Origin of the sequence: Helicobacter ibis, from assembly GCF_027859255.1 — a bacterium.
In the GTDB taxonomy this organism is placed as follows: domain Bacteria; phylum Campylobacterota; class Campylobacteria; order Campylobacterales; family Helicobacteraceae; genus Helicobacter_D; species Helicobacter_D ibis.
In genome coordinates, this window is the sequence record NZ_JAQHXR010000002.1 from 1 (window position 1) to 115,343 (window position 115,343).

Consider the following 115,343-nt stretch of genomic DNA (forward strand, 5'->3'; position numbering starts at 1 on the left):
TTAGAGCATTTTGAGTTCTTTGTATATTATCATTTATGGCTTTAGCCATAGAACCAAATTCATCATTAGATGTTATATCTTTACTTAATGAAACATTTTTAGTTTCATGATTAACATACTTAAAAAAATCAAATAATGTATTTTGCAATCTAAATAATCTATCACTTATTCCATATTTAACATAAAAATAAATTATGATTATAACCGCTAATAATATGGCAACAGATACAATTAATATAGTATATACTAGATCATACAAAGGTTTGGAAACAGAAGTTTCTGGTGCTATTATAACCATGCTCCAATATTGAGAAGAATTCCCCCATAGATCAAAATTAAAAAGTTGTGCTATGTTCTTTTCTCCAGTACTAGCTGGAACGAATGTAAATATTCCATTTTCTTTATTTTTTTGCATCTCTACTATTTTGCTAGAACTAGGATGAGGATTTACTTCTGATATTATTTTTCCAATAAATTCTGACTTTGGACTTGAGGCAATTAAACCATTGTCTGCTATCAATAATCTTTGGTCATTTTTATACAAAGATTTTGAAGGATGATTTAACTCATCTCTTAGTAAATCTATTCTAACAACAACACCTACAAATCCTATTACTTTGTCTTTGTTATCAAAAAGTGGTACTGTTACGGTATAACCAACTACTGTATCGCCAGAAATGCGTATATCTCCTGGGGTTCCAGCACTTTCTTGCTTATCTTGTAAAGCTCTCTTGGCAGAATTCCAACTCAATATAGCAGGTTCTGCATTTACAGCTTTCACTCCACCTTTAGAAGTAGGGTTAGCATCTGAAAGAACCATAATAAAATCGCCATTTTTTGTATAATAAAGTGGATTGCCATCAGAGTATTGATTTCTATCAACCATATGTATGTAACCATAAGAAGTCCAAGAGTTAGTATCTAACACATTTTCTAAGAACATTCTTAAATCTTCAATATCGACTTTACCGTGGAGTTGATACATTCCTTTTACATTGCCTTGTAATGAAATTAGACCAGAATAAACATTTTGCGAAATAGCTTGTATTCCATTTGCATACCTATTGCTAGCCGAATTTAGCAATTTTTCAGCTTCTAATTCTAATGTATTCGAAGTTCTAAAGATAACAAATCCAACTAATATGGAAATACCAAAAATTATAGATAAGCTAACTATGGCTATAATTTTTGTGCCCAAACTAAAATTCCTAAACATTAGTAATCCTTTCTAAAAAAATAAAAAATTTACTAAAAAACTTTAACTATTGTGTATCTTGAATATTATGATTTACATCAATAACACAATGAATTGTAAAGGAAAATATTTACAATAATAAAATATTTTTCGATAAACATTATACTATAAATAAAAACTATTTTTTATTTTTTAGGATAAAATTACACAGGTGTAGCGAGTGGTTGCTTTTTATAAAGAGGAAAGTCCGAGCTGCTTTGGGATAAGATTCCATTTAACAAATGGCTAGAGCAATCTAAGGGAAAGTGCAACAGAAATTAAACCGCTATTTAGCATATTTAGCAAGGGTGAAATGGTAAGGTAAGAGCTTACCGGAAGTGTAGTAATACATCTTTGTCAGTGCAAACCCAATCTGCAGCAAGAAGGATATGGTTAAAATCCCAAATTTTAGAATCCTTCGCTAGATTTTTATTGTGAGATAAAAACAAGACAAATAACCACAAAAACAGAACTCGGCTTATAGCTACACCTAATTTTATTTTATTAGGAATGTTATGAAAATGCAAAGTGTCCAATTATCTCATGGTAGTGGTGGAGTAGAGTCTCAAAAACTTATAAACGATATTTTCTATAAACATTTGCAAGACTTGGTTATATGTGGTGGAGAAGATGCTGGAGTATTTGAATCTAGTTCAAAACTTGCAGTTAGCACAGATGGATATACAATATCTCCTATATTTTTTGAAGGTGGCGATATAGGTAAATTATCTATTTATGGTAGCTGTAATGATGTATCAATGATGGGTGCAAAGCCACAATATATAACAGCTAGCTTTATGATTGAAGAAGGTTTCTTGTTTGAAGAGTTAGAGAAAATTGTAATATCTTTTTCTGCTGCAATTAAAGAATGCAATGTTAAATTAATTTCGGGCGATACAAAAGTGTTGCCAAAAGGCACAATAGATAAGATGTTTATAACTACTACTGCTATTGGTGAGATTGTATATCCAAATTTAAGTGCTTTCTCACTGCAGAGTGATTGCTCAATTATTGTAAGTGGAACAATAGGAGATCATGGAGCAGTTATATTCTCAAAAAGAGAAGAAATAGAAATAAATTCCAATTTACAAAGCGATTGTGCATTCTTATATCCAATGCTCGAATCTTTATTTACAGAAAATATAAACATTTATGCACTAAGAGATTCCACTAGGGGTGGAATAGCTAGTGTGCTAAATGAATGGGCAAACTCCTCAAATGTAGGTATAGAAATTAATGAGGAAAAATTACCTATCAAAAATGAAGTAAGAGGCATATGTGAAATGCTAGGTTTTGAAGCATGCAATCTTGCTAATGAAGGTATGTGTGTGTTATGCGTAAGTAAAAAAGATGAATTAAAAACACTAGAGATTCTAAGAAATAGTAAGTTGGGACAAAATGCACAAATCATAGGACAAACAACTAATGAAAACAAAAAACAAGTGATATTTAAAACTTCGTATGGTGCAAAAAGATATTTAGAATATCCAAGCGGAGAACTATTGCCTAGAATTTGCTAGGGTATAAACTGGTAAAAAATAAGGTTGCTAGAGCCCAAAAGCTTCTCCAAGCAATCATCTTGCTTGAAGAATTATAGACTCAAAAGTTCTGCTACCCTCTTGCCATAGTTTTCATCTGCTTTTTTGAAGTGCTCTAGTTGGCGTTTTTGTATTTCTACTGGCACACCTTCCATTGCTTCTTTGATGTTTTGGCATAGTGCTTCTTTTTGCTCTGCATTCATAAGGCGATATAAATCCCCTGCTTGCACATAATAATCATCTTCGTATTCTCTGTGATTATATTTCATCATCACATCACCCTCTTTTATGTGCAATGGTGGCTCAATAGCATTTGAATCTTCACTATAGTCATTATAGTAGCTTGGATTATAGTTTCTCTCTCCACCAAATTTACCCATTTGCATATATCCATCTCTATGTGTCGTAGATACAGGAGCTATACTTGCATTTACTGGGAGTTGAGAGTGATTGATTCCAAGTCTATATCGTTGTGTATCACCATAGCTAAATAATCTTCCTTGAAGCATTTTATCAGGGCTATATCCAACTCCTGGCACGATATTTGCAGGGTTAAATGCTGCTTGTTCTACTTCTGCAAAATAGTTTTCTGGGTTTTTATTAAGCTCTAAGATCCCAACTTCAATTAATGGATAATCTTTATGACTCCATACTTTTGTAAGATCAAATGGGTTGAATCTGTAAGTTTCGGCATCTTTTTCAGGCATTATTTGCACACAGAATCTCCACTTTGGAAAATTACCTTTTTCTATGTTCTCAAATAGATCTTTTTGGTGAGATTCTCTATCTTGTGCTATTATTTCTTCTGCTTCTTTATTTGTTAGATTGTGGATTCCTTGCATACTCTTAAAGTGGAATTTAACCCAAAATCGCTCATTTTTAGCATTTAAAAAGCTATAAGTATGGCTCCCAAATCCGTGCATTTCTCTATAACTTCTTGGAATTCCTCTATCACTCATTAAAATTGTTACTTGATGCAAAGATTCTGGGTGCAAACTCCAAAAATCCCATGCAGCAGTAGCACTTCTTAGGTTTGTTTTTGGATCTCGTTTTTGTGTATGGATAAAATCAGGGAATTTAATAGCGTCTTTTATAAAGAATACCGGAGTATTATTTCCTACTATATCCCAATTACCCTCTTCTGTATAGAATTTGAGTGCAAATCCTCTTACATCCCTTTCTGCATCAGCTGCACCTCTCTCACCTGCCACAGTTGAAAATCTCAAAAATGCTTTAGTTTTCTTGCCTACTTTTTCAAAAATTTTAGCTTTTGAATATTGCGTGATGTCATTTGTGATTGTTAGCTCTCCATAAGCCGCGCTTCCTTTGGCATGAACCACACGTTCTGGAATTCTTTCTCTATCAAAATGTGCCAACTTTTCTAGTAGCCAAGTATCTTGAAGAAGTGTAGGACCTCTTTTTCCTGCTGTGATTGAATTTTGATTGTCACCTATTGGTGTGCCTGTTGCGGTTGTAAGTTTTTTACTCATAGTATCTCCTTAAACAATAGATTATTATTAAGTGATAATTATTGCTATTTTTTACTTAAAGAAAAATTTTATTAATAACAAATCATTTAAAACTTATTTACCTAGCAATTTTAATCCCATTTTTTGCATAAAACTCATCTTTTTCTTGCTATGTTTTAGCAATAGAGTGACTATTTCTTTTCTTCTAAAAATAATCGCACAATTAAGTGGAGTAAGCCCCATACCATTATCAGAATCTACATCTGCACCACATTCTATAAGTAGCTTTGCCATATCATAGTAACCTTTAAAACACACTCCAGCAAGTGGTGTTTGATTTTTGTCATTTCTTTTATCGACCTCTGCTCCACGCTCTAATAATAGCTTTGCACATTCAATAGAATTGTTGTAAGCTGCTAACATTAACAGTGTATTTCCTTTATGATTTGATAAATTTACATTTAATCCAGAATCTAAAAGTATTTTTAAAGATTCAATATCATTGTTTCTTGCAAAATCAAAGGAGCTTTGAAGTAATTCTTCTAACTTTTTTTCTTCTTCTAGTGTCAATTTCATATTATTCCTTTAAAATCAAGCATTATTTAGAGCTGATTATATAAAAATGCTATTAATAAATTTGGATTTTAATATTTTTTTATTATTTGTATAATTTTTTTTGTAAAATATCCGATATGAAAGCTATACAGCTTATATAGACAATAAGGAGATTGCTATGGAAGTGAAACAGACAAATGTTCAAAGTGGAATAAATATTGCTAGTGCTTCAAATAACTATGATAATACTAGTAGTGCTAAAACTTCGAATCTTAAAGCGCAACAAACGGAGTTGGAAGAACTAAAAGAAAAGCAAGATATTGAAGAGCAAAAGAAAAAATTAAATGAATTAGCTCAACAGCTAAATAAAGAGCTAAATCCTTTAAACACTAATGTTACATTTAGCTTTAATGAAGATATAGAAGGTTTGTATGTAACAGTTAGTGAAAGAGATACAAATAGAGTAATAAGAAAAATACCAAGCGACGAAGCTATGGAACTAATGGCAAAAATGAAAGAAGTCGTTGGTATGATTTTTGACAAACAAGCTTAATACTAGGAGGACATTATGGCATTAGGTTCATTGGCTTCATTGGGTGTTGGTAGTGGTGTTTTAACTTGGGATACCATAAATCAAATGAAAGAATTAGATATAAAAAACCAACTAACACCGATTCAAACAAAGTTACAAAGCAATCTGCAACAACAAACAGAGCTTACTTCTTTAATGTCACTTATGAGCTCTCTAAATTCAAACTTTAGGACACTCTCTGATTATAGCACATTTCAAAAAAGACAAGCAAATGTTGAAGGGAATGGTATTAAGGCTACCGCTGGAGAAGGATTAGCTGTCCAAGATATAAAGCTTAATGTATCGCAACTAGCACAAAATGATGTAAATCAAGTTGGCTTAAAGTTTAAAGATAGAGACAGCGTATTCAGTAATGATAATACCACTATAAACTTTTATCACAATGGCACAGAATACAATATAGATGTAAAGGCGGGAGCTACTTTAAGCGATGTTGCACAAAGCATTACTGATGCAACTGGCGGAGAAGTTCTAGGTGTCATTATGAAAACTGGTGGAGATGAGCCATATCAACTAATGATACAATCAAAAAACACTGGTAAAGACAACAAGATATATTTTGGAACAACTCTAGAAGGTGCAGCAATGCCCGGAGGACATATCAAAAGCGGTAATTTAAAAATAGAAATTGGCGGACATGAGCTAAATATAGATATGTCTAAAATAAATAGTAAGCTAGGTAATACTTCTGAACAAAATGCAAGTGCGGTTATGGAAGCAATAAACAAAGAGCTTGAAAAACCAGAAAATGCAGAATTAAAGAAAAAAATAGATAGTGGCGAAATTACTATTGATTTAAATAAAGATGGCAAAGGACTCATGCTAAATGATGCTAAAGGTGGGCATATTAAAATTACCACAGAGAACATAAAAGTCCAGAGTGCAGAGGGTGTTAGTGATACTGACACTGATCTTGGATTCTCCAAAAAAGAAGCTGGAAGTAGAGATTTGGTTGTTGGTTCTCCTGTTAGCACAAACACTGGTTTAAGTGGTGTATTTACTCTAAATGGAGAAAAGTTTGATTTAGGTAAGATATTAAAAGGTTCAAATGGAAAGGATAATGCACAAAAAATTGCAGATGCAATAAATGCAAAGACAGATAGCACAAAGATAAAAGCAGAAGTAAGAGATGGGAAGCTTGTGCTAAATTCCACAGATGGAAGCTCGATTCGTGTAGCTGCTGAAGGTGCTGATGATGATGCAAAGTCAAAAGTATTATCGTCAATTGGATTAAGCAGTGGTAACTATACTTCATCTCAAAGTTTTCTAGAAAAAATGGATATAACAAGTATCCAAAATGCACAAAATGCTATCTTTACATATAATGGTATAAAGGTAGAGAGAGATAAAAATGTGGTTGATGATGTAATATCTGGTCTTACACTTGAGCTTACAAATGTAACAAAAGAAGACGAAGAAGTAACAGTTAGAATCTCAAGAGATGATAAGGCAGTTTTAGATGAAGCAAAGGCATTTGTAGAGAATTACAATGCTTTAATACTAAAGATTCAAGAGCTAACTAAATATGATGAAGAGACAAAGGTAGCTGGAGTATTTAATGGTAATAGCGAAGTAAGAAGTATTACAAGGGAACTAAATTCTCTTATAAACTCTACTGATGCCGATAAAAATAGTCTTGTGAAATTTGGTATTACAATGAATGAAAATGGGACTTTATCTATAGATTCTAGCAAGTTTGAGACTGCTTTTAAAGAAGATCCCGATAAAGCAATAGAATTCTTTAGAGGTGGAACTGTTAAAGTAAATGGTGTAGACACAGAAAAAGAAGGTGTATTTACAAAGCTAAAAAGCACTATGGATTCGTTAATTAGTGGCAGTAATTCTACCTTAAAGATTTTAGAGCAAAACTTAATAAATGAGCAAAAATCATTACGAGAGGATCTAACTTCTACACAAGCATATATAGATAGTAGATATGAAATTATGGCTGCTAAGTGGTCTGTATATGATACGATGATAGCTAAGACAAATCAAGCAGGAAATGCAGTAGCAAATATGATAAATCAAATGAATAATAGTAACTAGGATAAAAAATGAATGGTGCAGCTTATAACTCATATCAACAAAATTCTGTTGCAGTTGAATCTCCAGCCAGATTGGTTGAAATGCTATATGAAGGGATTTTGAGATTCTCTTCAATGGCTAAGAGATGCATAGATTCTGGCGATATAGAGAAAAAAATCTATTATATAAATCGAACTACTGACATTTTTGTAGAATTACTAAATTCACTAGATTATGAAAAAGGTGGTCAGGTAGCACATTATTTAACTGGGCTATACACACATCAAATAAAGTTATTAACCCAAGCAAATATGGAAAACAATAAAGAGAAAATAGACATAGTAATTAAAGTTACCAAAGGGTTATTAGAAGCTTGGAAGGAAGTAAATCATGAATTGGCTCAATGAATTAAAAGTAGCATTTTTAAATAAAAATGACAATAAAATTAATGAATTGTTAGATAATTTGCCAACTCTTAAAACTAGAGATGAAATGTTTGAGGCGTTGGCTATATTTGAAGAAATAACTAACTATGCAAAAGAAGAAAAAAACAAACTAACTAATGAAATGCGAAAGCTTAAGCAAACTAAGCAATTTTTACCAAAACAAGAAACTTCTCATAGGCTTAATATCTCTTTTTGATAAGCTATAATAAAATATATCTTTTTTAAAAGGTATATTATGCAATGGAAACCACTTGACATACAAGATAGAGACATTATAAATGAATTTATAAACACCAAAGAAATTTTGGTATCTGATATTAATTTTACGAATCTTTATTTATGGCATTATTCTAGACATATAAGCTATTGTATATTAAATGATTGCTTGATTATAAAGACGCAATATCCAAATCAAACTCCATTTATATTCTATCCTATACACAAAAAAAACAATAAAGAAAAAATCAAAAAAACAATCCTAGAATTAATGGAAATATGTCATGCAAAAGGTTTTGTGTTTTCCATACATTCTTTAAGTAATGTTGATAAAGAGGAGTTAGAATCTATTCTTCCAAATACTTTTTCATATATTTTTAGAGAGGATAGAAGCGATTATATTTACTCAATAGAAGAGCTAATAGAACTAAAAGGAAAGAAATTTCATAAGAAAAAAACTCATATAAATAGATTCAACGAAAGATACAACTTTACATACGAAGATATAAATTCAAGTAATAAAGATGAAGTAATTGAAGTGTATAAAAATTGGTTTGGCAAGATAAGCGATACAGCAAGCGATGGATTAAAGAATGAATACATAGGAATAATAGAATCTCTAAAAGAAATGGAAATTCTTAAATTTACAGGTGGTATCTTGCGTGTAGATGGAGAAATCATTGCATTTAGTTTCGCTGAAGTATTAAATAAAGATACAATAGTAGTTCATATAGAAAAGGCAAATATAGACTATCAAGGTGCATATCAAGCAATAAACAGAGAGTTTTTAGTCAATAAATGGAGTAATTATAAATTCGTAAATAGAGAAGAAGATCTAGGGATTGAGGGTTTAAGAAAGGCTAAGCAATCATATAACCCTCTTTATTTGCAAGAGAAATTTGATGCTGTGCTAAAGGTATAATATGGGATATTTCATTGACTTTAAAGACAACTTCAAAGATACACTATTGTTTTGGATTGAAAAATACACATATAGCAAGCTAAATAGTCTATCAAATCATCAAGTAAATAATAAAAATGAAATATCAAAAGTGATGAATATCTTTAGGAATGGTATAAAAGATATAGAAACTCTATCTTTAGCATGTAAGAAATGTCGCAATGTTGGCATAATTGGGATTAATACTTATATAAATCCTCTAATAAAACTATATGATTATTTATTAGCCATAGAATTAGAAAGCATGAAAGATATAGATGAGGAATTACTAAAAGAATTTCTAACAATACACACAAGCTCACTATCTGATGCTTCGAAGAAAAATCACAGAATGGCATTAATAAATTTTTTTTCATTCATAGATAAACAAAATAGCGACGATAATGGTAATTCTCACACATTTAAAATCGAGCTTAAAAACTGGAATGGACTAAGGGGAAAGAGCGGAAACAAACTCCCTGCATACATGAATGAAAATGAAATAAAAAGATTCATAGATAGCATTAATACTTTTAGCTTTAAGCATAAATATAGCAATAGCCGAAATAGACTTATTTTAAAAATCATAATATACACAGGGATACGTGTCGGAGAAGCCTTGAATCTAAAACCAAAAGACATCATGCCAGAAAATGACAATATACTTAAAATAATAGTAAGAGGCAAAGGCAATAAACAAAGAATGGTTCTAATAAAAAAAGAACATATATACAATGACTTAAAAGAATGGTTAGAGTTAAGAAATAATGAAAGTGAATTTCTATTTTGCAACAACAAAGGTCAAAAGATTACACAAGCATTTGTAAGCAGAATTGTAGAGACAATTTTAATGTCAAGCGGTATAAGAAAGGACAAAAATGGGGCACATATGCTAAGACATTCCTTTGCTACACTTCTGTATCAAAAAAGCCAAGATTTAATCTTAGTCCAAGAAGCATTAGGACATGCAAGTTTAGAAACTTCAAGAATCTACACTCACTTTGATATAAATAAATTAAAAGCAACAACAGAAATAATCTAAAAATTATTTCTTAAGTCCTATTGCCTCTTGCATTAACTGATCTGCAGTTGAGATAGCTTTAGAGCTCATCTGATAACCTCTTTGATAGATTATTAAGTCAGTTAGTGCTGTACCTGTATCTACATTGCTTGTCTCTAGCATATGATCCATTACTTTTCCGTATTTTAAATTTGCATAGCCATTTTCATTCCATGCCATAAGTGGTGGTCCGCTAACTACAATCGTCTGTCCATTTCTTATAGTTACATTCATCTCAAATAAATTACCACCAACCTTGCTTAATCCTTGATCATTTACAAAGGCAGCAAGTCCAAATCTACCTATAGGTTCATTTTTACCATTGGTAAAATTTACAATAATCACACCATCATCATTTATAATTATATCTTTCATAAGCCCAGCTTCAGTACCATCTTGCCACTCAGCTTTAATAGCTGAATCTGTATATGCGTGATTTGTTGTTGGTTTGCCATCTGCTTGTGTTAAATCTACATTTATAGTTCCTTCTAAAAATGGTATGTCAAAAGCAGGTGCAGTAGGTCTTCCTTCAGCATCAAAAGTGATTTCACTAGTATGAACTTCATCGCTTATCATAACCTTGCCTTCCATATCATAAATAGCAGTCTTAACTTCCCATCTCTCTGGTATTGGAGGCACAGCTTCTTTATCTCCCTGCTCTACTAATACAAATTCATTTTTTAAAATAAATTTCTCACCAGTATCGCTAAAAATCTCTGTATTTGATGTATATGAAGGCACATTTAGGCTTGTGCTACTAATAGAATTTCCATTTATAGCTCTCCAACCATTCTTATCCTCACTAGGATTCGTAGAACCAGCACCATTTATTTTTTTATATAGCACACCATTGTGTAAAACATAGCTATTTTCATCATAGCTCTTCCCCTCTTCATAAGCAGGAATCTCACCTCTTACACTCTCGCCTACTGCTTCCCAGCCTTGTGCATCTTCATTTGGTGGGAGAGGATTACCTTCTTCATCTACTCCTAATTCTGCTGCAGTTCTTTTATAGATTGTTCCATCTATTACTATTAAATCATTTTCTTTATATTCTTTGTCTTTATCATAATTAGGCACAGCACTTGAATCAACAAGACTCCACCCACCCTCATCTTCTAATGGATTACCAGTACTTACCCCATCTCCATTTTTTTGAAAAATCATTCCATTATATTTTACATATTCTCCATCTTTGTATTCTTTGCCTTCGCCAAAGCTTTCAATAGAATTTGCAAATGATGAGTTTAAGTCCTTATCTTTAGCGCTAATTCCAAGTTTGTCTGCCAACTTCCCACTAATGTCAATTTCCATATCTTGCATACTATTATTTGTAATATATAGCGAACAATCAACGGGATTTCCCTCATCGTTTAACTTTAGTCCAACATCAAGTCCGGTTTTTTCTTTTATTTTATCAATTAGCTCACCTACAGTCTTAAATCCATTCTCACCAGTATCGCCATAGATAAATTCATGTGTTGTTACCTTACCATCTTGCTCTATTGATATTTTTATATCTTTGAAGTTTTTAGCATCTATTGGCTTTCCGCTTCCATCCATAAAAATACCAAAATCAGAATCTCTAAACTTTTGCATATCAAAGTTTCCATCTTTATCTTTGAATGCTGAAGTAATAGGTTTTGGATTTTTTGTTCTATTTAAATTCACTGCCAAATCAACTTCAGTAGTAAGAGTTGGTCTATAATATAAGTCTTTTGGGATTCTTAGTGGTTCTAAGTTTGACCCAGCAAGTCCTGCATAATCTTGTGCTGGATTATTTGTGCCTGTTAATGCACCATCTTCACCTATTTTTCCTAAGTTTATACCATACATGTATAATCCACTAGAATTTACCAAATACCCTTCAGCATCAAGGCTAAAAGAACCATCTCTTGTAAAGTAATTTTGTTGGTTTTGATAGTTTTGATTCTTTACATCAAATGTACCATTTTTGTTTGTCCCAACTACAAACCAACCTTTTCCACTATATGCTACATTAAACTGACCGTCAGCACTAACATAAGAGCCATCATTTGAGTTAATTGGATTTGCACCAACTGTTGTTCCGTAGTTGTAATCATTTGATATTGGTGAATTTGCATTTATATAATCCAAGCTAGTAGCAAACAAACTCTTAAATTCTGGTGAATTTGCTCTAAAACCAGTCGTATTAACATTTGCAATATTGTTTGATGTTACATCAATACCAAATTGATGTGTTTTTATACCACTTATACCGCTATATAGTGATCCAATCATAGTGTCTCCTTATGTGCTAGACTATTCTTCTTTTTTTGTCAGTAGACGAATCTCCTCCACTTCCAGTTCCACCACCACTTTCATCTGGTTTTGGCAAGTCCGGCAAATCAACTCCTTCGCCTGTTTTTTTATAGTATGAAGTAACATATATAATAGGCACGGTTAGTTTATCTCCAAGCTTCACATAGGGTACCCCACCTTCAAATAAAATACTTTGCACCTCTCCTCTTCCAAGTTGGGTTTCTTTGTATTTATTTGTTTTATCATCTAGATTATATTCAGCCCTTACATTATAATCTCCATTACCTACATAAGCTCCACTACTATTTGTAGTATCCCATTTAAACTCCACATAGCCAGACTTACCTGCATATATATAATTTCCTTCTTCATCTTTTGCGGCAAGGTCAATTTCTTTTATAACATTATTGTCTTTATCTGTAATAGTTATTTTTGGAGAACCTTTAGTTGGATCTATTGGCTCATCAAAGTATAGTTCAAATTCAATTTCTTCATTTTTTTCAACCTTTAATGCTGTAAATGGAGTTTCTGCTATATTTCCTATCATACCAACTGTGTTATAGCCACCTATAATTGAGCTATCTTGGATACTTCCTGCTAAGATCCCCATTGTCTCTAGCATTTTTTGTTGAGTCTCTATCAGCTTGTTTTGAGCTTCGATGGTTTTTTCATTTGTCTCTTGCATAGATTTCATAGCTGAAGTCATCTCTTCCATGGCTTCTTTCATTTTTGTTTGAGATTCAACTTGCGTTAGCTGTGCTGTTTGAGTTAGGATATCTTGTGTCTCCATTGGTGCAGTTGGATCTTGGTTTTTTAGTTGCTCTAAAAATAGTCTCATAAAGGCTTCATTATCTAGCTCATTTTTGTTTCCACTAGTTGGCTTATCTGGAAATGGATCTACTATGCCACCGCTTCCAGTATTTCCTCCACTGCCTGTTCCACCACCAGAGCTTGTTCCACCACCGCTTCCAGTGCTTCCTCCAGATCCAGTATTTCCTCCACTGCCTGTTCCACCACCAGAGCTTGTTCCACCACCGCTTCCAGTGCTTCCTCCAGAGCTTGTTCCATTACCTGAACTTGTGCCACCACCACTAGATGAATCATCTCTAGTTATTTTATCGCTTAGAGGACTAGCCTGAAACGCATTTGTTGCATATGGGTTGTAACCATAAAGTGAATTATTAACACCAGAAATTGCCATGATAAATCCTTACGCATAATATGAAAAGCTTAAATCCATGCTAGAGACTTCTAAGCTAGATTCTTCTGCTTCTTTGTATGCTTGTAAGCCATTTTCGTTCCTCTTTTGCTCATCTTCCCTATTTTGTGGGTTTTGATGATGTTGGTGTGGATTTGAATCTCCAAATCCACCAAATAAAGAATTGCCTTCTATATCCTTAAAATCAAGCACAACATCATTGAATCCCAAATTACTAAGCTCTTTTTTGAACTCTTCTTTGTTTTGCATAAACATTTTTAGTGCTTGAGGATTCGAGCTTATTTGGACGCTTATATTATCTCCCCTTTTAGTAATTGTAAGCTCTACACTTCCAAGTCTCTCTGGGTTTAGCTCCAATGATATTTTTGTAATTGGTGGCTTGTATTGTTGCAATGCTTCTTTTAGTTTATCACCAAAATTTAAAAATGTATTTTTGATTGCAAAATTATCTTGCTTTTGAGATTGTATATTTCCTTGATAGCTTTCATTGCTTACTTTTTCTTTGTCTTTTGGTTTTTCTTTTTCTTTATTTTGGCTTACTACCTCTTCTTGTGGTTTTGCTTTAGATTCGGTTTTTAATAAATTATTTAAAAAATCATCAGCTTCTTTTGTATCCTTATTTACTTCTTTAAATGATGTAGGATTAATTATTTCTTCTTTTATTATATTTGTTAGGCGAATGTCTTGTTGGCTATTTGTGCTTACTTTGCCTTCATCTTTTCTTATGTCATTTTTTATCTTTTTACTAACCACATTATCACTCTTTATATCTGCTTTTACTTCACCTTTTATCTCTGTGCCAACTTGCTTTATATCTACTTTTTTATCTTTTATTTCTTTATTGTTTTGCATGTTTTGAAATTCTAAATTTACTTGTTTTTCTATCTTGTTATTTACCTCTTTTGTTTCTACTTTATTCTTTTCTGCTTCTTTTGTTTCTGTAATCTTTGCTTCTTTTGTATCCTTATTTTTTATTTCTTGTATTTCTGTATTTTTTGCTGTAACTTTTTCAGTTTTGATTTCTTCTTTTATTTCATTTGCTATATTTTTATTGGTTTTCTTAGAATCTGTTTCCTTGCTGATTTGTGGATTATTTGGCTTTACTTCTTTTTCATTTTTTATTTCTATGTTTTCTAGCTTAGTTTCTTTATTTTGTGGCTTTGTATTATCTTTGTTTTCTTTTATATCTTTAATATCAAGAATTTTAGGCTTTTCTTCTAGGATAATTTCTTGTTTGATTTCTTTTTTTGTTTCGGGTTTTTTGGAATCTTTATTGTTAGATTTTGTTATTAGCTCTTTGTCATTAAGTATGCTATTTAGTATATTTGTTTCTTTTTTGGATTCTTGTGTGATTTTAGAATCTTTAATTATTGCTATGCTACTTTGTTTTAGAGTTATGTTTTTTTCTACTGATTCTTGTAATAAATCATGCTTGATCTCTCTTTTTGCGCCTTTGCTTTCTGTGGATATTTTTATATCAGCCTTTTTTACATTTAGCTTCAATTTATTTGCTTCATCTACTACATCTTTGATTGTGCGTTTAGATTCGAGGCTAGTTTGCTTTGTGAATTCTAAAAGCTCCTTTTCGTTTTTTGGCAGTATTATTTCTTTATCTTTATGTTGTATTTTAGGTACTTCTTTTGTATTTGTTATATTTTTAATTTTTGATTCAAGCTCATTTTGAATGTTGGAATCTTTTTTGTTCTTTGTTTTATCTAATATTGTTTTATCTAGTTTTATTTCTATTTCATTGTCTTTAATTTCTTTATCATCATTTTTTGACTTTTTGTCTTTGCTTAGATCTTTTTTGTCTGATACATCTTCTTTTATGGTTGTTTTTTTATCTTTTTTTGATGATTTTTTATTTGTTTTATCATCAGATTCGTTAATTGTTGTATGCAATATACTAGAAAAACTCTCGCCTTCTACTTCTTGTGTTTCATTAGTGTTTTTGCTTAATAATTTATTAGGTTTTTGTGTTTTTTCTATATCTAATAATGGAAACATATAAGCCTCTTTGATAATTAAAACTATTCACCAAAAAGCAAATATCATTCCTAAAATATTCTAAAAATTTTTTAATTGTATTAATTGTAGAATTCCGAACATTTTTTAGAAAAATCCTCAAGGAAAATTATGCAAAACATTAGAAATATCGCAGTAATAGCACATGTCGATCATGGCAAAACAACTCTTGTAGATGGTCTATTGCGTCAATCAGGCACATTTGCAAGCCATGAGCAAGTTGATGAAAGAGTTATGGATAGCAATGATATAGAAAAAGAAAGAGGTATTACAATTCTCTCTAAAAACACAGCTATAAAATACAAAGATACAAAAATAAACATAATAGACACCCCCGGACACGCTGATTTTGGTGGTGAAGTTGAGAGGGTGTTAAAAATGGTAGATGGCGTTTTGCTTTTAGTTGATGCACAAGAAGGAGTTATGCCACAGACTAAATTTGTGGTTAAAAAAGCTCTAGGACTTGGGATTAAGCCAATTGTTGTTGTAAATAAAATAGACAAACCAGCAGCACAACCAGATAGGGTTGTAGATGAAGTATTTGATCTCTTTGCTGCTATGGACGCTAATGAAGAACAACTAGATTTTCCAGTTGTATATGCAGCAGCAAGAGATGGATATGCGATTAAAAACTTAGATGATGAAAAGAAAAATCTCGAACCATTATTTGATGCCATTTTAGAGCATGTGCCACTTCCAAGCGGAGAATCTACAAACCCACTTCAAATTCAAATTTTTACACTAGATTATGATAATTATGTTGGAAAAATCGGAATTGCTAGAATCTTTAATGGCAAGATAAAAAAAGGCGAAAATGTAATGCTTGCTAAAAGTAATGGAGAAAAAGTTACAGGCAAAATTACAAAACTAATAGGATTTTATGGACTAGCAAGAACAGAAATTAATGAAGCACAAGCTGGAGATATAGTTGCTTTAGCGGGATTCCATTCTATAAATGTTGGAGATTCAATAGTTGATCCAAATAATCCTATCCCACTAGATCCTATGCACCTAGAAGAACCTACTATGAGTGTTAATTTTGCGGTTAATGATTCTCCTTTTGCAGGAACAGAAGGCAAGCATGTAACGGCAAACAAGCTAAAAGAAAGATTAGAAAAAGAAATGCAAACAAATATTGCTATGAAAATAGAAGAGCTTGGAGAAGGTAAATTTAAAGTAAGCGGTAGAGGTGAATTGCAAATTACAATCCTAGCAGAAAATCTAAGAAGGGAAGATTTTGAATTTAGTATCTCAAGACCTGAAGTAATTGTAAAAGAAATAGATGGACAAAAATGCGAACCTTTTGAAATGCTAGTAATAGATACTCCACAAGATTATTCTGGTAGTGTAATTGAAAAGCTAGGCAGAAGAAAGGCAGAACTAAAAGCCATGAATCCTATGGGTGAAGGATATACAAGATTAGAGTTTGAAATTCCAGCTAGAGGATTAATTGGATATAGAAGCGAGTTTTTAACAGATACTAAAGGTGAAGGGATTATGAATAATAGCTTTTTAGAATTCCGTCCATTTAGTGGTAATGTAGAGACTAGAAACAATGGAGCATTAATCTCTATGGAAAATGGAGAAGCTACGCCATTTTCACTAGGAAATATACAAGAAAGAGGAGTATTATTTATACCACCACAAACAAAAGTATATGTAGGTATGATTATAGGAGAACACTCAAGAGAAAATGACTTAGATGTAAATCCAGTAAAAGCAAAACACCTAACTAACATGCGTGCAAGTGGAAGCGATGATGCAATAAAGCTAACTCCACCTAGGGATTTGAATTTAGAGAGAGCATTAGAATGGATAGAAGAAGATGAGATATTAGAAGTAACTCCAAAAAATATAAGAATAAGAAAAAAAGTGCTTGATCCAACGCAAAGAAAAAGAAAGAATAAATAAGGGAGGGCTTGTTATGCTTATGGTAATAAAGAGGGATGGTAGAATAGAGCCATTAGATATAACAAAAATACAAAAATATACAAAAGATTCTGTAGTTGGCTTAGAAGGTGTCTCACAAAGTGAATTAGAAGTTGATGCAAAGTTACAATTTAGAGATAAAATAACTACAGAAGAGATTCAACAAACATTAACAAAAACTGCTGTAGATAAAATAGATGTAGATGCACCAAACTGGACTTTTGTTGCTGCTAGATTATTTCTGTATGATTTATACCATAGGGTAAATGGCTTTAATGGATATAAGCATTTAAAAGAATACCTAGAGCTAGGCGAGAGAGAAAATAGAATAATAAAAGGCATGAAAGAAAAATTCAACCTTGATAGATTAAATCTAAAAATAGATTCAAAAAGAGATTTGCAATTTACATATCTAGGAATAAAAACTCTATATGATAGATATTTATTAAAGGATAAAACAGGAAAACCAATTGAGTTACCTCAACATATGTTTATGGGCATTGCTATGTTTTTAGCACAAAATGAAAAAGATCCTAACTACTGGGCAGAGCAGTTTTATGATATGCTATCAAAATTTGAAGTAATGGCAGCTACACCAACTCTATCAAATGCTAGAACCCCAAGACATCAGCTAAGCTCATGCTATGTAGGAAGTACACCTGATAATATTGAAGGGATTTTTGATTCATATAAAGAAATGGCGCTATTGAGTAAATATGGCGGTGGAATTGGCTGGGATTTTTCTAAGATTAGAGGTTTAGGAAGCTTTATTGATGGACATAAAAACGCAGCAGGCGGAGTTATACCATTTTTAAAAATTACAAATGATATAGCAATAGCAGTAGATCAGCTTGGTACTAGAAAAGGTGCTATTGCAGTGTATTTGGAACCTTGGCATAGTGATATTTTCGATTTTGTTGATATTAAGAAAAATAGTGGCGAAGAAAGAAGGAGAACACACGATTTATTCCCTGCACTATGGATTCCTGATTTATTTATGAAAAGAGTTGCAGAAGACGGTTTGTGGAACTTGTTTGATGCTCTTATTTGTTCTGATTTGACAGATTTACACGGGGAGGCGTTTGAAGCAAGATACAAAGAATATGAAAATGATCCAAATATCCCAAAAGAAACAATAAAAGCAAAAGAATTATGGAAAAAGATTCTAACTAGCTACTTTGAAGTCGGATCTCCATTTTTATGCTTTAAAGATAATGCCAATAGAACAAATCCAAACTATCATTCAGGGATTATTAGAAGCTCGAATCTTTGCACAGAAATCTTTCAAAATACAGAACCTAATGAATGCTTTATAAGAGTTGAGTTTGAAGATGGCACATTTATAGACTATCCAGAAAATATGGAAATTAAACTTGATTGTGGAAATACAAAATCATCAAATAAAATAAGCTCAACAGATAGCATAAATGGCAAGAGAGTATTCATAGCCCAAAGAGAATCAAAAGATGGCAGAAGTGCGGTGTGTAATCTAGCGTCTATAAACCTATCAAAAATACACACAAAAGAAGACTTAGAAAGAGTAATACCAATAGCAGTAAGAATGCTAGATAATGTTATTGATTTAAACTTCTATCCAAACAGAAAAGTAAAAACAACAAACCTAAATAATCGTGCAATAGGTCTTGGAATCATGGGTGAAGCACAAATGTTAGCAGAAAACAAAATTGAATGGGGAAGCCAAAAGCACCTAGAGACAATAGATGAGATAATGGAGATAATAAGCTACAACACAATTAATGCTAGTTGCAATCTAGCAAAAGAAAAGGGTGTTTATAATGACTTTACTGGCTCTTTATGGTCTCAAGGGATCTTCCCAATAGATAAAGCCAATATAGAAGCCAAAAAGCTGGTCGATAGAGGTGGATTATTTGGGTTTGTGTATGACTGGGAATCTTTAAGAGAAGAAGTAAAAACTCATGGAATTAGAAATGGATACTTAATGGCTATTGCACCTACTAGCTCTATTTCTATCCTAGTTGGCACAACTCAAACTATCGAGCCTATCTATAAGAGAAAGTGGTTTGAAGAAAACTTGAGTGGTCTTATTCCGGTTGTTGCACCTAATTTAAGCTTAGATAATTGGAACTACTATACTTCAGCATATGATATAGATCAAACACTAATCATAAAAGCAGCAGCAATCAGACAAAAATGGGTGGACCAAGGACAAAGCACAAATATATTTATAACGATAGATAAAGCAAGTGGAAGATATCTCAATGAAATATATACACTAGCATGGAAGTTAGGGCTAAAATCCACATATTATCTGAGATCTCAAAGCATGGATTCTGAAAGTCAAACAATGGATAGAAGTATAGAGTGCGAGGGTTGTCAATAAGTGTTTTTACTTGATACATCGATTATTTTAGATGATATTAATAATCTAGCTTTAATAAATGGAGATATTTTTATCTCCAGCGTAACTCTACATGAGCTAGATTCCAAAAAAGAACTAAACAATCAAATCGGATACTTTGCAAGAGAATTTTTTAGAAGGCTAAATTACATTAATGAATCTGCAAATATATCACCTATAAATTCAGATAAGATACATGTTTTTTACTTTGATTACGAAAATAAGCAAATAAAGATTCAAATAATAAATAGAGAAACTTTTGCTACAAATAATTTAAGCTATGGTTTAAATGATGCAAGAATCCTAGAAATCGCAAAAGATTACAAATTAGAATTACTAACTAATGACATTTCATTAAAGATACAAGCCTTAGGCAGTGGAGTATCTGCTAACCCTCTAAGCAATAATAATACAGAATCTTTGCATGATTTAAATTTTTTTCATAGCTTTAAAATACACAAAAACAACACAAAAGAACATATAGAAAAAGATAATGATTTTTGCTGCCTAAAAAACTGGTCTTTAATAGAAATAAAAGAGCAAGACAATACAGAATCATCTCTATATGATACAGGCAAGATTCGATATGGGTTAAAGATTAATAATGAGTTTTGCGAAATTGATTTTGATTTAATATCTAAAGAAAAGTTATATATAAATCCTATAAATTTAGAACAAAGATTCCTATACTCTCTACTCACTCATAAAAACAACAAAATAACAATATGCAGTGGTGCTACTGGAAGCGGGAAAACCCTAATGGCTTTGCAAGCTGGTATTAGCCTCTTTAAACAAGGGATAGTGGATGGAATAGTATATATGAGAAACACAATTACTGCAAATGATAAAGAAGCTGAATTGGGTTTTAGAAAAGGTGATGAACATCAAAAGTTAAGCTATTTTATGTATCCACTCTTTAGTGCCATAAACTTTATGATAACAAAAATGCAAAAAGAATCTCTAGCCAAAAAAATAGAATATAGAGGTGAAGCTAATAGTATCTTTAGCAAAGAAGCCACAGAATATTTTTTACAAAAACACAATATAGAAGTGCTAGATATTGCTCATGCAAGAGGGATTAGCATAGCAAAGAAATTTGTAATTTTTGATGAATCTCAAAATGCTTCAAATGCAACAATCAAGCTTATAGGGACTAGAATGGCTGAAGATTCTAGGATTGTATTTTTAGGAGATATAAACCAAATAGACCACCCATATTTAAACAAATATCACAATGGATTAACCACCCTACTACAAAAGGCTAAGTGTGATAATTTTATAGCTGGGATAGTATTGAAGCATACTATCCGTAGCGAAATTGCAGGTTGGTTTGAAGATAATTTATAAATTACTTAGCGTTCAAAAACTCTGAAACTTCAAGTAATATAAATTCATTATCATCTGTTTTGTTTGATTCTCTACTTGAAGAATATGGAAAATTATTGTCATTTGCTACTACTATATGTTTGCTATCAACTATATCTACTCCCTCTATAGTCTCAAATGGAAAAACAAATCTCCCATTTACAAGCAGTTTTTTAGACACTCTATCATTATCATTAATATTTAGCAGATCTATATATCCTATTTTTTTAGCTTCACCATTTTCTAGCTTTACTTTATAGATTCTCTTAAACTTAGCAACATTATTAAAACAATTTGCAGTGTTTTTACCTATACATTGCTTATCTGCTACACCCTCTTTTCCATCTCGCTCTATTATTAGCCCATATTGCTTATCAATCATATTAAAATCACCTATAGAATGACTTTTGTCTTCTAGGAAATATTTATAAGTCTTATTTGTGTATTTCTTGCTTTTTGTGTCAAATTCTATGATTCTTAAAAACTCTTTTCCATTTACAGATTCATAAGAATCTCCATTATAAATACCTCCCTCTAGCAATAAATAAAGCTTATCACCATAACTTGCCATAGCTTCAAATCCCCTAGAGCGCTTAATGTTAAACTCCATATTTTTACCCTCTGGCAGGTCTGCAAATTTAAGCTTAGGATTATCTGGGCTTAATAACTCCTTATTATTAACATATACTTCAAAAACTTCCTTTAAAGTGCCACTTCTATCAAAATGCAATAAAAATGGACCAAACTCATCTCCAACCCAAAAATCACCACCAATCATCTGAAAGCTCTCTAAATCAAAATCAGCACCACTTAAATACCTCTCTTTGGTTGCTTCAGTTGTGATTGGATATTTATATTTTTTGTTTTTATCATTAAAAAATATAGTCTCAACTAACTTATAACTTGAATCTTTAAAGTCAAGCTTGAAATTATGCATATAAAGCATTGCATCATATGAGTTATGCTTTTTTCCAAGCCCATTATCTGTTAATACAAAATAACTATCGGTATTTTTGTCATACTTAATACCACTATGACCTTGTATTGGTTGATTGTTAAATGGCAGATAATAATCAGTCTCCCTATTTCCTTTAGATACAAAAGACGCTATTTTTTCCTCTCTTGTGAAATTTGCAAACTTGCCATATGTGTTAAAAAACTCTGGTGCATCTTTTGGCGGCTTTATATAAGCTTTTGAATCTATTGTTATATGACCTTTTAAATTTGCTTCATATTCTCTAGCTAATACTAAAGTGCTAAATAATGTAGCACACAACACTATCTTTTTCATCATTGTCCTTTATAATAATTTTAAAATAGATTGTAAATTGTGTTTGTAAAATAAGGTTAAAGATAATGAAAAATTATCTCAAAGTAGCTTTTTTGACTTCACTACAACTTCTAAAGAAGCATGTAAATCCTCTAAGATTAGTGTATTATTTACCTCGATGTCTTTTAGGCTTTCTATGCTTTTATTATTTATTTTTGCATATACATAACCTTTTTTTTGAATGTTGCTTGGATTTTTAGAATCTAGCATTGCCTTTAGGGATTCTAGTTTGTATGATAATGTTGATATTTTTAATTTAAGCATTCCATTTAGCTCTTGAATACTTGGTAGACTTCTCTCTAATTTGCCTACTTTATGAGCAATTTTTAAACCAAGCATGGTCTTTAGTGTGTTTATTTTTTGATACTGCTTTTCTATATATTTATCCAAAGAATAAGCATTTAGTCGTATTAAATAAGTATCTAAATCTTTTTGTTTATTATTTATTAAATTTACAAAATGCCTATTAAATCTAGTTGCGATAGAATCTAGATTCATCATAACTTCACTAATATCAGGCATTATCATAGAGATTGCAGCAGATGGCGTTGGTGCCCTTAGAGATGCTACATAGTCGCTTAATACATAATCTGGCTCATGTCCTATTGCAGAGATAATTGGAGTTTTAGCATTAAATATAGCCTCAACTACTTCTCTTTCATTAAAAGCCCATAAATCCTCAATAGAACCACCACCTCTAGCAAGGATAATGCAGTCAGCCTCTAGGCTATCAGCAATAGATATATTCTTGGCTATGCTACATTTTGCATCTTCGCCCTGCACCTTTGTGTTTATTAAAATAAATTTAGCCCCAAATCCTCTTTTAAGTGCTACCATTTTCATATCATTTATTACATCGCCAGTTTTTGAGGTTAGTAAAATTATTTTTCTAGGATATTTTGGAATCTTCTTTTTATTATCAAAATATCCCTTTTTTTGATATTCATCTTTTAGTTTTAAAAACTCTTCTTGTAAGTTACCAACGCCATGCGTTTGAGCACTCTGACAATTAATCTGATACTCGCCCCTTGGGGAATATACACCAAGAGAGCCACATACAACAATTCTATTGCCATCTTTTATTTGAAATTTAAGCCTAATAGCATTGCTTTTAAACATAACACACTTAACAGTCGAATCTTTATCTTTTAGCGTGAAATAAACATGTCCACTTGTGTGATATACGCAATTACTAACTTCACCACACACGCTTACATAATAAAAACTCTCTTCAAATATAGCCTTAATTTGCTCATTTAATTCACTTACGCTAAGGATTTTCATACCTACTCTACTAGCATTATTGCTAAATTCGCACTTATTTGTTGTCCTTCTTTAGCGTATATTTCTTTCACTTCGCCACCTATTGTTGCAAGTATTTGATTTTCCATCTTCATAGCTTCTACTATTGCTACTACATCGCCTTCTTTTATTTTATCGCCAACTTTTACTTTGATTTTTGTTAGATTCCCCGGCATGTGAGATATTATATGTCCTCTTAGGTGTGCTTGAGGCAATGAATCTTTTCTATTTGGTGTCTCTATTTTATCTTCATTTTCATTTTCTATTATTACTTCTTTTAGCTCTCCATCGATTCTTACAAAAAACGACCTAAGTGCTTGATCTTTTGCACCACTCCCCTCAACTTTTACACTATATGTCTCTCCATGCATATTTATTCTAAACTCTCTTGGCATTGGTGCATTATCACTTTGAAATGTAGTTAGTGCCTCTGGGGCTAGTCTATTTTCATTTCTCTCTACTAAAAATGTCTTTGCAATATTACCAAACATAGCATATGAGATGACATCAGTAGGAGACTTTGCAAAATCCTTAGATTCTGCAATAGCCTTTTGTAGCTCATCATTTAGAGTATCAGCAGGCCTAGTTGATATTATGCTAGAAGATTCAACTTTTTCTAGTAATTCTTTAGAAATTGGAGCTGGAGTTTTGCCATATAGTCCTCTTATTAGGTTTTGAGATTCAGTAGTTAGTGTTTTATATTTTGTTTGTGTTAGGACATTTAGCACTGCTTGAGTTCCAACTATCTGACTTGAAGGGGTAACTAATGGAGGATAGCCAAAATCCCTCCTCACACTAGGAATTTCTTCTAATACCTCGTCCATCTTATCAAGTGCATTTTGTTCCCTTAGTTGATTTGCCATATTAGATATCATACCACCGGGTATTTGATTTATGAGAACTCTAGTGTCAATTTGATTGTATTCTGATTCAAACTTTTTATATTTTCTTCTATTTTTCTTTAGAATCTCTGCTGCCTTCTCCATTGGCTTTAAGTCTAATTTACTATCCCATTTTGTATTTCTCAATGTAGCTACCATTGATTGAGTACATGGGTGACTTGTTCCTTCAGCAAAAGAAGAATTAGCAAGATCAACAATATCAACCCCCGCTTCAATAGCTCTAATATGACTAGCAAAGGCAAATCCGGCAGTGGAATGCGTATGAAGTGCTAGAGGCAAATTTATCTCTTCTTTTATAGCTTTTACTAGCTCATATGCGACATTTGGCTCTAATAATCCAGCCATGTCCTTAATAGCAAGTGAATCGCAACCTATTTTTTCTAATTCTTTACCAAATTCAACAAATCCTTTAATGTTATGAACAGGTGAAGTTGTGTAGCATATAGCACCTTGTGCGTGTTTGTTTTGTTTCTTTATTTCCTCTACACTTTTTTTGATGTTTCTTATATCATTTAACGCATCAAAAACCCTAAAAATATCTACACCATGCTGGGCACTAAGCCTTATAAACTCACATACAACATCATCTGCATAGTGTCTATATCCTATTAGATTCTGCCCTCTTAGTAGCATTTGTATTGGAGTTATTTTAAAGATTTCTTTTAAAGTGGATAATCTCTCAAACGGATCTTCTTTTAAATATCTCAAGCAAGTATCATAAGTAGCACCACCCCACACTTCTACACTATGAAAGCCAACCTCTTCAAAGTGTTTTGCTGCTTCAATCATATCTTCCAATCTTAAACGAGTAGCTATTAGTGATTGATTTCCATCTCTTAGGCTATTTTCTGTTATTTTTATCATCTGCACCCCTCATTTTTATTTATTATATCATAAAGGGTGCTTTATTTTAGGCTAGTTGGTGCTTTCTTTTTGCACTGTTGTAATATGATAGAATCTCATTGCATATGCCAACCCCATACATTCTATCAAGTTTCAAATTATAGTCTTTGCCAAATGTTTCAAACAAGTGAGTTTCAACGCTTCTCTTTCCATCTAAGATAGCATAATAAGAATCCCTATCAAAGCTATTTAAATCTTCACTAGCTAAATGCAACATAAAATCATCAAAAACATCTTTTAGTGTAATGTTTTTATGCTTTTTAAAAAGCAGAGTAAATAAACTTTGCTTATGATATGCTCCATCCCATAAAGAAATCTCATAGAAAAATGCAACAGGTTTATACTCATCTTTATTTTGTATTGTTTGAGTGATTCCATTTAACAGACCACCTTTTAGGATTATTATATCTGCTATTTCCTCACTTGCTTTTTTAAACTCTCCATTTATAAGCTTTTCAACATCAACCAAACTACAAAAAGCTTCCCAGCCCTTTAAAATATACTCTTCACTTGTTAATTCATCAAAAATATTGCACTTTCCACTTTTTAGATTCTTCTTTTCTACAAAACTATCTATTACATTCAATGTTATGTCATTTAGTCTTGGAATCTCTAAAGCTTCATTAATTTCAGTCATAACACAGGTATTCATACTAAGCCTTTTTAATGATTTTTTGCATATTATTTTGATTATTTATAGAGCATAAAACAACAACATCGCCCTTTTTGGAGCTTTTTTTGTAATCATTTATCTTTGTATCCTTACTCTTTGGTGCTTCTACAACATCAAAAAAATTACAAAGTTTATATCCTTCATAAGTTAATTCCATAGCTCTCTCCTTAGAATCTAAAAATCTTACTTGCAATTATACAAGCAAACTTCATTCCATTTTATTATATTTATATTGTGATAAATCGACATTTTGTAAAAAAATATTATATATGGAGTAAATTATTTTAAGAATTTGTAGTAATTAACCAGCTATCTCAAGCTTTGGAGTATCTATATTGTTGTTATTTTGATTTTTTATATAGCTAGATATTTCATAAGAATTTTTACTATTTTGCTTTTTGTCTAAAGATTCATTTTCACTTTTATCTTCTTCTCTTCTTTTTATATCTTCTTTTAGTTTTTCTTGTGTTTCTTGTGCCATCTCCACTCTTGCTTGAGATTCCATTTGCATAGCACTTGCAGCTACTTTATAATCCTGCGGACTAGGGTCAGCAGGTGCCATAGCAGCAGCAACGACTTTTCTTGCATTTTGTATAGTTTCTTGCGGTGTATCACCTTTTTGCATAGCTATTGGCACTTCACCAGCAGTTGCATACATTCTTCCATCAGGCCCTCTAGTATAGCTATAACTAGCACCTCCAGTTACTACACCAGCACCAGCTGCTATATGGGCGTTTTCATGGGCTTTTACATTTCTATCTATCCTCTCTAATTCGCGGACATAATCTGCTTCATCAGGTTCTAGCTCTTTGCCATTTACCATTTCCGTATTTTCTTTTTTCTTATCTTGCTTATCTAATTCATAATTTTCTTGTTCTTCATCTTCTTTTTTACTTGTAGATTCTACTTCATAGCTTACTTTCTTTTCTTTTTGTGTAAAATCTTTAGCATAGGCATCAAACCAACTATAACCAGAAAAATTAGAACCTACTTGCATACTCACCTCTTTAAAGTTAATTAATACATTCTAACACAAATTCTCTAGCTTTTTGCAAAGCCTCATCAAGTTTGCTTATATCTTTTCCGCCTGCAGTAGCAAAGTCATCTCTTCCTCCGCCACCACCGCCCATAATACTTGCTACTTCTTTTACCCATGCTCCAGCTTTTACATTTGTATTCTTGCTACCTGCTGCAATTTTACCTTCATTATTAATTAACAAAATTACAACTTTTTCATACTTGTTTTTAGCATTATCAATTAATGGCTTTATATCATGCAAATCTGTTTTAGAGACTATCAAATTTACATTGTTTATAACCTCTGCTTTAAAGTCTGCATTAGTTGTGTTGCTATTATTTGATTTTAGACTTTTTATTAGCTCTTTTTGCTTTCTTATACCCATTAGCAAGTCTTGAGCTTTTAGCTCTTCTTTTGCTTGTTGTATTTCATTTATAGCATCTTTACCATATTTATATGCAGCACTGCCACATACTGCCTCAATCCTTCTAACACCACTGCTAACACCGCTTTCTTTTATAATATAGAAGCTTCCTATACTAGCAGTATTTTGCACATGGATTCCACCACATAGCTCTATTGAATCTCCAAAAGTAATCACTCTTACATTCTCGCCATACTTCTCGCCAAAAAGTGCCATGGCACCTTTTTGTTTTGCTTTTTCTATATTCATTATTTCGCATTCTTGATTACTTGCTTTTAGTATTCTTTCATTAACCAAGATTTCTATATTCTCTAGCTCATCACCGCTTAGCTGACTTTGATGAGTGAAGTCAAACCTCAATCTATTTGGCTCAACTAAACTTCCAGCTTGTGCTACATGCTCACCTAGCACATCTCTTAGGACCTTATGAAGCAAATGAGTTGCACTATGATGCTTTGCAATTTCTAGCCTATTATTATCAACCACTGCATGAACGATATCACCAACATGTATTGGAGCTTTAGATACAATAGTAGATATATTTAGCTCAAAATATTTTCTAGTATCTTTTATGATTGCTACTTGTTTATCGTTTACATACAAGCTTCCAATATCTCCAATAGGACCTCCTCCTTGAGGATAGAATGGAGTTTTATCAAGCATTACGTATCCATTTTCATTTAGCGTTGTTACTTCTTTGAAATTTTCATCAAGCAATGCAAGAATCTTAGAAGTAGATTCAGAGCTTTCATAGCCAACAAAAATATTTTTACTATATTTTGCTATTAATTCTTTAAACTCTCCGCTATTACTTATATCTCCACTTCCCTTCCAGCTCGCCTTTGCTTGCTCTTTTTGTTCTTGCATACATTTTTCAAATGTATCTAAATTAACTCCATATCCCTTTTCTCTTAGCATATCTTGGGTTAAATCAAGCGGGAATCCATAAGTATCATAAAGCTTAAAAGCAATCTCTCCGCTAAATAGTCTGTTTTGTGGCTCTTTTTCTAGCTTTTCTAGCTCTTTATTAAAGAGATTCATTCCATTTTCAATAGTCTCAAAGAATCTCTTCTCTTCGCCTATGCATTGATTCTTTATAAACTCTCTTTTTTCCCTTAGATAACTATAATGATCACCTAAAATATCACATACAACATCTATGATACGATATAAAAATGGCTCTCTAATACCAAGCAAATATCCATGCCTAACTGCTCTGCGTAAGATTCTACGCAAAACATATCCTCTGCCTTCTTTGTCAAAATTCACACCTTGTGCAAGCAAGAATGCAACAGACCTAGCATGATCAGCAATTACTCTATAACTTGCTCCACTCTCATAAATATATTTTTTCCCAACTATGTCTTCTACTTTTAAAATTAATGGCATAAATAAAGAAGAATCAAAATTGCTCTTTTTGCCTTCTAGTAGTGCCATTACACGCTCTAGTCCCATTCCAGTATCGATACTTGGCTTTGGAAGCTTTTTTAAATTCCCACTCTCATCTCTCTCATACTGCATAAACACGAGATTCCATATCTCTAAGAATCTATCTCCATCTCCACCAAAGTAATCTTCAGGTCCGCAAAACTCTTCACCTTGATCTACAAAAATTTCGCTACAAGGACCACAAGGACCAGTATCTCCCATTTGCCAAAAATTATCTTTATTCCCCATTCTTTTAATTCTGCTAGAATCTATATGCTTACACCAAATATTAAAAGCTTCATCATCATCTTCATGGATTGTTACATACAAGACTTCTTTAGAGAACCCAAGCACCTCTGTAACAAACTCCCATGCATAAGCAATTGCTTCTTCTTTGAAATAAGCACCAAAGCTAAAATTCCCAAGCATTTCAAAAAGCGTATGATGTCTTGCTGTATAGCCTACATTTTCTAAGTCATTATGCTTACCACCAGCACGAATACATAGTTGTGCACTTGTAGCGATATTTGGTTGCGGTATTGGAATCTTTCCTGTAAAAATATCTTTAAACTGAACCATACCCGCATTTGTAAATAGCAAAGTTGGGTCATCTGGCACCAAAGGCATAGAACTATAAACTTGATGACCTTTATTTTTAAAAAACTCCAAATACAGACTTCTTACATCTTGTTTCATGCAACACCTTCTTTAATAATTACTTTAGATTCTACTTTGTTTGGTTTAAAATATTGCTTACACCGCCATATTTATAATATGCAGCACATGCACCTTCAGAGCTAACCATACAGCTTCCAAGTGGATTTTGTGGATTACATGCTTTAGCAAACAATCTACAATCAAGTGGCTTTTTATTGCCCCTTAGAATCTCTCCACATATGCAACCTTTATGTTCATCTTTTGGGATTCCACCTAGATAATCTTTAAAGATAATTTCAGCATCATATTTTGCATATTCATCTTTTAATCTCAATGCAGAATGAGGAATCTCACCCAACCCACGCCAATAAAAACTATCCCTAAGAGTAAAATATTTATCCACTAATTCTTGTGCTTTTAAGTTGCCATCTTTACTTACAACTCTTGCATATTGTATGTTTATTTTAGATTCATTATTTATCTTTTGATTTACTATCGATAATATACTCTCTCCTATATCAAGTGGCTCAAACCCGCATACAACAATTGGTAAATGATACTTATCTAATAAAGATTCATATATTTTTGCTCCCGTTATCACACTTACATGTGATGGTGCTAGAAGTGCATTAATCTTGCAGTCTTTAGAATCCAAAATAACCTCTAGCGGTGGCGGCACTAAAACATGGTTTATATGAAAAAATACATTATCTAATTTTTCTTCTATTACTCTATTTAGAAGTGCTGCAGTCATTGGCGTAGTAGTCTCAAAGCCTATTGCAAAATATACGATTTTTTTATCTTTGTTTTCTTTTGCTATTTTTAATATATCAAGCGGAGAATATATAAATCTTACATCAAGCCCATTGCTTCTAGCTACCTGCAGAGAACCAAAACTTCCCGGAACTTTAATCATATCTCCTAGCGTTAATAATATTACATCTTTTTGTGATGCTATTTTATATGCATGGTCTATTCTGCCTCTAGGCATCACGCACACAGGACAACCGGGCCCATGGATAAACTCTATATTTTCTGGTAATAACTGCAAAAGTGAATACTTCATAATAGTATGTGTATGACCTCCACACACTTCCATGATTTTTAAAGGATTTTTTAGTTTTTTGGATATTTGGTTAATGGCTAAAAAAACCTCTCTTATCTTTTCTCCATCTCTATAAATATCTATATAAGGATTCATGTATCTCTCCTATACTAATTCCAAAAATGATTTTCGTAAAACTTTTATAGAACCACCAAAATTTACTTTAACATTTTCTCCATTTACTTCTAAGATTCTGCCATATCCTAGAATCTTGTGCATAACGCAACTGCCTTTTTGAAATTCTTCATTTTTATCTACCATTATTTTATTGCCATCTTGCAAGTTGCTATCTTTTAAAAATATTGATGGTTTCATATTATCATTTCGCCCACCAAAATATAGCCTAGAACTTACATGACACAAATACAGCTTACTCTTTGCTCTAGTAAATGCTACATATGCTAATCTTCTTTCTTCTTCTAGCGATATATCTTCTTTATTTAGCGGGAAAAACCCATCTTCTAAACCTATTATAAAAACATAATCAAATTCTAAACCCTTGCTAGAATGCACACTCATGCAAGATACACTATTTTCGCTACTTATTTTCTCTGCATTTTCTTGTTCGCTTTGCAAAGCTAACTCATTTAATGCATCAAGCAATGAATCATTTGTGTTATTTTTATAATAATCCTTACATAATCCAAAAAATTCATTCACATTACTAACCCTATCTATATCATCATTTGAATTTTCTAAATCATCTAAAAAGCCAATTTTTTCTTCAAAACGATTTACAAATTCATCAAAACTATAATGCTCAAAATCATCTTGTAAAGTTTCTAGAATCTTAAATAAATTTTCAATTTCATTTTTTAATTTTGGAGCTAATGGAGGTAAATTATTAGTTTTAAATAGTTGATATATGCTAGATTTATTATCTTTTGCATGTGTTTGTAGCTTTTGTATTGTTGTTTTTCCTATTTTTCTTTTAGGAGTATTTATGATTCTAAGTAAAGATGTGTCATCATTTAAATCAACTAGCACTCTAAAATAAGAAATAATATCTTTAATTTCTTTTCTTTCATAAAATGCTATCGTTCCAACAAGGACATATGGAATCTTTTCTTTATTAAATGCTTCTTCTAGCGACCTTGATAGTGCATTTAGTCGAAATAGAACTGCTATATTTTTTGGTTCTATACCATTTTGTATGAGTTTTGATATTGTTTTTGCTACTTTTTTTGCTTCTTCTTTTTCGTCTCTTAAATGCAAGACTTCAACCTCTTCTCCATCTCCAAGCGTGCTTTTTAAAGTCTTTCCAAGCCTTTTTTTGTTTTCACTTATTAGACAATTTGCAGCCTTTAGTATGTTGTTTGTAGAGCGATAATTATCTTCTAGCTTTATTTCTTTGGCTCTAAAATCTTTTGTGAAGTTTAAAATATTATCTATATTAGCACCCCTCCAACTATAAATACTTTGATCATCATCGCCAACAACGCATAAATTACTATGACTAATACATAATTGTTTTAATAGTTTGTATTGAATCTTATTTGTGTCTTGAAACTCATCTACCATTATGTATTGATAATGATTGCTTAGATTTACTGCTATTTCTTTGTGTCTTTGCATTATATCTAGTGGCAAAAGCAATAAATCATCAAAATCGACTACATTTCTATCGAGCAAAATCTCTTCATATTGCTTATAAATTTGAGCAACCTTTATACTCTCTTCTACAAATCTAGAATCTCCACTTAGAGAATCTGCATTTTTTAATGCCATCTCCACACTAATTTCAGAATTTTTGTAATTAGAAATGATAGAAGCTATTTTTTTAGGTGGTATTTCTATTCCTTTTGTTTCTTTATCCAGCTTTTTAAGCATAGACCTTACATCATCGCTATCAATTACATAAAAGCTATTTTTTCTACCTATATGATGTATATTAGATTTTAAAAACAAAAGCCCAAACTTGTGAAATGTGCATAAAAGTGGCGGAATCCCTACGCTATCTATCATGCTTATAGCCCTTATTTGCATCTCTAGTGCTGCTTTATTAGTGAAAGTTAGAGTAAGCGTATTTCTTGGGTCTATACCTATCTCATCAATCAAATAAGCCAAACGAGTTGTTATTGTCTTTGTTTTCCCGCTTCCAGCTCCAGCTAGAATCAGTAAGCTACCATCTATTGACTTTACAGCTTCAAGTTGATTTTGATTTAATGTATTTAAAATTTCAAGTTTCATTACTGCCCTTGCATTATTTGTGCGGATTCTAACATGTTTTTGTTTTCTTTAAGATATTTGTAATACAATGTATAAATAAAAAATAAAGAGAGACAACATGCTATACGATTTTACCAAACTCAATACCCTAATCGTAGTCGCTAATGAAAGCAATATATCCAAAGCTTCACATAAGCTAGGATTATCACAACCTGCAATTAGCTCCCAACTAAAATTTTTAGAAAAATACTTTAATTTTAAAATCATAGAAAGAAAAAGAAGTGGCATAAAACTAACACAAGATGGCGAAAAACTGCTAAAACTAGCATTAAAAAATAAAAAAATGTTAAATGATTATCAAAAAGATCAACTAGAGCTATTAAACTCAAAGACAACACTAAATATAGCAACTTCTCCATATATACATAAAAACACGATGCAAACATATAAAAATACCATAACAAAATACTACAACAATATAAATTTCTATATAAGCAAAGACCCAAAAAATGATTTAATAAATAAAAAGTGTGATATAGCAATCTTGGATAATCCAAGTAACAAAAAAACAATCAACACAAGACTATGGCTTTCAGAAAACTTCAAAATAGTGCTATCAAATAACATAAACATAAAAAGCAATAGTGCTTTAAGCAATGCACAATGGATTATTCCACACAAAACCTACATACATATACCAATTGATGATATATTTGTAAAATTGTCCTTAAATATTGAATCTCTAAAGACAACATACTACAATAACATCTTAAACATATCTAGCCTTATAAAAGAGAATAGCATAGCCATAATTCCAAATGAATTTACGCCAAAAATAAAGGGCAAGATAATATCTAGTAATACATTTGGGCAAAAGATTCATAGAGAGATATATATCGAATATTATAAACATCAAAAAAGCCCACTAATAGAGAATATAGTTAATTTTATTATTTTTAATTCTTGAATAATTTTTTAGCTATATATCTATTAAGCCCACTATTTGTTTTTAGATAAGTTTTTGTAGCTACTAGATTTATATCATGTTGTGCTACAAAGTTCCAAAAGTTACAATCATGTCCCCTAAACTCCAAATGTGTAAGCTCATGGATAATAATAGAATCTATTACATAATATGGCATTAAAGATAGCCTTAAACTAAAGCGTATTTTCTTACTTACTGTATAACAACTACCAAGAGTATTTAAGCTCTTACCATATACAACATCACTAGGATATAACCCCAATAATTTGCTAAACTTTGGCAATGATATGCTTATATATTCTTGCAACTTTAACCTATAAAATTCAACTATTTTTTTGTCATTATATAACCAAAGCCTATTCCACTCATCTAACACCTGTAATTCACTCTTAATCCATTCTCCAAACAAAAATATCTTATCTTTATGTATTGTATATTGCGTAGATTTGTGTGCCACAAGCCATTGCTTTGAATCTTCTAAAAATTTCATACACTCTTTTATACTAGAAGACTTTGGCGCACTAAGTAATATATCATCTAAGCCCCTATAGCTTAAACGAAAATTTTTATACCCTCTACCTCTTCTTAGTTTTATTCTAAAACCATGAAATTCCACATTATTCATAATATGATTCAAATCTACTGCTTGTTGGAGTCAGAATCTCTACTTCATATTGCACTTGATTATTCACTATTCTTTCTTTGAAATATCTCTTTGCACTTGGAATCTTGCTTGTGTAAAAATACTCCACACCAAAAGCAGTTGCATAATTAATCCAATCATATTCCAAATCAGCCTTTATAAGTTTTGATTGTTCTATTAGTTTAATATCAAGCTCACTAATTGAGTTTGCTATATACATATTTCTCCTATCTTTCTCCTGTGTGATTGATAGCAAACTTGGGTTGTAGTTTATCTGCGTAGAATAAATTCCACTAGGTTTAATATCATTATATGTAATTTGTGAAAGTATAATTGCACTGCTAGTAATTGGCGTATTTAAAAATACCTTAGAATTTGAAATTGCTCCTTTAAGATTCTTCATCTCCTTTGGAAAATTCGCAGAATCTTTTTGATTGAATACCTTCTCATAACTAATATTTTGATTATATTTTGCTACATATCCATGCAATGCAGAACCTATAAAACTAGAATCATAAAAACTAGTTGTTTTAATATTATTATTCAAACTCGATAGTGCTCTAATTTGTGCTTCATAATCAATCCCACCAAATATAAGATTCTTAGATACCTCCCCTTGTATTTGAGAGATATGCACACTTGGGATATATACTGGAATGTTAATATTTAGCTTATTTAAATTATTTGCTCCAACATGAGTAAAAATAGCTATTGCATGCTTGTATCCGCCTTGATGTATCTTGCCAATTACCCTTTGTATATCATCTATACTTTCTGTATTTGAATCAAATACTTCAAAATTAAAAGTTGCATTTTGATTTAGAAGATAGCTTAAGACCATATTTGTGGTATTGCTAGAATATCTACCTATTGTCTTTCTTGGAAAGACTAGTGCTATATTAAATGCTGATTTTTTGGCATTTTGCAACTCTAGTGGAGCTTGTTGAATCTGCAAGCTTCGCATTATCTCATTTAAACTTACATATAGCTCCTCATTGGCATTTTCTGCATTTAATTTCGCAACAAACGAAAATACCTTACCTTCTTTAAGGAGTTTCTTTAAACATGCACGAGAACATTGCTCTACATCTACATTTAATACTTCCACACTTGGAATGTTAATTGGAGAAACATATCTACCAGCTGGGAGCAATAAACTAGGCAACAACATAACAAAAACTAAACTTCTTAGTATCTTCATAAACTTCCTTTGATTGTTAAAAATTCCTTATGTGCTTGTATTTTTAATTTTGGTTGTCTTAGAAGTTGAGATATAGAAAATGTCGGAAATAAGTCATATCCATTCCATTTTAAGAATCTCCCTTGAGATTCTTCATATCTTAATCCCACATCACACAACAACCCATAAGCTTCACTTCCAAGACACACTATTTTTTGTGCATTAGAAAATTCTAATTGCTTTAAAAAATAATCCTTACAATTACTAAACCCTTCCTTGCTATAAGTCATATTCATCTCGCATTTTATAAGAGATGTTATTGATACTTCTTGTATTTCTAAATTCAGCACTTTTTTTATTATATTTAATAGCATGTCAGCCCCTTTTGATGTGAATCTATTTTCATTATCAAGTATTGGAAAAAGACTAACAAACATTAGCCTTGAGTTACTATTTATAATACCGACATGTGCTTTGCTATTTCTATGCTTACAAAGTGTGCATGAATTAATAGCTCCACATAAAGAACCCAAATTTTTAAAATCAAAACTCTTTTGCAATGATTGTAATATTTTTGGTTCTACATATTCAAACCCAAAATTTTGCAATAAATACATTTTTTTTAAAAGTAATGCCTTATGAAGTGTCTGCACAAAAGCCCTATTTTATTGATTTATCTGTTCTTAGATGAGCAAAAATTCTATAAGAATTAATATTTATTGTCAATATAACACTATAGGAATAATATTTGCTTGTAATTTATGGTAATAAGGATATAAAAACAAACAAGGAAGTAATACTATTTTAAGGATTTAGCATGTATTACACAAACAAAGATGGTGGCATATCATCGTATATTAGTGGCGTTAATTATTCTTATGAAACACAAAAAGCACTACAAAATAGAAGCGAAGAGAATAAAAGGCTAAGCACAACTGCTAGTCAAGATGAAAGCTTTGAAAAGCAAAAAGCCATACAAGAAGCTATTCAACAACTAAAAATGACAGGCTCTGTTTCTGCTGATATAGCACAAAAAGTAAATGTAGAAGAACTAAAAAAATCACTAGAAGAATCTATAGACACAAACAAAGAAAGCGATGCTACTAAAATGCTATCTAGCACAAGTGGAAGCAAAAAAAGCAACAAAGCAGAACAAACACCAGAAGGCTCACAAGAAGTCCTAAGTCAAACAGAAGCCTTAAAGCAAGAAGCATATAAAAAACTAGCTGACCTAACATATCAAAATGCACCAGAAAAAGATATAGAAGATACAAAACTTCAAATAAGAAAACTAGAAGCAAAAGAAAAAGCCGAAAATGAAGATGAGCTTATAAGCATGAGTGATAAAAAAGATTCATTTTTTGAAAAAGAAATAATAAAATCTCCAAGCAATGCACCAGAAAATATAAGCGATGAGATAAAAAATGGCTACAATCCACTAGAATCTAATGGAACTACTAAGCCTAATTCTGTATCATTTATAGATGAAGTAAGTGGCAAAAATATAAGCGTCCCTCTAACAGAAGAAAATGCAAAAGCAATAAAAGAAAAATTTGGCAGTCTAGATTCAAAAGAAGCACAAGATTTTGTAAAGTCTTGGTATTATGATGCGGCATATAGTATGGGATATTTAGAGCAAGATAAAGATGGTGATGGCAAACTAAGCTTAGATGAAGGAATCCACATAAATAGCCTTGTATCACTAAAAGATTCTAAATATTATTCTGTTGCAGAGAGAATCCCAGGCGGAGTTGAAGCCCAAAAGCAATTCTTAGACAAAGTTGGATTCTTTGATAATATAGGAGACTTTATTAATCATTCAATCTCCCAAGATAAAGACCTAAATGGAGCACTAAATCTAAAAGAAATGATGGGCGATAAAGATGAGCTAATGCTATTTAAAACATCAGGTTCAGAGGGCAACACACTAGATATATATGTGCTAAAGCATTATAAGGTAGATATAGAAAATAGTATAGATGATATCCTTATAAATCTAGGTAACAATAAAGAACAAAATACAAATCAAGACCAATCTACATCTAGCAAAGATGAAAAAATAGAAGTAACAACAAGTGATGATTATAATTGGCTAAAAGATTTAAAAAATTTAGTCAATGAAAATTATCTAAACAACCTAAACACACAAGATAAAGAAAACTTACTAAAAAGTGAGACAATTTTGCAAAACTTACTAAAGGATAAAATTAGTGCATAGATTCTATGCACTAAGGAGAAGTTTATGGAAGATTTAAAATCATTAGCTATTGAAGTTATGTTTTTCTTAGTAATAATTATCGCACTTCTAATATATAGAAGAAAACTTAAATAACTAAATAATCCTATGTGATACAAACTTTGACATATTATTTAATATCTCACCACCTTTTCTAAAGCCCAAAGCACAAGCCTCATATGCATAAAAAACATTTGCTTGATAGAAGCTACCATTATGTGAGTTTAATTCTGCAAACTCTTGATAAAGTTCTGGGTAATTTTCATAATTGCCATTGCTTTTAGTTAGAATCTCTCCACTGCTAGATAGAATTGATACACTCTCGCCCTCTCTGCCAAAAGCATGTTTTTTGACTTGCTTTTTATCAAGCATTTCATATGAGTTCTCAAGCAATAATGGGTGATTCGGAAATAAATCCCATAGAATCTTCATCATTCTTTTACTTTGAAACATAAGTGTATATGCTGGATTTAAAAAGATAGTATTTTTATTTCTAATCATTGTAGTAATAAGCATTGCCAAATCTGGCTCATCTACTGCGATACTCTCCCATGGTATTAGCTTAAACCAAAACTCGTAATTATCTCCATTGAAACTAAGTCCATTATGCTCATCTAGCTGTGCTTCATGTGCATAACAAAATGAAGTATTAAATCCAGCTTCCCTTGCAATTACTTCTAGTAACTTCACGCTTCTTTCTTCTTCTATGCTACCTTGTATGCTAGAAAACAGAATCTTCCAACCTTCATAAACAAAATCAAAGTTTGAAATATCGTCACCAAGAGTGATAATTCTCTTAAAGTTATCACTTAAAGATTCATATAAACTATTAAACTGCATAGATTCATCAAAGCCATTTTTCTTTAAAAGTGCCCATTGGATTATCGCACTCTCATATAGCATAGTAGGAGTATCTGCATTAAACTCCAATAACTTAATTGGCTTCCCATCTAGCCCACCTGCAAAATCAAATCTACCATAAAGATGCCAATGCACCTCCTCTTCCCAACTCATTTTTATAGCTTCGACTAAATTAAACGGAATCCCTAGTTCAAAAAATAAATCATTGTCAATTACATATTGCCCTGCTTCCACATACATATCATAGAGTTCATTTGCAGCATCATAATATCTTTGTGCTTCATCTTCTGTAACCTCTATTATTTCATTGCTAATATATGGAGTATCATCGATGTCTGTATGCCATTCTAATCCTAGATTCTCTAAATCCTCATTACTTAAAGCTTCAACTTCTGTAATCTTCATACTTACCCACCATATGTATTTGAATTATTTTGTCTATTTTGAGTATTTGTAGTATTTGGCGTATTATTATTTGGGGAATAAAACCCACTTCTACCGGCATTTGTTGCATTATTTCTATTAAATGAATTTTGAGATCTCTCATAAGCTTGGGGAGTTTTATAGCTCGTTCTTTGCTGTGATTGATAGTTTTGATTATTAAACAACTTACTACCAATCCAACTTCCAAGTATAGCACCAGCAGCACTTGCTAATATCGTCTCCCCCAAAGATAACCCAGCGCCTGTTGGGTTTGTAAGCTGTGAAGTACCTGAATCTATCTTTTTAGATTCTTCTTGTATTATCTTATCTATCTCCTCTTGCGTCAAGATTCTCTCATTGCCGTTTTGCTCCCTAAGAATCACTCTAGTACTAGAACTTGGTGTTTCTTCTAGTATTTTATAGCTTCCGTCTGCTTGTTCTTCTATTGTTACTATAGCTCCATTTTTTGTGGCTTGTTCTAATCCACTAGAAGAAGAATTTTGATTCTCTCCACCATTACAACCAACAATAGCCAAAACAGCCACTAATCCTAGACCGGTTTTGCTAAATATTCCAGCTATCCTAGAATCTCCTATTTTATTTAAGAATTTTTTATTTATCATAATATTCCCTAAACCTGCGATGTGTCATAAAAACCTAATTTTATACTTTAAAGACTTAAAAAATTAATAAGTTTATTTTTAAGAAACATTGTTAAAATTACTTTCATTATTACTTTAGATTGCTTTAAAATATAACACATAAACAAGGCTAAGTGCATGATAGAAAAGATTATATTATTTGGTATTTTTATATTAGCATTTGGATATTTTACTTACAAATTATTCCCTAAAAAAAATAATGGTTGTGGTTGTGAAGATTGTAACTGCACAAAAGAAAAATAAAATACTCATCCCTGGTATTGCAAGATTATAATGTTACTTTAAGCTATTAAAAGATAAAATAATCCTTTAATTTTGCTTAAATAACGCAAGATTTATTCTATTTATTCAAGGAAGTTACAAATGAAATTCACAAAACTTAGTTTAGCTACCTGTGTTGCAGTAGCAGGTCTTTCATCAGTTAGTTTGGCGCAGCCACTAGAAGAAGCAATCAAAGGTGTTGAGGTTAATGGTTTCTTAAGATACAGATATAATGATACTAGAATAGACAATGAAGGCTTTGTCAAAGATGGTAAAAGAACAGATAATCAAGGTAACCCTGTGGCAGATAGTAAAGGCAGTGCTGGACACAACTGGAGAGCAGAAGCTACATTTAAAACTCCTGTTGTAAATAATGTTGCAATGACATTAGGTATCGGATACCACAATGTAGATCAAAATGTAAATCATGGTAAAGGCGTAAGTGCTGTTAATGCTAATGGTGCAACTGTTAATACTCCTTTCTTGGGAACAGGTCTTGGTGCTGGTAAAGATTCTAACTTTGGTGTAACAGAATTCTATGCTACTATCAGTCCAGATACAACGGCTACTACAATTCAAGCTGGTAAAATGAGATTGGCTACTCCTTTAAACGATTCGCTAGATGACAGAGGAACAGGTATATTAGCAATGAACTCTGACTTACCAAACTGGACTTTTGTTGCTGGTGCATTTGATTCTTGGAGCACAGATGATCAATTTGCTGGTTATGCTGGTGATTATACAAGTGTAGTTAAGCCACTATATACTATCGCTGCTCTAGCTAATTATGAAACAGGAATTGGTAATATCAATGCTGAAGCTTGGTTGTTTAGTGCTGATGATTTAATTGATAGTGCTGTATTTGCACAACTTGGTTGGGATAGCAGTCTAGCACATCTTAAGGGACAATATATACTGGCTAACCTAAACAATGATTTAGATAAGCCTTTTGTAGCGCTTCATGGCGGTAAAGTTCAAGATTCGGCTGATTTATACATTATTGAAGGTGGTGTAAAATTCCACGATTACCAAGTTCCACTAGCTGTTAAAGTTGGTTACTGGGGTAACTCAAAAGATTCTTATTCTGTATCACTTGACAATGGAGATGGTGGATACCTAAGCTATGCTGGTGAGCTATGGTTTGACAATCCTGCTACAGGAATAAATATCTCTGTTCTTCCAACATACACTGGTATTACAATGCCTCTAGAAAATGAAAGCAACGAACTTAGCATATTCTACGGAAATGTTAGCTATGATATTTTGGATAACCTAACTGTAGGTATCGACTATGTAAAGGGAACAAACACTCTTACAAGGGGTATTGATGCTGCTAGATATTCTGGCGATATTGATTTCCAAGAAATCACTCCAAAAATCACATGGCAATACTCTAAGGCTCTAAAAATTTCAACTTACTACGCTATGCTACAAACTGATGCTGATAAGCAAGTTATCTTAGGTAGCCCTGATGTAAGCACTTGGAATGATGCTGTAAATACAGATTCTGAAGATAAAAACAGATTTAGGGTAGAAGTTAGATATAACTTCTAATTTATACTCATAGGAATCTCCTATGAGTCTTCATCTATGTCTCTCAAAATATACTTAAAAATACAAAAATTTTTAACCTTTTAAAAGCTTTTTTTTATTTTTATTTTGATACCTTATACGGCGTTTATAAGCCATCATTTATAAGGAGAAATAATGCGAAGCAAATGGGTAGAAGCCCGCAAAAATGATAAAGTAAAAACGCAACTCTATTATGCAAAACAAGGTATCATCACAGAAGAAATGCAATATGTAGCAAACATAGAACATTTAGATTCTGAGCTAATTAGAAAAGAAGTGGCAAAAGGTCGCTTGATATTGCCATCAAATATCTATCACACAAATTTAGAACCAATGGGAATTGGGATTGCTGTTAGAACAAAAATTAATTCTAATATCGGTAGCTCTGCTCTTGCAAGCTCTATTGATGAAGAGGTACAAAAAACTCTAGTATCCATTAAATATGGTGCAGATACTATTATGGATTTAAGCACAGGTGGTGATTTAGATAGTATAAGAGAAGCTGTTATTAAAAACTCTAGCGTCCCTATTGGCACAGTACCTATCTATCAGATTTTACATGATGTAAAAAATGATATAAACGCACTCACCATAGATAAAATGCTTGAAGTCTTAGAACGACAAGCAAAACAAGGTGTTAGCTACTTTACAATCCATTGTGGATTCCTGCTAGAACATATGCCTTCTTTGGCAAAAAGAAAAATGGGAATTGTAAGTCGTGGCGGAAGCCTTATGGCTTCTTGGATGATGCACTATCATAAACAGAATCCTTTTTATGAAGCTTTTGATGATATTTTAGAGATTTGCAGAAAATATGATGTATCTTTAAGTCTTGGAGATTCTTTGCGTCCGGGTTGCTTAGCAGATTCTAGTGATGAGGCTCAACTTGGAGAGTTAAAAGTCTTAGGAGAGCTAACCTTAAGGGCATGGGAAAAAGATGTGCAAGTAATGATAGAAGGTCCTGGACATGTGCCTATGAATGAAATCGAACGCAATGTAGAACTACAAAAAGAGCTTTGCCATGAAGCACCTTTTTATGTTTTGGGACCACTTGTAACTGATATTGCCGCAGGATATGATCATATAGCTTCAGCCATTGGTGCTAGTATTGCAGCTTGGAAGGGTGTAGCAATGCTTTGTTATGTTACCCCAAAAGAACACTTAGGATTACCAAACGCCAAAGATGTGCGAGAGGGAATCATAGCCTACAAAATAGCAGCACATGCTGCTGATATTGCAAGAGGCAGAATCAATGCTAGGGTCAGAGATGATGCTATGAGTAATGCAAGATATAATTTTGATTGGAATAGACAATTTGAACTAGCACTAGATCCAGAGAGAGCTAGAGAATACCACGATGAGAGTCTGCCTCAAGAAGTATTTAAAGATGCGAAATTTTGTTCAATGTGCGGACCAAAATTTTGTAGCTATAAAATATCACAAGAAATAATAGAACAACATAGTTAAGGAGTATTAATGAATCAAGAACAATTATTAAATTTATTAAAAGAGGTAATTTACCCAAATTTTGAAAAAGATATTGTAACTTTTGGATTTGTAAAAGAAATGCTAGTGCATGAAAATGCAGTATCTTTAAGACTTGAGATTCCATCAGCTTCAAATGATGTGGCAAACTCACTAAGAGAGAATATAACACAAAAGCTAGAGAACGCTGGAGTTAGCAAGATAAATATAGACATTAAACAACCAACCCCACAACAACCAAAGCAACCAACAACTAAAAATCTAGCCCCACAAATCAAAAATTTCGTAATGGTAAGCAGTGGTAAAGGTGGCGTAGGAAAATCTACAACAAGCGTGAATCTAGCAATAGCACTTGCCATGCAAGGTAAAAAGGTAGCACTGCTAGATGCAGATATTTATGGTCCAAATGTGCCTAGAATGCTTGGATTAGAAAAAGATAAGCCAGAAGTAGATCAAAAACTAAAAAAACTTATCCCACTTCAAGCATATGGGGTAGAGATGATTTCTATGGGTGTGCTTTATGATGAGGGGCAGAGTCTTATTTGGCGTGGTCCTATGATTATTCGAGCGATTGAACAAATGCTAAGCGATGTAATTTGGGGCGAGCTTGATGTTATGATTATTGATATGCCTCCGGGAACTGGTGATGCACAGCTAACTTTAGCACAAAGTGTGCCTGTAACTGCAGGAATTGCGGTATCAACTCCGCAAAAAGTAGCCTTAGATGATGGCGCAAGAGCATTAGATATGTTTAAAAAACTTAAAATCCCACTAGCAGGTATCATTGAAAACATGAGTGGCTTTATTTGCCCGGGCTGTGGAGAAGAATATGATATTTTTGGCAAAGGCACAACAGAAGTAGTAGCTAGAGAATATGGCACACAAACTCTAGCACAAATCCCGATTGAACCAAGCGTTAGAGAAGGTGGAGATAGTGGAAAACCAATTGTTTATTTCAACCCAGAATCTAAATCGGCAAAAGAATATCTAAAAGCTGCAAAAAGCTTGTGGGAATTCATAGAAGAAGTAAATGCTAAAAATCTAGCTGATAATAAAGAGATTCAACCAATCAACACTGGAAAGTCAGCTTGTTCATCATAAAACACAAATAGCTCCTCCAAAGTGGGAGCTACAAAGCTTTATAGAAAATCCACAAAATTTATATAAATCACAAAAGTATCATTTTATTTTTAACTATGCCAATTTCTTTTTTTGCTTGTATATCTCCCTATCTTGGCTCTTGCAAATATCTCTAACTTATGTCTATGTTTTTTAGCTATATTTCTTGCTTTTGTTAGTTTCTTTGGAGAAATTGCATATAGCATTTGATACTCCTCTGGAGAATAAAACCATTCAAAAATAGCCTTACAAAATCTAAAAGATACATTGTTTTTTGATGATAGTCTCTGCAAATCCATGAAGATTCCATCAGATATATCCATACCTGCATTTGCTATTTTATTTATCTCAAAAATCATTCTAGGATACAATAGAGGTTTAGAAAATCTACTATTATGTTTTACATAGTTATATCTTAATGCTATTTTTAGTGCAGAAATATTTTTGCCAAATTTTTGTGCTTTAGCTTTGGTTAATGCACTAAAAGGGCTAGTATAAGCCATATAATCACCCCTTTTTATCCTCCATCTTAAAAGTGGTTTTTTTTGTAATTTACCAATAAGTGTTAATGAAATTTGAAGCTTTGAATCTTTTATAGTATCTCCACCTATTATTCTAACTCCATGCTTTAAGGCAATACTGCCTATGATATTTGATAACTCTTTTATCTGTCTAAAGTTATGCGGTATTGAGATATTTAGCATTGCATACACTGGAGTAGCATTTGTAGCATATATGTCAGAGAGATTTACTAAGAATGCCTTTTCTATAATGTCATATAAATTGCACCACTTTATTTTAAAATGCACATCTTCAAAGAATGAATCGCTAGCAATTACATAATCGTTAAACACAAAACAATCATCGCCAAGTCCAAGTGTAGCTCTAGTATCCTCTAATGATTTTATAAATAATCTCTCACTATCTTTCATCTATAAACTTCATACTTAAATCAATCCACCTAGCTTGATGTATTATAGAACCACTAGAAATAGCATCTATACCGCTATTTGCATATTCTAAAATATTATCTAAAGTAATATTACCACTAGCTTCAATTAATACATGGGGCGCTATATCATTCCTTAATCTCACACACTTTATTATGTCATCTATCTGCATATTATCACACATAATAATATCCACACCACTACTTAGTGCCTCTTTAAAAAATCGAATATCCTCACACTCAACTTCTATTTTTGAAGTCCATGGAATCTTGCTTTTAGCTTTTTCTACAAATTCTTTTAAGTTAGAAATATTAGCCATATGAGTATCTTTTAGCATTAAACAATCATCTAAACCCAATCTATGATTTACAATTCCACCTTGTTTAGATGAGTATTTTTCAAACTCCCTTAAAAGAGGCCTAGTTTTCCTAGTATCTAGTATTTTGCACTTTGTATTTTGTAGTTTTTTTGCGTATTTATTAGCATTTGTAGCAATCCCACTTGAATGTTGTAAAATATTTAATAACACTCTCTCAATAGATAAAATATCACGATCAAGCCCAGAAATATTTAAAATAATATCCCCACTTTTAAATTCATTAGAATCATGTATTAAAAACTCACAATCAACTCCAACCAACTCACACAACCTAGTTATATAAATTTCACCTGATAAAATTCCGCTATCTTTAGCTATCACTCTTGTTTTGACTATCTTTTTGTCTGATAGCAAATAATATAAATCCCCTCTACCATTATCCTCTAATAATGCTTGTTTTAAAAAATCGTCTAACAAAATCTTTAACATAATAACTCCTATGAGAGTTCTAACATCTTATCTAATGCTATCTTGGCCTTTAGAGCAACATCGCTATTTAAAATTATTTCATTATAAGCCTCACCGCTATCTATAGCATTTAGTGAATTCAGCACATCTTGCAGGGTTGTTTCATTCATTGTTGGACATTCTGGCTTTGTAGAAGATAGGACAAATGTATTTTGGATTCCATTCTTACTAGGTCTTAGACGATTTACCAAATTAAACTCTGTTCCAACCGCAACCTTCTGACTATCATCTAACCCATTTACAAAGCTTATGATCTGGCTAGTAGAGCCAACAAAATCAGCCTTTTGCACGACTTCTGGCGGACATTCTGGATGAACTGCTATTAATATATCTTTATATTTCTCTTTAAAAAACTCTATATCCTCCACCTTAAAAAGCTGATGAACAGAGCAAAATCCATCATAACAAATCACATCACTTAAAATTACATCTTCTTTGCTATCTATCCCTAATACTACACTCTTTAACCCCTGTGATTGCGCTAGATTCTGTCCCAAGCATCTATCTGGCAAGAAAAATATCTTTTTATTTTGCTTTAGTGCATAATCCATTATTTTTTTTGCATTAGAACTAGTGCATACAACTCCGCCTAACTCGGCTACTTTTGCTTTGACTTCAGCATTTGAGTTAATATATGTAATAGGAAAAACTTCATCTATACCATAGCTTTTTAGAATCTCTATTGACTTATCAAAATATGTATCATCTATCATTCTAGCCATAGAGCAACAAGCAATTTTTGGCATAAAAACCCTCTTTTTTGGTGCTAATATCTTAACACTCTGCCCCATAAACCCAACACCGCAAAATAATACAATGTCCTCATTGCTAGAACTTGCCTTTCTTGCTAACTCTAAACTATCTCCAACTAAGTCTGCTATCTCAACTATGCAATCTTGTTGATAATAATGTGCTACAAGCAAAACATTGTTTTTTTCTTTAAGATTCTTTATTTCCTGTATCATGGCTTACTCCTATATCATTACCAAATAACACCTTATTACCTGATTCTACATTATAATTCCAACCCTTAGTTATCATAACTATGGTAGAACCCATCTCAAAATACCCTATTTCATCACCTTTATTAATCTTTATGTCATCTAATATAATCACACAAGAATCTTTTTTATCTATCAGCTCTGGTGTTATATGTATTTGGATTCTACCGACATTTAACGCACCTATTGCCACAATAAAAAACTCATTATCATAGAAATCAACGCACTCTAGCACAACTCTTTTATTTTTGGTAAAAAGATTTTCAACATTCTTTAGTGCAAAATTATTCACCGGATATAAAGCACCCTTTATAAACCTCACCTTTTTTACTATTAGATTCGTTGGAGCATGGAATCTATGGTAATTACTTGGAGATAAATAGATATTTATAAACTCATAATCATCATCTATGCTTTTATCCAAAAAGTCAGATACAACATACTCTTCTCCCTTTATTTGCAATGCTTTATTGTTTGTGCATTTTCCTACTTCAGTTATCAATCCATCGCTAGGCGAGATTAATACACTTAAATCCTCCAAAAACTCTCTCTCCCTAACCAAAGAACGAGTAAAAAGAGAATTTAAACTCCTATAAGATTCAATGCTATCAAATTCATCTAATGAGATATTAAATAACTTAACATAAGCTTTATTTATAAGAATCTGTAAAGGTGTGAAAAAGCAAAAATGAGAAATATACTCAAATATTTTCGAAATAACCAAAGTCATATCATTCCTTTATCCATATGCATTTATCCTCCAAAGTTGGTCTATTAAGCAAAATCTCAAATGGCTTAAACTTCTCTTTATAGCCCATAGCATAGTGATTTTTTATCCAATAACCAGGATATAAATAAGGTATATTATATGATTTTGCAAATTGTATTTGCTTTAATATAGAATAAGTGCCTATTGAATACTTCTTGAAATCATGGTCATAATAACAATACACAGATGATATAGCATCAGGCAGTATATCAACTAACGCAACACCTATTAGCAAATCCTCAAAATAATAGTCAAACTCATAGCCAAACTCCTCATATCCAGCAACAAATGTATCATAATAATTATCAAGTGTGATTTGAGTGTAATTCCACTTTTTCTTACGATTCATATATCTGTGATATTTGTCATATAGCATTAGATGTTCTTGTGTTACATGAGGTCTATTTATTACAACCTTAATTGGATTTTTTAAGATTCTCTTATGCGATTTACTAAACTCAAAAGCTTGACAATCCTGTCTAATTGTTACACAGGCATTACAAGTAGAGCAAATAGGTACAAAGAAATAATGACCAAACCTTCGCCAACCTCTCTCAAGAAGTGTCATATAAAAGTCATTTGTGCATTGTTTGATATAGAAATATTTCATATTCGATTCTAAGCCTTCTAAGTAACTGCACTTAGATAGGCTATTTTCTAACTCAAAAACTTCCATGAACTCACTTCAAGCCCAAGAGCACATTCTTATCCTCCAAGGCTACATGCCCTTGAAACTCTTTTTTAGCAGTTGTAACTTTATGTAAATAATTTCTAGCTTCTTCATATTTCAATGAAGTTCTTAGCTTCTTATATACATCAGCAGAAGACATAGAATTTATTATCTCAACTGCCTTTTTTCTATCCTTGTGAAACACAGATAGCACATTCCCACTACCAGTATTATAAGCAGCTATAACACAATATTCTTGTGAGAGAGAATTATTTATTCCCTTTAAATACCTAGTAAATAAAATATTTAGATATGTCGAACCATATTGTATATTTGTCTTTGGGGTAAAGAGCATTTCTTTAGTTGGGATTCCATCTGTATTGTTTAATGCCTTATACACATCTCTACCAGCACTTCCGGGCACAACTTGCATAAGCCCATAAGCAGGTATATGACTTACGGCATATGGGTTAAAATGACTTTCTGTCTTTATAATCGCAAAAATCAAAGCTTGTTCTAGCTTATACTCTTTTGCAAATAAAGCAACAAACTCACCATACTTATGCTCACTTTGAATCTCTCTATCTTCAACCATATTAAATTGAACATAATGAGCCTTTTTTTGAACCCCATTTTGGGTAAATTCTTTTGTTTGCAACTTGTTATTTACAAGATAGTCAGCATATTTATTTGCCCTCCAAGGATAAAGCACAGAAACGCCATCATTATCCTTAACTAAGTCTGCTAGATATGGCTTACCAGAATATTCTATATCCTTATCAGAATACAAATCAACACCTTCTGGGTCTTCAGGAGTAAGAAGAGTTGTTACAATAGCTTTGTGCAATGATTGCTTTGGATTCTTCTCATCTAGTGTATATACTGAAATAACACCTTTGTTAAAATCAACTTCGGCACGAGAAAGATAAGAATCTGTATATTTAACATACACATCTTGCGAAGCAGTTGGAGTATTACTTCCCCATTTTTTTGACGCGTTTTGTGTAAGTTTTGTTACTGCTTCTTTAAATCTAATAGGAAGATTTTTAATATCTTCTTCTAGTTTTTGAGGATTTGTAGCATATGATACTGCTTTTTTTATAATTTGTTCTCTAGTTGGTGCTGCTTGTGGATTATAAATTACATCTCTATATCCAAGCAGACAACCACCTAAAAACAAACCGCCAGCTATACTAAATAAACAAAGTTTATAGAATCTCAAGCGTGCAACATCCCCTCTCTTATAGATTTAGAAACATCACTACCCTCAAGTATAGAAGCTAGATACAATCCAAATTCAAGTGCAGTAGCCGGTCCTTGTGAAGTAATAATATTTTTATCATGAATTACAGGCTTTATAGCAGTGTAGTTTTTAGCTTTGATATTCTCTTTAACACTAGGATAGCATGTAAATTGTAGCTCTCCTAGAATATCTAACTTATCCAAAAATAAAGGAGCAGCACAAATAGCAGATATTATTTTTCCTTTCTTGTGAATATTACTTACAATGCTACTAAGCTCATTAGATTCCATCATACCCATAACACCACCATATCCACCTGGCAAAACAACAGCATCAACAGAATCTACACTAACATTGCTTAACAATTTATCAGCCACTACCTTTACATTTCCTTGAGAAGTAACCTCCAAACTATTACTAATACTAACTAGAGCAACATTGCTACCTGCTCTACGCAAGACATCAACTACGGCTATACATTCTATCTCTTCAAAGCCATTAGCTAAAATAACCATTACATTTTTCATTATTTTACCTTATCTAAATACTCGCCTGTTTCTGTATTTACCCTAATTACATCACCTTCTAGCACATGATATGGCACTTGCACAACCGCACCTGTCTCAAGTGTAGCTGGTTTTTTACCTGCACTTGTTGTATCACCTTTGAAGTTTGGTGGAGTTTCTACTATCTTTAATTCAACACTTTGTGGCACACTAACAGTTATTGCCTTTCCATTATGAAAGAGGATTGACACTGCCATGCCATCTATCATCCACTTAGCAGAATCTGCTACTTGATCCTTACTTAGCCCAATTTGCTCATAGCTTTCATTATCCATAAATTGATAATAATCACCATCATGGTATAAGAACTGCATCGAACGCTCTTGCAAATTTGGCTCATCACATTTATCGCCAGCATGGAAAGTTTTTTCCAACACTCTACCATCCAAAAAAGACTTCATCTTAACTCTAACAAAAGCCGCACCTTTACCAGGCTTTACATGTTGATATTCTGTGATCCTGTATGGAATCCCTTCTAGCTCAACTTTTAAACCCTTTTTCAAATCTCCCATTGAATACGCCATTTATATCCTTTTATTAAATTTTTCCTGCACTGCCTAGAATCTCCATTCTCTCTGCAATAACTTCTTTCATAAAATCCTTTGCAGGAGTGAAGAATTTTCTTAAATCAAACTCGCTTGCATTCTCGTTTGCCACTTTTCTAACTTGCGACATAAAAGCAATTCTTAAATCAGTATCAGTATTAATTTTATTAATACCACCCCTTACTGCTTCTTTTAGAAAATCAAATGGAACACCCTTGCTGCCTTTTAAGTCTCCACCAGTGTTTAAAAATGCCTCCCTAACATTATCAGGAATCGCACTTGCACCATGAAGAACTAATGGAATCTTGGTTAATTTCTTAACTTCAATCAACCTCTCAAAGTCTAATTTTGGCTCACCTTTAAACTTAAAAGCCCCATGACTAGTGCCAATCGCAGGAGCTAGAAAATCAACATTAGACTCTCTTACAAACTCTTCTGCTTCTTTTGGATTTACAAGACATGCATCTTTTTCATCTACAGAGATATTATCTTCAATGCCCATTAGCCTACCAAGCTCTGCTTCTACGCTAACTCCAGCATTATGTGCTACTTCTACCACTCTTTTTGTCTCATGTAAATTTTCTGCAAATGGGTGATGAGAAGCATCAATCATTACAGAAGTAAATCCAGCACGAATCGCCTTTATACATGATTCAAAGCTCGTCCCATGATCTAGGTGCAATGCAACGGGAATATGCGGATAACGATTAGCTAGAATTTTAACCATTCCAACAGCCATATCAATACCCATATACTTAATAGCTCCCTCACTTGCTTGAACGATAATTGGAGAGCTTTTTTTATCTGCTGCTTCAAAGATAGTGCTTAGCATTTCATAATTTACAAAGTTAAATGCTCCAACGCCGTAATTTTCAATATTAGCTTTACTTAGAATCTCACTACCACTAACTAGCATATTCTTACTTTACTAACTCGATTTTTGCTTTAGATCTTAGTTCCTCACCCTCTTTTTTGGTATTTTCTTGGAACTTTTTTAGCTTTAAGTTTTGTTCAATTTGCTTTTCTACATCTTTTAGAGCTAAAGTAGAAGTAGCCTTCTTATCTTCAGCATAGATAATGTGATAGCCAAATTGTGTTTTAACAGGGCTTTGAGTGAAGCTTCCTTTTTTAAGCTTAAATGCAGCATCGGCAAATTCAGGCACAACCTGCCCCTTAGCTATCCAGCCTAGAGAACCACCATTTTGTGCTGAACCATCTTTTGACTTAGCTCTTGCTATTTCTGAAAATTTAGCTTCAACATTTTTTCCTGCTTTTTTTAATTCTGCAATTATATCCTTTGCTTCTTTTTCATTATTTACTAGGATATGCTTTGCTTTTACAGATTCTGGTTGGACAAATTTATCTTTATTGTCATTATAGAATTTCTTTATTTCTGCATTAGAAACTTTAGTTTTCTCAACCTCTTTTCTCATCCATATTTCAAGCATTAAATCTTCTTCTACACTAGCCATTGCTTCTTTGTATTCTTTAGAGTTTTGAATCTTATCTTTCTTAGCCTCATCAATTAGTAGTTTTCTTTCTATTGCTTGATTTATTACTTGTGTTTTCATCTCTTCTGGTAATTGCTCAAAAGAAACTCCCGGCATAGCTCTCATTAGTGCTGCTACATCTTTTTCTGTTATTTCATCTCCATTTACCTTAGCAAAAGTCTTTGCATTTGCAATCCCGCCTAGAAGTGCAACTGATAATACTGAACTTAAAACTGCTTTTTTCATGTGTTCTACCTCATTTAAAATTTTGCAAAATTTTACTTATTATTGTTTAATGTTTAATTAACAAAACCATTCTCATTACTCTTTTATTGGCAATAAAACAGAATTCAAAACACTTAGTGCTTCATATCTTATTATCTTTGCTTCCATACTTTGAAAATATAGCTCCATATTGCTAGGTGTTAATATATTAGTTTTATGTCTAATTGAATCTATATGCATGGAGTTTAAATCCATGTCATAATGTTCAGAATCTCTGTAGCTTTCAATATTATCTGCATAATCTAAATCATCAAACCCATAAACATATGCATTAGGATATTTACTAATCTCTACAATTAACCATTTATAAAACTCTCTATTTTTTACAAACGCATCTTTACTGTCTACTCTATAATGAAATTTAGAATAAGTAGGGATAATTAGATGAAACTTGGTTTGTGGATTCTGCTTAATATATTTGATGAGTGAATTATTAGCTAGGTTTTGTAGTTTTGTAAAATCATGTGTTGTATTTTTAGTTTCAAAAGGCTCTATTTTTATGTTTTTGAAATATTTTATAGCCTCTTGCCTATCGTATTTTAGCCAATTTTCAACTCCGCCAAACATATGCCTAAAATCACTATCTAGTCCCCATCTTGCAAGCTTAATAAATCTTCTTTGTCCACGCAATTTACACTAGTTTGCCATAGCATGACACATAATTTATATATATATTTTAAAATCATCTAAGTAATTTTCATCATAAAGAAATCTAAACTCATTTTTATATTTGGCATTTTCAAATGGATCTAGTGAGTAAATGATGCTTTTAGGATTCTTCACTCTAAATAGATAATCTAAAATTACCCCTCTTTCATCAAAAGTAGATGAAGGAGCAGATATATTAACCCAATTTCCACCTAGCTTTTCATTTGCTTCTAATGAATCTGTATTCTCCAGCATGAAAGTTACAACAATACATGAATCAAAGTCATAATTTTGAATAATCCCTCTAGCGCTTAAACACATATCAGTAAAAAATGTCTTATCTCTAAAATATGGCTTATGATAAATTTGCAAAGGATCATATAAATACATCACAAAACCCATAACTAATAACATAAACAAAGGAAAAACTATAGAGACAATAATAAAAATTCTTGCAAAATATTGTTTTATTTAAAAAAAAAAAAAACAAAGTTAGAAGTCTAAAGTTTTCTAAGAAAAATGTCGTATATTTGAATATAAATAGCAATAAAAGATTAAAACAAATACCAACTATTAGTCTATATTTTGCCCCCCCCCCGCAGAGAGTATGCTTTTATGTAAAAGGAAGTTTATAATTATTGAAAATAATAAAAGTGGTAAATATAAAAAATTCCAAAATCCATAGAAAAATAAACTACCACATAATAAAAATACTTTAGCATAGACAAAATTATAAAAACGCAATATATAAAAACCAATTAGCATAATTGGAAGAAATGCAAAGATAAATATGTATGAGCTAAAGAGCATGTAGATCCTATAATAAAAACTTGTAGCTATTTGTCATTAAGCCTAGCTTAATGACAAATAATATTAATAAGAAGAAGTTTTGCTATCTACTTCCTTATAATTATAAGGTTTTATGTTTTTGTCCAAATCTAGCAATTCTTTAGGAGCTGGACCATTGATTTCTTCATGTTTGTAGTATCTATCACCAGCTTTATTGCCATTTAGATCAATATTATACTTTATTTCTCCCGGATTTAATTTTTGAATATCTTCAAATCCTAAATTAGAAGTTTTAAAGTTTTTTATACCTTTTTCATTTGCGATTTCTACTAGCTTAATTTGCCCTTCTTTTGCCATTTCTACTGCTTGAAGTAGCATTCTGCTAGCTTCTCTAGGATTATGGAATCCAGTTGAGTTTTCAGCACCAACAAAATCTCCTCTCATTTGTCCCTTTCTATGTAATTCTAAAGGTTCTTTTAGAGTTTCTGATATTTTTTTATCATCCACTTTACCATTACTTTGATATTCTGGTAATTTTGCTAATTCCTCTCTTAGAATCTTAATATCATTAATAAGGCTAACCGTTGCATATTCTGCACTTCTTAAATCATAAGCAATTGATTTTTGAATATCTAAAATCTGTGCTTTTAAATAACTTTCGCTTTGAGTGTGACATGACTTACAAGCAGCATTTATATCTTGCAAAGGAGAAGTTATGTTGTGTTGCGTAACTTTTTTAGCACCCTTTCTTAAATATGGCATATGGCAATCAGCGCAACTAACACCATTTGCAGCATGGACACCACCACTATACAATTCAGATTCAGGATGTTGAATCTTTAGCATAGGTGCTTTTGTTATTTTATGCTCCCAATCTTTATCAAATATAGCTCTAACGCCCTCGTAATGGTCATCAAACATTTCGATTCTAAATGGTTTATTCTTCTCCCAAGCACTCCATGGAAACACAAGCTCTATACCATCAACTTCTATTTCGGTAGGCTTATTACCATCTCTCCATGAATCAAATTCATCATAAGTTTTTTGAGTTCCATTCCACCATTTTTTACTAGCGTCATTTGCTATAGATTCGCCCATTACTTTTACTTTCTCACCTGTTGGCTTGAAGTAGTATTCAACATGGCATTGAGAGCAAACTAAAGTTCTCATCTCTTCTCTACTAGCTTTTACACCAGTTACAGGATCTGGCTCATAACCTCTAAAATCAACCAAAGCATTAATAGCAGCTTGTCTAGTTAATCTTAATTGCATATCATTTGGATTATGACAATCAGCACATGTAACCCCCATTCTCTTTCCTCCATGAGGACCACTATGAGCAGGAGAACCTTCCTCTATCCCTTCTACTGCGGGGATATTTTTAATCATAGTCCAATATTTAGTAGAGTTAAAAGAAACCCACTTCTCTCTTGGAGTGTCTCCAATACCAACATTTTCCAAAAGCCATGGAGACCAACCACTATGACAATTCATACATGCTGTTGGTTGCCCGCCAAACCCAGCAAACCCATGAGCATTTAAAAAATCTTTATTGTTTCTAGCAGTATCCATTTGATCTACTTGCACCCAAAAATGCCCTCTTTCTTCATTGGCATCAATTGAGAATGGATAACCAGCCCAAAGAATCGTAAGTTGAGGATAGCGAATAAGCTTTGAATAAGCTAAATTACCACCAAACTCTGTAGAAATTGGTGTCTCATTTTCAACTGTTAGATACATATCTAAATAATCAGGAAAATTTTTTCCCCAATGATCAAAAGTAGGATTATCATCGCTCATCTCAACAAAGCCCTTAGAGGCAATACCTCCAACACTATCATTTTGCTTCTTTGTGATATCAGAATTAAGCCATAGCAACCCCGCCAAAACAATCACAGCAACAACTACCAAAATTGGTAACAATGGTGATTTTTTCTGCATAATACCTCCTAAAATTAAAATCCTCTTTTATGTCCAACACCAGCATGACATGACACACAACTTAATGCTTGATTTGCATGTGGATTCATAGTTGCATTAACTGAATTTGACGCCATATCCCCATGACATCTTATGCAGTTATCTTGAATCATGTCTTTTGATTTTTGTGTAGCACTTAAATGTGTAGGTAAGACATCAAGCTTAAAAGTAAAAGAATAAGCATGACCCAAACCACTCTCTGCCTTTGCAACCCATTTTTCTAAAAATTGATGTGGCAAATGACAATCATTACATGTAGCTCTAGGCTTACCTGCAATCTTTTGAGAGTGTGTCCCCCTAGACCAATCATTATATACATCATTCATAATATGGCAATTATTGCATGCTTCGCTATCGTTACTAAAGTAAGACATACCTTTTGCATTATAAAAAGTATAAAATCCAACCCCAATAATTAAACAAACTAAACACCCAAGAATAACTGCCATAAGTGAAAGAGACGCATTTTTTGATTTCACATTACGCTCCTTTATATAGCACTCTGCAAATTATGGAATTTGCGAGAGAAATTATACACAATTTAAATACAAAGGTAAATGATTGGTAAATGATTTTATTTTGATTTTGGAATATACATAAAATGTGGCAATCCCAAATGATATCTAATTGCAATCATTCTAATTGCAAACCCTACAAGCAAAGAGCCTATAATAATCAAATCTTCATTAAGAGGAAAATAGTTTTGGCTTATAAACTCTAAGACAACATACAAGCTACCTATTATAAGCGCAATACTTGCATATAGCTCCTTTTGAAAAACAAGCGGAATCCTAGCGCAAAAAATATCTCTTAAAATCCCACCAAACACGCCAGTAATAACCGCTCCAGCTACCGCCATAGAAGGACTTCCTAAAAATTCCATTCCAATTCTTGCACCTATAATACTAAAAACCGCCAACCCTAATGCATCAAGCACCAAGAAAGCTTTCTCAAATCTCTCTACAAGATATGGAATCTTTGTGGTTAATAATGCTGCTGTGCATACAATCAATAAATACTCTGGGTGCTTAACCCAAGTTAGAGGATAATGTCCAAATAAAACATCTCTTATAGAACCCCCACCAATAGCTGTAACACAAGCTATAAACATAACTCCAAACCAATCCATATTGTGCCTACCTGCCGCTAATGCTCCAGTCATTCCTTCAGCTGTTATACCTATAATATACAATGTTGTTAATAGCATTAATTACCAAACTCCCTATAAAAAACTCCCAAATCAATATCCTTAATAACTTTACTATTATATTTATACTCTAAAGCCTTAGCGCCTTCAACTAATTCTGGGCTCGAGATTCCATGTGCTATTGAAATTTTAGCTTCCAAAAAAGCACTTAAATGATCGCAATACTTTAAAAATTCACCAAAAATGGCATTAGATTCATCGTCGTTGAATTTTTGCAATATTTCATCTCCACTGCTGAATATTCTTACCTCTCCATTGGAATCTTTATATCTATTTGCAAACTCATCTTGTATAAAATAAACTATTGCCACTGCTATTTCTTTTGGGATTTTTGTAAGTATTTTTTCAGATACTAATTCATCTTCAATTTGTTTTATAAATTTATCTAAACCCTCTACACCACGCTTTATTGGAGAGATTATATCTCTAGTTAGAATCTCTGGTAAATCATGGAATAGACCACAAAAGAAATGGTTAATTTGCATAGTTCTACAGCACTTCAAATCATATCCTAGCAAAAACGCAACTAGTGCAACTACAAGCGTATGACCTAAAACAGAAGTAGCTGGGATTCGTGGAGTTTGACTCCATCTTTTTTGGAATCTTAACTGCCCAAACATTCCTATAACTTCCCTAATATTATGATACAACACCAAGTTTCTAATACCTGCTAGAGAATAAAAGCTCTCAACTTGACTATCTATTATTGATTTTATATTTTCTACATCATACATTTTTGGATTGAAGTTATAGATTATATCAAACTCCCATTTTGACGCATAATAATGCGAAGCTTTTAAAATCTCTTTTTCTATATTATTTATATTTCCATACAAATACTCTCTCATCTCATCAAAAAATGCAAAAGATGATAAATCGCTACTAAGCTCATTGCACACAAAATCAACAAGTTCTTTATTGTGCTTTTCAGATAATCTATGAAAGACAGGTGGCTTTATATCGGTTAGTATTATTCTCTCAAAGAATTCATAACAAAATTGCAAAATAAGCCTATGAAAATCAACTTCTTTTTTATGCTCAATAATTTCAAAATAAGCTAAAAAATAAGCTATTACAATTTTGTGTGCTTGTTTATCTAGCTCTATAAACTCAACTGGTGTTGCTTGGTCATTCCAGCGTCTAATATTTGCTGCAATAAATATTTTACGAAGTAGCGATAATGATAATGTTGGCCTTTTATTACTCATGTAAATCCATTTTTAGCGAAAATTATACAATATGTTAAAATAACAATTACTTTAAACTAAAGGATAGTAATGAAAAAAACATTGCTTTTAAGCTCAATATTTTCAATGTGCCTCTTTGCAGATATTATAGAGTTACATAATAGTCCATTTTGTGGTTGTTGCAAAGAATGGGAAAAATACATGGTAAATAAGGGTTATAAAGTAAATAGTGTGTATGATGATAATATTGCAAGCTTTAAAGAAAAGCATAATATAGCTCCAAAGTATCAAAGTTGTCATACAGGACTAATAGATGGTTATGTAGTTGAAGGACATGTGCCAGAAGATGCACTAAGATGGCTACTTGATAATAAGCCAAAAGGAATAATAGGAATCTCAACTCCTGGAATGCCAATAGGAAGTCCAGGTATGGAACAAGGAGATACTACTGAAGATTATCCAGTTGTATTACTAAAAGAAGACGGAACGCATGAACTATATGGAATCTACAATGGTCACAAACTAATTACAAAAGAAAAATAAGCTAGTTTCTAAACTTCTTAAAGACTTGTGCTATGTGGTATGGCTTATATAAATTTATAAGATATATTGCCACTATAGCTAAAGTCCCACCAAACAAGGTTAAAACACTAGGAATCTCACCCAATATAAAGTAACTACTAAGCAATGCAGTAAATGGCACTAAAAGAGGAAAAGTGGAAGCCTTAGTAGCTCCAACATATAAAATCCCCATATAATAAATGCTTGTGCCTATTGCAGTAGAAAGAATGGATACAACAAACATCATAACCCAAAACTGCACATCATAATCAAAAATAAAGAGCACATTATCTCTAAAAATAAAAATAGGAATATACAAAATACAACTAAATAGAGAGTTATAGAAATTTATAGCTATTGGGTGGATTCTCACCTTTTGACATATAATGCTTAAAATCGCCCAATCAATAGCACATATAACAAAGATAACATTAAATGCACTAAAAGCATGACTATTTGGCAAATCAAGCAAACAAATCCCAGCAATTATCCCAAGCATTAATCCTAGCATTTCATTAGTCTTTGGATTTCTATGGTTTTTTGATAGCATAAAAAATATTAAATAAGCAAACACTGGTGTAAGCGTAGTAACCAGCACTCCACCTCTACCAGCAGACCCTAAGTTTAATGCAAAAAAATACAAAATTGAATATAAACCATTGCATAAAGATGAAAGTAGCAATAGCTTAAAAGAGTGAGAATCTAATTTTAAATTTATACGCAAAATAACTACAATTGGTATTGAAGCAACAAATGCAAAAAAGAATCTCCAAAATGTAACAATATCTGCACTTGTATAGCTAGTTAGAATCTTGCTTGCAGGCCACGAACTACCCCAAAATATCATGGCTATAACCATAAGAGCTGCAAACCATAAGCCACTTTGCCTTTTAGATTCTAACTCCATTTTGTATTCCTAAAATACTATTGTTTTATTGTTATATACAAACACCCTTTCTTCTAATACCAAGTTAAGCGCTCTTGCTAAAACGACCTTTTCTACATCTCTGCCATGTCTTTGCATATCCTGCCACGACATTGTATGATTTACTTTTATAGTATCTTGCTCAATAATTGGACCCTCATCAAGCTCATTATTTACAAAGTGTGCCGTTGCACCGATTATCTTTACACCACGATTATATGCTTGTTTGTATGGATTAGCACCCACAAAGGCAGGTAAAAAGCTATGATGTATATTTATTATTTTTCCTTCAAATCTTTTGACAAAATTTGGGGTTAAAACACGCATATATTTAGCTAAAACAATGTAATTACAAGGATACTTTAGTATAGATTCAATAACTTTTAATTCATGTTCTTCTCTACTTATATTATCACTAGATATAAAGATATAAGGTATATTAAATTTCTCGCTTAAAGTTTCTAATATTTGGTGATTTGAAATAATTGCTTTTATATTACAATTTAGCTCCCCACTATCATATCTTATAAGCAAATCCCCCAAGCAGTGGTTTTCCTTTGTCCCTAAAATAACAATATCTTTCTTTACTTTATCTATTATTTCCACACAAGCATTATTACCGAGAATCAAAACTAGAGATTCTTTTAATTTATTTTTTGAATCCTCGCATAATCCACCCTCTAGTAAAGAACGCATAAAAAATAAATTACACTCTTTATCAACAAACTCATCATTTTGCAAAATATTAAGCTCAAACTCCAAGACTTTTGCTGTTATTTTTGATATTAAGCCCTTTTCATCTTTTGTAGTTATTTTTAATACATACTGCATCATTGTCCCTTCAACGCCCCAAAGATAGAATAAATACCCCTCTCTATACCTAATGATATATTCTCTCCTATTAGCTTTTCTAAATACAAATCAATTTTATCCTTCTTAAGCCATATAGCATTTTGTATATTTGCAAGTTTCATTAATGCAATTTCTGCATCATATATGCTACCAACGCTATCTACAAGCCTTAATTTTAATGCATTATTAGCACTAAATACTCTCCCTTGAGCAAAATATTTCTCATCACTCAAATTTAACCCTCTTGCAGTTGCCACTTCACTTACAAACATATAATACTGCTCATCTACTAGCCCTTTTAACATAGATTCCTCATCTTTCGTCCATGCTCTAGCAAATGTCCCTGCTTCTTTATATATACCTGCTTTTAGGCTTTGAGATTTTATACCTATTTTATTTAGCAGTTCTTCTACATTAGCACCATTTATAATAACCCCTATTGAACCAATCAAAGAACCTTTATTAGCAACTATATAACTAGCCCATATGCTTGATAGATAACTACCACTAGCCATAGAGCCTTGGGCATAAGCCACAACTGGTTTTTTGGCTGCTACTCTTTTAATTGCCTCACTTATCTCAACACTAGGTGCAATAGCACCCCCTGGAGAATCCACAACAAGCAAGATTCCTTTTATGTTTTCATTACTCTCTAAGAGTGCCAATTTTTCTAAAAAAGTATCACTTCGTAATATTGGTCCATTTAGATCTATTCTTGCCAAGTTAGCTACTTTAGAACTAGATTCGCCACTTGGAGCAAAAATTAAAAATAAAACCAACAGAAACACTAATGCTTTAAAATACTTCATAATAAAGTCCAAAGGTGCAAGCAAAATCCTAAAAAACTTCATTTAAATCCTTAATATAAAAAATGAAGTTATTATATCACTTAAAATAATTAAAAAATTAAATATTTTTATCATTAATTTATAATGTTATTTTTATAATTTGCGTTCCTTTTTGGACTTTTGGCACTTGGAGTATTTATGCAAGGTTCTTTTATAAAGATTTTAATACAAACATTACCCGTTTTAATGGGATATTTACCACTTGGAATGGCATTTGGAATCTTGTTTTCAACGCTAAATATAGAATGGTATTATGGGATTTTATGTTCTTTACTTATTTTCACAGGTGCTGGACAATTTTTACTTGTTTCTCTATTGGCGTTAAAAAGCGGTTACCTAGAAATTGCATTTGCTTCTTTTATGCTAAATATAAGGCATATTTTCTACTCTCTTGCAATACTAGATGATATAAAAGAGTTTGGAATTAAAAAATACTACATACTATTTGGTCTTACTGATGAGACATTTGCCACGCTAAAAACTAGCCATTTGCAAGATACACAATACAGCAAGGAAAATAGATTCTTCTTAATTACACTCCTAAACCACATGTATTGGATATTAGGTGGTGCATTAGGAATCTTTATGGGGCAAGGATTAGGATTCCAACCACAAGGTGTCGAGTTTGCCCTAACAGCACTCTTTAGTGTTCTAACTCTAGCACTCTTGCAAACTTCAGACAACAAAATCCCATTCTTTATAGGATTAGCTATTGGAATCTTTGGGTTAATAGTCTTCCCTAGTGAGCATTTTTTACTATTTAGCATGATTTTTGGAATCTTGCTTTTAATAATTGGCAAAAATTTCATAGAAAGAAAAAATATATGCACGAAATAACAAATGAGTTTTATTTGATTTTAGCAATTTTAGCAGCTTCATTTGGGACTATGCTTACTAGATTCTTGCCATTTTGGCTACTAAGAAATTACAATAACAACAAATGCCTAAAATACCTACAAAACACTATGCCACTTTTGATTATGACTTTACTGGTATTTTTTAGTATCAAAGATGTAAAATGGAACATAACTTATGGGATACCAGAATTAATAGGAATCTTTATATCAGTAATATTCTTTATTAGATTCAAAAACCCTATTTTAAGCATACTTGCAGGGATTGTTTTTTATATTTTAGCTACAAGGATTTTTTTATGATTAAAGTTTATGGAATTAAAACTTGCGGTAGTGTGAAAAAAGCGATTAACTACCTTGAAGAAAATGGTATTGAGTTTGAATTTATTGATTTTAAAAAGCAAAAGCCAAGCAAGGAAGAGCTAGAATCTTGGCTAAAATACATATCTTTAAAGGTATTATTAAATAATAAAGGCATGACTTATAAAAAGCTAGGACTATCAAAACTATCACTAAGTGATGAAGAAATTTTTAATTATTTACTACAAGAACCATTGCTTATAAAGCGACCTGTGATAGCTACAAAAGATTCAGTTATTGTTGGATTTGATGAAGAAATATATAAGAACACAAAATGGCATTAAAAATTATTCTATTTTCATTAGCGTTCTTGCTCTTTAGTGCTTGTAGCACTAAAGATATAACTCTTCCACCACAAGATATAAATCTTTACACGCAAGAATCTTTACTAATTAATACTAAGAATTTAAAAGATTCATACCTAGAGAGCTTCTTTGCACCATTTAAAATAAAAGAAAACACAAAAACAAAGCATATCGCTTGGGCGTTAGATATGGCATATAGCACACAAGGCTATGGAGAAAATCTCTTGCCACTCAAAAAAGAAGAAATACAACTGCTAGAATCTGAAGCAAACTACAATAACTTTCCAAACTCAAAGCTAAAATACGCCATAGTAGCACACTCGAGCAACCTAAGAGCACTGCCAACTAATAAGCCGTTTTTCAAAAATCCAAATAAAGCAGGAGAGGGATTCCCATTTGATTACTTCCAAAACTCATATATCTATGCAAATACTCCAATAATAATTAAACATTATTCACAAAGCAAAGCATGGGCATTTGTTGAAAGTGGCTTTGTAAGTGGCTGGATAGAGAGCAAAAATATAGCCTACCTAAATAAAGCACAACTAGAAAAATATAAAAATATAAAAAATTTCATAATTCCAAAAAATGACTATATAGAGCTTAAATCTAACGATAGATTCCTAGAATATGCAAGGGTTGGCATGATCTTGCCTGTGTATAAAAATAAAATATTGATATTTACTAGAGATGAAAATGGAAATGCAAAAGAAAAGCTAATAAAAATCAACAGAGATGAATTTTTAAACTTCCCTCTTAACTTTAGCGAACACAACTATGCACTAATTGCAAATAGCATTGTTGGCGAAAAATATGGCTGGGGGGGTATGTTTGGCAATAGAGATTGCTCTATGTTTTTAAGGGATACATTTAGTAACTTTGGAATCTATCTGCCAAGAAATTCACAAGCACAGATAAAAGCAGATACACAAGGAAGCAAATACTATCCACTAGATAAATTAAATCCACAAAAAAAACTAGATTTTATAAAGAAAAATGCAATTCCATTTGCAACACTACTGGGGCTTAAAGGTCATATCATGCTATATATAGGTGAGCATAATGGGGAAATGCTGGTCTTGCATGATGTTTGGGGACTAAAAATGATACAAAAAGAAACAAATAACACTAGTAAAGAGATGAGACACATAATAGGTAAAATAGCTATAACGCAAATAGATATAGGAAAAAATAATAGTAATATACCGCAAGATTCTTTATTTATAAATAGAATATATGGAATGCTAAACTTATTTGAAAATGGCAAAATACAAGAACATGAATGAACAAAATAAAATAATAGAATGCAAAAATGTTAATTTTTATTTAACTAAAGAGCATATTTTGTATAATGTGAATTGGACGATTAATAAAGGAGATTTTTGGGCTATCATAGGACCAAATGGTGGCGGTAAAAGCACTCTAGCAAAGCTATTGGTAAATCTTTTAAAACCAAGTAGTGGAGAGATAATAAGAGATTCAAAACTAAAAATAGGCTATGTCCCGCAAAATACTTTTTTTAATCGTCATTTTCCAGTTACAGCCAAAGAAGTTGTAATGATGGGATTTTTAGACAAGGAAAGCAGTTTAAATATGTTTAGTTACACCAAAACACAAAAAGACAAAGCTAATAAATATATAAAAGAGCTAGACCTAGAATCTCATGCAAACAAAAAAATAGGAGAACTATCAGGCGGTCTTAGACAAAGAGTATTAATAGCAAGAGCATTATGCAGCAAACCTGATATACTAATCTTAGATGAACCAACTTCAAGCATAGATAAAAAACACCAAAAGGACATATATGAGATACTTAAGCAAAACAATAAAGATAAGACAATAGTCATAATAAGCCATGATATATCTATATTATATGGCTATGCTAAAAATGCGTTATATGTAAATAAGGAAGTTACAATTCACAAACTTCCACAAATTAATCAAAATCAAAACGGCAAACATTTCTGCGAAATAGAAATGATGATGGGAGAACAATATGAATAACTCTTATGATGTAGCAATTATAGGTGGCGGAATCTCTGGTAGTGCTTTATTTTACACATTAACACATTACACTGATATAAAAAAGGTGGTACTGCTAGAAAAATATGATAGGCCAGCAACTTTAAGCTCAAGCGCTAATAATAACTCTCAAACGATTCACGCAGGTGATATAGAAACAAACTACACAAAAGAAAAAGCAAAAAAAGTAAGAAGAGCAGCAAAACTTATAGAAAATTACGCACTATTCCATAATTTACAAAATAAAAGTATTTTTGAATGCCAAAAAATGGCATTTGGAGTTGGCGACAAGGAAGTAGAATTTATAAAATCTAGACATAATGAATTTAGCGAGATATATCCTGAATTAGAATTATTTAACAAAGATACTCTAAGAGAGATAGAACCAAATATAATAAAGACTGAAAATGGTAGCAATAGAAGCGATAATGTAGTTGGCTCTGGTATAAAAAAGAGTTTTTGTGCTATGAACTTTTGCGTAACTGCAAATCATATGATAGAAACTAGTATTTTTAATGAACATAAAGCAATTTTTAACTTCAAAGTCAAAAACATAGTAGAACAAGGTGATGGCGGATATACATTACAAGCAGATGGGCACTCACCAATTAGCGCAAAATTTGTGCTTGTAAATGCAGGAGCACATTCTTTATTTTTGGCACACAATATGGGGTATGGCCTAGAACTTGGTTGTTTGCCTGTGTCTGGTAGCTTTTATTTTATACCTGGAAATAAGTTAAATGGTAAGGTATATACAGTTCAAAACCCAAAGCTCCCTTTTGCAGCAATACATGGAGATCCAGATATAGTCGCAAAGGATAAAACAAGACTTGGACCTACTGCACTAGCACTACCTAAGCTAGAAAGATTTAAGAGTGGAACTTTTTTAGATTTCTTAAAAATCTCTGGTATTGCAAGTGGAACTCTGAATATTATGTTTGATCTACTATCAGATTCAGAGATTAGAAGCTATATTTTTAGAAATTTCTTATATGAAATTCCAAGTATTGGCAAAAAATATTTCCTACAAGAAGCCAAAAAAATAATACCTTCAATAAGACTAGAAGATCTATCATATGCAAGTGGTTTTGGAGGCATAAGACCTCAAGTGTTAGACAAAAAAGAAAAGAAACTAATACTTGGAGAAAAAAAGATTAAAAGCAACAAAGGAATAACCTTTAACATGACGCCAAGTCCAGGTGCAACTAGCTGTCTAAAAAATGCACTAGTAGATATGATGGAGATAACAGAATATCTAGGTGCTAAAATAAATATGGAAAAAGTAAATAAAGAATTAAAAGAGGATAGCTTGGAGTGGCTTATTGATTGATCTTTTAAGTTATAGCTTTATACATAATGCAATAATTGGCTCTTTTTTTACAAGCGTAATTTGCGGAATCATAGGCACTCTTGTAGTGGCCAATAGAATTGTATTTCTAGCTGGTGGAATAGCACATAGTGTATATGGTGGAGTTGGGATTTCTGTGTTTTTTGGATTACCAATTTTGCTTGGTTCTACACTCTTTAGCGTTATATGTGCATTAATCTTATCTTATATGCTATTAAGATCCAAAGAAAGGATAGATTCAATAATTGGCTCTCTATGGGCTTTTGGCATGGCATTGGGGATTATACTAGTAGAGCTAACGCCTGGATATAGCAAAGATTTTATGAGTTTTCTTTTTGGTAGCATTTTAAGCATTGGTTTGCATGATATTTACTATATGTCCAGCTTTAGCGTATGCTTGGTGCTATTTATATTTTTGTTCTATAAAGCAATAATAGCCGTTATGTATGATAGTGATTTTGCTTATTTAAGAGGTATAAATACAAATCTTTTTAGCACTATTTTGATGGTTTTAATCGCTTTGGGAATTGTGCTTAGTATGCAATCAGTTGGAATTATACTAATAGTAGCCTTACTTAGCATACCTGCATATATTTCAGAGCTATTTTGCAAGAATCTTTATACAATGATGTTACTATCAAGTGTTATTTCATTTATATCCTCAATACTTGGTATTGTTCTTGCGTACTTTTATAATCTACAAGCAGGTTCTAGCATTGTTCTAGTTTTAAGTATAATATCAGCAATAATGTTCTTATCTAAATATGTTTATAGTAAATTAATACAAAGGGTATGAATGAAGGAACTAGTAGAATCGCTTTTAAAATACACAAAAATTAATCCAGAGACAATATCTATTGATGTTTTTAATTTAATACTTTTGCAAAACAAAACTCAAATATTAGAATGGATAACCTCTGATACATTTAAAAAAACATATAAAAACAATAAATATGCTCCAATGTTCAATCCAGACACTTTTAACTATCTAAATGTATCACCAGAGTTAGCATGGACATTAAATATGCCACTACCTCCATACTTCAACTTCTATATGATAGCCTCACACGCTACTGGAAATAATGCTATGTGGGATGCCCTAAAAGTGGCGGGGGGGGGGGCAGAAATAATCTCTTCTCAAAGTGGGCAAGCATTTGAACAATACTCTTATCTCTATCAAACAATCTTAAAATATAATAATAAATACAAATTTACATATATATCACTAAATAATTTTGTTGTTAATGATGAAAATGCAGATAAATTATATGCTCTAATGCCATATAAAGACGCATTCTGTCTCTTTAGAGATCCTATATCTTTGCTTTCTTCATGTATTAATATACAACTAAACAACCCAAATATACCAAGAGATATAAACTTAACTTACAATATAGACGAAATTATAAAGAATGCTGTTGCATATGGCTGTGGATACAACTTTAATAAATTTCCAAATTTAGATTTAATCCCTTTTTATGTCGCATTTAGATATATGCATTTTAATACCACAAACTTTTTAGAAAAATTAATAAATTTAGATATGAGCAATATGCTATTTATTGATACTAGCGAGATAGTAGGAGAAGGTATTATTGAAGTTTTAAAAAGATTATCTAGTAAATTTAATTTTCCACTAGATAGCCAAGCTTTAGAGTTAAATAAAGATAGGCTTACAAATCAAAAGACAAAATACCTATCCTTGATTGGCTTTAATTTACACATAAATGATATTGACATACATAAGAAAATAAACTGCATGGACAATGAAACGATTAACCATAAAGATAGTATTATAATTTCTATACAAAATGATTTACACCAAAAAGAATGCAACATTACAGAAATGTTTTTTAAAAAAGAAACAATAAAAGGCATCACAATAAGCACTACTTATGAGCACTATAAAAAGTTTATACAAAATCAACAAATAATAAAAGTAGCACATGGTTTCTTACATAAATTCATAAACCTAATACTAGAACAACAAAAAATAGAAGATAGTAAAAAAGTGGATTTAGACACCATAATAGATTATTTATTAGAGAATAAAACGACACTTGAATACTTTTTAAGCACTATAGAACACTATAAAAAACCACTACTTAAAAACAATAGGAAAGATATTATAGAAAAATGGAAACATTATGCAAAACTTTTAGAAAAAGCAAAGTAGAATCCTAAATTTAGGAGAAGATATGGAATATATAGAAAACATCGCAAAAAGAGCAATAAAAATTGCAATTATCTCATGTGTAATTACTACAATTTTTGCATTTATAAGTTTATGGATTATGCTAAATCAAATAACCGCCACTGCAAATCTAGTAAAAGAACACAGAGAATTACAAAAAAAAGTAGAGCTATTAGAGCAAAATCAAAAAGTGGAATAAAAAATGCTTTAACACCATTTAAACCATAAATAAGGAGTTTAAATGGTATCTTCTATAAACCAATTTAATACAGGGAATGTATATCAAACTACACAACCAAAAGAAGCAACACAAGTAGCACAACTAGAATCTAATAGCGAAAACTCTCCAGTTGAGATTCAAGAATTGCCAAATGTATCAAATCAAACTTTAGAGATTCGTAAATTCACAGATGGTATCAAAGGTGCCAATGAAATGATAGGTGCAATGCAGATAGCAGATATAACGATAAATGCCATAAGCAATCAACTAAAAAGTGGTACAACAAATGTAAGTGCTCTAGATTCAACGGCAAAAGCAGCACAATTTAAAAATGAGCCATTGTTTGGTAAAGAGCTAAATTTACAATTAGCAGGAGAGAACATATCTGTTAGCCTACCTCTTCCTAGTCAGCTTGGTGAATTCCTGCCAAACAAACTAAGCGAAAAACATGATGAAATAATAGAAAAGATGACTGCAATTAGCGGACTAATAGAAAAAGCCAGTCTTCCTATTTCTAATAATAGCGGAAATTACGACTTTGAAAACTTTGATGCCAATACATTTAAAGATTTATTTAAATAAATAGAATCTAAAGATTCTATTTATTTCTAAATTTCATATCTATTATAGAATGGAAATCAATTTCTATATTTTGAAATTTAGATATAACATCTTTTGGCAAATATCTTTCTTTAAAATACTCGATAATGCTACCTTTCGGATATGTATGATTTTTAGGCAATCCATTTCTCTCCCACATGGCATTCCACATATGGAGACAGTAAGCATTGCTAAAATCTACTATAGCATATGGAGAAATAAATTTTTCGATACAAAACCAATCAATTTCACAAAATACATTTGGACCAGCTACATGACTTTGTAGATTGTTTAAATTTATAAACTCGCTCAAAAAAACAGGACCAATAACACCCCATGGTATTTTGTCTATTTTTGTATTTCTATTCGAAAAATAAGAATCTATTTTATTTTTAGCAATAAAATTTATACTATTCATTACTTCACTATCTTTATTTGACTTTATCACACAAGTGGCAGCTTGAATTCCACTAGAATAAAGTTTCCTTTCACTAGCAAAAACAATATTATCTCTAATAACACTAAAATCTCTAAGGCATATGGTATCCATATCAACCCACCAACCACCAAACTTACACAATAATGAATATCTAAAATAATCGCTAAATGCTGCTATCCCGCCACCAGCACCAGTATCAAAAAACATTTCTCTTTTATTTATAATTTCATTAGCATCTCTTATTTCAAATAATTTAGAATTATCCACATAGCTTATGCAGTCTCGCAAAAATAGCATATAAGGATCTTTTGGATTGTAAGTATATAAGATAAATTTATTATTATTTGCTATATAGGAGGCTATACATAAAACTTCATTTATGCTAACTCTATCTACACTTCCTGTTTTATCATACCAAAAGCTATAAACAAAGGCATCACTATTACACATAAATAATACCTTTATATTTATTGTGCCTTTCTATGATATATATATATATATATATATGGTCATACTACTTCCTTTCTTCTAGCTTTGAAGCAAGAAGTTTATCAAGCACTTCTACAACTCCATCGGATGCAATCTCACCACTTTTAAATGCAGACATAATATCAGCACAAGATTTTTCATTCTCAATACCATTTGCTCTAAATATATCTAACGCATTATTGAAGTTATCATGCACACCAGCATGAACTTGTTCTAATGAAGCATAATCAGGCAATTTACTAAAAAATTGCTTACCTGCACCTTCTTCATACCACTTTCCAAGCCTACACTCATGATGATTTGCAAGTTTTATTTCTCTATTATCATCTATGATAGCTTTATAACCATTCATTTTAAACAATAAGTGATCTAATTTTACAAGTCCTATAAATGTAGTATCAAGCACATTTTCAGAATCTTTTCTAACATTCATTGATGTTTGAGCAACTTCAGAGAATCTAGCAACCTCTCCATTTACATTTTCCATTTCATCTACTATATCTTCTGTTGTGCTTTGAACTTCAGAGAAATTTTGTCTTAAAACTTGAATATTCATTTCTATTTCTTTTGTAGCCTTTTGAGCTCTCTCTGCTAATTTTCTTACTTCATCTGCTACTACTGCAAATCCTCTACCATGTTCTCCTGCTCTTGCAGCTTCAATAGCTGCATTAAGTGCTAGTAGATTTGTTTGATCGCTTACATCTGTAATTAAATTTATCACATTGCTAATCGAATCTAAATCTTGATATACTTGAGTGATCATAGCCTGAAAACCAACTAGTTTCTCGCTTACTCCAGATATAGTCTCACTTATATTTGTTTCTAGTGTTCTTGTTTGTTCGTAATTTTTCAAAGAATCATGCTCTGCATGTTTTAACATATCAACTGATACAGAAAAATTATCTTGTAATATTTTAAGATTCTTAGCACATGAAGAAATAATCATATTTAGCATCTCACCACATAATTTATTCTTATTTGCCTCACTAAAACAACCAAAACTATCTAATTGTTGTTGCAATTCTTCATTTTTTGTATTGTAAGTTCTTAAATTATTTTCTAAAGATTCTACTTTTTGTCTTAATAGTTTGTTTTCTTGCAATAACTCTTCTTCTCTTTTACTGTTACCAAACATCAGTCTCTCCTCATTTATATTTTCACAGATTTTACAATAAAAATTTTAGTATTGTAAAATACACTGATACAATATCCAATTTCTTAGTCCAATCTTCTAATTATTTCCTCTTTAGCAAACCTTGTCTTTTTGGTTATATCACAAATTTTAGCCTTACCTACCACCAATATTATTGATGATCTCTCTTTAGTTACATCAAGCTTTAAATAACTATCCAACAAATCATTATCAAATCCACCTATAATACAAGAATCTAAACCAATAGCCTTTGTTGCATTTGCCAAATTCCCCAATGCCAAAAATGTCTGTTCTCTTGCATATGCGTATTTTTGGTTAATATCCATAGAATCTATAAAGGGCTTATATACTTTTATTCTTTTATCTAATTCTTCTTGCGACATATTTCTTTTTTGTAACTTTTCTACAAAGTATTCGCCAAAGTCGAGTCTAGCAACAAGTATAATAATTGCTCCACAAGCACCTACATGATTTTGATTTTTTGCAATTTTACATATTTCTTGTTTTCTTTCTTTGTTGGTTGTCACATAGAATCTCCAAGGCTCTAACCCCAATGAACTAGGAGATAATCTACCTGCTTCTAAAATATAATCTAATTGTTCTTTTGGGATACTTTCATCGCCAAACTCTCTACAAGCATATCTTTGCTCAATTATTTTTTTAAATGTATCCTCCATTATACCCCTCCTTATTTTTATAGATTCAATAAATACTCTCTAGCACTATCTTTATTATCTATTGGGCTTCTCTCTATTGTATTGCCTTCAAAATTCACCTTATATAAACTACCAGCTTCAGTCTTTCCATATGCTAGAGTAATTGCAATTGCTAATTCTTTATCCTCATTTGTTGCTTCTTTTTCTATGAGTCCTAATGGTCCTTTGCAATCTACAAGCTCTATTTTGCTCATTTTAGGGTGATTAAATGATAGCTTTTCATTCTCATCTTGATTTCTAGCTATCACACATCTAGCACCATTTGGAAGCACAAAATACCTGCCATACTTTACAAGCTCCATATCTTCAAAAATAACTTCTCTATGACCATGCAAGTCTTTTATTTTGTTTGCTATGCTTGTATCTGTTAATAAACAACCACCACCAGGCTTCTCAAACACTTCAATGCCATAATCTTTTACAAGTTGCAATTGCCTATCTCTACCCCTACCATGTATATCAAGTAATTTTTCTCTATCTACCCAGCCATTTATCTCTGGTATTGTTGGAGGAAGCAACTTAGCACACATAGGACGCAAAATAAGCCCCTCTCCGCCACATAACCTCTCAACCTGCCCTAAAGCTTCACTTCTTTGACTCTTTGGTCTTTGACCTAATACCTCACCACTAATTACAAAACTGGCACCCTCTTCTTTCATCATGGATAAAGCATGAGAGAACATATTAGCATGGCAATCAATACATGGATTAAAGAATCTCCCATAGCCATATTTTGGCTTAAAAAGCACATCTTCAAAGAATTGCTTTTTAATATCTACTATTTTTAACTCAACTCCAACCTGTTTTAGTGTGTTTCTTAAAATCTCACTTTTATCTTTTCTTGCTCCAAAGCCTATGTTAAAATGAACCGCCAATACATCAATCCCTAAATCTTTTATAATCTTAATAGACAATAAACTATCAAGTCCGCCACTAAATAGAGCTAATGCTTTCATATATTACTAATTCTCCTGTTTTTAAAATTTTTAAATATTTTTGATAATTATCAAGCAAAGCAAGTTTTGTTGTAATATCAATAGTAGAATCTTGCTTTACTAACGCTATCTTATCATCATAATGCTTAGCAATAATCATAATTATTTGTTCTTTTAGCTCCTTTTTATTTAATGCAATTACATTTTCATCGCACATAATAGCTATTAGCTCACTATCTTCTAGCTCTCCATTTAGTAGCTTTAAATACGCACCTCTTTGTGATTTGAACATATCTATATCAAGATAATTCAATGCCAAATCAAGCAGAGATTCATCTTCCAAAATACTTTTAATAACGCATTTTTCAGCAATTCCATAAAAAGAATCGTTTCTTATTTTACTTTGTAATACTTCAAATGGTTTATTTATTTTAATTAAATGTTGAGGGATATTTAGCCTATATGACAACCACGACTTATACTCCTCAAAGACAACTACGGATAACTGCTTTAAAAACGATATAGATTCATTTAGACAAGAATCTTTTTGCATTGGATTTTGTAAATCATATTTGTTTAAAATATCCACAAGCACAAATTCTATTAGTGGAATTGGATTTGAAAATAACTCTTTTAATTCCTTTATCTTACCACATTGCACCATATCTGCTGGATCTAGCCCATCTTTAAAGATAACAACTCCACCATCTTTTCTAGCTAGAGATAATAAATTTGCAGCTTTTAGTGCCGCACTAATCCCTGCTCTATCTCCATCATAGGCTACTATTACTTTTGGATTACCTTTAGATATAAGGGGTAAATGCTCTTTTGTAAGTGCAGTTCCTAAAGTTCCAACCGCATTTGTAAAACCTGCTTGATGAAGCATGATTGTATCCATATAGCCTTCGGTTATAATTATTTCTTCTTTTTTATATATGGAATCTTTTGCTACATTATATCCATACAGAATCCTTGATTTATTAAAAAGCTCTGTATTGCTTGTATTTTTATATTTTGCTTGAGTTGTAGAATTAGTTAGGATTCTGCCTCCAAAGGCTACTAACTTATTGTTTTCATTTCGTATTGGAAATGTAAGTCTCTCACTTAAATATGCTACATATCGATTTTTATCATCTCTCCATAGCATTTTTGCTTCTGCTACTGCATTTAGATTCAAAAAATTATCTTGCATAAACTTTACAACTTCATAGCTCTTTGGTGCATATCCTAGCTCGAATCTATCCCTTAGACTATCTGTTATACCCCTGCTTTTTATATATTCTCTAATGCTTGGACTTAGATTTTGTATATAAAATACATTTAATTTCTCTAAAATTCTATAATCTTCATTTGGCTTATATCCGCTATCTGTATAATCTAGCGATACATTAAATATCTTTGCTAGAGATTCTAAAGCACTTTGAAAATCTATCCTTTCATACTCCATGACAAACTTAATTGAATCCCCACTAACCCCACAACCAAAGCAATGATAATATCCCTTATTATGATTTATTACAAAACTAGGAGTTTTTTCATCATGGAATGGACAACATGCCTTATATGTAGCACCCACCTTTTTTACTTCGATATACCTTGAAATTACATCTACAATATCTATACTTGCTTTTAATCTTTCTACACTCTCTTGCGTTATCACAACAAAACCTAAATATATTTTTAAGATTTATTATACTTTTAAATAATTAAAATATTAGTCATAAATCTAGCACTTGGGGTATATTTTGGAATTTCAATACAGAGATCCTCTCTTTAGCATAGTAATTTTAATATTTTGCATAGGGGTTATTAGTATTCTTGCATATTATTGGAACTACATAACAAGCAAACAAAAACAAAATGGTATTTTGAAGTTTATGAAAAACTTCGACTATGTTGGGTTTGATAATGAAATAAAAGAGTTTCTAGCACTAAGCCCAAATCCAATGCCTTCAATATTGTTTATGGCTAAAATGTATAGCAAAAGTGCAAATTATGAAAAAGCAATAAGACTATATCTAACGCTACTAAACAACATAAAAAATCCAATAGATAAAGTCCCAATTTTAGAATCTCTAAGTGATGTGTATTATAAAGCAGGATTCCCATTGCGTTCAAAAGAAATATGCTTAGAGATTCTAAAGCATTTCCCAAGAGATGAAGAAGCATTAAGAAAGCTAATTAAAATAAATGAGGAGCTAAGCCTCTATCAAGAAGCACTAGAAGCCTTAAAATGCTTAAAAGAAATAAAAGGCAACATGACAAAAGAAGAACTATATCTACAAGCTAAGATTCTAATAACCAGCAAAGAATCCAACAAAGAAAAAAAGCTCCTAGAAATACTAAAAAAAGAAAAAAATCTATCAAGGATTATTTTGAGCTTTTTTAAAGACTTTTATCCAACACTATTTTGGCAGCGCGTTGAAGAACTAGAAAATAAGGACATATTAAATATACTTGATATTTTATGGAATACACAAATGCAAGAACTCCCAAGCAATCCTCTAAAATCAAAAATACTAAATGATATATATAAAACAAAGGGTTATTATGATGATGATAACTTCAAAAAAGAAACTTTTGAACTAGAATCTATATGTCTCTTGCAAAGAGAAGGTCATTATTTTGGCGACCTAAAATTTAGCTATAAATGTAATATTTGCAATGCAATCTCCCCGCTTAGCTTTGATAGATGTCCGCATTGTGGAGAGATTTTAAGCATAAAATGTATAGCCACACTAAAGGAGAAAGAAAATGAAATGCGTTACTCTTTTTTGTGATGGCTCTTCACTTGGGAATCCCGGTGCTGGTGGCTGGTGCGGAATCCTAGATTATAATGGCAAACGCAAAATAATAAGCGGTGGAGAATCTCACACTACAAATAATAGAATGGAACTAACTGCCCTAATACAATCACTAAAAGCACTAAAAGAACCATGTAATGTGCTTATTGTAAGCGATTCTAAATATGTGCTAGATGGAATCTCAAAGTGGCTACCTAACTGGATAGAGAAAAACTTCAGTAAAATTAAAAATCCTGACCTTTGGAAAGAATACATAGAAGTCTCAAAAATGCACAAAATAGATGTGATGTGGGTAAAAGGACATAATGGACATAAAGAAAATGAAATGTGCGATAATATCGCAAAAGAAGAAGCATTAAAATACAAACTTGGAGAACATAATGAATCTAATGCAGTTTCAAAAAGCAATTAATTATAAGTTCAAAAACATGACTATCCTAAAAGAAGCACTAACTCACAAAAGCCTTAAAAAAAGCACTCATAATGAAAGGCTAGAATTCTTAGGTGATGCTGTGCTTGATTTAATAATTGGAGAATATTTATTTTATAAATTCCCAACCTCACCTGAAGGTGAGCTATCAAAAATGCGTGCTGCTATGGTAAATGAAAAATCCCTCTCAAAAATCGCAAGATACCTACAAATGGGTGAAGTGCTATATATATCACAAAGCGAGGAAGCAAACTTAGGAAGAGAAAAAGATTCAATACTATCAAATGCGTTTGAAGCTGTGCTTGGTGCGATATATTTAGAGAGTAATTTAGAAGAAGTAAGAGAAATTGCAATACCGCTTTTTGAAAAAATATTCCCCAAAATAGACTTAAAACACTTATTTTACGACCACAAAACAAGTCTGCAAGAAATCACTCAAGCACTATTTGGGGTAATACCTGAATATAAATTAATAGATTCAAAAGGACCAGATCATAATAAAGAATTCATAATGGCTGTGTATATAGATAATAAAGAATATGCAATTGCAAGCGGAAAAAGCAAGAAAGTAGCTGAACAAAGCTGTGCAAAAATAGCACTAGAGATGATAGAAAGTAATTCTAAAAAAGGTGATAGATGAACACTTTTGGGGTTAGATTAAGACTTAGCACATTTGGAGAAAGTCATGGAGAAGCAATAGGTGGAATCTTAGATGGATTCCCAGCAGGACTTAAGATAGATAGAAAATTATTAAAACAAGAAATGACAAGACGACAAGGGGGCAGGAATCTATACTCAACACAAAGAAAAGAAGATGATATAGTAGAGATTCTAAGTGGGGTATTTGATGATGCTACTCTAGGCACTCCAATAGGGTTTATAATAAAAAACAACAACACAAAATCAAATCACTACGATAATATAAAAGATATTTTTCGTCCCGGTCATGCTGATATTACATACTATAACAAATATGGTATCTATGATTATAGAGGTGGTGGCAGGGCTAGTGCTAGAGAAAGTGCTATTAGGGTTGCTGGTGGCGCATTTGCTAAAATGCTTTTAAGGGAGTTTAACATACAAGTGCAAAGTGGGATTCTTAGCATAGGAAACATAGAATGCAAAGATATAGACTTTAATAATGCACTTAAAAGCGAGATATATTCCCTTGATAAAAATATAGAAAAACTACAAAAACAAGAAATACTAAAACATAAAAATAACCACGATAGTATAGGCGGTGTTGCACTACTTAAGGCTAGTAATGTCCCAAAGGGGCTTGGAGAGGGGCTATATTATAAGCTAGATTCTGCAATAGGAAGCATACTTGGACTAAATGGTGTAAAAGCAGTAGAAATAGGAAGTGGAGTAGAATCCTCTAAAAAAACAGGAAAAGAAAATAATGATGAAATAGATACAAATGGATTTCTAACAAATAATGCAGGTGGTATGCTAGGAGGGATAAGCAATGGAGAAGAAATTATTATTAAACTACATTTCAAACCAACACCAAGTATATTTATCCCACAAAAAAGCATAGATAAAAATAACAAAGAAACAATATGTCATATAAAAGGCAGACATGATCCATGTATCGCCATTAGAGGGAGTGTTGTAGGAGAATCTATGCTTTCTTTAATCTTAGCTGATATGCTACTTTTAAATGCAAGTAGCACAATTCAATCATTAAAAAAAATATATGCTTAGAGCAGTAATTTTTGCCGATGGCAAATGCGGGGTTGGACTAGGACATATCTCAAGGGCTAAGGCACTAAAATATCAGCTAGAACTTCTTAATATAGAATCTCTACTTTTAGATTCAACTCTACTAGAGAGTTTTGTAGAAAATGAATCTAATACTTGGAGTAAAGAGCTATTAGTTATAGATTCTTACACTCTCCCACTTTCTTTATATACTCTAGCTTCAAAAGTAGCAAAAAAATGTATGTTTTTTGATGATTATTTTAGGCTTGATTATCCAAGTGGCATAATTGTAAATAACGCCTTTAACCAAAATATAGACAATTATAAAGCAAAATATAAAAATCATTCATTGCTAATAGGCAGAAATTTCATGCTTCTGCAAGCAGAATTCTTACAAGCCTTGCAACAAAACCTAAAAAACCAACCAAAAATAAATAAGCAAATAAAAAAGATTCTAATAACACTAGGTGGAGATGATATATTAAACCTAACACAATTTATAATAGATGTAATAAATAGCGTAAATGAAAACCTTAAAATATATTGCATACATAAGAATCTAAAAGAAAAAAACTGCCTCTATAATCTAAGTCCCAAAGAAATGGTAGCACTAATATCAAGCATGGATTTATGCATATCTGCATGCGGTCAGAGTCTAGGCGAGATTCTAGCTTGTGGGAGACCATGTATAGCACTAGAAGTAGCACAAAACCAAAGAGGTAACCTAGAGGGCTTTAAAGATTCTATTTTCTACATAAAAGAAGCATGGAAGTTAAATAAAGATGAAATACAAAATATGCTTTTAGAGCATTTAAAAAACATAAAAAATCAAAAAACAAGAGAAGAACTATCACAAAATTCACTTAAAATACTAAACAACACAAGTAAATGGACAACAGAATTACATCATATTTTCGGCAATAAAATGTTAAAAATTAATTGACTTTTTCTATAAAATCAACTAGAATTAGGGCGTTCTTTATAGCATTAAGTAAAATTATTTTTAAAGAAAGAGTATGATAATAAATAAACATATAAAAACAGAACTAATAGATAAAACCCTGCCAAACTATAATACAAAGCTAAAAATAATAGAAGAAACACAAGAAATAATAGATAGCTTTTTGCTTGATTCAACAAAAAGTGCTGATATAGATAATAAAGTCGCACTACTTTACTCTGCAGATAATGATGAAATTCCAAGTATTATTACAAACTTTAAAGAAAGCCTAGAGGAAAGTGAGCATAAATTTAATGCCTCATTACTTGATATAAATAATATCACTCTTTTTAGTGGTAGTTTTGGTAATTTCACAGCTACATTTAGCGATGATTCATCAGCTACTTTTTCTCAAGCGGTGCTATTTGTCCATGATGATAATTTAATTAGATTTAATGGAGTATATAGCGTTGCTGACTTTGAATCTCCACCTGCATTGATAGAATGTCTAGGTAAAAATATAGGCACATACACATATAAAGAGGTGATTTCGTATAAAGATGATTATTGCCAATACAATGAAAGAAGAGAGAAGCATTGTGCAAAATGCGTAGATATATGCCCTACTTTTGGAGTTGGCGGAGATGATAGCATTATGAAACTAGTATTCTCTCATATAGACTGTATATCTTGTGGAGCATGTATAGGCGTGTGTCCTACAAACTGCTTAGAATATGAAGAACTACCAAAAGAAGGGTTAGAAGAAATAATAGATTTATATAAAGATACTAAAGTATTTTTATGTGATTATAGCGGGTATGAAGAACTTGTAAATAACAATATAATACTAGACGAATCCCTAACTCCAATGGTATTACCAAATATAAAAATGCTAAATGAAAATGACTATCTAACAATCCTCCAAACAAGCGGATATGATGTTGTAATCTATAACAAAAATAGCATTTTAGAATCTGTAGTATCATTCATTAACAATATAACAAATCAAATTTACAATAGAGATTCTCTACTAATAGCTGATATACACAATATAAACGAACTATCAAACAAAGCCCAAAAATTCGCAGAATATCTGTATAAAAATAGATATTCTAAACCATATAGAGAATCCTTTTCACAAAGAATTCAATACATGATAAAAGACAAAGATTACGGAATGGCACAAAGCATAGCACCTACATACTATGGAAACATAAGTATAAATAAAGAAAAATGTACATTATGTCTATCATGCGTAGGTGCTTGTAATGTAAATGCTATTTTTGCTAGAAGTGATGATTTCTCTTTAAGATTTAATCCTTCTATATGCACTACCTGTGGATATTGTGTAGATTCATGCCCTGAAAAGGTAATTGAATTGCATAGAAATGGAATGGAACTAAACTCAAACTACTTCAAAAGTAAAGAATTAACCAAAGATGAGCCATTTAAATGTGTAGAGTGCGGAAAAGTATTCTCTACTAAAAAATCAATAGACAAGATTGCAACGATGATGAGTGTAGCATTTGCTAACGATCCTAAAAAGCTAAAGACATTGCAATGTTGCTCTGATTGCAAAGTTAAAGTAATGTTTGCAACCAACTAAAGGAAATACATGATTCAAGACTTAACACCAATTGAGAGAGAAAATCTGACAAATGCAAGAATCTTATATTATGACTTCTTTTATGGATTATTTGTTTTTGAAATGCTAGATAATAGAGGAGAAGTTTTAAAGCAACAATTACAAGTTATCTCACAAGCACTAATCGATGAAAATCTACTAGAAAATATACAACACCTACAAAATGAAGTATCCACAAATAACACAAAAAGATTCATAGAAGAGCACTCAAAAATGTTTGCATTACCATTTGGTGCAAAACAAGTTGGAATGCATTTATCTCATTATTATGAAAATTGCGTAGGTGGTGATAGTCTTTTAAAAATAAAAGCCTTAGTAAAGCAAAGCGATGTTAGAGTAGATACATCTCTTTTCAAAGAAACAGAAGAGCATTTAGGCTTTATTTGTGGGTTTATATCATATCTACTAAAGAACAACCAAGATGAATTAGCAAAAGAAGTTTTTTTACTAGCAAAAGATGCGTTTTTTGGTCTATGTAAAGAGTTGCAAGAAAGAAGAGATTCTGATTTATATTTAGATATAGCACTTATTTTAGAATCTTTTTTAAAATTTGAAAGTGAGATTATTAAGTAATCTCACAAAAGTCTTTTATGGAAGGCTTTTGTGGGATTATCCCAAATCTCAAAACAAGGAGACACTATGGAGAAAAGTAGGCGTGAATTTCTAAAAACCGCCACTAAAACTTCAGTGGCAGTAGCTGGTGTTAGTATAGCATTAGCAGGTTGTAGCAAGAAAGGCACAAGTGAGAATCTTGTAAGGGGGAAATCTCCTAAAGAAGAGATTCTTTATCAAAAAACACAACAATGGGATATGTATTATTCTGTTGCAAAATAATTCTAAATTAAGGAGGCTAAAATGAGCGAAGCGATCAAAAGACGCAACACTAGGCGTGCGTTTTTAAAGATGACTGCTCTTGGAAGCTTGGCTAGTGCTAGTGTAGCACTTGGTGCAGATAGTCAAAAAACTATGCGTCCAGCCACAGCTCAAGAGTTAAAAGAAAGATATCCAAATTCACAAAAAATCAAAACAATTTGCACTCACTGCTCTGTAGGTTGCGGTGTAATTGCTGAAGTTGTAGATGGAGTTTGGGTTAGACAAGAAGTTGCACAAGATCACCCAGTTTCTCAAGGTGGGCACTGCTGTAAAGGTGCAGACTTGATTGATAGAGCAAGAAGTGAAACTAGACTTAGATATCCATTAGAGAAAAAAGATGGAAAATGGGCTAGAGTAAAATACGATGAAGCAATGGATAAAATTGCTGAAAAACTTAAGCAAATTAGAGAAGAAAGTGGACCTGATGCAGTTATGTTCTTAGGTAGTGCTAAATGTTCTAATGAACAAAGCTACTATATAAGAAAATTTGCAGCATTTTTTGGAACAAATAACATAGACCATTGTGCTAGAGTTTGACACAGCCCGACAGTCGCTGGTGTAGCGAATACATTTGGGTATGGTGGAATGACTAATCACCTTGGCGATATGATGTTTTCAAAATATATTTTAGTTATTGGTGCAAATCCAGCTGTTAATCACCCTGTATCAATGGTGCATATCTTAAGAGCAAAAGAACAAGGTGCTAAACTTGTTTGTATTGATCCAAGATTTACAAAAACAGCAGCTAAATGTGATGAGTTCCATAGAATAAGAAGCGGAACTGATATAGCTTTTGCTTATGGTTTATTAAATCACATAATCGAAAACAAGCTATATGATGAAAAGTTCCTACAAGAGCGTGTTTATGGTTATGAAGAAATTATTGCAGAAGCAAAAAAATTCCCACCAGAAGTAGCAGCTGATATCTGTGGAATCCCAGCTGATGCAATCCGTCATATAGCTGAAGAAATGGCTAGTGCAAAACCTGCAAGCCTTATTTGGAATCAAGGTTTAACACAACACACAGTAGGAACTAGCAACACAAGAATAATGCCTATTTTACAAATGTTCTTGGGTAATATTGGTAAAAATGGTGGTGGTGTGAATATTCTAAGAGGACATGATAATGTTCAAGGTGCTTCTGATATGAACAATCTATCAGATTCTCTACCTGGTTATTATGGTCTTGGAGAGCCTGCATGGAGACATTTCTGTAAGCACTGGGGTGTAGAGTATGACTGGATGCTAAACAGATTTAAAGATAAAAAAATGATGGAAAAAACAGGCTTTGCACACTCTACATGGAAGTTTGGTGTTTTAGATGATGAAAATGCAGCAAACAATGGCGGGACTAAGCTTAGGGCATTGGTTGTTATTGGCTCTGGTATGACTACTGTATCACTTTTAAATTTACAAAAGAAAGCTATGGATATGCTAGATTTAGTAGTATTTGTAGATCCTTATGTAAATGACCTGGCAATATATAGCGATAGAAGCGATAATCTATTTATGTTACCTGCTGCCTCACAAATGGAAACTGCCGGTTCAGTTGCTGCAACTAATAGAAGCTATCAGTGGAGAAGTAAGGTTATGGAACCTCTATTTGAGTGTCGTCCAGATGAAGAATTCTTATTTGGATTAGCTGATAGATTAGGATTCTTAAAGGAAATGCAGTGGAGATTATATGATATTGCAAAGTCAAAAGGTAGAACAGAATTTATTTGGCCTGATGATGCAACAACAGAATTAACACAAAGCATAAGAAGCATAGGTCTTCAAGGTATGAGTCCAGAAAGACTAAAAGCTCACCAAGAAAATTGGCATATGTTCGATAAAGTAACACTAGAAGGAACTGGACCATTTAAGGGAGATTATTATGGATTACCATGGCCTTGCTGGAGTGATAAGCACCCCGGAACTCCTGTAATGTATAATGATAGTATCCCTGTTATGCGTGGAGGTATGGGATTCCGTGTGAATTGGGGAACAACAAGCCCTGATGGTAAGAGTATGCTAACAAATAGATCATTGCCTAACTCTAAACATATTGGAGGACATGCACCTGTAACTGCAGCTAATGCTGAATCTCTAGGCATAAAACTAACAGAAGAAGAAAAGAAAGCGGTAGCTGGAAGCACTTTTGCGTTAGGAATCGGTAATAACATACTAGTAGAAAAAGCACTAGAAGCTGGTCTATGTCCTTATGGTAATGGTAAGGCTAGAGCAAAGGTATGGAATTGGTATGACCAAATACCACTACATAGAGAGCCACTGCATTCAGTAAGAGGTGATTTGGTAAGCAAATATCCTAGCTTCCCAGATAAAAAAGATCACTTTAGAGCAAATATCCAATATGAATCTAGACAAAAAGAAAGAGATTGGGTAAAAGAATTCCCTGTAAATATGCTAAGTGGAAGACTTGTTGCTCATATGGGAACTGGTGCTGAGACTAGAAGTGCAAAATATCTAGCTGAAGTTGAAGGTGAAATGTTTGTAGAAATCCACCCTGATAAAGCTTCAGAGCTAAATATTAAAAATGGCGATCAAGTATGGTTGCACGGAACAAATGGTGCTAAGATTCTAGTTCCTGCAAAAATATCAACAAGAGTGGATTACAATAGCGTTTGGCTACCTCAAAACTTCTCTGGTTTAGATCAAGGAGAATCTAGACTTGATAAGTATCCTGAAGGCACAAAGCCTTATGTAATTGGTGAATCTGCTAATATGATTTCAAGTTATGGCTTTGATTACAACTCTGCTTGTCCAGAGACAAAATGCGGTCTATGCAGAATCGAAAAAGCACAATAAAGGATAAACTATGAGTAATACAACAAATATTTTAGATAATTTCTCAAGAATCAAATTTTATTGTGATACAAACAGATGTATAGAATGTCATGGGTGTGATGTAGCTTGTAAAGAGGCTCATCACTTGCCTGTTGGAGTAAATAGAAGAAGAGTTGTTGTGCTAAATGAAGGTCAAGTAGGCAAAGAAAGTGCTGTTTCAATTGCTTGTATGCACTGCTCTGATGCACCTTGTGCTCAAGTGTGTCCTGTAGATTGCTTCTATATTAGAGCAGATGGGATTGTATTACACGACAAAAAGACTTGCATAGGTTGTGCTTACTGCCTTTATGCTTGTCCGTTTGGTGCACCACAATTCCCTAAAAATGGAGTATTTGAAAGTCGTGGTTCAATGGATAAATGTACATTCTGTGCTGGTGGTCCTGAAGAGACAAATAGTAAAGAAGAATATGAACTATATGGACAAAACAGAATAGCAGAAGGTAAAGTGCCTATGTGTGCTAGTATGTGTTCAACTAAAGCTCTACTAGCTGGAAGTAGCGAAGAAGTAGCCAATATAATCACTCATCGTGCAACAATGAGGGGAGAAAATATTCCAAATGCTGTGCCAAATGTGTGGAAAACTGCCTATGGTAACTAAGGAGGGTTTTATGAAAACAATTAAAACTTTCTTATTAATGTTATTTATAGCTTTTAGCAACTTAGCATTTGCAGCAAACCCTAGTGTTCCACAAGAGGGAGGTAAGCAATATGCTGAAGTAATAAAGGGCAATGATACTTTAATGGTAAATCCTATGAATAAAAATTTATATGGTGGTCCAGAAGTAGAAGCAATCAAAAATTGGGGGATTCATTCTCCTAATGCGGTTGGTTGGGGAAATATATTTACTATTTTACAAGGTAATTATTTCTCAACTATATTTGCCATTATAGTAATTTTAGTGCCTCTTGCATTTCTAACACATTTTATGGTTGTTGGTCAAAAAAAGTTTGAGCATGGCAAGAAAATAAGAGTATTTTCTAACTACAACATAATAGTTCACTGGTGTGCTGCTGTGCCTTTTGTAGTGCTATGCTTAACTGGTCTTGTTATGATTTTTGGGGATAAACTTGGTGGTGGCTCTTTTGTAAGATTTGCTAGAGATGTTCATGGTATTGCTACTATATTGTTTGTAATATTTGGTGTATTGATGTTTTTAATGTGGATTAAACACGCACTATTTAGAGCATACGACATACAATGGCTAATGATAATGGGCGGATACTTAAGTAAGGAGAAAAAACCAGTTCCAGCTGGCAAATTTAATGCTGGTCAAAAAATGTGGTTTTGGGTTTGCACAGTTGGTGGCTTTATTATGGCTATATCTGGTGCTTATATGTATTTTCAATTTGCAGATATTGAGACATTAAGAATGATGGCGTTATTGCATAATGTGCTTGGATTTTTAGTGATTGCACTATTAATTACACACATATATATGGCAGTATTTGCGATTGAAGGTGCATTAAACTCAATAATAGACGGACATATGGGCGAAGAAGAAATAGCTATACTACATAGCTACTACTACAAAGAAATAAATGCTGCATAAAGTCCTAAATATACAAACCATATCTCCTAGTGGCTATACAGCCACTAGAGAAGATAGCGTCATACAAGAAGAAAGAATTGCCTTTTTTTTAAATAATCAAAAACTACTATCAGTAATGTCTCTACCAAAAGACCAAGAATCTCATATAGTAGGATTCTTATTGAGTGAAGGTGTAATTGACAATGTAGATCAAATATCATCTATAAAAGTTAGTGAAAATGGGCTATCTGTAAATATAGAGGCAAACATAGATAAATCTAAACTAGATGGATTATTTAAGGAAAAAACTCTAACTTCTGGGTGTTGCGTCGGCGTAGCTGGTAACTTAGAGGAAAATGTCATTGAAAAATTTGTAAATACAAATTATAAAGTATCAACAAATAGAATCTTTGAATTATTAAGACAATTTGAACAAAGTAGCGAACTTTTTAACCTTACAGGTTGCGTCCATAAGGCTATGCTTGTTTTAGAATACCAAACACTAATAAGCGAAGATATAGGAAGACACAACGCAATAGATAAAGTAATGGGAAAAGCTGCATTAAATAAATTAGATAAAACAAATTCAATATTATTTGTAAGTGGTAGGCTATCACTAGAGATGGTAATAAAAGCAGTGATGCATAATATACCAATAGTGGTTTCAAAAGCTGCGGCAACTTACATGGGAGTAAAAGCAGCCCAAGAAACAGGAGTAACTCTAATAGGGTTTGCTAGAGGCAATAATGCTAATGTATATACTCACAGCGGACGAATCACAACATAATATGATACAATACACAAATGGACTAACTAGATACATGCACTCTCATTAAACATCTAAAAATTATTTAAATATATCGGAGATTCAACTCTATGAGTGATTTTAAGAGTTTACATCCAATTAAACTTCTATCAAAATATGCTATGCCAAATATGGTTAGTGCTATATTTTTTTCCATTTATTTTATTGTAGATTCTATTTTTGTTGGATTTTTCTTGGGTAAAGATGCACTAGCTTCAATGGCACTTGTAATGCCATTTATCATCATATCATTTGGCTTATCAGACATGATAGCTATTGGTTCTTCAGTGCAGATATCCATGTTACTTGGCAAAGCAAAACACTTAAAAGCAAACAATATATTTAGTGCAAGCATTTGTATTATTATTGTAATCTCATCTATAATGGCTTTTATAGGGTATTTTCTAGTGCCATTAGCTTTGGATATTTTTAACACGAATGAAAATATAAAAAGCATGAGCTTAGAATACCTAAATATTTTTTGTTATTTTTATCCTTTTGTTGCCATACCTTTTGCCATTGATAGCTATCTTAGAATCTGTGGCAAAAATATATATAGTATGGCTAACAATATAATAATTTCTATAACAAATATAGTGCTAGATTATTTGTTTATTGTGGAATTATCTTTAGGTTTAGCAGGTGCTGCACTTGCAACTTGCATTGGTTTTACACTTGGAGCGATAATAGGCTTATATCCATTTCTAACCAATAAGCTAACTTTAAAATTTACAAAATTCTATATAAGCCTTGCTTCTTTTCAAAATATTATTTTAAATGGTTCATCAGAATTTCTAAGCAATATCTCAAGTCAAGCCTTAGCCATTTTGGTAAATTATATAATCCTAAAAATATCAACCATAGAATATGTTGCAATATTTTCCATTATTTCTTATATCGATACATTTATAATGTCAGCTATAATCAGCATTTACGATTCAATGCAACCAAGCTTCAGTTATAATTACGCTACAAAGAATAAAGCAAGATTAAAGTGGATTGCAAAATACACTATGATTCTTGCATTTTTAGTATCTCTTATAGCGTTTATCATAGTAACAATATTTGGAGAAGAAATTTTCTCTGTATTTATAAAAAAAGGCGAAGAATTTCTAATACCGCTTGGAGTTAGTGCTTTATTGATTTTTTCATTCAATTTTTTAGTTGCATGGTTTAATCTTTTTATTGGTTCATATCTAACCGCATGTAATGAAGTCAAAAAATCACTCGCCATCTCATTGTTAAACAACTTAATATCTCCTTTTATTGTGTTGTTAATATTAAGTCAATTGCTAGGCATAAATGGTGTTTTAATAACTTCTTTTGTTGCTGAAATTTTAGTAATGCTTATATCGATAAGAATCTTAAAAAATAGCTTCAAACTTTCAGAACAAAGCCACTAACAAAAATGACAATAATTATAAATGGGACAAAATATTTTATATACCCAAACCACAATAGGCTAAACTTGCTTCTACCATTATAATTATTGAGCTCATCAATAGAATCTTCACCTATAACCCAACCTACAAAAATCACAGAACCAAGTGCAGTCAATACAAAAAATATATTTCCACTTACAAAATCAAATGTATCAAATATATTTCTGCCAAAAATAATAATATCACTCCAAGGTCCATAAGTTAAGACACATGGGATATTACCAGCAATAAAAACCGCAATAAGTGTTAGATTCACAGCATTTTTATGTCGCATTTTAAACTTTTCTTCTAATACACTAATTATTACCTGATAGATAGTAATAGAAGTCGTAAGTGCAGCTAACAACAATAGCACAAAAAACAATACCGCAAAGAATCCTCCAAAATGCATATGAGAAAATGCAATAGGCAAACTCTTAAACACCAATGAAGGACCAGAATCAGGCGATAAGCCAACACTAAAGAGTGAAGGAAAAATCATAAAACCAGCCAAAAAAGCTATTAAAGTATTTACAACGCCTGTTATTGTGGCAGTTTTTACTAAATTTTCCTCTTTGCTCAAATGCGAAGATAGTGTAATAATCACACCAAACCCTAAAGATAAAGCAAAAAATACTTGTCCTAAAACATATAAAAATAATTGTGGCGTAATGGCAGAGAAATCTGGAATCAAATAAAACTTAATCCCTTCTAAAGCTCCATCAAGTGTAAAATTCCTAGCAATCATTAATAAAAGACATACAAATAATAATGGCATAAGCCACTTAACTGACCTCTCTATCCCCTCAATAATTCCCTTTCGTAAAATAAACCAATTTATCACAACAAACAAAAATGTATATATGCCTATTAGAAGCGGTGAATTTTCTATATTATCTGTATAAAATTTAGAAGTAGCTTCACTTGTAATAGCCTTTGATAAGTCAAGTCCGATATTTGAATTAAAAAATGAAGTGAAGATATTTACAATATATGATATAACCCAACCACCAAGAACCATATAATAAGCCAAAATACCAAATGAGCCTATAAGTCCCATGTATCCAAAAATTTTCCAATATTTGCTAATATCCTTCTTATTTACACTAAAAGCATCTACAGAGTTCTTGTGAGACATTCTTCCTATGACATTTTCAACCAAGATTATAGGAATCCCAACCAAAATCATAGCTAAAATAAATGTAAGCACATAAGCACCACCACCATTTTCGCCAACTAAATATGGAAAACGCCAAGTGGCTCCAAAGCCTATAGTAGCACCAGCAACAGTTAAAATATAAGTAAATCTATTTGTCCACGTTTGTCTTTGCATAAAAGTGATTGTATCTATAATTTTCTAAAAATACACTGACATTAAGTATCGCAAAAGCACAATTTTATGCTTTTGCTTCTTTTGCATATTTTTCACCCAATTCAAATGCCTTTTTGTTTAACTCAACAACTTTAGCAGGAACTTTGCTAATCATTGTCTCATATACCAAATCTCTATTTATACACTCTGTTAAAGTAACGGTAACAGCCAATGCCACAACTGATTGTGTAACCACATTCCCTACTTCTTCTTTTGCTATTGAAATAATAGGTATTGGATATATCTTGAATCTTTTTTTATCTTCTTCACTAGGAGTTACCAAATTTGGCTCTACTACAATTGTAGCCCCCTCTTTTAAGCCACTTTTGAACTGATCGTAGCTAATTTGTGCAGTTGATAGCATAAACTCTACTTCACCTTCATTTGCATAAGGATATAAGATTTCATTCTTATCAAGCAGTATATCAACCTTAGTAGGTCCTCCACGAACTTGAGAAGTATAAGTAGCAGCTTTAACCCCAAAGCCACCACTTCTTATCTGTGCTTCTGCTAAAATCTCCCCTGCTAGCAAAACACCCTGACCTCCAACGCCTGTAAAACGAAGTTGTCTTCTCATTTTGCACCCCCTTTTTTAGCTTGAGCTTTTTTCTGAACTTCACTATATGCCTTACAATACTCTATTTTATTAGTATCATGCACCAAAATTCCAGTAGGATATTTACCAACTCTCTCATCAAGGCTTAGCTCGTCATATTTCTTCTTAGAAACAATCATGTTCTCAATCCATGATAATGTATCTACTGCTTCACCCATTTTGTTTTTTCTACCTAAGTTTATATGACAATTACTAAACATATCAAAGAAACTAAAGCCTTCATGCGATAAGCCTTCCACTAATACTTTCTCCATTTTTTTAGGATCTAACACAGATTCTCTAGCGACAAAACTAGCTCCAGCAGCTTCAGCTAATTTAGCTGCATCAAATGTTGGGTCTATATTTCCATATTGAGCCGTTACAGTCCACATTCCTTTAGGAGTTGTAGGTGAAGTTTGAGAGTTTGTAAGCCCATAGATAAAGTTGTTAATTAAAATATAATTAATATCTATATTTCTCCTACAAGCATGAATCGTATGATTCCCACCAATTGCCAACCCATCTCCATCACCACCTACTACAATAACTTTCTTTGTTGGATTTGCAAGTTTGATTCCAGTTGCATAAGCAAGAGTTCTACCATGTGTAGTATGCACAGTATTGCAATTTACATAAGATGACACGCGACCACTACAGCCAATACCACTAACTAAACACACATCATTCATATCCCAACCAAGTTTATCTATGGCTCTAACTATAGCTTTTAAGATTACGCCATCACCACAACCCCAACACCAAAGTGTCGGCATTTTATCTACTCTTAAATATTCATCATAATTAAATGCCATATTACAACTCCTTAATCTTATTTATAACTTCAATTGGTGAGAGCGGACGACCATTAGCCTTAGCTAAAAGCGAAACTTCTTTTTTCATTGAGTGTTCAACTTCTTTTGCGAATTGTCCTTTATTTAACTCCACTACAAGAATCTTGCTAAATCTAGCACCTAATTTTGCTAACTCCTCTTTTGGTGCTGGCCATATTGTAATAGGTCTAAACAAACCAACCTTAACACCCTCATCTCTCAATCTATCAACTGCCTCTTTGGCACTCCTTGAAGTAGAACCATAAGCAATTAGCAATATCTCTGCATCATCTAATTTATATTCCTCATAAGAGATTATTTCATTTTTCTTGCTAAGAATCTTGTTAAATAATCTATCTATTAGCTTTTGAGAAAGAACAGCATCTTCTGTAGGGAATCCAGTAGGTCCATGATGAAGCCCTGTTATATGGTATCTATAACCTTTAAAGAATGGATTTAAAATAGCTGGTTCATCATCTGGCACATCATAAGGTTTATAAGAACTTGCATCTCCACTATAAACTCTTCTATTTATAATTTGTAGCTCATTTACATCTGGAACTATAGCCTTTCCATGCATATGACCTAAAGTCTCATCAAGTAGCAAAAATACAGGCGTCATAAACTTTTCTGCTAAATTAAACGCTCTAATTGTCTCTGTATATGCCTCTTCTAAGCTACCCGGACACAATGCTATTGATTGATAATCACCATGAGTTGGGTGTGCAACTTGTGCTATATCTCCTTGTGCTACCCTTGTTGGAAGCCCAGTTGAAGGTCCTCCCCTCATAACATTAACAATAACAAGAGGAATCTCTGCCATAAAGCTAAGTCCTATTTGTTCTGCTTTTAGTGATATTCCGGGACCTGAAGTAGCAGTCATAGATTTTACACCACTCATTGAAGCACCTAATGCAACAGAGATTCCACCTATTTCATCTTCCATTTGGATAAAGCTACCATTCTCCCTAGGCAATAGCACACTCATTTCATGTGCCACTTCACTTGAAGGAGTAATTGGATAACCACCAAAAAACCTACAGCCAGCATCAATTGCAGCATGTGCAACCAATTCATTTCCATTTGATATAAACTCTCTACTCATAAAACCTCCCTTATAAAGCCATATAGCCATTCTCTTTAATGGCTTGTGCTCTTTGCTTAGATTCGTCTGTTAGCTTTGCAAACTTATATTCTTTTCTATCTGCAACAGCAATGGCAAAATCAGGACAATGCAACTCACAATCTTGACAACCAATGCAACTTTCAGGATTAATGACTTTAGCCATTTTTCCTAAGACCTTATGTTCATCAAACTTCATAGCTAAAGTGCCACTAGGACATACAGAAACACATAAATCACATGCTTTACAGCGATCCTCATTTATCCAAACTGGTGTATTTTCTGGTGCTTTTAACAATCCCATTTCTTTCTCCTTTTAGAATTTATTTTAAAAACGATAAAATATTTAGTTTTAACCAATGCACTCCTTTTGGAAGACTATTTAAAATAATTGCTATTTAATTCATCAATTAGAGTTTTTACAGAATTTACTGAATTTGCAAATTGACTACTTTCTTTTTCATTTAGAGTTAATTCAACAATTCTCTCAACCCCATTCCTACCTAGCTCAACTGGCACACCTGCAACAACATCTCTATATCCATACTCGCCATTTAAATACACCGCACTTGGCAGAATCTTATGACTATCACTCATAATTGCAATTACCATCTCTGCAGTAGCTCTAGCAGGTGCAAAATATGCAGAGCCTTTCTTTAGGCATGATACTATCTCAGCTCCTGCATTTCTAGTTCGAAGCACTACTTCTTCTATTTCTTGCTCACTTAGTAACTCGCTTAGCGGAACACCATTAACGCTACTAAATCTAGCTAGTGGCACCATATCATCTCCATGACCACCCATAACTGGTGCTACAATTTGCCCTTGGGCACATTGTAACTTCTCATATATAAAACTAGCCATTCTTGCACTATCTAGCACACCAGCCATTCCAAGTATTTGATTGTTTTTAAATCCGGTCTCTTTTAATGCAGTATATACCATTGCATCAAGCGGATTTGTTACTAAAAGCAAAATAGATTCAGGGGAATTTTCTTTAATATCTTTGCATATTTCGCTTATTACCTTAGCATTTGCAAATAATAAATCATTTCTGCTCATGCCCGGCAATCTAGGAGAACCAGCAGCAATAACAATTAAATCACAACCTTTAAGATCTTTTGGATTTGTGATAACTCCAAGCTTTGTAAATTTTGTCCCAATACAAGAAGCCTGAAACATATCAAGCAACATACCTCTAGCTCTATCTTTATCCTTATCTTGCAAAACTATTTCATAAGGTGTGCTTGATGATAAGATAAATGCAAGAGTAGAACCAACATGCCCAGCACCAATAATACCAACCTTTTTAACTCTTTCCATATGTTTTCCTTGACATAGCAAGTCAAAAATATCTCAAAAAATTAAAGATATTTTTAACTTCTTATGAGATATTTTCGATTATTTTTTCTTAAATAAGTCTTAGATTCACATAAAAAATTAAATTCATATCTATTTATCGAAATTATTAATGTGTTCTTTATAAGTTTTTGAGAAAGAATGAACACCTTGTTTGTTTCTTACAAAATACAAATAATCCACATTTGCCGGAAAAATGGCTGATAAGATAGCTTTGAAGCTAACACTGCCAACAGGTGCTTCTGGGATTCCTTCTTTTTTATATGTGTTATATGGGCTTGTGTCATTTTGTATCATTTTAGGAGTTACCTTAGTGTGAGAGTATTTGCCATAATTCAAAGTCCCGTCCATCTGTAATTTCATTTTTAATTTCAATCTATTATGTATCACAGCAGAGACAAGTGGCATCTCCTCTTCGTTTGCAGATTCTTTTTGGATAATAGAGGCTATAGTTACATACCTAAACCACTGCTTTTCATCATACTCTCCTAGAAATTTGATAGCCCATTTTCTATGTTCTTTTAGCGAATTATTTACCAAATAATACATAAGATGATTTTCGCTTATGCCTTTTGGTATTTTATATGTATCTGCAAGTATTACACCATCGATATATGGAGCATATTTATAATATGCGATATATAATTTCTCTTCATTTAGATTCATTTGCTTTGCTATATCTTTTATAAAAAAATACAAAGTCTCTCCCGGAATTAGCTTTATATCTTCTAAGGCAGCTTTAGCACTCGTTAATGAATATAAAAAATCTCCCTTACTAAGCCTTGTTTTTTTAATATCAAGCCAACCACTTTGAGGATAACCAAAAATTCGCAATAAATATTTATCTATATAGGTAAGATCGAAATTATTTTTCTTAAGGTATGTTATAATCTCATTAATACCGCCTTGAGGTATATAGACAACCTTACTAGAGCTCATAGGCGTTTGTAGATAAAAACATAAAGCAATTAACAAAATGAAAAAAACATCTGTAAGATTACTAAAAATATTTATATTTTTTACTCTCTTATCATCTATACTCATATCGTTTTATATTGTCCTTTATAATGGTATTGCAATTGATAGATTCAACATCAATGGAATCAAAATTAGCGGATTTTATCTAAGCTTAGATAAAAAATTAATTTTAAAAATAAATGACATAGATTTTACGCAAAGCAAAAAAGATTCTGATTTTGACTTAAAATCAAACTTACATCATATAAAAAACATACATCTAACATTACAATATTTCCAGCAAATAGAAATAAATACAATTTCGTTTGAGAATTACAAGGCTAAACTCGCATATGATGGAGAGAACTTTTCTTTAGATTCAAATTTGCTATACACAAAAGCAAAACTGCAAGAACAAAACTCAAAAATAAAAATCTTTGTTGAAGATTTCTTTATAAAGCCATATGCAATATACTATCAAGCAAATGGAGAATATGACATAAATAGCAAAATCCTAAATACCAATGGAACTCTAAAGTTTTGGGATAAAGATAACAATAAAGAATTCATAACAATAAACCTAGATATAAATAGTGACTTAGAAAACATCACACTAAAAGGAAATAGTAGCGAATTTAAAGACATAAAGTTTTTACGCAACATACTTCCAACTGCAAAAGACAAACTCGTAGATTCATGGATTTATGATAATTACCAAGTAAAAGACGCCATAATACAAGACTTCTATATAAATATACCACTAAAGAGCAAAAATATAATTCAAGAATCCATAGATAGCCTATACATAATAGGTGAAGCAAGAAATGCAGAAGTAAAGTTCCACGAATCTCTACAAACAATAAATGCACAATCAGTAAAACTAATCTTCCAAAATCACAACTTAGAGTTCTACCCCAAAAATGCAACATACAAAAACCATGCACTTGAAGATTCAAGCGTGATACTTGAAGACCTTTCACACCTAGATAGACCAACATTGCTAAAAATAAACATAAATGCAAACACAAAGCTAGATTCTGAAATAATCTCTCTACTACAAGCATATGAGATAAACTTGCCAATAATTGCAAAACACTCAAACATAAAATCAAATTTACACCTATATATAAACTTAAAAAATCACAAAGTGCTTACTAATGGAATCTTTAAAACAACAGACAATGAAATTCTAATAAACAATATACCAATACAAACAAAAACCGCCGAAATACAACTAGACAATAATATAGTAACAGCACACATAAAAGAAGCAAAATACAAAGATATGCTAAATGCTAATGCTAATTTCACAATAGAACTAGACAATAAAATAATAAGTGGTGAACTTGAAGTAATAGAATCCACACTCTCACAAGAAAACAAAGATATATTATTAATACAAAATAGCAACATACCATTTAATATAGACTTTAACGACAGCTTAATTTTAAACCTACCAAAATTACAAATTACAGGTATCTTTGGAGATTTGGAATCTAAAATAACACTAAATTCACTAGAAAACCTAAAACATTTTTCAAAAATTCTAAATGATTATAAAGTAACAAGCGGTAATGCACAAATAATAACAAAAGATTTTATAGAATATCACGCAGTCTTTGATTTGCAAACACAACAAGAAATCCTACTAGACAAACAAAATAAAGCACCAATCCAAACAACACAACTATCTCTATCATATACACCAACAAAATACACGATAAGATCAAGCGATAGCAAGCTAAGAATAGTAGGCACAAAAGAAAGCCAAGAAATAAATCTGCACAATGCAATTTTAAATGCAAACAAAAGCACACTAGCAAATGATAGTAACAATCAAACAAATATAATTATAAAAGGCACAAACGCAGATATAATCGTAAATGATGATTTTTATCTACTTAGCGATAACTTTAATATATCAATAAATAATGGGCTAATAGTAGCAAACTTGCAACACAAAAATGGTGTGCTAAACCTAAAGAAAAAAGATGAATACCTAATGATAAAGGCTTCTGAATTTGGTGATGACTTCTTAAATACTTTAGGAAACAAAAAGATATTTCATAATGGTAGATTCTACCTTGAGGCAAATACAGATGATAATGGTGTTATCATCGGTGAATTTAGCCTTGCAAGCACCTCTATAAACAATCTTGCAACCTTGCATAATATTTTTACCTTTATAGATTCTGTGCCTTCTTTGCTATCTCTTAAAATGCCAGGCTTTAATGATAAAGGATACTATGTAGAGAGTGGCAAGGTAAAATTCGGTATAGACAAAGAATATGTAGCAATTGAATCTCTAAACTTCAATGGTTCATCTATGGATATAAAAGGTAAAGGAATAGTTGCACTAAATGATAAAAGCATAGATTTTCATGCTCAACTAATCACTGCTAAAAATTTAAGTGGGATAATAAACAAGATTCCGGGGGTAAATTATATATTATTAGGAGAAGATGGAAATATATCAACAAGCTTCAGAATCGGAGGCACAATAGGAGATCCAAAAATCCATACCCAAGCCACACAAGATGCACTAATAGCTCCATTTAATATTCTAAAAAGAACTATAACAAGCCCATTTGATATATTTAAAAAATAAGGCATAAACATGGAAAAACTACCAAAAAAAGCAACCAAAAAAGAAATAAATGAAATAAAAGAAGTATTCCTGAAAAACTACAAAGAAGCAAAAACCGAATTACAATACAAAAACGACTATGAACTACTAATTGCCGTAATGCTATCAGCCCAATGCACAGATAAAAGGGTAAATATAATAACTCCAGCATTATTTGCAGAATACCCAGATATAAAAGCACTAAAAAAAGCAAATCTAGAAGACATAAAAGAACTAATAAAAACCTGCTCTTTTTTTAATAATAAAGCTAAGAATCTTCTAGCAATGGCAAATGAAGTTGATAAAAAACATAACGGAGAAATACCACTAGACAGGGACAAACTAAAAGACTTGCCCGGAGTTGGTCAAAAGACTGCAAATGTTGTGTTAATAGAATCTAAAGGTGCAAATTATATAGCAGTTGATACACATGTCTTTCGCGTATCTCATAGGCTTGGGCTAAGTAGGGCACAAACACCTCTAAAAACAGAAGAAGACTTATCAAAAATTTTTAAGGATAATTTAGGAATCTTACATCAAGCAATGGTTCTATTTGGCAGATATATATGTAAGGCTATAAACCCAAAATGCAATGAATGCTTCTTAAACCACATTTGCAAAAGCAAGAGAAAAATCTAAATTAGATTCTTCCTTGCATCTTCGCTAATACCAATTGATATACTCTTTAAATCTTCGCTAATCTCATGAGAATTATGTGCAATATCAACATTTTCTCTAGTTACACACTCTAGCGAACTTACAGATTCATTAATTTGAGAGATTCCACTTGATTGCTCTCTTATTGATTCTGCTACTTCATTTATTCCTTGAACAAGCACATTTGTGTTTGCTTCTATCTCCCCTAGAGACTTTTGAGTTCTCTCTGCTAACTTTCTAACTTCATCTGCAACAACTGCAAATCCTCTACCATGTTCTCCTGCTCTTGCTGCCTCAATAGCTGCATTAAGTGCTAGTAAATTTGTTTGATCTGCTATATCTTTAATTACACCTACTATGTTTTTAATATCTTCTGCTTGTTTGGTTACTTCTAATGTTTTATCTGATACTCCACCAATTTGGCTACTAATCTCCTCTAAAATAGAGCTTGTTTGCGATAGTTGTGAAGCTTGAGAAGTCGCACCATCGGATATTTTTTGCACAGAATCTAGCATACCAATTGATATATTTTTTAGCTTATCACTTGTATTAATCCTAGTATTAACCGTTCTTGCAATAGAATCTCTTAGAGTATTTAAAGATTCATAAAGACTTAAAATATCACCTTGCACTTCATTTGTATCAAGCTTATTTCTAAAGTCATTATTGGCATAGTTTTTCAATACTTCTAAAACGCTTCTGATATTGTTTTCAATATGAGTTAATGCATTATTAATTACATCTTTTAGCCTTATTAATCCGGGACTATGTGGCTCTGCTAATATTTTCGCATGTAAATATCCCTTCTCCAAAGATTCACTAACTTTTATAGCATCTTTTATTGTTTCTTCATCTTTTTCAAAACTATGGCTAATTTTTTTGATAGATACATTAAGACCATTTGCCATTTTCCCTAATTCATCTTCATAGCCATTATTTTTGATTAGATCTGGTCTATTTTGAGTTTCATAGTTTATATATGATAAAAATGTAAGCACAGACTTAGAAATAGATTCAAGACGATTTATTATAATACTCTTTATAGCTATAGATAAAGCAATTAAGACAAATACCAATAATGCAATAATTCCAAACAAGATTACATTTTTTATATAATTTGTAGCACCAACAAAATCCTCTTGCAGAGCTTCAACCAGCACATATACATTTAATTGCTCATTATATATGCTATATGTGTTATATTGCTTATTTTCAAAGTAATAGGTTATTGAAGAATCTAAAGGTAGATTATTTAAATTTGCAAACTCGCTAGGCTTTTTGTCGGAATTACCAACAATAAACTTGTCATAAGCTTTATCAACAATCAAAATCCTGCCATGCTCACCTATTTTGATGTTTTCTATATCTTTTGCGAACAAATCATAAAGAGGTGATAGATCATATGCTACAAATAAGATTCCTATAACGCTTCCTTTAGAATCTATAATTGGCTTATAGCTTGACATATAATCTTTGCCAAACAAAGACACTCTTCCATAGAAAGTTTGCTTATTATTTACAACACTGAATGCAGGGTGGCTTGTGCCAAGATTAGTTCCTATTACCCTGTTTCCTTTTGAATCTCTTAAAGATGTAGAAATCCTCACAAAATCCCCATCATCACTCTTTACAAAAATAGTAGCAACACCAGCTATTAAAGTAGAAAATCTATCCACAACACCTATACTGCCAGCTAATGCATGTCCATTATAATAAAGATTCCTTACTTCTTTGCTTCCCACATAAGTAGTATCACTTTTATCGCCCAAAGTATAACTTCCAGTATGATATGTTCCAAAATTTTGTGATATTACTTCCTCAAATACATTATTAGCAGATTTTGTTTCACTAATTATTTGGTTTGAAAAAACTTGAAAACTCTTATTTGTTATTTGTGCTATTTGATTTAATCTTTGATTTAATAAGTCATCAGAATAATTACTCATAAGATTATTTATAAAAAATAAAAAAGGTATAAGAAAAATCGCAAATACGCTAATTTGAATTATAAAAAACTTATTATTTAATGAAATCTTCTTCCACATTCAATAAAACCCTTTTAAAAAATATTTTTGAAATTAAAGCAATCAAAATGCAAAAAGCATTTTGATTATTTAGCAAATAAGACGGATTCTAGATTTGAATCCCCATATATATCAGAGAGTGTATTCTTATAAGCTTCTTTCATAAAGCCATTGCTATTTAAAGTTTCTATTTCTTTATTTAGCCATTCTAGTAGTTTTGTATCACCTTTCTTAACAGCAGGAGCTATTACATCTTCATCACCAAGCCTACTTAAACCAACCTCAAATCCAGGATTCTCCTTAGCCCAAGCAAAAACAAGTAAATTATCATGTGCTAATGCTTCTGCTCTACCATCTTTTAATGCCAAGAAAGCTTCTGTGTTTTGGTCAAACTTAATAAGTTCGATTTCAGGGTGATTTTTAGTGAAATAAAAATCAGCCGTAGTCCCTTTATTTACTATTAGTTTTTTGTCTTTTAAGTCTTCTACGCTTTTTATATTTCCACCTTTAGAGACAATACCCAAAGCAACTTTCATATAAGGCGTAGCAAAATCAACAACTTCTTCTCTTTCTTTTGTTTTAGTAAAGTTAGCCATAATTATATCAACCTTACCACTCTTTAGAAATTCAACTCTATTTGCAGCCTCAACTAATTCAAACTTAACCTTGCTTGAATCTCCAAGCAAATCTTTTGCAATCTGCCTTGATACATATACATCAAAGCCGTCATTTTCACCATTTTTATTAACAAATCCAAAAGGAGGTTTATCGCTAAAAACACCTATGGTTACAACGCCTTTTGATTTTATAGCTTCCAAAGTATCGGTATTATCATTGCCACATGCAATAAAAAATAAGCCAATTACTGAAGCTAAAACAACACCTAATATCTTTTTCATAGCATTCCTTGATAACAATACTCTAAAATAATTCCACTTTAGGTCTAATCATTTTATATAATAAATATTAAATAAAAGTAAAATATTTGTTAAAACTCAAAAACACTTAAAAACTTTTTTGCCCTACTACTCTTTGGATTTACGAAAAATTCGGAAGGGGTAGCTATTTCTGCTATCTTTCCACTATCAAAAAATATTATTCTATCTGCTACATTTTGTGCAAATTTCATCTCATGTGTTACTAAAATCATAGTCATACCTTGTGTTACTAACTCTTTGATAACATCTAGCACTTCTTTTACCATTTCTGGATCTAATGAGGCAGTAACTTCATCAAACAGCATAATCTCTGGCTTCATGCATAATGCTCTAACTATGGCTACCCTTTGTTTTTGACCACCACTAAGCTCTCGTGGCATAGAATCTTTTTTGTGTTTTAATCCAACTCTATCAAGCAATGCTATTGCATCTTTTATAGATTCATCTTTGTTACGATTTTGCACTTTTGTTGGTGCTAAAATTATATTATCCAATACACTTAAATGAGGAAAAAGTTCATAACTTTGAAATACCATACCTATTTTCTGACGTATTTCATTTAGTTTTACATTTTTACCACTTGTGCTATTTATTACTTTTCCATCAAAAATTATCTCGCCACCATCTATTTTCTCAAGCCCATTAATACATCTTAAAAATGTGCTCTTACCGCATCCACTAGGTCCCAAAATAGCACATACCTCACCCTTTTTTACCTCTAAAGATATATCATCTAAGATTAAATTATTACCAAATTTTTTTACTATACTTCTAGCTTCAAGTAATATTTTATTTTCAAAATGATTCGACACCTAAATTCCTTATATATATTTTTTTTCTAAATATTTACTATAAATTGACAAAGGATAGCACAAAATAAAATAAATAAAAAAGATTCCACCATATATCCAAAAACTAGCTTGTGGATAGCTAAGCAAATTAACTTCAATTATCTGTTGTCCTACTTTCAGCATATCACTTACACCTATTAGAGCAGCCAAAGAAGTTGTTTTTATCATTCTAGTAAATAAATTCACAAGTGATGGCATAAGCCTTTTAATACTCTGTGGCAGTATTATAAATATTTGTATTTGCATCTCGCTTAAGCCTAATGCTCTACCACTCTCACTTTGATGCTTTGGCAGACTTGATATAGCACCTCTTACCAAATCACCCATCTCGGCAATTCCCCAAAGACTAAAAACTAAAATACAAGACATAATTCCACTTAGATTTAAAAAAGATGAAAAACCAAAATAAACTATAAACAGCCAAGCAAGTATTGGGATTATTCTTATAGATTCCAAATAAATTCTACATATAAAGTTGATTAGGCAAATCTTTAGTGTCATCAAATACCCTAAAATAAACCCAAAAATAATTGAAAAAAATATCGCAATAAAAGCTATTTGAAATGTTACAAAAACGCCCTCTAAGATTCTTGCGATATTTTGAGTATCAAATAAAATTTCCATAATTAACCTATTATTCTTTTATATCGTTTCTCAAGCCAATAAAACAAAAAAGATAAAGGCAACAATACCACCAAATAGCACATAACAAGTAACAACAAAGTCTCATTTGTTTTATAATAGCTACCTATTAGATCTTTTGTTACATACAATACATCAGCAAGTGCTATTGCACTAACTACTGAAGTTTCTTTTAGTAAAAATATTGCATTTGCACCAATGTATGGCAGACTAACAACCAAACTTTGTGGCAAAATTATATAAAAAATCAATGATATTTCACCAAAACCCAAGCTTCGCCCAGATTCTATTTGGACTTTTCCTACTGATTCTAATCCTGCTCTAAAAGCCTCTGCCATATAACTACCACCCAAAAATACAACCCCAATTAAAGCACATGTATAACTCCCTAACTTAAAACCTATCTGCGATAAGCCATAATATAAAAAAAATAGTTGAATAAGTAGTGGGGTATTCCTTGAAAGTTCAATATATATTGAAGCAATAATATCTAGAATACGAATCTTATAAAACTGAATTAAAGCTATAAAAAATCCAAGAATTATGGAAAACAAAATACCAAAAAATGATAAATGTAATGTCAAATAAAGCGCCTTTGCAAATACTGGTAAGGAACGCATAATAAAATCAAAATCCAACAAAATACCTTTAAAAATTTTATTTATTATACAAAAAACTTAAAATAAGTAAATAAGACTATATTGAGAAATAGTGGCGGACAGAGAGAGATTCGAACTCTCGGTAATCTTGCGACTACGCATCCTTAGCAGGGATGTGGTTTCAGCCAACTCACCCATCTGTCCTTGTAAAAAAGAAGTGGAAATTATAAATAAAAATTCTTAAAAAGTTCCTTAAACCTTAAGAATCTTCATTATTTCGCAATGCTTCAGCTTGAAAATATGCGACAATTGGATTTATAACTGCATCAAAATTACCGTCTAGCATAATTTCTTCCAAGCTATACAATGTAAGCCCTACTCTATGGTCTGTGAGACGATTTTGCGGATAATTATATGTCCTTATTCTCTCACTTCTATCACCACTACCTACTTGTGATTTTCTGGCTTCTGCATTTTGTTGCATTTGTGCTTCTAATTCAGCTTCATAAATTCTTGCTTTTAATATCTTTAGAGCCTTATCTTTATTTTTGTGTTGAGATTTTTCATCTTGCATTGACACACTTATGCCGGTTGGTATATGGGTGATTCTAACTGCAGAATCTGTAGTATTGACACACTGACCACCATGACCACCTGCTCTAAAAACCTCTACCCTTAAATCATTTTGATTGATATCAACTTCCACATCATCAACTTCAGGCATTATAGCCACACTAATAGCAGAAGTATGAATCCGCCCTTGAGATTCTGTCTCTGGCACTCTTTGCACCCTATGAATCCCACCTTCATACTTAAGCCTAGAATAAACACCCTTACCCTTTATCAATACTATAATTTCCTTGTATCCACCAACATTATTTTCATTAGAACTTATAATCTCGCATTTCCAACCTTTAGATTCTGCATATCTTACATAGGCTTTAAATAAATCACCTACAAAAATACCAGCCTCATCACCACCAGTACCAGCTCTAAGCTCTAAATATATATTTTTGTCATCATTTGGATTTTTTGGAAGTAAGAGTAGTTTTATTTCTTCTTCTAGAATCTTATTTTCACTTTCTGCTTCTTTTATCTCTTCCTTTGCTAACTCACCAAGCTCTTTATCATCTAGCAAAGCCTTATTGTCATCTATACTCTGCAAGTTGCCTAGATATTTTCTAGCTTTGCAAACCAACTCTTCTAAAGAGCTTTGCTCCTTGCTTAACTCTGTTATCTTTTTCACATCATTTAGAATTTCAGGCTTAAGCAATAAAGAGCTTATCTCATCATAACGAGAAATAAAAGGTTGTAATTTGCTTGCTAACATTATTTATTGCTACGGCTTACTTGCTAGATAATGCTATTTTCTTAACTGCTACATTTAGTCTGCTAACTTTTCTTGCAGCTGTATTTTTTGTAAGTATCCCCTTGCTTACATAGCTATGGAAAGATTTATTGATATTTTTTAGTAATTCTTGTGCTTTTGACACATCATTTGCTAATACAGCTTCATTTAAAGCTCTAGTCATATTTTTAATTCTTGTTTTGTAGTAACGATTTCTTTCTGTTCTTTTAATGGTTTGTCTAATGCGTTTTTCTGCTGATTTATGATTTGCCATAAGAGTGTTAATCCTTTTTAAAAAAATTTAAGATAACATTATACTTTATTTTTCATTAAAGGCAAATAAACTATGAAACTTTTTGGAACTGATGGAGTAAGAGGAGAAGCAGGTGCAAAACTTAGTGCATTTTGTGCATTGAAGCTAGGGATTGCAGCAGGAATCTATTATAAAGAACACTCAAAAACAAATAGGATTCTAGTTGGCAAAGATACAAGAAGAAGCGGTTATATGCTAGAAAATGCCCTAGTTAGCGGACTTACTTCAGTTGGGTATCAAGTCATACAAATAGGTCCAATGCCAACACCAGCAATAGCATACTTGACAGAAGACATGCGATGCGATGGTGGCATTATGGTTAGTGCTAGTCATAATCCATTTGCTGATAATGGGATTAAGTTTTTTGATAGAAATGGATATAAACTAGACGAAAAAGACGAAGAAATAATAGAAAAAATCTACTTTGATGAATTTCAACTAGAAAATGCACAAAAAAAAGGTAAAGAAATAGGCTCCAGCAAAAGGATAGATGATGTTGTTGGAAGATATATTGTGCATATTAAAAATTCATTTCCAAAGAATCTCTCACTACATGGAATAAGGGTTGTCCTAGATTGTGCCAATGGTGCTGCATACAAAGTTGCTCCAACTATTTTTGATGAACTTGGTGCTGAAGTATTTGTGATAAACGATGAACCAAATGGCTTTAATATAAACGAAAACTGCGGTGCTACACAACCATTAGCACTACAAGAAGAAGTAAAAAGGGTAAGGGCTGATATAGGTTTCGCATTTGATGGAGATGCTGATAGGCTTGTGGTGGTAAATGAAAAAGGTGAAGTAGTAGATGGAGATAAATTAATAGGGATCTTAGCTCTAGCATTAAAGCAAAATAACATGCTTCAAGGAGATTCAATAGTAGCTACAATTATGAGTAATTACGCACTAGAAGAATTTTTAGCTAATAATGGCATAAAACTTATTCGCTCCAATGTAGGAGATAAATATGTCTTAGAAAATATGCTATCAAAAAAGCTAAACTTCGGAGGAGAACAAAGCGGACACATAATTTTTAGCGATTTTGCAAAGACAGGCGATGGGCTTGTTAGTGCATTACAAACCATAGCTTATGTGATTTCTAGCAAAAAAAGGGCTTCTTTGGCATTAGATTGTTTCAAGCTATATCCACAGATTCTAAAAAATATAAACATAAGCAAAAAACCAGAACTATCATCAATTAGTGGGTATAGCAAACTACTAAAAGAAATTGAATCTAAAAAAATAAGACATCTAATAAGATATAGTGGCACAGAAAACAAACTGCGAATCTTACTTGAAGGCAAAGACCAAAAAGCACTAGAAGCAACAATTGCACAATGTGAAGAATTTTTTAAAGAAAAATTACAATGAAAAATATATTGCTATTTATAATTCCTCTTAGCTTGGTATTTGGAATCGACCAAGCTATAAAGTGGTTTTTTGTAATCAATAACTTTAATTACGATGGAAATATTATTTCTTTGGTGTTAGTATATAACAAAGGTGTAGCATTTTCTATGTTTGCATTCTTAGAAGAATGGCTAAAATATATCCAAGTAGCCTTATTAGTCGCAATATTTATATATTTTTGGAAGAATATAGTATCTTTTAAATCCTACATTATCCCCGCTGGAATAATATTTGGAGCTGGGATATCAAATGTTTTAGATAGATTTATTCATGGTGGTGTTGTAGATTATATTTTTTGGCATTATAAATTTGAATTTGCTATTTTTAACTTTGCAGATATCATGATAAATGTTGGCGTAGCTTGTATTATTATATACACACTACTTAAGAAAAATACAAAGACCTAATTGATATAATCACTACCTTAATTTCCAAATAAGGTCGCGTAGCTCAGTTGGTAGAGCACTACCTTGACATGGTAGTGGTCGCTGGTTCAAGTCCAGTCGTGGCCACCACTTTACAATCTATAACTTATAACTTTTAAAGGCAACATGTGAAAACTCCATTACAAAATATAAGAAACTTCTCAATAATAGCTCATATAGATCATGGCAAATCCACTCTTGCAGATTGTCTAATTCGAATGTGTGGAGCAATTTCTGATAGAGAAATGAGTAATCAAGTAATGGATACAATGGATATTGAAAAAGAAAGAGGAATTACGATTAAAGCACAAAGTGTGCGACTAAACTATGAATATGAGGGTGAAAAATATATACTAAATCTTATTGATACTCCAGGACATGTGGATTTTAGCTATGAAGTATCGCGTTCTCTTGCCTCATGCGAGGGTGCATTACTTGTAGTTGATGCATCTCAAGGAGTAGAAGCACAAACCATTGCAAATGTATATATCGCACTAGAAAATAACTTAGAAATTATCCCTGTGCTAAACAAAATAGACCTCCCCGCTGCTGCACCAGAACGCGTAAAAAGTGAGATAGAACAAACAATAGGACTAGATTGCACAAATGCTCTAGAAGTAAGTGCAAAGGCAAATATAGGTATTAAAGAATTGTTAGATACAATTGTTAAGCTAGTCCCACCACCAAACGGAGAGATTGAATTTCCAACTAAAGCTTTGATTTATGATTCATGGTTTGATAACTATCTTGGTGCTTTGGCTTTAGTTAGAGTAATTGATGGAAGCATTAAAGTTGGACAAAACATTTATATAATGGGAAGCAAAAAGAACCATGAAGTACTAGGATTACTCTACCCTCACCCACTAAAACAAGAAAAAACAAAAGAAATAAAAACTGGCGAAATAGGAATTGTAATTTTAGGACTTAAAAATGTAACGGATATTGCTGTTGGCGATACGATTACAGATTTTAAAAACAAGACAAAAGAGCCAATCTCTGGCTTTGAGCCTGCTAAGCCTTTTGTTTTTGCTGGAATCTATCCTATCGATACAGATAAATTTGAAGATTTAAGAGATGCATTAGATAAATTAAAGCTAAATGATTCAAGTCTAGCTTATGAGCCTGAAACTTCTGTCGCTCTAGGCTTTGGGTTTAGGATAGGATTCTTAGGGCTTTTACATATGGAGGTTATCAAAGAGAGGCTAGAGAGAGAATTTGGACTTGATTTAATAGCGACTGCACCAACGGTTGTTTATGAAGTTACACAAACAGATGGAAGCGTAGTATTTATCCAAAATCCAAGCGAACTCCCACCTGAACAAAAAATCGCTACCATCAAAGAACCCTATGTAAAAGCCACCATCATCGTTCCTAGCGAATTTCTAGGAAATATCATAACTCTTGTTAGCAAAAGAAGAGGGATTCAGCAAAAAATGGAATACTTACAAGAAACAAGAGTGCTCTTAGAGTATCTAATCCCCACAAATGAAATTGTTATGGACTTTTATGATAACCTAAAATCCTGCACAAAAGGCTATGCAAGCTTTGATTATGAGCCTTATGAATATAAAGTTGGTGAGCTTGTAAAGCTAGATATAAGAGTGGCAGGTGATATAGTCGATGCACTAAGTATTATTGTACCAAAAAGCAAAGCCTATGAAAAAGGCAAAGAGCTTGTAGAATCTATGAAAGAAATTATTCCAAGACAACTTTTTGAAGTAGCGATTCAAGCAAGTATTGGTAATAAAATCATAGCTAGAGAAACCGTAAAATCAATGGGCAAAAATGTAACTGCAAAATGCTATGGTGGAGATATCACAAGAAAAAGAAAGTTATTAGAAAAGCAAAAAGAAGGCAAAAAGAGAATGAAAGCAATCGGAAAGGTTGCATTACCACAAGAAGCATTTTTAGCAGTTTTAAAAATAGACTAGAATCTAATTTTATATCTAGCACCTATTTTATATGTATTTGTCTTATTATTTATGCTATTTTGCTCTCCCTGAACATAAGCAGTAAAATGCTTAAAAGGCACAAACTCATAACCATAATATATGGTATCCCCATTATTATCATCTGTTAGTTTTTCTCGAAAGAATACTTTGTGCAATGTATTTCCAAGTTTAAGTCTATTTTCCACCCCATAATATGTGCTCCATAGCCTAGTAGAGGCATCACGATCTAATGCTCCAAAAAACAAAAATTTATCCATATTACTTTCATATAATGTTATATACATAATAGCATTACCACCGATTGTTTGCACCTCATTAGAAATATTGGAATTTAAACTTAAATCAAAATCCACAATTGAAGTATATCTAGCAAAAAAATCATCTACATTATTGCTTACAACTGGAGAAAGCTTAGACAAACCAGTATTAAAAATATAATTACTAACAGATAATGTATCTACTTGCAATTTCTTAGAACTTCCTACTTCCTTTTTTCTTTCTACAAATGGAGATTCATAGACTGCTTTACTTTTCTCAATAGACATAAGTGGTAATGGTGCACCCAAAATACCCTCTAACGCCTTATAATCAGATAATGGGTTTCTTTGCTTTATATCTTTTTTTAGATATTTAGAAATATTGATTTCAGCAGAATAGATAAATGATAATAACAAAAAGAAAAATAAAAACAGCCTTTTCATATTGCAGCCTTTAAACTATCTAATACCTCTTTTTGACCTGCAATAGATACAATAACTCCTTTCTCTATGAAATTTCTATCAATAATAGTTGCTTCTATTTTTGAAGTTAAATATTCAAAATGCTTAACCTTTGCAAATGGAATAAAAAACTCAAAAATTTCATGCTTTACATATTTTTTAAGTAAATTCTCCTTTATCCCATTTAGTATAGGTTCTTTTGCACTTTGTGTGTATGCCTTGACAAGACCACCAGTCCCAAGCAATGTACCGCCAAAATATCTAATACTTAGCACTCCACATTCTATAAGCTCATAACCACGAATCACCTTTAGCATTGGCATACCAGATGTACCCTTTGGCTCACCATCATCACTAAAACTCTCTTCTATCTGACCTTCTTTATTAAACGATCTACTAGCAGTTACAAAATGAACAGCCTTTGGATGCTCATATCTTGATTTTGCTACAAAATCCTTAAAAGAATTAATAGGAATCAAAAATGAAATAAATTTGGAGCCTTTAAACTCATAATATCCGCCTATAATATTAATTGGTACAAGCATAAAAGCTACTTTTTTCTTTTTAGATTCCCATGTGAGAATTGAACTATCTTTTCTGGTATATTATCCAAACTTACAATATCGCAAATAGAGCCTCTTGATATTGCTTGTTTTGGCATTCCAAAGACTATGCAACTATCTTCATCTTGTGCAATAGTATAAGAACCATTCAAAAACAACTCATGAATCCCTATGCTACCATCATCTCCCATTCCTGTCATAATGATAGCTAGTGCATTTTTACCAGCAGCATTATTTAAACTTCGGAACATAATATCCACACTTGGCTTATGCCTAGTGATTCTATCGCCATCAAGTGGTGTTGCTATATATTCTCCTGTTTTATTCTCTATTAGCATGTGTCTTCCACCTGGGGCTAGATATGCACATGATGGCTTTAGTGTCATTCTCTCTGTTACTTCTACAACTGATAGGGCAGATATATTATCAAGCCTATGTGCAAATGAAGTTGAAAACCCCTCTGGTATATGTTGAGTGATGACTATTGGTGGTAAGTTTAGTGGTAGTGCTTGTAGGATTCTAGCTATTGCATCGACTCCACCAGTGCTAGCTCCGATTCCTATTATTTTTTTACCTTCACCCCTAAAAGGTTTTGAAGCCAATAATTTATCTGGATGATATTTTTCATTTGCCATTAGCTCACCACCTTAACAAAAGTGTTTTGACCAAGTCTCTCTACCTTGCTTCCTATACCTAGTATGCTCTCACTATGACCAAGATACATCGTTCCGCCAATTTTAAGGTGTGAAAAAAGCTTACTTAATATCTTTTCTTGATCTTCAACTTTAAAATAAATAAGAACATTTCTACAAAATATAATATCAAATTCCTCTTTTGCAAATGGGTAACTAATAGAGCTTAAATTAAGCTGCTTAAATGTTATTAGCCTTTTAAGATGTGGCTTTGCTACTAGCTTAATTAAAGAACCAGCTCTCTTCTCTACGCTAAAGTAATCCTCTAAATGCAACCAATCAGGCAATGGATTTAAAAATGTATCAACTAAATATTCTCCCTTTTTAGCTACATCAAGCACAGAAGTATCAATATCAGTAGCAATCACGCTAACAGGTGTGCTAGAAGCATATACATCTTTTGCATATAACAATGTAGTTGCGATAGAATAAGGTTCTTCTCCAGTAGAACTAGCAGAACAATACACTTTTAATGGCTCACTACTTTTTAATCTGTGAGGCAAAATTCTATTTAACATATCCATAAAATGGAAATTTTCCCTAAAAAAATCAGTCTTATTTGTAGTAAATGCATTTATAAATTCTTGCTTGTTTTTTCCACTTTTGACACTTGAGAAAAATACATCAAAATCATCTATTTTTAAATCTCGCCTTAGCTTATCGAGCCTATTCTTAATAGTAGAATCCTTACTGCTAGGCAGATAAATACCAGCTATATCGTATATCAACTCTCTTGCTTTGTTTATATGAGAATCGCTAATTACATTTGTAACCATACTAGCCCTTTATGCAACTGTTTTTATAATTTTCACACCATTCTTGTGCGTTTGTATTATCCAAAACCTGCCCTATTTTCTTATATTCATTATAATAGTCATATGCAAATTCCGCCACCTCCCCCAAAATTGGCTCATAATATCCGCCATCACCGACTGCAACATATTGACTTAAAAACACATCAGCATCTTGCTTGTCAAAATATATTCTAGCTAAATCTTTATACACTTGAAGATATAGTTCTATAAGAGTATCAGTAAATTTTAAATCAATGCTTAACGCACAAGAATCTTTATTGTTAGAAAATTTATTTTTATATTTTAAAACCCCACTAGTAAATAAAATACTAAGATGTATCAAACCCTCGCAATAATAAGGTAAAACCTCTCCATTGTCCCTCCAAGCAATAAGAGAAACACTTCTAGCAATTAAACTATAAATAAGCTCCTTTAATAGTGGTCTATTTTGTCTTGTGAAATAATATGCCAACCCTCCCATGGTGGCTTTAAACTCTTCTATATTTTTGAAGTTGCCACTTTTATTCATAACCAGCTCACTATCATCGCTAACACATAAAATATGACCAAACTCATGCCCTATTGTAGAAATCTCATAAATTTTATACCACTCTTTTTCCCTAAAAAACAATAACTCTCTATTAAAGTCTAAAAATTCTCTTGGAAATGTAAGAGACGATAAAAGCATAAAAGGTTTTGCTCTAAACATCTCTAAAATTCTATCAGGAAAATAAAATATTTTCTTTCCATGTTTTTTGCTAACAACTTCATCATTTGGTATCACTTGTGCACTAAATAGACCATTTAACTCTGAGCCAAAAAACATCATAGGCAATCCACCATAAAGTTGTGTCTTTTGTAACGAATTATTAACGCATAAATTAATTTCATCTGTATATTTCAAACCAACAAATTCTGCAAAAAAATTACTATAAAATACCCACATACTTTTAGAATTTACTTCACTATCACTAGAATCGTTCAATAAATCAATACCATTATAACACCTAGCAATTCGTAAATCCCACTCTGGTGCTACTGCTTTTCTAAAATGATCTTCATAATATTCAAATGGGTGGCATACTTGAATTGGGGTTGTTATACCAAGCCACTTAACTTCAACATCTCTCCAAGATTCTAAAAGCTTTTTAGTATCTTTTTGCATTAATGCTTTTTGTAAAGCCCCAAAGTAATCTAAATATCTATCTTTTTGTTCTAACTTTGAGCATGTCTCTTTTATGTTTTTAAGCTTTAAAATTCCGGATTCTAAGCTCTGATTAATCAACTTAAATTCTTCTTTAAAGAATTCACAATAACTAACAGCTCTATATTTACCATCTATAAACATAGGCACAGAATAACTTCTGTCACTAGCTTCTCCATTATCACTAATTTCTATTGAATCTTGTAAAGCTTCTAAAATACTTTGCAAATTATTGTTGTGTTTTTCTTTTAAATGTGTATTAATCCCTAAAATAAGTTCTTTTTGCCAAGAATAAAAAAACCTATTAAAACACAAACCAAGCTCATAGACAAGATTTAATAACTCACGCCAAAAATCTGTTAATAAAGCATTATCATTTATATATAGTAGTAAATTTATAAACTTATTTTTGTAATATTGTTCAGATATAAAAAACATTTCATCTTTAATTTCTTGTGGTGATTGTATGTTGTATTTATCCATTACATTATCAAGTGCAGATTCTCTAAGTGATACCACTCTATCAATTAATGCAAACAAAACTTCATCATTTTGCGGAAGCTTATTATAAACCTTGGTCAAAAAATGTGGAATCTCGCTACTTTGCACCAATTCATAAAGCAGTTGCGTATCTTTATTACTTTTATTTAAAAATTCATAAATCTTAGCAAAATCGCTAAGAAGTTTTTTCTCCATTTCTTTCATGTTCTATCTTTTTGTGGTTTTTAATTAACTCATAAGCTTCGTTTATGTCTTGTAGTTTCTTTGTATGAGTTTCTATAATCGAGCTATCCAATTCTTTATGCTGTAGAATATCAGGGTGATTTTCTCTAACCAAACTTTTATATTTCTTTTTTATCTTTTCACTATCATCATCAATCTCTACCCCAAGAATCTTGTAAGCTTCACTCACGCTCATACTATTGGACTGATTGCTATAAAAATTAGCAAAATCATCATAAAGCTTATTAAAATCCCCATTATCTATTTCTAAAAATGCAGCTACATCCAGTATGACTTCTCTCTCACTATCACCTAAATTTCCATCTGCATAAGCCAAAGACAGCATATATTCAACAAGTTTTAGTCGTCTTTTGTATTGACCCTTTGTAAAATTCGCATAAGAGTAAGTTAGCTCTTCTAAATCCTCATAAGTATTATTAAAAATCTCATGCAAAATATCTATAATTTCTTCTCTTTGGTGCATTGCACTTTGCATTAAAATTTGATTTGCTATATCCTCTATTGTATTTTCTATCAATTCAAACTCAAGTTCACATACCCTACCATCAACATGTGCCAATTTTGAGAGAATTCCAACTATTAGTCCATATTCTCCATTTCTTATCTTTTCTTCTTTTGTTGGGGTTGCATATATATCATATTTTCTATCAAACTCATCATCATCTGGTGGAAATGTCGAATTCTCAATTCTTGGTCTTTTGTGAGGATTGTATAAATAGTCCTTAAAATTCATAATTGCAAGTGCAATAATAACAATAGTTATAAGAAGGAGGATTTCCATTGTATTCCTTAAAAAATTGGAAATTAATTATTTACTAAAAAAGCCCTTTATCTTACCAAATACACTATCTGATGGCAAGAATCCTAATTCTCTTAATTGAGATTTAACTTCATCGACCAATTCATCACCAACATCAACTTCAACCATTTGAGTTTTAATATCAACTTCAACATTTTGACATTTATCTAGAAGTGCATTTTTAATTTTATCAACACAACCTTGACATTTAATATTAACACATTGAATTTTCATAACTAAGATATTCCTAAAATGATTATAAAAGTGGTGGGTCCTATAGGACTTGAACCTATGACCAATCGGTTATGAGCCGATTGCTCTAACCAGCTGAGCTAAGGACCCTTTTTGAAAAAGAAATGTGATTATACATAAATTTATATCTAAATGCAAGTATTCCTTCTAAAATTCCAAATAAAACCATAAAAGTTACAAAACTACTCCCTCCATAACTAAATAATGGTAGAGGGATTCCAACTACAGGTGCAAACCCAATAGTCATAGCAATATTAACGCCACTATACACAAACAATAAAAGTCCCGTGCTTGATGCTATAACTTTTAAAAAATAATCCTTGTCATCTGTATTATTGATACTAAAAATATGAAATATCAAAGCACCATATAACAAAAACAATCCAATGATCCCAACAAACCCGAATCTTTCTGCAAAATAAGGAAAGATAAAATCGCTAGTAGCTATGGGTAGAAACTTATATGCAGCTTGTGTTGCTTCTTCTTTTTCTTTACCAGAGATTCCACCTGAACCTATTGCTATTATTGATTGTCTAACTTGATAATCTGGATCTTTTAATACAAAATCAGCAATTCTCTTTTTTTGATAATCATGCAAATTAGCATACAAAACTGGAGAAGCTAGACCAACAGAAATCAAAATTCCAAGCCAAATTTTATAATTCACACCAATTATAAATAGTGTTCCATATCCCATAATCAATAACACCAATGCAGTTCCTAAATCTGGTTGCTTCAGTATAAAAACGAATGGCAAAAGTATAAAAAAAGATATTTTGGCAAAATCAACCAATCCATAACCATTTGGCTTTGGAGGTTTTTTCCTAACTAAATACGCAATCATAAGCATTAAAGCTGGCTTCATAGTCTCTGATGGTTGAAATGTAAAATGAACAAATGGAATCTCTATCCACCTTTGTGCTCCAAGCCTCGTATCGCCAAATA

General features: G+C 32.1%; 112 protein-coding genes, 3 tRNA genes, 1 other RNA gene and 2 pseudogenes (1 of these 118 running past the window's edge). 47 read left to right on the top strand and 71 right to left on the bottom strand.

Annotated elements, in window-relative coordinates:
• A partial coding sequence (locus tag PF021_RS03345) for a cache domain-containing protein (protein WP_271021006.1) occupies positions 1–1,216 on the bottom strand: 1,216 nt, incomplete at its 3' end.
• Between the two features lie 187 nt (positions 1,217–1,403).
• Here PF021_RS03345 and rnpB point away from each other — a divergent pair.
• An RNA gene (rnpB, locus tag PF021_RS03350) (RNase P RNA component class A) lies at positions 1,404–1,731 on the top strand.
• A gap of 18 nt (positions 1,732–1,749) precedes the next feature.
• Positions 1,750–2,754, top strand: coding sequence for a hydrogenase expression/formation protein HypE (hypE, locus tag PF021_RS03355; RefSeq protein ID WP_271021007.1), 1,005 nt, complete (start codon positions 1,750–1,752; stop codon positions 2,752–2,754).
• Between the two features lie 71 nt (positions 2,755–2,825).
• Here hypE and PF021_RS03360 read toward each other — a convergent pair whose 3' ends face one another.
• Positions 2,826–4,262 (bottom strand): catalase, encoded by a 1,437-nt coding sequence (locus tag PF021_RS03360; protein ID WP_271021008.1) that lies wholly within the window; start codon positions 4,260–4,262, stop codon positions 2,826–2,828.
• Between the two features lie 93 nt (positions 4,263–4,355).
• Positions 4,356–4,817 carry an ankyrin repeat domain-containing protein gene (locus PF021_RS03365; protein ID WP_271021009.1) on the bottom strand — a complete coding sequence of 154 codons (462 nt, stop codon included), beginning with the start codon at positions 4,815–4,817 and terminating at the stop codon, positions 4,356–4,358.
• A gap of 157 nt (positions 4,818–4,974) precedes the next feature.
• On the opposite strand from PF021_RS03365, the gene PF021_RS03370 reads away from it, so the two are divergent.
• The 6 genes from PF021_RS03370 to PF021_RS03395 are packed head-to-tail and all read left to right on the top strand — an operon-like array spanning position 4,975 to position 10,057.
• Entirely contained in the window at positions 4,975–5,349 is a 375-nt protein-coding gene (locus tag PF021_RS03370; RefSeq protein ID WP_271021010.1) for a FlaG family protein, read from the top strand.
• Positions 5,350–5,364: 15 nt separating this feature from the next.
• On the top strand, positions 5,365–7,434 hold the full coding sequence (fliD, locus tag PF021_RS03375) for a flagellar filament capping protein FliD (RefSeq protein WP_271021011.1): 2,070 nt from the start codon (positions 5,365–5,367) through the stop codon (positions 7,432–7,434).
• Positions 7,435–7,442: 8 nt separating this feature from the next.
• On the top strand, positions 7,443–7,820 hold the full coding sequence (gene fliS / locus PF021_RS03380) for a flagellar export chaperone FliS (protein ID WP_271021012.1): 378 nt from the start codon (positions 7,443–7,445) through the stop codon (positions 7,818–7,820).
• On the top strand, positions 7,804–8,055 hold the full coding sequence (locus PF021_RS03385) for a hypothetical protein (RefSeq protein WP_271021013.1): 252 nt from the start codon (positions 7,804–7,806) through the stop codon (positions 8,053–8,055). Before fliS ends, PF021_RS03385 begins: the two co-directional genes overlap by 17 nt.
• A gap of 39 nt (positions 8,056–8,094) precedes the next feature.
• Entirely contained in the window at positions 8,095–8,997 is a 903-nt protein-coding gene (locus tag PF021_RS03390) for a DUF2156 domain-containing protein (protein WP_271021014.1), read from the top strand.
• 1 nt (position 8,998) lies between these two features.
• The gene (locus tag PF021_RS03395) at positions 8,999–10,057 is read left to right on the top strand and encodes a tyrosine-type recombinase/integrase (RefSeq protein WP_271021015.1); all 1,059 of its coding nucleotides are present in this window, start codon (positions 8,999–9,001) and stop codon (positions 10,055–10,057) included.
• Positions 10,058–10,060: 3 nt separating this feature from the next.
• On the opposite strand, the gene PF021_RS03400 is transcribed toward PF021_RS03395, so the two are convergent.
• The 3 genes from PF021_RS03400 to PF021_RS03410 are packed head-to-tail and all read right to left on the bottom strand — an operon-like array spanning position 10,061 to position 15,584.
• Positions 10,061–12,337, bottom strand: a complete 2,277-nt coding sequence (locus PF021_RS03400; RefSeq protein WP_271021016.1) for a flagellar hook-basal body complex protein — start codon at positions 12,335–12,337, stop codon at positions 10,061–10,063.
• A gap of 16 nt (positions 12,338–12,353) precedes the next feature.
• Positions 12,354–13,559 carry a flagellar hook assembly protein FlgD gene (gene flgD / locus PF021_RS03405; protein ID WP_271021017.1) on the bottom strand — a complete coding sequence of 402 codons (1,206 nt, stop codon included), beginning with the start codon at positions 13,557–13,559 and terminating at the stop codon, positions 12,354–12,356.
• Between the two features lie 9 nt (positions 13,560–13,568).
• Positions 13,569–15,584, bottom strand: coding sequence for a flagellar hook-length control protein FliK (locus tag PF021_RS03410; RefSeq protein ID WP_271021018.1), 2,016 nt, complete (start codon positions 15,582–15,584; stop codon positions 13,569–13,571).
• Between the two features lie 129 nt (positions 15,585–15,713).
• On the opposite strand from PF021_RS03410, the gene typA reads away from it, so the two are divergent.
• From typA to PF021_RS03425, 3 genes are read left to right on the top strand one after another with little or no spacing between them, the layout of a single operon-like run.
• Complete coding sequence (gene typA / locus PF021_RS03415) at positions 15,714–17,513, top strand: translational GTPase TypA (protein ID WP_271021019.1); 1,800 nt, start codon at positions 15,714–15,716, stop codon at positions 17,511–17,513.
• 13 nt (positions 17,514–17,526) lie between these two features.
• The gene (locus PF021_RS03420; protein WP_271021020.1) at positions 17,527–19,893 is read left to right on the top strand and encodes a ribonucleoside-diphosphate reductase subunit alpha; all 2,367 of its coding nucleotides are present in this window, start codon (positions 17,527–17,529) and stop codon (positions 19,891–19,893) included.
• The gene (locus PF021_RS03425) at positions 19,894–21,258 is read left to right on the top strand and encodes a PhoH family protein (protein ID WP_271021021.1); all 1,365 of its coding nucleotides are present in this window, start codon (positions 19,894–19,896) and stop codon (positions 21,256–21,258) included.
• Between the two features lies 1 nt (position 21,259).
• On the opposite strand, the gene PF021_RS03430 is transcribed toward PF021_RS03425, so the two are convergent.
• The 9 genes from PF021_RS03430 to PF021_RS03470 form a co-directional block, all read right to left on the bottom strand.
• Positions 21,260–22,567, bottom strand: coding sequence for an esterase-like activity of phytase family protein (locus PF021_RS03430; protein WP_271021022.1), 1,308 nt, complete (start codon positions 22,565–22,567; stop codon positions 21,260–21,262).
• A gap of 78 nt (positions 22,568–22,645) precedes the next feature.
• Positions 22,646–23,890, bottom strand: a complete 1,245-nt coding sequence (gene xseA / locus PF021_RS03435) for an exodeoxyribonuclease VII large subunit (protein ID WP_271021023.1) — start codon at positions 23,888–23,890, stop codon at positions 22,646–22,648.
• A gap of 2 nt (positions 23,891–23,892) precedes the next feature.
• On the bottom strand, positions 23,893–25,674 hold the full coding sequence (locus PF021_RS03440; RefSeq protein ID WP_271021024.1) for a pyruvate/oxaloacetate carboxyltransferase: 1,782 nt from the start codon (positions 25,672–25,674) through the stop codon (positions 23,893–23,895).
• Positions 25,675–25,720: 46 nt separating this feature from the next.
• The gene (locus PF021_RS03445; RefSeq protein ID WP_271021025.1) at positions 25,721–26,365 is read right to left on the bottom strand and encodes a hypothetical protein; all 645 of its coding nucleotides are present in this window, start codon (positions 26,363–26,365) and stop codon (positions 25,721–25,723) included.
• Between the two features lies 1 nt (position 26,366).
• On the bottom strand, positions 26,367–26,543 hold the full coding sequence (locus PF021_RS03450) for a hypothetical protein (RefSeq protein WP_271021026.1): 177 nt from the start codon (positions 26,541–26,543) through the stop codon (positions 26,367–26,369).
• Between the two features lie 144 nt (positions 26,544–26,687).
• A complete protein-coding gene (locus PF021_RS03455; RefSeq protein ID WP_271021027.1) occupies positions 26,688–27,383 on the bottom strand; it encodes a putative metalloprotease CJM1_0395 family protein in 696 nt (231 codons plus the stop codon).
• 16 nt (positions 27,384–27,399) lie between these two features.
• Positions 27,400–29,952: an alanine--tRNA ligase gene (gene alaS / locus PF021_RS03460; protein WP_271021028.1), complete on the bottom strand. Its 2,553-nt coding sequence runs from the start codon at positions 29,950–29,952 to the stop codon at positions 27,400–27,402.
• 31 nt (positions 29,953–29,983) lie between these two features.
• The gene (gene hypD, locus PF021_RS03465; protein ID WP_271021029.1) at positions 29,984–31,114 is read right to left on the bottom strand and encodes a hydrogenase formation protein HypD; all 1,131 of its coding nucleotides are present in this window, start codon (positions 31,112–31,114) and stop codon (positions 29,984–29,986) included.
• 9 nt (positions 31,115–31,123) lie between these two features.
• Positions 31,124–33,208 (bottom strand): ATP-dependent helicase, encoded by a 2,085-nt coding sequence (locus PF021_RS03470; protein ID WP_271021030.1) that lies wholly within the window; start codon positions 33,206–33,208, stop codon positions 31,124–31,126.
• Between the two features lie 97 nt (positions 33,209–33,305).
• Between PF021_RS03470 and PF021_RS03475 the strand changes: the two genes are divergently transcribed.
• A complete protein-coding gene (locus tag PF021_RS03475; protein WP_271021031.1) occupies positions 33,306–34,154 on the top strand; it encodes a LysR family transcriptional regulator in 849 nt (282 codons plus the stop codon).
• Here the strand turns inward: PF021_RS03475 and PF021_RS03480 are convergent.
• The 3 genes from PF021_RS03480 to PF021_RS03490 are packed head-to-tail and all read right to left on the bottom strand — an operon-like array spanning position 34,144 to position 36,648.
• Complete coding sequence (locus PF021_RS03480) at positions 34,144–34,809, bottom strand: YgjP-like metallopeptidase domain-containing protein (protein WP_271021032.1); 666 nt, start codon at positions 34,807–34,809, stop codon at positions 34,144–34,146. The two genes, PF021_RS03475 and PF021_RS03480, sit on opposite strands and share 11 nt — an antisense overlap.
• Positions 34,790–36,016, bottom strand: a complete 1,227-nt coding sequence (locus tag PF021_RS03485; RefSeq protein ID WP_271021033.1) for a hypothetical protein — start codon at positions 36,014–36,016, stop codon at positions 34,790–34,792. The genes PF021_RS03480 and PF021_RS03485 overlap by 20 nt, the downstream gene beginning before the upstream one ends.
• Positions 36,013–36,648: a uracil-DNA glycosylase family protein gene (locus PF021_RS03490; RefSeq protein WP_271021034.1), complete on the bottom strand. Its 636-nt coding sequence runs from the start codon at positions 36,646–36,648 to the stop codon at positions 36,013–36,015. Before PF021_RS03490 ends, PF021_RS03485 begins: the two co-directional genes overlap by 4 nt.
• Positions 36,649–36,812: 164 nt before the next feature.
• On the opposite strand from PF021_RS03490, the gene PF021_RS03495 reads away from it, so the two are divergent.
• Complete coding sequence (locus tag PF021_RS03495) at positions 36,813–38,213, top strand: hypothetical protein (RefSeq protein WP_271021035.1); 1,401 nt, start codon at positions 36,813–36,815, stop codon at positions 38,211–38,213.
• A gap of 114 nt (positions 38,214–38,327) precedes the next feature.
• Here the strand turns inward: PF021_RS03495 and PF021_RS03500 are convergent, their stop codons facing one another.
• A complete protein-coding gene (locus tag PF021_RS03500) occupies positions 38,328–39,497 on the bottom strand; it encodes a glutathionylspermidine synthase family protein (protein WP_271021036.1) in 1,170 nt (389 codons plus the stop codon).
• A gap of 2 nt (positions 39,498–39,499) precedes the next feature.
• Positions 39,500–40,138, bottom strand: a complete 639-nt coding sequence (locus tag PF021_RS03505) for a UPF0323 family lipoprotein (RefSeq protein ID WP_271021037.1) — start codon at positions 40,136–40,138, stop codon at positions 39,500–39,502.
• A gap of 156 nt (positions 40,139–40,294) precedes the next feature.
• On the opposite strand from PF021_RS03505, the gene PF021_RS03510 reads away from it, so the two are divergent.
• The 4 genes from PF021_RS03510 to PF021_RS03525 all read left to right on the top strand — a co-directional run bounded on the left by PF021_RS03510 (position 40,295) and on the right by PF021_RS03525 (position 44,596).
• Complete coding sequence (locus tag PF021_RS03510) at positions 40,295–40,420, top strand: FeoB-associated Cys-rich membrane protein (protein WP_271021038.1); 126 nt, start codon at positions 40,295–40,297, stop codon at positions 40,418–40,420.
• A 120-nt stretch (positions 40,421–40,540) separates the two neighbouring features.
• On the top strand, positions 40,541–41,992 hold the full coding sequence (locus tag PF021_RS03515; RefSeq protein WP_271021039.1) for a major outer membrane protein: 1,452 nt from the start codon (positions 40,541–40,543) through the stop codon (positions 41,990–41,992).
• A 153-nt stretch (positions 41,993–42,145) separates the two neighbouring features.
• Positions 42,146–43,477: a phosphomethylpyrimidine synthase ThiC gene (gene thiC / locus PF021_RS03520; RefSeq protein WP_271021040.1), complete on the top strand. Its 1,332-nt coding sequence runs from the start codon at positions 42,146–42,148 to the stop codon at positions 43,475–43,477.
• Between the two features lie 9 nt (positions 43,478–43,486).
• Positions 43,487–44,596: an Mrp/NBP35 family ATP-binding protein gene (locus tag PF021_RS03525; RefSeq protein WP_271021041.1), complete on the top strand. Its 1,110-nt coding sequence runs from the start codon at positions 43,487–43,489 to the stop codon at positions 44,594–44,596.
• A gap of 89 nt (positions 44,597–44,685) precedes the next feature.
• Here PF021_RS03525 and PF021_RS03530 read toward each other — a convergent pair whose 3' ends face one another.
• The 17 genes from PF021_RS03530 to PF021_RS03610 all read right to left on the bottom strand — a co-directional run bounded on the left by PF021_RS03530 (position 44,686) and on the right by PF021_RS03610 (position 58,812).
• Positions 44,686–45,546 (bottom strand): thiamine-phosphate kinase, encoded by an 861-nt coding sequence (locus PF021_RS03530; protein WP_271021042.1) that lies wholly within the window; start codon positions 45,544–45,546, stop codon positions 44,686–44,688.
• Positions 45,536–46,372: a carboxylating nicotinate-nucleotide diphosphorylase gene (gene nadC, locus PF021_RS03535; protein ID WP_271021043.1), complete on the bottom strand. Its 837-nt coding sequence runs from the start codon at positions 46,370–46,372 to the stop codon at positions 45,536–45,538. Before nadC ends, PF021_RS03530 begins: the two co-directional genes overlap by 11 nt.
• Before the next feature lie 8 nt (positions 46,373–46,380).
• Complete coding sequence (gene nadA, locus PF021_RS03540) at positions 46,381–47,376, bottom strand: quinolinate synthase NadA (RefSeq protein ID WP_271021044.1); 996 nt, start codon at positions 47,374–47,376, stop codon at positions 46,381–46,383.
• On the bottom strand, positions 47,351–48,142 hold the full coding sequence (locus PF021_RS03545) for a phosphatidylserine decarboxylase (protein ID WP_271021045.1): 792 nt from the start codon (positions 48,140–48,142) through the stop codon (positions 47,351–47,353). The genes nadA and PF021_RS03545 overlap by 26 nt, the downstream gene beginning before the upstream one ends.
• Position 48,143: 1 nt before the next feature.
• Positions 48,144–48,857, bottom strand: a complete 714-nt coding sequence (locus tag PF021_RS03550) for an arginyltransferase (protein ID WP_271021046.1) — start codon at positions 48,855–48,857, stop codon at positions 48,144–48,146.
• Between the two features lie 4 nt (positions 48,858–48,861).
• On the bottom strand, positions 48,862–50,073 hold the full coding sequence (locus PF021_RS03555) for a murein transglycosylase domain-containing protein (RefSeq protein ID WP_271021047.1): 1,212 nt from the start codon (positions 50,071–50,073) through the stop codon (positions 48,862–48,864).
• Positions 50,070–50,621, bottom strand: coding sequence for a DJ-1 family glyoxalase III (locus PF021_RS03560; protein WP_271021048.1), 552 nt, complete (start codon positions 50,619–50,621; stop codon positions 50,070–50,072). Before PF021_RS03560 ends, PF021_RS03555 begins: the two co-directional genes overlap by 4 nt.
• Positions 50,621–51,184: an elongation factor P gene (gene efp / locus PF021_RS03565; RefSeq protein ID WP_271021049.1), complete on the bottom strand. Its 564-nt coding sequence runs from the start codon at positions 51,182–51,184 to the stop codon at positions 50,621–50,623. Before efp ends, PF021_RS03560 begins: the two co-directional genes overlap by 1 nt.
• Before the next feature lie 13 nt (positions 51,185–51,197).
• Entirely contained in the window at positions 51,198–52,121 is a 924-nt protein-coding gene (locus PF021_RS03570; protein ID WP_271021050.1) for a class II fructose-bisphosphate aldolase, read from the bottom strand.
• Positions 52,122–52,125: 4 nt separating this feature from the next.
• A complete protein-coding gene (locus PF021_RS03575) occupies positions 52,126–52,941 on the bottom strand; it encodes a peptidylprolyl isomerase (RefSeq protein WP_271021051.1) in 816 nt (271 codons plus the stop codon).
• A 75-nt stretch (positions 52,942–53,016) separates the two neighbouring features.
• Complete coding sequence (locus tag PF021_RS03580) at positions 53,017–53,610, bottom strand: hypothetical protein (RefSeq protein WP_271021052.1); 594 nt, start codon at positions 53,608–53,610, stop codon at positions 53,017–53,019.
• Between the two features lie 33 nt (positions 53,611–53,643).
• Positions 53,644–54,018: a hypothetical protein gene (locus PF021_RS03585; protein WP_271021053.1), complete on the bottom strand. Its 375-nt coding sequence runs from the start codon at positions 54,016–54,018 to the stop codon at positions 53,644–53,646.
• 183 nt (positions 54,019–54,201) lie between these two features.
• Positions 54,202–54,438 carry a hypothetical protein gene (locus PF021_RS03590; protein ID WP_271020863.1) on the bottom strand — a complete coding sequence of 79 codons (237 nt, stop codon included), beginning with the start codon at positions 54,436–54,438 and terminating at the stop codon, positions 54,202–54,204.
• Positions 54,439–54,501: 63 nt separating this feature from the next.
• On the bottom strand, positions 54,502–56,358 hold the full coding sequence (locus PF021_RS03595) for an ammonia-forming cytochrome c nitrite reductase subunit c552 (RefSeq protein ID WP_271021054.1): 1,857 nt from the start codon (positions 56,356–56,358) through the stop codon (positions 54,502–54,504).
• Positions 56,359–56,372: 14 nt separating this feature from the next.
• Positions 56,373–56,846 (bottom strand): cytochrome c nitrite reductase small subunit, encoded by a 474-nt coding sequence (gene nrfH / locus PF021_RS03600; protein ID WP_271021480.1) that lies wholly within the window; start codon positions 56,844–56,846, stop codon positions 56,373–56,375.
• Positions 56,847–56,971: 125 nt separating this feature from the next.
• Positions 56,972–57,604 carry a trimeric intracellular cation channel family protein gene (locus PF021_RS03605; protein ID WP_271021055.1) on the bottom strand — a complete coding sequence of 211 codons (633 nt, stop codon included), beginning with the start codon at positions 57,602–57,604 and terminating at the stop codon, positions 56,972–56,974.
• Positions 57,604–58,812 carry an HD domain-containing protein gene (locus tag PF021_RS03610; protein WP_271021056.1) on the bottom strand — a complete coding sequence of 403 codons (1,209 nt, stop codon included), beginning with the start codon at positions 58,810–58,812 and terminating at the stop codon, positions 57,604–57,606. Before PF021_RS03610 ends, PF021_RS03605 begins: the two co-directional genes overlap by 1 nt.
• Before the next feature lie 69 nt (positions 58,813–58,881).
• Here PF021_RS03610 and PF021_RS03615 point away from each other — a divergent pair, with 69 nt between their 5' ends.
• Positions 58,882–59,334, top strand: a complete 453-nt coding sequence (locus PF021_RS03615) for a DUF411 domain-containing protein (protein WP_271021057.1) — start codon at positions 58,882–58,884, stop codon at positions 59,332–59,334.
• Between the two features lies 1 nt (position 59,335).
• On the opposite strand, the gene PF021_RS03620 is transcribed toward PF021_RS03615, so the two are convergent.
• The 3 genes from PF021_RS03620 to sppA are packed head-to-tail and all read right to left on the bottom strand — an operon-like array spanning position 59,336 to position 61,980.
• The gene (locus PF021_RS03620) at positions 59,336–60,259 is read right to left on the bottom strand and encodes a DMT family transporter (RefSeq protein WP_271021058.1); all 924 of its coding nucleotides are present in this window, start codon (positions 60,257–60,259) and stop codon (positions 59,336–59,338) included.
• A gap of 9 nt (positions 60,260–60,268) precedes the next feature.
• Complete coding sequence (purU, locus tag PF021_RS03625; RefSeq protein WP_271021059.1) at positions 60,269–61,108, bottom strand: formyltetrahydrofolate deformylase; 840 nt, start codon at positions 61,106–61,108, stop codon at positions 60,269–60,271.
• A complete protein-coding gene (gene sppA, locus PF021_RS03630) occupies positions 61,108–61,980 on the bottom strand; it encodes a signal peptide peptidase SppA (RefSeq protein WP_271021060.1) in 873 nt (290 codons plus the stop codon). The genes purU and sppA overlap by 1 nt, the downstream gene beginning before the upstream one ends.
• A gap of 135 nt (positions 61,981–62,115) precedes the next feature.
• Here sppA and PF021_RS03635 point away from each other — a divergent pair, with 135 nt between their 5' ends.
• From PF021_RS03635 to PF021_RS03680, 10 genes are read left to right on the top strand one after another with little or no spacing between them, the layout of a single operon-like run.
• Positions 62,116–62,814 carry an AzlC family ABC transporter permease gene (locus tag PF021_RS03635; protein WP_271021061.1) on the top strand — a complete coding sequence of 233 codons (699 nt, stop codon included), beginning with the start codon at positions 62,116–62,118 and terminating at the stop codon, positions 62,812–62,814.
• Positions 62,802–63,134, top strand: coding sequence for a branched-chain amino acid transporter permease (locus tag PF021_RS03640; RefSeq protein WP_271021062.1), 333 nt, complete (start codon positions 62,802–62,804; stop codon positions 63,132–63,134). Before PF021_RS03635 ends, PF021_RS03640 begins: the two co-directional genes overlap by 13 nt.
• Entirely contained in the window at positions 63,131–63,475 is a 345-nt protein-coding gene (locus PF021_RS03645; RefSeq protein WP_271021063.1) for an arsenate reductase family protein, read from the top strand. Before PF021_RS03640 ends, PF021_RS03645 begins: the two co-directional genes overlap by 4 nt.
• Positions 63,466–64,782 carry an SH3 domain-containing C40 family peptidase gene (locus PF021_RS03650; RefSeq protein WP_271021064.1) on the top strand — a complete coding sequence of 439 codons (1,317 nt, stop codon included), beginning with the start codon at positions 63,466–63,468 and terminating at the stop codon, positions 64,780–64,782. Before PF021_RS03645 ends, PF021_RS03650 begins: the two co-directional genes overlap by 10 nt.
• Complete coding sequence (locus tag PF021_RS03655; protein ID WP_271021065.1) at positions 64,775–65,500, top strand: metal ABC transporter ATP-binding protein; 726 nt, start codon at positions 64,775–64,777, stop codon at positions 65,498–65,500. The genes PF021_RS03650 and PF021_RS03655 overlap by 8 nt, the downstream gene beginning before the upstream one ends.
• A complete protein-coding gene (locus PF021_RS03660; protein WP_271021066.1) occupies positions 65,493–66,848 on the top strand; it encodes an FAD-dependent oxidoreductase in 1,356 nt (451 codons plus the stop codon). The genes PF021_RS03655 and PF021_RS03660 overlap by 8 nt, the downstream gene beginning before the upstream one ends.
• On the top strand, positions 66,841–67,662 hold the full coding sequence (locus PF021_RS03665; RefSeq protein WP_271021067.1) for a metal ABC transporter permease: 822 nt from the start codon (positions 66,841–66,843) through the stop codon (positions 67,660–67,662). Before PF021_RS03660 ends, PF021_RS03665 begins: the two co-directional genes overlap by 8 nt.
• Positions 67,663–69,042 carry a DUF2972 domain-containing protein gene (locus PF021_RS03670; RefSeq protein ID WP_271021068.1) on the top strand — a complete coding sequence of 460 codons (1,380 nt, stop codon included), beginning with the start codon at positions 67,663–67,665 and terminating at the stop codon, positions 69,040–69,042. It abuts the gene before it with no gap.
• Positions 69,043–69,064: 22 nt separating this feature from the next.
• Positions 69,065–69,259 carry a DUF5408 family protein gene (locus tag PF021_RS03675; protein ID WP_271021069.1) on the top strand — a complete coding sequence of 65 codons (195 nt, stop codon included), beginning with the start codon at positions 69,065–69,067 and terminating at the stop codon, positions 69,257–69,259.
• A gap of 42 nt (positions 69,260–69,301) precedes the next feature.
• On the top strand, positions 69,302–69,862 hold the full coding sequence (locus tag PF021_RS03680; protein WP_271021070.1) for a hypothetical protein: 561 nt from the start codon (positions 69,302–69,304) through the stop codon (positions 69,860–69,862).
• A 16-nt stretch (positions 69,863–69,878) separates the two neighbouring features.
• Here the strand turns inward: PF021_RS03680 and PF021_RS03685 are convergent, their stop codons facing one another.
• The 6 genes and pseudogenes from PF021_RS03685 to dnaG form a co-directional block, all read right to left on the bottom strand.
• On the bottom strand, positions 69,879–70,769 hold the full coding sequence (locus tag PF021_RS03685) for a glycosyltransferase (protein ID WP_271021071.1): 891 nt from the start codon (positions 70,767–70,769) through the stop codon (positions 69,879–69,881).
• A 64-nt stretch (positions 70,770–70,833) separates the two neighbouring features.
• A complete protein-coding gene (locus tag PF021_RS08610) occupies positions 70,834–71,295 on the bottom strand; it encodes a CZB domain-containing protein (protein WP_407081411.1) in 462 nt (153 codons plus the stop codon).
• A 21-nt stretch (positions 71,296–71,316) separates the two neighbouring features.
• Positions 71,317–71,943: pseudogene (locus tag PF021_RS08615) on the bottom strand (methyl-accepting chemotaxis protein); the annotation flags it as partial.
• An 83-nt stretch (positions 71,944–72,026) separates the two neighbouring features.
• Positions 72,027–72,638 (bottom strand): nitroreductase family protein, encoded by a 612-nt coding sequence (locus PF021_RS03695; protein WP_271021073.1) that lies wholly within the window; start codon positions 72,636–72,638, stop codon positions 72,027–72,029.
• 17 nt (positions 72,639–72,655) lie between these two features.
• Positions 72,656–73,633: an argininosuccinate synthase domain-containing protein gene (locus tag PF021_RS03700; protein ID WP_271021074.1), complete on the bottom strand. Its 978-nt coding sequence runs from the start codon at positions 73,631–73,633 to the stop codon at positions 72,656–72,658.
• Positions 73,611–75,272, bottom strand: coding sequence for a DNA primase (dnaG, locus tag PF021_RS03705; protein ID WP_271021075.1), 1,662 nt, complete (start codon positions 75,270–75,272; stop codon positions 73,611–73,613). Before dnaG ends, PF021_RS03700 begins: the two co-directional genes overlap by 23 nt.
• A gap of 85 nt (positions 75,273–75,357) precedes the next feature.
• On the opposite strand from dnaG, the gene PF021_RS03710 reads away from it, so the two are divergent.
• The 13 genes from PF021_RS03710 (at position 75,358) to PF021_RS03770 (ending at position 88,592) form a co-directional block, all read left to right on the top strand.
• Positions 75,358–76,392, top strand: coding sequence for a tetratricopeptide repeat protein (locus tag PF021_RS03710; RefSeq protein ID WP_271021076.1), 1,035 nt, complete (start codon positions 75,358–75,360; stop codon positions 76,390–76,392).
• On the top strand, positions 76,367–76,828 hold the full coding sequence (gene rnhA / locus PF021_RS03715; protein WP_271021077.1) for a ribonuclease HI: 462 nt from the start codon (positions 76,367–76,369) through the stop codon (positions 76,826–76,828). The genes PF021_RS03710 and rnhA overlap by 26 nt, the downstream gene beginning before the upstream one ends.
• Positions 76,797–77,486: a ribonuclease III gene (gene rnc / locus PF021_RS03720; RefSeq protein ID WP_271021078.1), complete on the top strand. Its 690-nt coding sequence runs from the start codon at positions 76,797–76,799 to the stop codon at positions 77,484–77,486. The genes rnhA and rnc overlap by 32 nt, the downstream gene beginning before the upstream one ends.
• On the top strand, positions 77,483–78,553 hold the full coding sequence (gene aroC, locus PF021_RS03725; protein WP_271021079.1) for a chorismate synthase: 1,071 nt from the start codon (positions 77,483–77,485) through the stop codon (positions 78,551–78,553). The genes rnc and aroC overlap by 4 nt, the downstream gene beginning before the upstream one ends.
• Complete coding sequence (locus PF021_RS03730; RefSeq protein WP_271021080.1) at positions 78,546–79,493, top strand: hypothetical protein; 948 nt, start codon at positions 78,546–78,548, stop codon at positions 79,491–79,493. The genes aroC and PF021_RS03730 overlap by 8 nt, the downstream gene beginning before the upstream one ends.
• Before the next feature lie 73 nt (positions 79,494–79,566).
• Complete coding sequence (locus tag PF021_RS03735) at positions 79,567–81,096, top strand: 4Fe-4S binding protein (RefSeq protein ID WP_271021081.1); 1,530 nt, start codon at positions 79,567–79,569, stop codon at positions 81,094–81,096.
• A gap of 9 nt (positions 81,097–81,105) precedes the next feature.
• Complete coding sequence (locus PF021_RS03740) at positions 81,106–81,708, top strand: molecular chaperone TorD family protein (protein ID WP_271021082.1); 603 nt, start codon at positions 81,106–81,108, stop codon at positions 81,706–81,708.
• Between the two features lie 66 nt (positions 81,709–81,774).
• Positions 81,775–81,969: a twin-arginine translocation signal domain-containing protein gene (locus PF021_RS03745; protein ID WP_271021083.1), complete on the top strand. Its 195-nt coding sequence runs from the start codon at positions 81,775–81,777 to the stop codon at positions 81,967–81,969.
• A gap of 21 nt (positions 81,970–81,990) precedes the next feature.
• Positions 81,991–84,816 (top strand): molybdopterin-dependent oxidoreductase, encoded by a 2,826-nt coding sequence (locus tag PF021_RS03750; protein WP_271021084.1) that lies wholly within the window; start codon positions 81,991–81,993, stop codon positions 84,814–84,816.
• A 10-nt stretch (positions 84,817–84,826) separates the two neighbouring features.
• Positions 84,827–85,453 carry a formate dehydrogenase FDH3 subunit beta gene (gene fdh3B / locus PF021_RS03755; RefSeq protein WP_271021085.1) on the top strand — a complete coding sequence of 209 codons (627 nt, stop codon included), beginning with the start codon at positions 84,827–84,829 and terminating at the stop codon, positions 85,451–85,453.
• Positions 85,454–85,463: 10 nt separating this feature from the next.
• Complete coding sequence (locus tag PF021_RS03760; protein ID WP_271021086.1) at positions 85,464–86,405, top strand: formate dehydrogenase subunit gamma; 942 nt, start codon at positions 85,464–85,466, stop codon at positions 86,403–86,405.
• Positions 86,395–87,171 carry a formate dehydrogenase accessory sulfurtransferase FdhD gene (fdhD, locus tag PF021_RS03765; RefSeq protein WP_271021087.1) on the top strand — a complete coding sequence of 259 codons (777 nt, stop codon included), beginning with the start codon at positions 86,395–86,397 and terminating at the stop codon, positions 87,169–87,171. Before PF021_RS03760 ends, fdhD begins: the two co-directional genes overlap by 11 nt.
• Positions 87,172–87,260: 89 nt before the next feature.
• Positions 87,261–88,592, top strand: a complete 1,332-nt coding sequence (locus tag PF021_RS03770) for an MATE family efflux transporter (RefSeq protein WP_271021088.1) — start codon at positions 87,261–87,263, stop codon at positions 88,590–88,592.
• Here PF021_RS03770 and PF021_RS03775 read toward each other — a convergent pair.
• The 7 genes from PF021_RS03775 to mltG form a co-directional block, all read right to left on the bottom strand.
• The gene (locus PF021_RS03775) at positions 88,567–89,943 is read right to left on the bottom strand and encodes a sodium-dependent transporter (protein ID WP_271021089.1); all 1,377 of its coding nucleotides are present in this window, start codon (positions 89,941–89,943) and stop codon (positions 88,567–88,569) included. The genes PF021_RS03770 and PF021_RS03775 overlap by 26 nt on opposite strands.
• Before the next feature lie 64 nt (positions 89,944–90,007).
• Positions 90,008–90,559 (bottom strand): 2-oxoacid:acceptor oxidoreductase family protein, encoded by a 552-nt coding sequence (locus PF021_RS03780; RefSeq protein WP_271021090.1) that lies wholly within the window; start codon positions 90,557–90,559, stop codon positions 90,008–90,010.
• The gene (locus tag PF021_RS03785; protein WP_271021091.1) at positions 90,556–91,389 is read right to left on the bottom strand and encodes a 2-oxoglutarate ferredoxin oxidoreductase subunit beta; all 834 of its coding nucleotides are present in this window, start codon (positions 91,387–91,389) and stop codon (positions 90,556–90,558) included. Before PF021_RS03785 ends, PF021_RS03780 begins: the two co-directional genes overlap by 4 nt.
• 1 nt (position 91,390) lies before the next feature.
• Positions 91,391–92,512: a 2-oxoglutarate synthase subunit alpha gene (locus PF021_RS03790; protein WP_271021092.1), complete on the bottom strand. Its 1,122-nt coding sequence runs from the start codon at positions 92,510–92,512 to the stop codon at positions 91,391–91,393.
• A gap of 10 nt (positions 92,513–92,522) precedes the next feature.
• On the bottom strand, positions 92,523–92,834 hold the full coding sequence (locus tag PF021_RS03795) for a 4Fe-4S dicluster domain-containing protein (protein ID WP_271021093.1): 312 nt from the start codon (positions 92,832–92,834) through the stop codon (positions 92,523–92,525).
• Between the two features lie 74 nt (positions 92,835–92,908).
• Positions 92,909–93,853 (bottom strand): malate dehydrogenase, encoded by a 945-nt coding sequence (locus tag PF021_RS03800; RefSeq protein ID WP_271021094.1) that lies wholly within the window; start codon positions 93,851–93,853, stop codon positions 92,909–92,911.
• Between the two features lie 129 nt (positions 93,854–93,982).
• Positions 93,983–94,933 (bottom strand): endolytic transglycosylase MltG, encoded by a 951-nt coding sequence (gene mltG / locus PF021_RS03805; RefSeq protein WP_271021095.1) that lies wholly within the window; start codon positions 94,931–94,933, stop codon positions 93,983–93,985.
• On the opposite strand from mltG, the gene PF021_RS03810 reads away from it, so the two are divergent.
• Entirely contained in the window at positions 94,866–97,454 is a 2,589-nt protein-coding gene (locus PF021_RS03810) for a YhdP family protein (RefSeq protein ID WP_271021096.1), read from the top strand. The genes mltG and PF021_RS03810 overlap by 68 nt on opposite strands.
• Positions 97,455–97,463: 9 nt before the next feature.
• Complete coding sequence (gene nth / locus PF021_RS03815; protein ID WP_271021097.1) at positions 97,464–98,111, top strand: endonuclease III; 648 nt, start codon at positions 97,464–97,466, stop codon at positions 98,109–98,111.
• Here nth and PF021_RS08620 read toward each other — a convergent pair.
• From PF021_RS08620 to rpsT, 9 genes and pseudogenes are all read right to left on the bottom strand, one after another.
• Positions 98,108–99,037: a methyl-accepting chemotaxis protein gene (locus PF021_RS08620; RefSeq protein WP_407081412.1), complete on the bottom strand. Its 930-nt coding sequence runs from the start codon at positions 99,035–99,037 to the stop codon at positions 98,108–98,110. The genes nth and PF021_RS08620 overlap by 4 nt on opposite strands.
• A gap of 210 nt (positions 99,038–99,247) precedes the next feature.
• Positions 99,248–100,174, bottom strand: a pseudogene (locus PF021_RS08625) (Cache 3/Cache 2 fusion domain-containing protein); the annotation flags it as partial.
• 65 nt (positions 100,175–100,239) lie between these two features.
• Positions 100,240–101,052: a cysteine ABC transporter substrate-binding protein gene (locus PF021_RS03825; protein WP_271021099.1), complete on the bottom strand. Its 813-nt coding sequence runs from the start codon at positions 101,050–101,052 to the stop codon at positions 100,240–100,242.
• 89 nt (positions 101,053–101,141) lie between these two features.
• Positions 101,142–101,903, bottom strand: a complete 762-nt coding sequence (locus tag PF021_RS03830; RefSeq protein WP_271021100.1) for an amino acid ABC transporter ATP-binding protein — start codon at positions 101,901–101,903, stop codon at positions 101,142–101,144.
• A 9-nt stretch (positions 101,904–101,912) separates the two neighbouring features.
• A complete protein-coding gene (locus tag PF021_RS03835) occupies positions 101,913–102,566 on the bottom strand; it encodes an amino acid ABC transporter permease (protein WP_271021101.1) in 654 nt (217 codons plus the stop codon).
• Positions 102,567–102,568: 2 nt separating this feature from the next.
• Positions 102,569–103,204, bottom strand: a complete 636-nt coding sequence (locus tag PF021_RS03840) for an amino acid ABC transporter permease (RefSeq protein WP_271021481.1) — start codon at positions 103,202–103,204, stop codon at positions 102,569–102,571.
• Between the two features lie 92 nt (positions 103,205–103,296).
• Positions 103,297–103,387: transfer RNA gene (locus PF021_RS03845), tRNA-Ser, on the bottom strand.
• A gap of 55 nt (positions 103,388–103,442) precedes the next feature.
• The gene (gene prfA, locus PF021_RS03850; protein WP_271021102.1) at positions 103,443–104,513 is read right to left on the bottom strand and encodes a peptide chain release factor 1; all 1,071 of its coding nucleotides are present in this window, start codon (positions 104,511–104,513) and stop codon (positions 103,443–103,445) included.
• 16 nt (positions 104,514–104,529) lie between these two features.
• Positions 104,530–104,805: a 30S ribosomal protein S20 gene (rpsT, locus tag PF021_RS03855; RefSeq protein ID WP_271021103.1), complete on the bottom strand. Its 276-nt coding sequence runs from the start codon at positions 104,803–104,805 to the stop codon at positions 104,530–104,532.
• A gap of 72 nt (positions 104,806–104,877) precedes the next feature.
• Between rpsT and glmM the strand changes: the two genes are divergently transcribed.
• From glmM to lepA, 4 genes are all read left to right on the top strand, one after another.
• The gene (glmM, locus tag PF021_RS03860; protein ID WP_271021104.1) at positions 104,878–106,215 is read left to right on the top strand and encodes a phosphoglucosamine mutase; all 1,338 of its coding nucleotides are present in this window, start codon (positions 104,878–104,880) and stop codon (positions 106,213–106,215) included.
• Positions 106,212–106,661, top strand: a complete 450-nt coding sequence (gene lspA / locus PF021_RS03865; RefSeq protein WP_271021105.1) for a signal peptidase II — start codon at positions 106,212–106,214, stop codon at positions 106,659–106,661. Before glmM ends, lspA begins: the two co-directional genes overlap by 4 nt.
• A 32-nt stretch (positions 106,662–106,693) precedes the next feature.
• A tRNA-Val gene (locus tag PF021_RS03870) sits at positions 106,694–106,769 on the top strand.
• A 38-nt stretch (positions 106,770–106,807) separates the two neighbouring features.
• Entirely contained in the window at positions 106,808–108,610 is a 1,803-nt protein-coding gene (gene lepA, locus PF021_RS03875; RefSeq protein WP_271021106.1) for a translation elongation factor 4, read from the top strand.
• Here lepA and PF021_RS03880 read toward each other — a convergent pair.
• From PF021_RS03880 to PF021_RS03920, 9 genes are all read right to left on the bottom strand, one after another.
• Complete coding sequence (locus tag PF021_RS03880; protein WP_271021107.1) at positions 108,607–109,332, bottom strand: hypothetical protein; 726 nt, start codon at positions 109,330–109,332, stop codon at positions 108,607–108,609. The genes lepA and PF021_RS03880 overlap by 4 nt on opposite strands.
• On the bottom strand, positions 109,329–109,895 hold the full coding sequence (locus PF021_RS03885) for a YigZ family protein (protein ID WP_271021108.1): 567 nt from the start codon (positions 109,893–109,895) through the stop codon (positions 109,329–109,331). The genes PF021_RS03880 and PF021_RS03885 overlap by 4 nt, the downstream gene beginning before the upstream one ends.
• Before the next feature lie 5 nt (positions 109,896–109,900).
• Positions 109,901–110,548: a CheB methylesterase domain-containing protein gene (locus PF021_RS03890; RefSeq protein ID WP_271021109.1), complete on the bottom strand. Its 648-nt coding sequence runs from the start codon at positions 110,546–110,548 to the stop codon at positions 109,901–109,903.
• Entirely contained in the window at positions 110,548–111,381 is an 834-nt protein-coding gene (locus PF021_RS03895; protein ID WP_271021110.1) for a CheR family methyltransferase, read from the bottom strand. The genes PF021_RS03890 and PF021_RS03895 overlap by 1 nt, the downstream gene beginning before the upstream one ends.
• A 1-nt stretch (position 111,382) precedes the next feature.
• On the bottom strand, positions 111,383–113,308 hold the full coding sequence (ciaB, locus tag PF021_RS03900) for an invasion protein CiaB (protein WP_271021111.1): 1,926 nt from the start codon (positions 113,306–113,308) through the stop codon (positions 111,383–111,385).
• Complete coding sequence (locus tag PF021_RS03905) at positions 113,280–114,128, bottom strand: TerB family tellurite resistance protein (RefSeq protein ID WP_271021112.1); 849 nt, start codon at positions 114,126–114,128, stop codon at positions 113,280–113,282. Before PF021_RS03905 ends, ciaB begins: the two co-directional genes overlap by 29 nt.
• A gap of 27 nt (positions 114,129–114,155) precedes the next feature.
• On the bottom strand, positions 114,156–114,380 hold the full coding sequence (locus PF021_RS03910) for a heavy-metal-associated domain-containing protein (RefSeq protein ID WP_271021113.1): 225 nt from the start codon (positions 114,378–114,380) through the stop codon (positions 114,156–114,158).
• 31 nt (positions 114,381–114,411) lie between these two features.
• A tRNA-Ile gene (locus PF021_RS03915) sits at positions 114,412–114,488 on the bottom strand.
• Positions 114,466–115,343, bottom strand: partial view of an FtsW/RodA/SpoVE family cell cycle protein gene (locus PF021_RS03920; RefSeq protein ID WP_271021114.1) — the 3' portion only. 250 nt of this gene lie beyond the right edge of the window; 878 of the gene's 1,128 nt are visible here — the last part of the coding sequence; its start codon lies off the right edge, out of view — the gene reads right to left on this strand; the stop codon is at positions 114,466–114,468. The genes PF021_RS03915 and PF021_RS03920 overlap by 23 nt, the downstream gene beginning before the upstream one ends.

Coding starts and splice junctions, on each gene's coding strand:
- hypE (WP_271021007.1), top strand. CDS start 1,750: ATGAAAATGCAAAGTGTCCAATTATCTCATGGTAGTGGTGGAGTAGAG.
- PF021_RS03360 (WP_271021008.1), bottom strand. CDS start 4,262: ATGAGTAAAAAACTTACAACCGCAACAGGCACACCAATAGGTGACAAT.
- PF021_RS03365 (WP_271021009.1), bottom strand. CDS start 4,817: ATGAAATTGACACTAGAAGAAGAAAAAAAGTTAGAAGAATTACTTCAA.
- PF021_RS03370 (WP_271021010.1), top strand. CDS start 4,975: ATGGAAGTGAAACAGACAAATGTTCAAAGTGGAATAAATATTGCTAGT.
- fliD (WP_271021011.1), top strand. CDS start 5,365: ATGGCATTAGGTTCATTGGCTTCATTGGGTGTTGGTAGTGGTGTTTTA.
- fliS (WP_271021012.1), top strand. CDS start 7,443: ATGAATGGTGCAGCTTATAACTCATATCAACAAAATTCTGTTGCAGTT.
- PF021_RS03385 (WP_271021013.1), top strand. CDS start 7,804: ATGAATTGGCTCAATGAATTAAAAGTAGCATTTTTAAATAAAAATGAC.
- PF021_RS03390 (WP_271021014.1), top strand. CDS start 8,095: ATGCAATGGAAACCACTTGACATACAAGATAGAGACATTATAAATGAA.
- PF021_RS03395 (WP_271021015.1), top strand. CDS start 8,999: ATGGGATATTTCATTGACTTTAAAGACAACTTCAAAGATACACTATTG.
- PF021_RS03400 (WP_271021016.1), bottom strand. CDS start 12,337: ATGATTGGATCACTATATAGCGGTATAAGTGGTATAAAAACACATCAA.
- flgD (WP_271021017.1), bottom strand. CDS start 13,559: ATGGCAATTTCTGGTGTTAATAATTCACTTTATGGTTACAACCCATAT.
- PF021_RS03410 (WP_271021018.1), bottom strand. CDS start 15,584: ATGTTTCCATTATTAGATATAGAAAAAACACAAAAACCTAATAAATTA.
- typA (WP_271021019.1), top strand. CDS start 15,714: ATGCAAAACATTAGAAATATCGCAGTAATAGCACATGTCGATCATGGC.
- PF021_RS03420 (WP_271021020.1), top strand. CDS start 17,527: ATGCTTATGGTAATAAAGAGGGATGGTAGAATAGAGCCATTAGATATA.
- PF021_RS03430 (WP_271021022.1), bottom strand. CDS start 22,567: ATGAAAAAGATAGTGTTGTGTGCTACATTATTTAGCACTTTAGTATTA.
- xseA (WP_271021023.1), bottom strand. CDS start 23,890: ATGAAAATCCTTAGCGTAAGTGAATTAAATGAGCAAATTAAGGCTATA.
- PF021_RS03440 (WP_271021024.1), bottom strand. CDS start 25,674: ATGATAAAAATAACAGAAAATAGCCTAAGAGATGGAAATCAATCACTA.
- PF021_RS03445 (WP_271021025.1), bottom strand. CDS start 26,365: ATGAATACCTGTGTTATGACTGAAATTAATGAAGCTTTAGAGATTCCA.
- PF021_RS03450 (WP_271021026.1), bottom strand. CDS start 26,543: ATGGAATTAACTTATGAAGGATATAAACTTTGTAATTTTTTTGATGTT.
- PF021_RS03455 (WP_271021027.1), bottom strand. CDS start 27,383: ATGCAAGTAGGTTCTAATTTTTCTGGTTATAGTTGGTTTGATGCCTAT.
- alaS (WP_271021028.1), bottom strand. CDS start 29,952: ATGAAACAAGATGTAAGAAGTCTGTATTTGGAGTTTTTTAAAAATAAA.
- hypD (WP_271021029.1), bottom strand. CDS start 31,114: ATGAATCCTTATATAGATATTTATAGAGATGGAGAAAAGATAAGAGAG.
- PF021_RS03470 (WP_271021030.1), bottom strand. CDS start 33,208: ATGAAACTTGAAATTTTAAATACATTAAATCAAAATCAACTTGAAGCT.
- PF021_RS03475 (WP_271021031.1), top strand. CDS start 33,306: ATGCTATACGATTTTACCAAACTCAATACCCTAATCGTAGTCGCTAAT.
- PF021_RS03485 (WP_271021033.1), bottom strand. CDS start 36,016: ATGAAGATACTAAGAAGTTTAGTTTTTGTTATGTTGTTGCCTAGTTTA.
- PF021_RS03495 (WP_271021035.1), top strand. CDS start 36,813: ATGTATTACACAAACAAAGATGGTGGCATATCATCGTATATTAGTGGC.
- PF021_RS03500 (WP_271021036.1), bottom strand. CDS start 39,497: ATGAAGATTACAGAAGTTGAAGCTTTAAGTAATGAGGATTTAGAGAAT.
- PF021_RS03505 (WP_271021037.1), bottom strand. CDS start 40,138: ATGATAAATAAAAAATTCTTAAATAAAATAGGAGATTCTAGGATAGCT.
- PF021_RS03510 (WP_271021038.1), top strand. CDS start 40,295: ATGATAGAAAAGATTATATTATTTGGTATTTTTATATTAGCATTTGGA.
- PF021_RS03515 (WP_271021039.1), top strand. CDS start 40,541: ATGAAATTCACAAAACTTAGTTTAGCTACCTGTGTTGCAGTAGCAGGT.
- thiC (WP_271021040.1), top strand. CDS start 42,146: ATGCGAAGCAAATGGGTAGAAGCCCGCAAAAATGATAAAGTAAAAACG.
- PF021_RS03525 (WP_271021041.1), top strand. CDS start 43,487: ATGAATCAAGAACAATTATTAAATTTATTAAAAGAGGTAATTTACCCA.
- PF021_RS03530 (WP_271021042.1), bottom strand. CDS start 45,546: ATGAAAGATAGTGAGAGATTATTTATAAAATCATTAGAGGATACTAGA.
- nadC (WP_271021043.1), bottom strand. CDS start 46,372: ATGTTAAAGATTTTGTTAGACGATTTTTTAAAACAAGCATTATTAGAG.
- nadA (WP_271021044.1), bottom strand. CDS start 47,376: ATGATACAGGAAATAAAGAATCTTAAAGAAAAAAACAATGTTTTGCTT.
- PF021_RS03545 (WP_271021045.1), bottom strand. CDS start 48,142: ATGACTTTGGTTATTTCGAAAATATTTGAGTATATTTCTCATTTTTGC.
- PF021_RS03550 (WP_271021046.1), bottom strand. CDS start 48,857: ATGGAAGTTTTTGAGTTAGAAAATAGCCTATCTAAGTGCAGTTACTTA.
- PF021_RS03560 (WP_271021048.1), bottom strand. CDS start 50,621: ATGAAAAATGTAATGGTTATTTTAGCTAATGGCTTTGAAGAGATAGAA.
- efp (WP_271021049.1), bottom strand. CDS start 51,184: ATGGCGTATTCAATGGGAGATTTGAAAAAGGGTTTAAAAGTTGAGCTA.
- PF021_RS03570 (WP_271021050.1), bottom strand. CDS start 52,121: ATGCTAGTTAGTGGTAGTGAGATTCTAAGTAAAGCTAATATTGAAAAT.
- PF021_RS03575 (WP_271021051.1), bottom strand. CDS start 52,941: ATGAAAAAAGCAGTTTTAAGTTCAGTATTATCAGTTGCACTTCTAGGC.
- PF021_RS03585 (WP_271021053.1), bottom strand. CDS start 54,018: ATGTATTTATATGATCCTTTGCAAATTTATCATAAGCCATATTTTAGA.
- PF021_RS03590 (WP_271020863.1), bottom strand. CDS start 54,438: ATGCTCTTTAGCTCATACATATTTATCTTTGCATTTCTTCCAATTATG.
- PF021_RS03595 (WP_271021054.1), bottom strand. CDS start 56,358: ATGCAGAAAAAATCACCATTGTTACCAATTTTGGTAGTTGTTGCTGTG.
- nrfH (WP_271021480.1), bottom strand. CDS start 56,846: ATGGCAGTTATTCTTGGGTGTTTAGTTTGTTTAATTATTGGGGTTGGA.
- PF021_RS03605 (WP_271021055.1), bottom strand. CDS start 57,604: ATGCTATTAACAACATTGTATATTATAGGTATAACAGCTGAAGGAATG.
- PF021_RS03610 (WP_271021056.1), bottom strand. CDS start 58,812: ATGAGTAATAAAAGGCCAACATTATCATTATCGCTACTTCGTAAAATA.
- PF021_RS03615 (WP_271021057.1), top strand. CDS start 58,882: ATGAAAAAAACATTGCTTTTAAGCTCAATATTTTCAATGTGCCTCTTT.
- PF021_RS03620 (WP_271021058.1), bottom strand. CDS start 60,259: ATGGAGTTAGAATCTAAAAGGCAAAGTGGCTTATGGTTTGCAGCTCTT.
- purU (WP_271021059.1), bottom strand. CDS start 61,108: ATGCAGTATGTATTAAAAATAACTACAAAAGATGAAAAGGGCTTAATA.
- sppA (WP_271021060.1), bottom strand. CDS start 61,980: ATGAAGTTTTTTAGGATTTTGCTTGCACCTTTGGACTTTATTATGAAG.
- PF021_RS03635 (WP_271021061.1), top strand. CDS start 62,116: ATGCAAGGTTCTTTTATAAAGATTTTAATACAAACATTACCCGTTTTA.
- PF021_RS03640 (WP_271021062.1), top strand. CDS start 62,802: ATGCACGAAATAACAAATGAGTTTTATTTGATTTTAGCAATTTTAGCA.
- PF021_RS03645 (WP_271021063.1), top strand. CDS start 63,131: ATGATTAAAGTTTATGGAATTAAAACTTGCGGTAGTGTGAAAAAAGCG.
- PF021_RS03650 (WP_271021064.1), top strand. CDS start 63,466: ATGGCATTAAAAATTATTCTATTTTCATTAGCGTTCTTGCTCTTTAGT.
- PF021_RS03655 (WP_271021065.1), top strand. CDS start 64,775: ATGAATGAACAAAATAAAATAATAGAATGCAAAAATGTTAATTTTTAT.
- PF021_RS03660 (WP_271021066.1), top strand. CDS start 65,493: ATGAATAACTCTTATGATGTAGCAATTATAGGTGGCGGAATCTCTGGT.
- PF021_RS03670 (WP_271021068.1), top strand. CDS start 67,663: ATGAAGGAACTAGTAGAATCGCTTTTAAAATACACAAAAATTAATCCA.
- PF021_RS03675 (WP_271021069.1), top strand. CDS start 69,065: ATGGAATATATAGAAAACATCGCAAAAAGAGCAATAAAAATTGCAATT.
- PF021_RS03680 (WP_271021070.1), top strand. CDS start 69,302: ATGGTATCTTCTATAAACCAATTTAATACAGGGAATGTATATCAAACT.
- PF021_RS03685 (WP_271021071.1), bottom strand. CDS start 70,769: ATGTGTAATAGTGATGCCTTTGTTTATAGCTTTTGGTATGATAAAACA.
- PF021_RS08610 (WP_407081411.1), bottom strand. CDS start 71,295: ATGGAAAATGTAAATGGAGAGGTTGCTAGATTCTCTGAAGTTGCTCAA.
- PF021_RS03695 (WP_271021073.1), bottom strand. CDS start 72,638: ATGGAGGATACATTTAAAAAAATAATTGAGCAAAGATATGCTTGTAGA.
- PF021_RS03700 (WP_271021074.1), bottom strand. CDS start 73,633: ATGAAAGCATTAGCTCTATTTAGTGGCGGACTTGATAGTTTATTGTCT.
- rnhA (WP_271021077.1), top strand. CDS start 76,367: ATGAAATGCGTTACTCTTTTTTGTGATGGCTCTTCACTTGGGAATCCC.
- rnc (WP_271021078.1), top strand. CDS start 76,797: ATGAATCTAATGCAGTTTCAAAAAGCAATTAATTATAAGTTCAAAAAC.
- aroC (WP_271021079.1), top strand. CDS start 77,483: ATGAACACTTTTGGGGTTAGATTAAGACTTAGCACATTTGGAGAAAGT.
- PF021_RS03730 (WP_271021080.1), top strand. CDS start 78,546: ATGCTTAGAGCAGTAATTTTTGCCGATGGCAAATGCGGGGTTGGACTA.
- PF021_RS03735 (WP_271021081.1), top strand. CDS start 79,567: ATGATAATAAATAAACATATAAAAACAGAACTAATAGATAAAACCCTG.
- PF021_RS03740 (WP_271021082.1), top strand. CDS start 81,106: ATGATTCAAGACTTAACACCAATTGAGAGAGAAAATCTGACAAATGCA.
- PF021_RS03745 (WP_271021083.1), top strand. CDS start 81,775: ATGGAGAAAAGTAGGCGTGAATTTCTAAAAACCGCCACTAAAACTTCA.
- fdh3B (WP_271021085.1), top strand. CDS start 84,827: ATGAGTAATACAACAAATATTTTAGATAATTTCTCAAGAATCAAATTT.
- PF021_RS03760 (WP_271021086.1), top strand. CDS start 85,464: ATGAAAACAATTAAAACTTTCTTATTAATGTTATTTATAGCTTTTAGC.
- fdhD (WP_271021087.1), top strand. CDS start 86,395: ATGCTGCATAAAGTCCTAAATATACAAACCATATCTCCTAGTGGCTAT.
- PF021_RS03770 (WP_271021088.1), top strand. CDS start 87,261: ATGAGTGATTTTAAGAGTTTACATCCAATTAAACTTCTATCAAAATAT.
- PF021_RS03775 (WP_271021089.1), bottom strand. CDS start 89,943: ATGCAAAGACAAACGTGGACAAATAGATTTACTTATATTTTAACTGTT.
- PF021_RS03780 (WP_271021090.1), bottom strand. CDS start 90,559: ATGAGAAGACAACTTCGTTTTACAGGCGTTGGAGGTCAGGGTGTTTTG.
- PF021_RS03785 (WP_271021091.1), bottom strand. CDS start 91,389: ATGGCATTTAATTATGATGAATATTTAAGAGTAGATAAAATGCCGACA.
- PF021_RS03790 (WP_271021092.1), bottom strand. CDS start 92,512: ATGAGTAGAGAGTTTATATCAAATGGAAATGAATTGGTTGCACATGCT.
- PF021_RS03795 (WP_271021093.1), bottom strand. CDS start 92,834: ATGGGATTGTTAAAAGCACCAGAAAATACACCAGTTTGGATAAATGAG.
- PF021_RS03800 (WP_271021094.1), bottom strand. CDS start 93,853: ATGGAAAGAGTTAAAAAGGTTGGTATTATTGGTGCTGGGCATGTTGGT.
- PF021_RS03810 (WP_271021096.1), top strand. CDS start 94,866: ATGAAAAAAACATCTGTAAGATTACTAAAAATATTTATATTTTTTACT.
- mltG (WP_271021095.1), bottom strand. CDS start 94,933: ATGAGTATAGATGATAAGAGAGTAAAAAATATAAATATTTTTAGTAAT.
- nth (WP_271021097.1), top strand. CDS start 97,464: ATGGAAAAACTACCAAAAAAAGCAACCAAAAAAGAAATAAATGAAATA.
- PF021_RS08620 (WP_407081412.1), bottom strand. CDS start 99,037: ATGGCAAATGGTCTTAATGTATCTATCAAAAAAATTAGCCATAGTTTT.
- PF021_RS03825 (WP_271021099.1), bottom strand. CDS start 101,052: ATGAAAAAGATATTAGGTGTTGTTTTAGCTTCAGTAATTGGCTTATTT.
- PF021_RS03835 (WP_271021101.1), bottom strand. CDS start 102,566: ATGGAAATTTTATTTGATACTCAAAATATCGCAAGAATCTTAGAGGGC.
- PF021_RS03840 (WP_271021481.1), bottom strand. CDS start 103,204: ATGCGTTCCTTACCAGTATTTGCAAAGGCGCTTTATTTGACATTACAT.
- prfA (WP_271021102.1), bottom strand. CDS start 104,513: ATGTTAGCAAGCAAATTACAACCTTTTATTTCTCGTTATGATGAGATA.
- rpsT (WP_271021103.1), bottom strand. CDS start 104,805: ATGGCAAATCATAAATCAGCAGAAAAACGCATTAGACAAACCATTAAA.
- glmM (WP_271021104.1), top strand. CDS start 104,878: ATGAAACTTTTTGGAACTGATGGAGTAAGAGGAGAAGCAGGTGCAAAA.
- lspA (WP_271021105.1), top strand. CDS start 106,212: ATGAAAAATATATTGCTATTTATAATTCCTCTTAGCTTGGTATTTGGA.
- PF021_RS03880 (WP_271021107.1), bottom strand. CDS start 109,332: ATGAAAAGGCTGTTTTTATTTTTCTTTTTGTTATTATCATTTATCTAT.
- PF021_RS03885 (WP_271021108.1), bottom strand. CDS start 109,895: ATGCTTGTACCAATTAATATTATAGGCGGATATTATGAGTTTAAAGGC.
- PF021_RS03890 (WP_271021109.1), bottom strand. CDS start 110,548: ATGGCAAATGAAAAATATCATCCAGATAAATTATTGGCTTCAAAACCT.
- PF021_RS03895 (WP_271021110.1), bottom strand. CDS start 111,381: ATGGTTACAAATGTAATTAGCGATTCTCATATAAACAAAGCAAGAGAG.
- ciaB (WP_271021111.1), bottom strand. CDS start 113,308: ATGAAAGAAATGGAGAAAAAACTTCTTAGCGATTTTGCTAAGATTTAT.
- PF021_RS03905 (WP_271021112.1), bottom strand. CDS start 114,128: ATGGAAATCCTCCTTCTTATAACTATTGTTATTATTGCACTTGCAATT.
- PF021_RS03910 (WP_271021113.1), bottom strand. CDS start 114,380: ATGAAAATTCAATGTGTTAATATTAAATGTCAAGGTTGTGTTGATAAA.